The sequence below is a fragment of the Aliidiomarina indica genome (assembly GCF_015354615.1).
GTDB lineage: Bacteria > Pseudomonadota > Gammaproteobacteria > Enterobacterales > Alteromonadaceae > Aliidiomarina > Aliidiomarina indica.
Window position 1 is genome coordinate 1 of record NZ_JACAVQ010000006.1, and the last position, 115343, is coordinate 115343.

103 protein-coding genes and 1 tRNA gene (1 of these 104 running past the window's edge) are annotated in these 115343 nt (G+C 49.7%); 60 read left to right on the forward strand and 44 right to left on the reverse strand.

Annotated features, from left to right (window positions below):
* Window positions 1–588: 588 nt before the first annotated feature.
* From HXZ99_RS09325 to HXZ99_RS09345, 5 genes are all read left to right on the forward strand, one after another.
* A complete protein-coding gene (locus HXZ99_RS09325; RefSeq protein WP_194757032.1) occupies window positions 589–2997 on the forward strand; it encodes a TonB-dependent receptor plug domain-containing protein in 2409 nt (802 codons plus the stop codon).
* Window positions 2998–3113: 116 nt separating this feature from the next.
* Entirely contained in the window at window positions 3114–3605 is a 492-nt protein-coding gene (locus HXZ99_RS09330) for a type III secretion system chaperone family protein (protein ID WP_194757033.1), read from the forward strand.
* Window positions 3606–3771: 166 nt separating this feature from the next.
* Window positions 3772–4065: a hypothetical protein gene (locus tag HXZ99_RS09335; protein WP_194757034.1), complete on the forward strand. Its 294-nt coding sequence runs from the start codon at window positions 3772–3774 to the stop codon at window positions 4063–4065.
* 45 nt (window positions 4066–4110) lie between these two features.
* Window positions 4111–4569: a copper chaperone PCu(A)C gene (locus HXZ99_RS09340; protein WP_194757035.1), complete on the forward strand. Its 459-nt coding sequence runs from the start codon at window positions 4111–4113 to the stop codon at window positions 4567–4569.
* 71 nt (window positions 4570–4640) lie between these two features.
* Window positions 4641–5369: a TIGR04219 family outer membrane beta-barrel protein gene (locus HXZ99_RS09345; RefSeq protein ID WP_194757036.1), complete on the forward strand. Its 729-nt coding sequence runs from the start codon at window positions 4641–4643 to the stop codon at window positions 5367–5369.
* Between the two features lie 76 nt (window positions 5370–5445).
* Here the strand turns inward: HXZ99_RS09345 and HXZ99_RS09350 are convergent, their stop codons facing one another.
* The 5 genes from HXZ99_RS09350 to HXZ99_RS09370 form a co-directional block, all read right to left on the reverse strand.
* Window positions 5446–5931 (reverse strand): DUF3299 domain-containing protein, encoded by a 486-nt coding sequence (locus HXZ99_RS09350; RefSeq protein ID WP_194757037.1) that lies wholly within the window; start codon window positions 5929–5931, stop codon window positions 5446–5448.
* On the reverse strand, window positions 5932–7191 hold the full coding sequence (locus HXZ99_RS09355; protein ID WP_194757038.1) for an ABC transporter permease: 1260 nt from the start codon (window positions 7189–7191) through the stop codon (window positions 5932–5934).
* On the reverse strand, window positions 7188–7898 hold the full coding sequence (locus tag HXZ99_RS09360; RefSeq protein WP_194757039.1) for an ABC transporter ATP-binding protein: 711 nt from the start codon (window positions 7896–7898) through the stop codon (window positions 7188–7190). The genes HXZ99_RS09355 and HXZ99_RS09360 overlap by 4 nt, the downstream gene beginning before the upstream one ends.
* A 37-nt stretch (window positions 7899–7935) precedes the next feature.
* The gene (ppa, locus tag HXZ99_RS09365; RefSeq protein ID WP_194757040.1) at window positions 7936–8469 is read right to left on the reverse strand and encodes an inorganic diphosphatase; all 534 of its coding nucleotides are present in this window, start codon (window positions 8467–8469) and stop codon (window positions 7936–7938) included.
* Window positions 8470–8571: 102 nt separating this feature from the next.
* Window positions 8572–9570 (reverse strand): class 1 fructose-bisphosphatase, encoded by a 999-nt coding sequence (locus HXZ99_RS09370; RefSeq protein ID WP_194757041.1) that lies wholly within the window; start codon window positions 9568–9570, stop codon window positions 8572–8574.
* A gap of 162 nt (window positions 9571–9732) precedes the next feature.
* On the opposite strand from HXZ99_RS09370, the gene mpl reads away from it, so the two are divergent.
* Genes mpl through panP form a run of 6 tightly spaced genes read left to right on the forward strand, consistent with a single transcriptional unit; the run spans window position 9733 to window position 15945 of the window.
* Window positions 9733–11121: a UDP-N-acetylmuramate:L-alanyl-gamma-D-glutamyl-meso-diaminopimelate ligase gene (mpl, locus tag HXZ99_RS09375; RefSeq protein ID WP_194757042.1), complete on the forward strand. Its 1389-nt coding sequence runs from the start codon at window positions 9733–9735 to the stop codon at window positions 11119–11121.
* Window positions 11122–11160: 39 nt separating this feature from the next.
* A complete protein-coding gene (locus HXZ99_RS09380) occupies window positions 11161–11778 on the forward strand; it encodes a flavin prenyltransferase UbiX (RefSeq protein WP_194757043.1) in 618 nt (205 codons plus the stop codon).
* Between the two features lie 39 nt (window positions 11779–11817).
* Window positions 11818–12756 (forward strand): ABC transporter ATP-binding protein, encoded by a 939-nt coding sequence (locus HXZ99_RS09385; protein WP_194757044.1) that lies wholly within the window; start codon window positions 11818–11820, stop codon window positions 12754–12756.
* The gene (locus HXZ99_RS09390; RefSeq protein WP_194757045.1) at window positions 12753–13526 is read left to right on the forward strand and encodes an ABC transporter permease; all 774 of its coding nucleotides are present in this window, start codon (window positions 12753–12755) and stop codon (window positions 13524–13526) included. Before HXZ99_RS09385 ends, HXZ99_RS09390 begins: the two co-directional genes overlap by 4 nt.
* Window positions 13526–14302 carry a tRNA (guanine(46)-N(7))-methyltransferase TrmB gene (gene trmB / locus HXZ99_RS09395; protein WP_194757046.1) on the forward strand — a complete coding sequence of 259 codons (777 nt, stop codon included), beginning with the start codon at window positions 13526–13528 and terminating at the stop codon, window positions 14300–14302. The genes HXZ99_RS09390 and trmB overlap by 1 nt, the downstream gene beginning before the upstream one ends.
* A 2-nt stretch (window positions 14303–14304) precedes the next feature.
* Window positions 14305–15945 carry a pyridoxal-dependent aspartate 1-decarboxylase PanP gene (panP, locus tag HXZ99_RS09400; RefSeq protein WP_407928514.1) on the forward strand — a complete coding sequence of 547 codons (1641 nt, stop codon included), beginning with the start codon at window positions 14305–14307 and terminating at the stop codon, window positions 15943–15945.
* 40 nt (window positions 15946–15985) lie between these two features.
* Here the strand turns inward: panP and panC are convergent, their stop codons facing one another.
* The 7 genes from panC to sfsA all read right to left on the reverse strand — a co-directional run bounded on the left by panC (window position 15986) and on the right by sfsA (window position 21868).
* Window positions 15986–16843 (reverse strand): pantoate--beta-alanine ligase, encoded by an 858-nt coding sequence (gene panC / locus HXZ99_RS09405; protein WP_194757048.1) that lies wholly within the window; start codon window positions 16841–16843, stop codon window positions 15986–15988.
* Between the two features lie 9 nt (window positions 16844–16852).
* Window positions 16853–17647, reverse strand: a complete 795-nt coding sequence (gene panB / locus HXZ99_RS09410) for a 3-methyl-2-oxobutanoate hydroxymethyltransferase (protein ID WP_194757049.1) — start codon at window positions 17645–17647, stop codon at window positions 16853–16855.
* A 25-nt stretch (window positions 17648–17672) separates the two neighbouring features.
* Complete coding sequence (gene folK, locus HXZ99_RS09415) at window positions 17673–18173, reverse strand: 2-amino-4-hydroxy-6-hydroxymethyldihydropteridine diphosphokinase (protein WP_194757050.1); 501 nt, start codon at window positions 18171–18173, stop codon at window positions 17673–17675.
* On the reverse strand, window positions 18166–19479 hold the full coding sequence (gene pcnB / locus HXZ99_RS09420; RefSeq protein WP_194757158.1) for a polynucleotide adenylyltransferase PcnB: 1314 nt from the start codon (window positions 19477–19479) through the stop codon (window positions 18166–18168). Before pcnB ends, folK begins: the two co-directional genes overlap by 8 nt.
* Window positions 19480–19665: 186 nt before the next feature.
* On the reverse strand, window positions 19666–20574 hold the full coding sequence (gene gluQRS / locus HXZ99_RS09425) for a tRNA glutamyl-Q(34) synthetase GluQRS (protein ID WP_194757051.1): 909 nt from the start codon (window positions 20572–20574) through the stop codon (window positions 19666–19668).
* 6 nt (window positions 20575–20580) lie between these two features.
* Complete coding sequence (gene dksA / locus HXZ99_RS09430; protein ID WP_194757052.1) at window positions 20581–21036, reverse strand: RNA polymerase-binding protein DksA; 456 nt, start codon at window positions 21034–21036, stop codon at window positions 20581–20583.
* Window positions 21037–21157: 121 nt separating this feature from the next.
* Window positions 21158–21868, reverse strand: coding sequence for a DNA/RNA nuclease SfsA (gene sfsA / locus HXZ99_RS09435; RefSeq protein WP_194757053.1), 711 nt, complete (start codon window positions 21866–21868; stop codon window positions 21158–21160).
* A 100-nt stretch (window positions 21869–21968) separates the two neighbouring features.
* Between sfsA and pepB the strand changes: the two genes are divergently transcribed.
* From pepB to mrcB, 3 genes are all read left to right on the forward strand, one after another.
* The gene (gene pepB, locus HXZ99_RS09440) at window positions 21969–23261 is read left to right on the forward strand and encodes an aminopeptidase PepB (protein ID WP_194757054.1); all 1293 of its coding nucleotides are present in this window, start codon (window positions 21969–21971) and stop codon (window positions 23259–23261) included.
* Window positions 23262–23360: 99 nt separating this feature from the next.
* Window positions 23361–25862: an ATP-dependent helicase HrpB gene (gene hrpB / locus HXZ99_RS09445; protein WP_194757055.1), complete on the forward strand. Its 2502-nt coding sequence runs from the start codon at window positions 23361–23363 to the stop codon at window positions 25860–25862.
* A complete protein-coding gene (gene mrcB / locus HXZ99_RS09450) occupies window positions 25862–28156 on the forward strand; it encodes a penicillin-binding protein 1B (protein ID WP_194757056.1) in 2295 nt (764 codons plus the stop codon). The genes hrpB and mrcB overlap by 1 nt, the downstream gene beginning before the upstream one ends.
* Before the next feature lie 24 nt (window positions 28157–28180).
* On the opposite strand, the gene HXZ99_RS09455 is transcribed toward mrcB, so the two are convergent.
* The 4 genes from HXZ99_RS09455 to HXZ99_RS09470 form a co-directional block, all read right to left on the reverse strand.
* Complete coding sequence (locus HXZ99_RS09455; protein ID WP_194757057.1) at window positions 28181–29875, reverse strand: NAD-dependent malic enzyme; 1695 nt, start codon at window positions 29873–29875, stop codon at window positions 28181–28183.
* A gap of 141 nt (window positions 29876–30016) precedes the next feature.
* On the reverse strand, window positions 30017–31300 hold the full coding sequence (hemL, locus tag HXZ99_RS09460) for a glutamate-1-semialdehyde 2,1-aminomutase (protein ID WP_194757058.1): 1284 nt from the start codon (window positions 31298–31300) through the stop codon (window positions 30017–30019).
* 13 nt (window positions 31301–31313) lie between these two features.
* The gene (locus HXZ99_RS09465) at window positions 31314–32330 is read right to left on the reverse strand and encodes an aspartate carbamoyltransferase (RefSeq protein WP_228517885.1); all 1017 of its coding nucleotides are present in this window, start codon (window positions 32328–32330) and stop codon (window positions 31314–31316) included.
* 115 nt (window positions 32331–32445) lie between these two features.
* Window positions 32446–32883 (reverse strand): CopD family protein, encoded by a 438-nt coding sequence (locus tag HXZ99_RS09470; protein ID WP_194757059.1) that lies wholly within the window; start codon window positions 32881–32883, stop codon window positions 32446–32448.
* A gap of 138 nt (window positions 32884–33021) precedes the next feature.
* On the opposite strand from HXZ99_RS09470, the gene HXZ99_RS09475 reads away from it, so the two are divergent.
* The 4 genes from HXZ99_RS09475 to pepQ all read left to right on the forward strand — a co-directional run bounded on the left by HXZ99_RS09475 (window position 33022) and on the right by pepQ (window position 36212).
* Complete coding sequence (locus HXZ99_RS09475; protein WP_194757060.1) at window positions 33022–33729, forward strand: DUF6776 family protein; 708 nt, start codon at window positions 33022–33024, stop codon at window positions 33727–33729.
* A 75-nt stretch (window positions 33730–33804) separates the two neighbouring features.
* On the forward strand, window positions 33805–34152 hold the full coding sequence (erpA, locus tag HXZ99_RS09480) for an iron-sulfur cluster insertion protein ErpA (RefSeq protein ID WP_194757061.1): 348 nt from the start codon (window positions 33805–33807) through the stop codon (window positions 34150–34152).
* A 268-nt stretch (window positions 34153–34420) separates the two neighbouring features.
* Window positions 34421–34837 carry a DUF3718 domain-containing protein gene (locus HXZ99_RS09485; protein ID WP_194757062.1) on the forward strand — a complete coding sequence of 139 codons (417 nt, stop codon included), beginning with the start codon at window positions 34421–34423 and terminating at the stop codon, window positions 34835–34837.
* Window positions 34838–34907: 70 nt separating this feature from the next.
* Window positions 34908–36212 carry a Xaa-Pro dipeptidase gene (gene pepQ / locus HXZ99_RS09490; RefSeq protein WP_194757063.1) on the forward strand — a complete coding sequence of 435 codons (1305 nt, stop codon included), beginning with the start codon at window positions 34908–34910 and terminating at the stop codon, window positions 36210–36212.
* 59 nt (window positions 36213–36271) lie between these two features.
* Here the strand turns inward: pepQ and HXZ99_RS09495 are convergent, their stop codons facing one another.
* Together HXZ99_RS09495 and HXZ99_RS09500 are read right to left on the reverse strand one after the other, a co-directional pair.
* A complete protein-coding gene (locus HXZ99_RS09495) occupies window positions 36272–37408 on the reverse strand; it encodes an anhydro-N-acetylmuramic acid kinase (RefSeq protein WP_194757064.1) in 1137 nt (378 codons plus the stop codon).
* Window positions 37401–38699, reverse strand: coding sequence for a peptidoglycan DD-metalloendopeptidase family protein (locus HXZ99_RS09500; RefSeq protein ID WP_407928518.1), 1299 nt, complete (start codon window positions 38697–38699; stop codon window positions 37401–37403). Before HXZ99_RS09500 ends, HXZ99_RS09495 begins: the two co-directional genes overlap by 8 nt.
* 151 nt (window positions 38700–38850) lie before the next feature.
* On the opposite strand from HXZ99_RS09500, the gene tyrS reads away from it, so the two are divergent.
* Window positions 38851–40053 carry a tyrosine--tRNA ligase gene (gene tyrS / locus HXZ99_RS09505; protein ID WP_194757066.1) on the forward strand — a complete coding sequence of 401 codons (1203 nt, stop codon included), beginning with the start codon at window positions 38851–38853 and terminating at the stop codon, window positions 40051–40053.
* A 51-nt stretch (window positions 40054–40104) separates the two neighbouring features.
* On the opposite strand, the gene HXZ99_RS09510 is transcribed toward tyrS, so the two are convergent.
* The 6 genes from HXZ99_RS09510 to HXZ99_RS09535 all read right to left on the reverse strand — a co-directional run bounded on the left by HXZ99_RS09510 (window position 40105) and on the right by HXZ99_RS09535 (window position 46858).
* A complete protein-coding gene (locus tag HXZ99_RS09510) occupies window positions 40105–40911 on the reverse strand; it encodes a symmetrical bis(5'-nucleosyl)-tetraphosphatase (RefSeq protein WP_194757067.1) in 807 nt (268 codons plus the stop codon).
* A gap of 11 nt (window positions 40912–40922) precedes the next feature.
* Window positions 40923–41300: a Co2+/Mg2+ efflux protein ApaG gene (apaG, locus tag HXZ99_RS09515; protein ID WP_194757068.1), complete on the reverse strand. Its 378-nt coding sequence runs from the start codon at window positions 41298–41300 to the stop codon at window positions 40923–40925.
* Window positions 41297–42109 carry a 16S rRNA (adenine(1518)-N(6)/adenine(1519)-N(6))-dimethyltransferase RsmA gene (gene rsmA, locus HXZ99_RS09520; RefSeq protein WP_194757069.1) on the reverse strand — a complete coding sequence of 271 codons (813 nt, stop codon included), beginning with the start codon at window positions 42107–42109 and terminating at the stop codon, window positions 41297–41299. Before rsmA ends, apaG begins: the two co-directional genes overlap by 4 nt.
* Before the next feature lie 3 nt (window positions 42110–42112).
* Window positions 42113–43114, reverse strand: a complete 1002-nt coding sequence (gene pdxA / locus HXZ99_RS09525; protein ID WP_331458492.1) for a 4-hydroxythreonine-4-phosphate dehydrogenase PdxA — start codon at window positions 43112–43114, stop codon at window positions 42113–42115.
* Window positions 43111–44394, reverse strand: coding sequence for a peptidylprolyl isomerase SurA (gene surA, locus HXZ99_RS09530; RefSeq protein ID WP_194757071.1), 1284 nt, complete (start codon window positions 44392–44394; stop codon window positions 43111–43113). The genes pdxA and surA overlap by 4 nt, the downstream gene beginning before the upstream one ends.
* Before the next feature lie 118 nt (window positions 44395–44512).
* On the reverse strand, window positions 44513–46858 hold the full coding sequence (locus HXZ99_RS09535) for an LPS-assembly protein LptD (protein ID WP_228517887.1): 2346 nt from the start codon (window positions 46856–46858) through the stop codon (window positions 44513–44515).
* Window positions 46859–46988: 130 nt separating this feature from the next.
* Here HXZ99_RS09535 and HXZ99_RS09540 point away from each other — a divergent pair, with 130 nt between their 5' ends.
* Genes HXZ99_RS09540 through HXZ99_RS09550 form a run of 3 tightly spaced genes read left to right on the forward strand, consistent with a single transcriptional unit; the run spans window position 46989 to window position 49062 of the window.
* On the forward strand, window positions 46989–48008 hold the full coding sequence (locus tag HXZ99_RS09540; protein WP_194757073.1) for an aminoglycoside phosphotransferase family protein: 1020 nt from the start codon (window positions 46989–46991) through the stop codon (window positions 48006–48008).
* The gene (gene murU, locus HXZ99_RS09545; protein WP_194757074.1) at window positions 48009–48677 is read left to right on the forward strand and encodes an N-acetylmuramate alpha-1-phosphate uridylyltransferase MurU; all 669 of its coding nucleotides are present in this window, start codon (window positions 48009–48011) and stop codon (window positions 48675–48677) included.
* 1 nt (window position 48678) lies between these two features.
* Window positions 48679–49062 (forward strand): J domain-containing protein, encoded by a 384-nt coding sequence (locus HXZ99_RS09550; protein ID WP_194757075.1) that lies wholly within the window; start codon window positions 48679–48681, stop codon window positions 49060–49062.
* Here HXZ99_RS09550 and HXZ99_RS09555 read toward each other — a convergent pair.
* Window positions 49041–49691: an RluA family pseudouridine synthase gene (locus HXZ99_RS09555; protein ID WP_194757076.1), complete on the reverse strand. Its 651-nt coding sequence runs from the start codon at window positions 49689–49691 to the stop codon at window positions 49041–49043. The two genes, HXZ99_RS09550 and HXZ99_RS09555, sit on opposite strands and share 22 nt — an antisense overlap.
* A gap of 146 nt (window positions 49692–49837) precedes the next feature.
* On the opposite strand from HXZ99_RS09555, the gene HXZ99_RS09560 reads away from it, so the two are divergent.
* Window positions 49838–51223, forward strand: a complete 1386-nt coding sequence (locus HXZ99_RS09560; protein ID WP_194757077.1) for a PhoH family protein — start codon at window positions 49838–49840, stop codon at window positions 51221–51223.
* A 13-nt stretch (window positions 51224–51236) separates the two neighbouring features.
* Here HXZ99_RS09560 and ruvX read toward each other — a convergent pair whose 3' ends face one another.
* The 5 genes from ruvX to metK are packed head-to-tail and all read right to left on the reverse strand — an operon-like array spanning window position 51237 to window position 55135.
* Window positions 51237–51644: a Holliday junction resolvase RuvX gene (gene ruvX, locus HXZ99_RS09565; RefSeq protein ID WP_194757078.1), complete on the reverse strand. Its 408-nt coding sequence runs from the start codon at window positions 51642–51644 to the stop codon at window positions 51237–51239.
* Window positions 51644–52249, reverse strand: coding sequence for a YqgE/AlgH family protein (locus HXZ99_RS09570; RefSeq protein WP_407928515.1), 606 nt, complete (start codon window positions 52247–52249; stop codon window positions 51644–51646). The genes ruvX and HXZ99_RS09570 overlap by 1 nt, the downstream gene beginning before the upstream one ends.
* A 30-nt stretch (window positions 52250–52279) precedes the next feature.
* On the reverse strand, window positions 52280–53233 hold the full coding sequence (gene gshB, locus HXZ99_RS09575; protein ID WP_194757079.1) for a glutathione synthase: 954 nt from the start codon (window positions 53231–53233) through the stop codon (window positions 52280–52282).
* A 12-nt stretch (window positions 53234–53245) separates the two neighbouring features.
* Window positions 53246–53971, reverse strand: a complete 726-nt coding sequence (locus tag HXZ99_RS09580; protein WP_194757080.1) for a 16S rRNA (uracil(1498)-N(3))-methyltransferase — start codon at window positions 53969–53971, stop codon at window positions 53246–53248.
* 21 nt (window positions 53972–53992) lie between these two features.
* Window positions 53993–55135 (reverse strand): methionine adenosyltransferase, encoded by a 1143-nt coding sequence (gene metK, locus HXZ99_RS09585; RefSeq protein WP_194757081.1) that lies wholly within the window; start codon window positions 55133–55135, stop codon window positions 53993–53995.
* A 266-nt stretch (window positions 55136–55401) separates the two neighbouring features.
* Here metK and tkt point away from each other — a divergent pair, with 266 nt between their 5' ends.
* The 14 genes from tkt (at window position 55402) to HXZ99_RS09655 (ending at window position 73641) form a co-directional block, all read left to right on the forward strand.
* Window positions 55402–57393: a transketolase gene (tkt, locus tag HXZ99_RS09590; protein WP_194757082.1), complete on the forward strand. Its 1992-nt coding sequence runs from the start codon at window positions 55402–55404 to the stop codon at window positions 57391–57393.
* Between the two features lie 27 nt (window positions 57394–57420).
* Window positions 57421–58485 carry an erythrose-4-phosphate dehydrogenase gene (epd, locus tag HXZ99_RS09595; RefSeq protein WP_194757161.1) on the forward strand — a complete coding sequence of 355 codons (1065 nt, stop codon included), beginning with the start codon at window positions 57421–57423 and terminating at the stop codon, window positions 58483–58485.
* 11 nt (window positions 58486–58496) lie between these two features.
* Complete coding sequence (locus tag HXZ99_RS09600; RefSeq protein ID WP_194757083.1) at window positions 58497–59681, forward strand: phosphoglycerate kinase; 1185 nt, start codon at window positions 58497–58499, stop codon at window positions 59679–59681.
* A gap of 62 nt (window positions 59682–59743) precedes the next feature.
* Window positions 59744–60808: a class II fructose-bisphosphate aldolase gene (gene fba, locus HXZ99_RS09605; RefSeq protein WP_194757084.1), complete on the forward strand. Its 1065-nt coding sequence runs from the start codon at window positions 59744–59746 to the stop codon at window positions 60806–60808.
* Between the two features lie 136 nt (window positions 60809–60944).
* On the forward strand, window positions 60945–61742 hold the full coding sequence (locus tag HXZ99_RS09610; protein ID WP_331458487.1) for a DUF481 domain-containing protein: 798 nt from the start codon (window positions 60945–60947) through the stop codon (window positions 61740–61742).
* Between the two features lie 71 nt (window positions 61743–61813).
* Entirely contained in the window at window positions 61814–62902 is a 1089-nt protein-coding gene (queA, locus tag HXZ99_RS09615) for a tRNA preQ1(34) S-adenosylmethionine ribosyltransferase-isomerase QueA (protein WP_194757085.1), read from the forward strand.
* Window positions 62899–64014, forward strand: coding sequence for a tRNA guanosine(34) transglycosylase Tgt (gene tgt, locus HXZ99_RS09620; protein ID WP_194757086.1), 1116 nt, complete (start codon window positions 62899–62901; stop codon window positions 64012–64014). Before queA ends, tgt begins: the two co-directional genes overlap by 4 nt.
* Before the next feature lie 118 nt (window positions 64015–64132).
* Window positions 64133–64348 carry a 30S ribosomal protein S21 gene (gene rpsU / locus HXZ99_RS09625; RefSeq protein ID WP_143236454.1) on the forward strand — a complete coding sequence of 72 codons (216 nt, stop codon included), beginning with the start codon at window positions 64133–64135 and terminating at the stop codon, window positions 64346–64348.
* 186 nt (window positions 64349–64534) lie between these two features.
* Window positions 64535–66286: a DNA primase gene (gene dnaG / locus HXZ99_RS09630; RefSeq protein WP_194757087.1), complete on the forward strand. Its 1752-nt coding sequence runs from the start codon at window positions 64535–64537 to the stop codon at window positions 66284–66286.
* Window positions 66287–66405: 119 nt separating this feature from the next.
* The gene (gene rpoD, locus HXZ99_RS09635) at window positions 66406–68259 is read left to right on the forward strand and encodes an RNA polymerase sigma factor RpoD (RefSeq protein ID WP_331458488.1); all 1854 of its coding nucleotides are present in this window, start codon (window positions 66406–66408) and stop codon (window positions 68257–68259) included.
* Between the two features lie 113 nt (window positions 68260–68372).
* A tRNA-Ile gene (locus HXZ99_RS09640) sits at window positions 68373–68448 on the forward strand.
* Between the two features lie 170 nt (window positions 68449–68618).
* Window positions 68619–70304 carry a hypothetical protein gene (locus HXZ99_RS09645; RefSeq protein WP_194757089.1) on the forward strand — a complete coding sequence of 562 codons (1686 nt, stop codon included), beginning with the start codon at window positions 68619–68621 and terminating at the stop codon, window positions 70302–70304.
* Between the two features lie 109 nt (window positions 70305–70413).
* Window positions 70414–72387: an alpha/beta hydrolase family protein gene (locus tag HXZ99_RS09650; protein WP_194757090.1), complete on the forward strand. Its 1974-nt coding sequence runs from the start codon at window positions 70414–70416 to the stop codon at window positions 72385–72387.
* Between the two features lie 3 nt (window positions 72388–72390).
* A complete protein-coding gene (locus tag HXZ99_RS09655; protein ID WP_194757091.1) occupies window positions 72391–73641 on the forward strand; it encodes an Nramp family divalent metal transporter in 1251 nt (416 codons plus the stop codon).
* On the opposite strand, the gene HXZ99_RS09660 is transcribed toward HXZ99_RS09655, so the two are convergent.
* Entirely contained in the window at window positions 73618–74631 is a 1014-nt protein-coding gene (locus HXZ99_RS09660; RefSeq protein ID WP_194757092.1) for an amidoligase family protein, read from the reverse strand. The genes HXZ99_RS09655 and HXZ99_RS09660 overlap by 24 nt on opposite strands.
* Before the next feature lie 6 nt (window positions 74632–74637).
* The gene (locus HXZ99_RS09665; RefSeq protein WP_194757093.1) at window positions 74638–75060 is read right to left on the reverse strand and encodes a gamma-glutamylcyclotransferase family protein; all 423 of its coding nucleotides are present in this window, start codon (window positions 75058–75060) and stop codon (window positions 74638–74640) included.
* 125 nt (window positions 75061–75185) lie between these two features.
* On the opposite strand from HXZ99_RS09665, the gene HXZ99_RS09670 reads away from it, so the two are divergent.
* Complete coding sequence (locus tag HXZ99_RS09670) at window positions 75186–76877, forward strand: dipeptidyl-peptidase 3 family protein (protein ID WP_407928516.1); 1692 nt, start codon at window positions 75186–75188, stop codon at window positions 76875–76877.
* A 242-nt stretch (window positions 76878–77119) separates the two neighbouring features.
* Window positions 77120–77932 (forward strand): DUF2884 family protein, encoded by an 813-nt coding sequence (locus HXZ99_RS09675; RefSeq protein WP_194757094.1) that lies wholly within the window; start codon window positions 77120–77122, stop codon window positions 77930–77932.
* Between the two features lie 91 nt (window positions 77933–78023).
* On the opposite strand, the gene HXZ99_RS09680 is transcribed toward HXZ99_RS09675, so the two are convergent.
* Window positions 78024–80087: a BCCT family transporter gene (locus HXZ99_RS09680; RefSeq protein WP_194757095.1), complete on the reverse strand. Its 2064-nt coding sequence runs from the start codon at window positions 80085–80087 to the stop codon at window positions 78024–78026.
* A 320-nt stretch (window positions 80088–80407) separates the two neighbouring features.
* Between HXZ99_RS09680 and HXZ99_RS09685 the strand changes: the two genes are divergently transcribed.
* From HXZ99_RS09685 to HXZ99_RS09695, 3 genes are all read left to right on the forward strand, one after another.
* Window positions 80408–82348 carry a CASTOR/POLLUX-related putative ion channel gene (locus tag HXZ99_RS09685; protein ID WP_194757096.1) on the forward strand — a complete coding sequence of 647 codons (1941 nt, stop codon included), beginning with the start codon at window positions 80408–80410 and terminating at the stop codon, window positions 82346–82348.
* Between the two features lie 117 nt (window positions 82349–82465).
* Window positions 82466–83518 carry an efflux RND transporter periplasmic adaptor subunit gene (locus HXZ99_RS09690; RefSeq protein ID WP_331458489.1) on the forward strand — a complete coding sequence of 351 codons (1053 nt, stop codon included), beginning with the start codon at window positions 82466–82468 and terminating at the stop codon, window positions 83516–83518.
* Window positions 83519–83530: 12 nt separating this feature from the next.
* The gene (locus tag HXZ99_RS09695) at window positions 83531–86683 is read left to right on the forward strand and encodes an efflux RND transporter permease subunit (protein WP_194757098.1); all 3153 of its coding nucleotides are present in this window, start codon (window positions 83531–83533) and stop codon (window positions 86681–86683) included.
* Between the two features lie 56 nt (window positions 86684–86739).
* Here HXZ99_RS09695 and HXZ99_RS09700 read toward each other — a convergent pair whose 3' ends face one another.
* Window positions 86740–86952 (reverse strand): cold-shock protein, encoded by a 213-nt coding sequence (locus HXZ99_RS09700; RefSeq protein ID WP_194757099.1) that lies wholly within the window; start codon window positions 86950–86952, stop codon window positions 86740–86742.
* Between the two features lie 278 nt (window positions 86953–87230).
* Here HXZ99_RS09700 and HXZ99_RS09705 point away from each other — a divergent pair, with 278 nt between their 5' ends.
* On the forward strand, window positions 87231–88307 hold the full coding sequence (locus HXZ99_RS09705; RefSeq protein ID WP_194757100.1) for a cysteine synthase A: 1077 nt from the start codon (window positions 87231–87233) through the stop codon (window positions 88305–88307).
* On the opposite strand, the gene HXZ99_RS09710 is transcribed toward HXZ99_RS09705, so the two are convergent.
* The 3 genes from HXZ99_RS09710 to HXZ99_RS09720 all read right to left on the reverse strand — a co-directional run bounded on the left by HXZ99_RS09710 (window position 88304) and on the right by HXZ99_RS09720 (window position 91477).
* Window positions 88304–89464: an iron-containing alcohol dehydrogenase gene (locus HXZ99_RS09710; RefSeq protein WP_194757101.1), complete on the reverse strand. Its 1161-nt coding sequence runs from the start codon at window positions 89462–89464 to the stop codon at window positions 88304–88306. The genes HXZ99_RS09705 and HXZ99_RS09710 overlap by 4 nt on opposite strands.
* 78 nt (window positions 89465–89542) lie before the next feature.
* A complete protein-coding gene (locus HXZ99_RS09715; protein WP_228517889.1) occupies window positions 89543–90010 on the reverse strand; it encodes a GNAT family N-acetyltransferase in 468 nt (155 codons plus the stop codon).
* Window positions 90011–90013: 3 nt separating this feature from the next.
* Window positions 90014–91477 (reverse strand): RimK family protein, encoded by a 1464-nt coding sequence (locus HXZ99_RS09720; RefSeq protein ID WP_194757102.1) that lies wholly within the window; start codon window positions 91475–91477, stop codon window positions 90014–90016.
* 102 nt (window positions 91478–91579) lie between these two features.
* Here HXZ99_RS09720 and hemH point away from each other — a divergent pair, with 102 nt between their 5' ends.
* The 3 genes from hemH to HXZ99_RS09735 are packed head-to-tail and all read left to right on the forward strand — an operon-like array spanning window position 91580 to window position 94996.
* On the forward strand, window positions 91580–92665 hold the full coding sequence (hemH, locus tag HXZ99_RS09725) for a ferrochelatase (RefSeq protein WP_194757103.1): 1086 nt from the start codon (window positions 91580–91582) through the stop codon (window positions 92663–92665).
* Between the two features lie 40 nt (window positions 92666–92705).
* On the forward strand, window positions 92706–93227 hold the full coding sequence (locus HXZ99_RS09730) for a TIGR03546 family protein (protein ID WP_194757104.1): 522 nt from the start codon (window positions 92706–92708) through the stop codon (window positions 93225–93227).
* On the forward strand, window positions 93227–94996 hold the full coding sequence (locus tag HXZ99_RS09735) for a TIGR03545 family protein (protein ID WP_194757105.1): 1770 nt from the start codon (window positions 93227–93229) through the stop codon (window positions 94994–94996). Before HXZ99_RS09730 ends, HXZ99_RS09735 begins: the two co-directional genes overlap by 1 nt.
* 49 nt (window positions 94997–95045) lie before the next feature.
* Here HXZ99_RS09735 and HXZ99_RS09740 read toward each other — a convergent pair whose 3' ends face one another.
* Window positions 95046–95654, reverse strand: coding sequence for a trimeric intracellular cation channel family protein (locus HXZ99_RS09740; protein ID WP_194757106.1), 609 nt, complete (start codon window positions 95652–95654; stop codon window positions 95046–95048).
* Between the two features lie 230 nt (window positions 95655–95884).
* Between HXZ99_RS09740 and yajC the strand changes: the two genes are divergently transcribed.
* The 10 genes from yajC to HXZ99_RS09790 all read left to right on the forward strand — a co-directional run bounded on the left by yajC (window position 95885) and on the right by HXZ99_RS09790 (window position 103911).
* The gene (gene yajC, locus HXZ99_RS09745) at window positions 95885–96217 is read left to right on the forward strand and encodes a preprotein translocase subunit YajC (protein ID WP_194757107.1); all 333 of its coding nucleotides are present in this window, start codon (window positions 95885–95887) and stop codon (window positions 96215–96217) included.
* A 51-nt stretch (window positions 96218–96268) separates the two neighbouring features.
* On the forward strand, window positions 96269–98119 hold the full coding sequence (secD, locus tag HXZ99_RS09750) for a protein translocase subunit SecD (RefSeq protein ID WP_194757108.1): 1851 nt from the start codon (window positions 96269–96271) through the stop codon (window positions 98117–98119).
* 13 nt (window positions 98120–98132) lie between these two features.
* Window positions 98133–99086, forward strand: a complete 954-nt coding sequence (secF, locus tag HXZ99_RS09755) for a protein translocase subunit SecF (RefSeq protein ID WP_194757109.1) — start codon at window positions 98133–98135, stop codon at window positions 99084–99086.
* Window positions 99087–99196: 110 nt separating this feature from the next.
* Window positions 99197–99973 (forward strand): peroxide stress protein YaaA, encoded by a 777-nt coding sequence (gene yaaA / locus HXZ99_RS09760; RefSeq protein ID WP_194757110.1) that lies wholly within the window; start codon window positions 99197–99199, stop codon window positions 99971–99973.
* A 17-nt stretch (window positions 99974–99990) separates the two neighbouring features.
* The gene (locus tag HXZ99_RS09765; RefSeq protein ID WP_194757111.1) at window positions 99991–100839 is read left to right on the forward strand and encodes a DUF3014 domain-containing protein; all 849 of its coding nucleotides are present in this window, start codon (window positions 99991–99993) and stop codon (window positions 100837–100839) included.
* Window positions 100836–101426: a lysophospholipid acyltransferase family protein gene (locus tag HXZ99_RS09770; protein WP_331458490.1), complete on the forward strand. Its 591-nt coding sequence runs from the start codon at window positions 100836–100838 to the stop codon at window positions 101424–101426. Before HXZ99_RS09765 ends, HXZ99_RS09770 begins: the two co-directional genes overlap by 4 nt.
* A gap of 100 nt (window positions 101427–101526) precedes the next feature.
* Window positions 101527–101991, forward strand: coding sequence for a 6,7-dimethyl-8-ribityllumazine synthase (gene ribH / locus HXZ99_RS09775; RefSeq protein ID WP_194757112.1), 465 nt, complete (start codon window positions 101527–101529; stop codon window positions 101989–101991).
* Between the two features lie 11 nt (window positions 101992–102002).
* Window positions 102003–102422 (forward strand): transcription antitermination factor NusB, encoded by a 420-nt coding sequence (gene nusB, locus HXZ99_RS09780; RefSeq protein WP_194757113.1) that lies wholly within the window; start codon window positions 102003–102005, stop codon window positions 102420–102422.
* A gap of 5 nt (window positions 102423–102427) precedes the next feature.
* Window positions 102428–103402, forward strand: coding sequence for a thiamine-phosphate kinase (thiL, locus tag HXZ99_RS09785; protein WP_194757114.1), 975 nt, complete (start codon window positions 102428–102430; stop codon window positions 103400–103402).
* Between the two features lie 20 nt (window positions 103403–103422).
* Window positions 103423–103911, forward strand: coding sequence for a phosphatidylglycerophosphatase A family protein (locus HXZ99_RS09790; RefSeq protein ID WP_194757115.1), 489 nt, complete (start codon window positions 103423–103425; stop codon window positions 103909–103911).
* 23 nt (window positions 103912–103934) lie between these two features.
* Here HXZ99_RS09790 and dxs read toward each other — a convergent pair whose 3' ends face one another.
* From dxs to HXZ99_RS09805, 3 genes are read right to left on the reverse strand one after another with little or no spacing between them, the layout of a single operon-like run.
* Window positions 103935–105797 (reverse strand): 1-deoxy-D-xylulose-5-phosphate synthase, encoded by a 1863-nt coding sequence (gene dxs / locus HXZ99_RS09795; protein WP_194757116.1) that lies wholly within the window; start codon window positions 105795–105797, stop codon window positions 103935–103937.
* Between the two features lie 4 nt (window positions 105798–105801).
* A complete protein-coding gene (ispA, locus tag HXZ99_RS09800; protein ID WP_194757117.1) occupies window positions 105802–106719 on the reverse strand; it encodes a (2E,6E)-farnesyl diphosphate synthase in 918 nt (305 codons plus the stop codon).
* Window position 106720: 1 nt separating this feature from the next.
* Window positions 106721–106984: an exodeoxyribonuclease VII small subunit gene (locus tag HXZ99_RS09805; protein ID WP_194757118.1), complete on the reverse strand. Its 264-nt coding sequence runs from the start codon at window positions 106982–106984 to the stop codon at window positions 106721–106723.
* Window positions 106985–107175: 191 nt separating this feature from the next.
* Between HXZ99_RS09805 and thiI the strand changes: the two genes are divergently transcribed.
* Together thiI and HXZ99_RS09815 are read left to right on the forward strand one after the other, a co-directional pair.
* On the forward strand, window positions 107176–108627 hold the full coding sequence (thiI, locus tag HXZ99_RS09810) for a tRNA uracil 4-sulfurtransferase ThiI (RefSeq protein WP_194757119.1): 1452 nt from the start codon (window positions 107176–107178) through the stop codon (window positions 108625–108627).
* Between the two features lie 44 nt (window positions 108628–108671).
* Window positions 108672–109040 (forward strand): VanZ family protein, encoded by a 369-nt coding sequence (locus tag HXZ99_RS09815; RefSeq protein ID WP_331458491.1) that lies wholly within the window; start codon window positions 108672–108674, stop codon window positions 109038–109040.
* A gap of 249 nt (window positions 109041–109289) precedes the next feature.
* Here the strand turns inward: HXZ99_RS09815 and srmB are convergent, their stop codons facing one another.
* The 3 genes from srmB to HXZ99_RS09830 all read right to left on the reverse strand — a co-directional run bounded on the left by srmB (window position 109290) and on the right by HXZ99_RS09830 (window position 113315).
* Window positions 109290–110543, reverse strand: coding sequence for an ATP-dependent RNA helicase SrmB (srmB, locus tag HXZ99_RS09820; RefSeq protein ID WP_194757120.1), 1254 nt, complete (start codon window positions 110541–110543; stop codon window positions 109290–109292).
* 3 nt (window positions 110544–110546) lie between these two features.
* The gene (gene rdgC / locus HXZ99_RS09825; RefSeq protein WP_194757121.1) at window positions 110547–111458 is read right to left on the reverse strand and encodes a recombination-associated protein RdgC; all 912 of its coding nucleotides are present in this window, start codon (window positions 111456–111458) and stop codon (window positions 110547–110549) included.
* A 75-nt stretch (window positions 111459–111533) separates the two neighbouring features.
* Window positions 111534–113315 (reverse strand): sensor histidine kinase, encoded by a 1782-nt coding sequence (locus HXZ99_RS09830; RefSeq protein WP_194757122.1) that lies wholly within the window; start codon window positions 113313–113315, stop codon window positions 111534–111536.
* A gap of 268 nt (window positions 113316–113583) precedes the next feature.
* Here HXZ99_RS09830 and HXZ99_RS09835 point away from each other — a divergent pair, with 268 nt between their 5' ends.
* On the forward strand, window positions 113584–114630 hold the full coding sequence (locus HXZ99_RS09835) for a porin (protein WP_194757123.1): 1047 nt from the start codon (window positions 113584–113586) through the stop codon (window positions 114628–114630).
* 103 nt (window positions 114631–114733) lie between these two features.
* Window positions 114734–115343 carry the 5' portion of a phosphate regulon transcriptional regulator PhoB gene (phoB, locus tag HXZ99_RS09840; protein WP_194757124.1) on the forward strand. Its footprint extends 77 nt past the window's final position, so the window shows 610 of its 687 coding nt (coding positions 1–610); its start codon is at window positions 114734–114736; its stop codon lies beyond the right edge, outside the window.

Genomic DNA, 115343 nt, shown 5'->3' on the forward strand with positions numbered 1-115343 from the left:
CTGCAGAGCGTGGCCTGCGCATAGAAAGGTGTCCGACTCTCCGGCTCTGGCGAAAGGCCAGCCCCTTGCGGGTCGCCGCAAGTACATCCGTGTAGGCTTGGGCGCGGCATCCATGCCGCGCACACCCGCCAGTGGCTAGCCTTCCACCTGCGCTGGAAGCCCCCCACATGGATGTGTTGCAGAGCGTGGCCTGCGCATAGAAAGGTGTCCGACGCTCCGGCTCGGGCGAAAGGCCAGCCCCTTGCGGGTCGCCGCAAGTACATCCGTGTAGGCTTGGGCGCGGCATCCATGCCGCGCACACCCGCCAGTGGCTAGCCTTCCACCTGCGCTGGAATCCCCCCACATGGATGTGTTGCAGAGCGTGGCCTGCGCATAGAAAGGTGTCCTACTCTCCGGCTCTGGCGAAAGGCCAGCCCACGAACCAACGCGGTGCGTTGGCTACGGGTGTTCTGAGCCTGCCACCTAACGCGGTGCGTGGGTTACCTTATGTCGTATATGGTTATAAGATGGAACGCTTTGGTATTGGGCGGTGGCGGTTCAAATGGTAATGTTTAGGCAACACAATAAATAATACTTTAGGGAAAACATATGAAACCAACAAAGTTAGTTTTAGCGCTGTCCGCCGTGTTTGCTGTTCCCTCAGTTGCGTTAGCCCAGTCTGATACAAATGAGACCTCTGTTAATCAAAACATTGATCGTATTCAAGTGGTTGGCTCACGTTTAAGTGTGCGCACAGCAACTGAAACCTCGTCGCCGGTAGATATTATTTCAGGGGATGATCTGGTTGCTGCCGGCTTCACCGAGACGGCGCGAGCACTTCAGTATGCGGTTCCTAGCTTTAACTTTCCTTCGTCGTCGATTACTGATGGTTCGGATGCGGTGCGCCCCGCTTCCTTACGCGGCTTGTCACCGGATCACACGCTGGTATTGATTAATGGAAAGCGGCGCCATACCAGTGCACTTGTTCATTTGAACGGCACAACAGGACGAGGCAGTTCTAATGCAGATCTGAACGCCATTCCTATTTCAGCAATTAAGCGGATCGAAGTGTTGCGGGATGGTGCAGCCGCTCAATATGGATCGGATGCAATCGCGGGTGTCATTAACATTGTCTTAAAAGACAACACAGAAGGTGGCGATGCGGCAATTAGTCTTGGCCAGACCTACAAAGGAGATGGCGAGCAATTGAAGCTGCAAGGCTCTTTGGGAATGAGCCTATTTGACCAAGGCGGTCTAACGCTATCATTTGAATACCACAGTAAGGACCGAACGAACCGTGCAGGTCTCGATCCACGCCAACAGTATCCATTGCTCGATGATGGTTCGCTGGATCCCCGTGAAGAAACCTTCGACCGACAAAGTCACCATGTCGGTGATGCGGAGGTGAGTAACTCTGCGCTCTTTTTTAATACCTATTATCAAGTGGGTGAAGGAGAGCTCTATGGTTTTGGAGGCTGGAGTGCGCGCGTATCACAAAGTGGTGCGTTTTACCGTCGCGCGTTAGATCCACGTAACCTTGAAGAGGTCTATCCCGATGGCTTCTTACCTTTGTTATCACCTGAAACGAATGATGCGTCAGTGACCTTTGGCTATCGCTTTGATCTTTCAGATTGGTCTGCCGACGCAAGTGTGGGCTATGGTCAAAGTGAATTCATATATATGCTAGAAAATTCATTAAATGCGTCACTTGGGCCTGATTCGCCAACCGAATTTCATGCCGGTACGGTAGTTGCTGACGAGTTCAACGCAAGTTTTGAAGTCAGCCGATTTATTCCCTTTGTAAATTATTCGGATCTATCCGTTGCGCTCGGCGCAAGCTTCCGTGAGAACGTATATAAAATTATTGCGGGGGATGAGGAGAGTTATATTGATGGCGGTTATGACAACCGGCCTGCGGGCAGCCAAGGTTTCACCGGCTTTCGTCCCGACTCAGAACTGAGGGAGTCTCGTAGCAATCGTGCGCTATATGTGGATTTTGAAAACCAATTGACGGATGCATTCCAATGGGGTGCGGCGTTACGATTCGAAAATTATTCAGACTTCGGTAGCAATACCAGTTGGAAGTTGTCCGGACGATATGAGATTACAGATTCTTTATCGGCACGGGCTACTGCTAACACCGGTTTCCGTGCGCCAAGTGTACAACAACTCTATTTTACGAATATCTCGACACTCTTTGTTAATCGTGACGGCGAGTTGGTGCCAGAGCAATCAGGAACCTTTAATAATATAAGCCGAGTTGCTCAGGAGCTAGAAATTGGTAATTTGCGTCCAGAAGAATCGCAAAGTTTTAGTGCGGGTTTAGTTTGGAGCGGGGACAACGGCTTATCGTTAACGGTTGATGCTTATCAAATAGAAATCGATGATCGTATTATTTTATCCAGTGCCTTGATTCCAAGTGACTCAGAAGCCGTGGCTGAAGCTTTGGCCGCTGCGGGTGCAGATAATGCGCGTTTCTTTGTTAACGCAGTGGATACCACTACCCGCGGGGTTGATGTTGTACTTGCGCAAACCTTTGATCTTGAAACTTTTGGAAGTTTACGTGCGCAAGCCGCATATGGGTACAACGAAACTAACATTGATCGAGTGCAGTTGCCCACAATTTTAGATGGGTTAGAAGATCGCTTGTTCAATAATGTAGAACGAACCCGTATGACTCGGAGCGTGCCACGAAATACCGGTTCAATTAGTTTTAACCACCGTTTAAACAAATGGTCCACGCACCTTGCGTTTAGCTATTTTGGTGATTATACGCTGGAGAATAATCAAGGCGTGCAGACGAACTTTAGCGGTAAGTGGATCACCGATCTTAGCGTCCAATACGCGATCTCCGATCGTTTGGTGGCAAAAGTGGGGGCTCAAAACTTGTTTGATGTGTATCCAGACAAACAGCGCCCAGAAAACCAGTTTAATGGGATTTTCCTGTACCCGAATACAAACGCACCGTTTGGATTTAACGGAGGCTATTATTTTGCTCGCTTGAGCTATGCGTTTTAATCGATAGCCCAATAACTACAAAGCCGACAACTATTTTAGTTGTCGGCTTTATTTTTTCTGTACTTTTTCATGGGTCTTGAACTAATCTGAGAAAGCATACCCATGGAGAAACAACTATGCGCGCGTTAACTCTATTTGCCGTTTTAGGCACCTTAATGGTGGTCCCCGCTGCGGGAGCACAACAAACACCACTCGTTACAAGCGTCGACTTAGCGACGGCACAGCGACTTGTTGCGGCCCTTGATGGCACAATACGAGAGGCCGTCAGTAACAGCGGAGAACTCGATATTGTTGCGGTTGATCCATCCGGTCTGATTTATACCCTTGAGGGGAGAGTCTGCGACGATTCCAAGTGTTCTGGGTTGGAATTTATCGTGTCTTACGATCTTGATGCGGCACCCGACTATGCGTTGATGAACGAGTGTGCGTTACGCACCGTGGCCGCGCGTTTTTCAATTTATGACGATGGTCTCTTTATTCAACGTTATGAAATCCTCGATCATGGGCAAGCCTTTGATAACTTGGTGTTGTCGCTGCAAGTAACACTTGATATCGCCGAGGATGCTGCTGACTGTTACTTTTACAATACAGTGGATTGGGGCTGGTAGTCGTGAATTTAACGAATGAAATAGACTATTAATTCGTGAAATCGCCCAACTAACCTAAATAGATCTACTACCGATTAACATTCAATGTGTTATATATCAAATAGTTATATGTAATGGCATAGAATTTGAATGACTCCCTATAAGTCTATTTATCGGGAGTTTTTTTATGCGCACATTATTGATTGTTCTTTTGGTTGCAGTGGCATTGGCGGTATTCGGACCGACTTTGTTGACGTGGTTGGTCAGTGGCGTGTTTGCTATTTTGGTTCCACTGTTTGTGGTGTTGTTGTTAGCAGGCATTGGCTTCTTTGTCGGCGCGGTGTTGCTAGGTAGCACCTTGCTAGGATTGACTATTGTAGCGGGCGTACTGTTAATGGTCGGCTTCAGTCTATTTTGGCCCGTGCTGCTAGTACTAGGTGTGGTTTGGTTATTTACGAGAACACGTACCCAAACCGCATAAAATTATGTAGAGTATCTGCACGGTTTCCACTGAAAGGATATTCTCATGAAATGGTGTGGTGTAATACTTGCGGGTTTGCTTAGCTTCACAGCGATTGCTAGTGAGATCAATATTGATGCCGAAGACCTCTGGCTTCGGCAATCTATACCCGGACAGTCAAATGGTGCGGGTTTTGGCACAATCACCAATCATGGTTCTGAAGACCTTCTGTTAATTGGCGGCAGCATTGCGATTGCAGACGACGTGGAAGTTCACCGCCATGTGCGCGAGGGAGAGCAAGTGCGGATGGAAGCGATGGATGCCCTGACGATTCCAGCCGGTCAGTCGGTTCAATTACAGCCGGGCGGCTATCACTTTATGCTGATGACATTAAGTGAGCCGTTGGTCGTGGGTGATTACCACGATCTCACTTTAGTGTTTAGCAATGGCGAAACAGTGAAGGTTAAAGTTCCGGTAAAAGAACTCGTACAAAGTCAGAGTTCATCGCATCATGGTCACCACTAATATGGGTCAATAGCCGCTCGCTTTGTGATAGGCTTGTGGTCCTTTCCAACGAATAGAATTAGGTGAACATTATGGCGTTATCCCAGCATTTACGTCAGGTCGCATTTGTATCTTTGGGGTGTTTAGTGCTCTCCTCGGCTGCGCAAGCAGATATATTTACACTTGAGGCAGAAGCTCAGTATTGGCATGCAAATGGCAAAGGCGCCGATTCGTTAAACTTTCCAGATGTCGAGCTCGCACAAACGACATGGGACCGTAATGGTCAAACTCGGTTTACTGCGTCACTGCAGCATTTTGTACCGCTACTTCCAAACTTCCGATTTGATACACAAACGCTCGACTTCACGGGTACCACAGAAGATGCCATGCCGCAGCGCCTAGATTTGGGCCACGAAACATTCACGGCGTTTTATGCACCACTAGATAATGAGCTTACCCGTATCCATTTCGGCGTCAGTGTGAAGCGTGTTCGTGGTTTCATTGAACGGAATTCAGAGGGTGGTGTTACTCTTCGAGAAGCCATTGATGCCGATATCCCGATGCTCTATTTACGTGCTGAAACAGGCTTGCCCTTTACAGGATTGTCGATACACGGTCAGGGACAGTTTTTTGCTTTCGACGACAATAAGGTGCAAGACATCGAGGTGGGTATTCGTTACCACCTGATTGATACCATGATGCTAGATGGCTATCTGAGCGCAGGTTATCGTACAGTGAATTTTGAGATTGATGAAGGTGAGCGGTTGCAGGCCGACTACGATTTTAGAGGTCCGTTTGTGAGCTTTAATTTACGCTTCTAATGTATCCGAACATGTAAAATATAAAAAACCCGCCTCTGTCTGGCGGGTTTTTTGTATGCCTACACAACGCAATTAATTAGAAGTAAGAAATTACTTCTGCGGCGTCCATTTGATAGCCGACAAGAGCGATATCGGCATCGTAATGCTCAACTTTCATTGTGCCGGTGACCCAAACTGCATCATAGGTTACTGGGTAAGGAACGCCTTCTGGAAAGCGAACGTGAATAATTTGATTGGGTGGGGGTGGTGGGACATGGATACAGGCACCAAAGTAAGGTACCAATAAGAACTCGGTGACACGGCGATCATCACCTTCGAGTTGCACCACATAGCCTGGGATTTTAATCTTTTGGCCATCCAGCTCTGGCACCAGAGGCGCGTCCAAGTTGGTTTGTACCTGAGCGTCTGGATTCATTTCGTAGTACATTGGATCGCGCACCGCAGGAGGTGTCCAGTCACTGGGGCGCAGCTCATTCCAATTCAACTGTCGGACATCGGCCACGGCAGAACTCGTGAATAAACTGAGCAATACTGCTCCAATAATTACATTAAAACGCTTCATTTAAATCCTCATGGATAACCCGTCGGTGAGCGAGTTTCGATACGCTCGCCACGCAGGAATAAGACTAATTAAGAAACCAGCGACTAGCACAACGCCTAACCGAGCAAATTCAGGGGTAGTCAATCCGCCAATACTTACAACGACACCAAATGCTTGCTGAATCCACGGCGCTAAGGCAAACATGAGGCCATAGAGTAGTGCAACACCGAGAAGCATTCCCGCTATGGTCAGGGCAATCGCTTCACTAATTAACAGCGCAAATATACGTCGGGGCCCGGCTCCTATGGAACGTAAGACAGCCATTTCGCGACGACGTTCCCGCAAACTCGCTAACAGCGTGGTTAACATGCCGATTAAACCCGTTAGCAACACGAATGCAGAAACCACCGTTAAAGCCCGCTCAAAACCACTTAGGGTGCGCCAAAGCTCCTGCAAAGTCGTTCCAGGCATAATGGCGGTGAGTGGCTCAGCGCGATAGGTATTCAGCTCTCGTTGCAAAAAGATAGCCCGCGGACGACTTTCAAGCCCAACTAAAAAAGCACTGATCCCTGGAATCGGAGGCATATCGGCGTGCTCATGATCATGATCGTGGGCATGCTCCGCATCGCCTTCTGGCTCGTGTGCATGGCCACCGTGCATCATGTCTAAGTCGCGCAAATGAACATATACGGCCTGGTCTACAGGGGTTCCTGTTCGCTCTAGCACGCCGCTAATGACGAGTGGATGATCGTCGTGCTCGTGAAAGCTGACACTTCCGGTTCCGTGTGCGACAACGAGATCATCGCCGGTGCTTAAACCGAGGCGACGTGCAACTTCAGCACCAATGACAGCGTCGCCAATGTGGAAGGGCTGTCCTGCGGCAAACTGCAATGGCTGTTGGCGACCGTAGCGAAAATGTTCAAAGTAGCGCTGATCTGTTCCCACTACCGGGAATCCTCGCACACTGTCGCCCAACGCAATGGGAACGGTCCATGCAATATGCCGACTCTGATCCCAATGTTGATAGGTTTGCCATGAGATATTATTGGTTGGATTACCAATATGGAATACGGAATAGAGTAACAAGTTGACGGAACCGCTACGTGCGCCAACGATTAAATCGGTACCCGAGATGGTATTAGCAAAGCCTGATCGGGTTTCTTGGCTGACGCGCTCGACACCTAATAGAAGCGTCACCGAGATGGCGATCGCAAATATGGTGAGTAACGCATTCGATTTTCGACTTAATAAGCTTGCTAAGGCTAATTTAAAGAGACTCATGAGTGAACCTCCAAAGCCACTTTATTAATGCTTTGCAGCTCAATGATGCGATCAAAATGACTGGCAAGACTGGCGTCGTGGGTTACAAAAATTAAGGTAATATTGTGACGTCCACATTCTTCCTTCAGCAATGCGAGAAAGTTATCACGAGCGTCCGCATCGAGAGCCGATGTGGGTTCATCTGCAATCAGTATCTCGGGCGCACCGATCAACGCTCGCGCGGCGGCAACCCGTTGCTGCTGCCCTACACTCAATTCACTTGCAGGCTTGTGCCACAACTGGTTATGTATGCCTAACGAGGTAAGTAAACGCTCACTTTCTTGGCTCGCATTCACGCCTGCTTTTTCCAGTCGCTCCCGTCGCGCACGGCTAAACTCCACAGCTAAGAGCACGTTTTGTTGCACCGTCAAAAATGGGAGTAAATTGAATTGCTGAAAAATATAGCCCATATGATCCGCACGATAGCGGTCACGTTGACTTTGGGACATTGTTTTTAGCGATTTTCCGAGAACGTGAAGTTCTCCATCTTGAACATCGTGCACGCCTGCAAGTAGTGAGAGTAGTGTCGATTTTCCACTGCCACTCGGGCCTCGCAAAATAATACGCTCACCATGTTGAATGGTGAGCGTGTCGATGTTCAATGTTGGCTTGCTTTGTCCGCGCCAAGTGTAAGCTAGGTCGCGGACAGATACGGAAAAATCTGTCATGGAACCGTTATCCTCACGAGGGCGTCACAAGCCCAATTTATTTCGCTTCTTGAGCACGTTGGTAAGATGAAAGAATTTCAGCTTTTGCTGCAGCAGCATCGGCCCATCCTTCAACTTTAACCCATTTGCCTTTTTCAAGTTCTTTGTAACGTTCGAAGAAGTGAGTAATCTGTGCTTTCAGCAATTCCGGCAAATCGTTAACGTCTTGAATATGATCATACTCTTTGCTCAGTTTGCTTACCGGTACTGCAACCACTTTCGCATCTTCGCCAGATTCATCGCTCATATTCAATACCCCTACCGGACGGCAGCGGATCACTGAACCAGGTAGCAAAGGGTATGGGGTTGGCACCAGAATATCTACCGGATCACCGTCGAGTGATAAGGTGTCGTTCACATAACCGTAGTTACATGGATAAAACATAGGAGCAGACATAAAACGGTCGACCCAAACAGTACCGGTATCTTTGTCTACTTCATATTTAATCGGATCCGCATTCGCAGGAATCTCGATAATTACATTCACTTCTTCTGGCAGGTTCTTGCCTGCGGGTACCGCGTTCAGACTCATCGTCGTTTTCCTTTCACAAGTTCGTTAATTCTTTATTGCCAACTAGTATACCGAATCCTTTCAATTGAACTCAAAAGGTTCCGGTTGTATTTCAGCGATTAGCTATTCAGGTGCATCGGGCCGATTACAAGGATACTTCTTAAAGTAACCAAGACAGGCATCGACTTCCAACCGAGAACCCATAATCACCGATACGCGCTGGTGAATATGTTCGGGTTGAATCGACATAATACGTTCGTAACCCGTCGTCGCTCGCCCGCCTGCTTGCTCCACGATAAAGCTCATTGGGTTTGCTTCATACATTAAGCGCAGTTTACATGGTTTTTTCAGGTTTCGAAGATCAGCCGGGTACGTGAAAATACCGCTGCGAGTTAAAATACGATGTACGTCGCTCACCATGGCCGCATTCCAACGCATATTGAAGTTTTTCTCGCGCGGCCCTTCGGCCCCAAGGAGTAAATCTTCGATATATTTTTGCATGGGTGTCGTCCAGAAACGTTGGTTTGACATGTTGATGGCAAACTCTTGTGTTTCTTGAGGAATTTTAATGCTATCGACCGTAAGTAGGAATTCACCGACGGTGTGGTCGAGGGTAAACACACGGACACCATTTCCTGTGGTCATGACCAATAACGTGCTCGGCCCATATAGGATATAGCCGGCAGCAATTTGTTCATCACCGGTCTGCAAAAACAGTTCGGTGCCCTCGGCCGGATGGTCAGGCTTCTCCAAAATAGAAAAAATGGTTCCCACGGAACCATTAATATCAATATTTGAACTGCCATCAAGCGGATCGTATGCAACCAGATACTTGGCATCTGGGTTACCCATCACCACTTCATCTTCTTCTTCAGAGGCAACCGCGTGTACAAGTTGGGTTTCCAACAGCATATTTTTGATTAACTGGTTGGAAACAACATCAAGCTTCTTTTGGACTTCGCCTTGAATATTGGCATCGAGTGTAGAGCCGAGCGTACCGGCCAGACTACCTTGGTGCAGGCGATGAGAAATTTCTTTTGCAGCGGTAAGCAGGGTATTAATCACGGAAATTAAGTGTAATGGTACGTGATCGTTGTTCAAAACGGGAATCAGGCGTTGCATGATCAGCCTCTGTTTTTATACGTTTAGGTCGTTGCCGGAAACGCTCGCTAGTGTACCTGAAAACAAGCTTGGATGCTTCCTTTTTGCGCATTTTCAAGTGGATGATTCAGTTTCGGTGTAGTGCTACAATGGGCGGTTATTGCTTGGAGGTGGGGCGCAACTATGGCGCATATACATATTCTTGGTATCTGTGGGACATTTATGGGGGGCATTGCCGCCCTTGCGAAGGCTATGGGACATCAAGTCACCGGCTCTGATCGCAATGTCTACCCGCCGATGAGTACGCAGCTTGAAAAGCTCGGCATCAGCTTGAGTCAGGACGACGACTTAAGTCAGCTCGAGCCAGCGCCAGACTTGGTGATTATCGGAAATGCATTAAGTCGCGGCCATCCGTTAGTAGAAGCTGTTTTGCGCAAACGAATTCCCTATACGTCTGGCCCGCAATGGCTGGGCGAAGAACTATTGCGGCATAAGCATGTGCTGGCAGTGGCGGGAACCCACGGAAAAACAACCACGGCATCGATGCTAACCTGGATTTTGGAGTATGCCGGGAAGGCCCCAGGATTCTTAGTGGGAGGTGTCGTTCAGCCCTTTGCACAAACAGCACGACTCAGTGATAGTGAACTGTTTGTGATTGAGGCCGATGAATACGACACTGCGTTTTTCGATAAGCGGTCAAAGTTCGTGCATTACTTTGCAGACACATTAGTGTTGAACAACTTGGAATTTGACCATGCGGATATCTTTCCCGATTTAGCCGCTATTCAGCGTCAATTTGAGCATGTATTACGCACGGTTCCAGGGGATGGGCAGGTGTTCTATGCTAGCGATGAACCTGCACTAACGCCCGTGATGGCAACGGCGCCATGGGTGCAACACAGTGCCGTGGGTCCGCAAGGTGAGTGGGACGCCAATTTGCTTCACGCGGATGCATCGGCCTTTCAAGTTTTGCGAGCAGGCCATTCTATTGGAGAAGTCCATTGGGGCCTGATTGGCGTACATAATGTTCGCAACGGCCTGATGGCGATTGCGGCGGCAGTAAATGTGGGCGTAGCCCCTGAACTTGCATTAAAAGCCCTGAGTGAATTTGAAGCTCCTGCGCGGCGTTTGCAGTTACGCGCAAACACGAATGGCATTCGTATTTATGATGACTTTGCTCATCATCCAACCGCCATTCAAACGACGGTGCAAGCGTTAAGGGCGCGTGTCGGCAAGGATCGATTGGTGGCGATTTTTGAGCCCCGTTCGAACACCATGAAGGCGGGTGTCCACAAAGATACGCTGGCGGCGGCATTCGAAGGCGTAGATGCCGTTTATGCGCTGCAGCCAGAGGGGGTGTCTTGGCAACTTGAAGCGCTGTTTGCGAAAATGCCGATCACAGTGGTAGTGCGCGATAGCGTGGCGGGTTTAGTCGCAGCGATCGCCACGCAAGAAAAGGAACCCGGGCACTGGCTTATTATGAGCAACGGTGGCTTCGGCGGTATCCACCAGCAATTAATTGATTTAGCGCAGGAAGCCTATAAGGGCGAGGTAAACGCTCCCCAGGCTTAATCATTCGCGTGTAACTTTTAACGAAGGCGAGAAAACACAATGGCAACGGATCAACGGATTACACTGGCAATTACAGGCGCTTCGGGCGCACCGTACGCGTTGCGTTTGCTCGAGTGCTTGCTGGCGCAAAAACAACAGGTATCGTTGCTCATTTCAAGTGCGGCACGTGTTGTGTTCGCAACGGAAGAAAACTTGAAACTGCCGGGTTCTCCTGAAGCAATTCAGGCCCTATTTTGTGAGCGGTTCCAAGTATCGTCGGAGCAACTGCGCGTATATGGAAAAGAAGAATGGTTTTCGCCAGTCGCATCGGGGTCGGCAGCCCCCAAACGCATGGTGGTCTGCCCTTGCTCTACCGGCACTTTGTCAGCCATTGCCACTGGCGCGAGCGATAACTTAATTGAACGCGCTGCAGACGTGGTACTGAAAGAACGCGGGCAGTTAATTTTAGTGCCGCGGGAAATGCCACTGCATGCGATTCATTTGGAACATATGCTGACGTTATCGCGACTAGGCGCCACTATTATGCCAGCGGCTCCCGGCTTTTATCACGAGCCGAAACAAATTTCGGACTTGGTTGATTTTGTGGTCGCTCGCATCCTCGATCACTTGGGATTAGATCAAACTATTATGCAGCGCTGGGGCTATGAGCCTAAGTGAGTCGTGCATCATCGGTCATTAATTGGAGTTGTGTAGTTCATGACAAACGCAATTGAAATAAAAGGATTGAGAAAGACCTACCGAGGCGGTTTTGAAGCTTTAAAAGGGGTTGATCTCGCAGTTCGAGAAGGTGATTTCTATGCATTGCTTGGGCCTAATGGGGCCGGGAAATCCACCACCATCGGGATTATTTCATCATTGGTGAATAAGACAGCAGGTGAGGTTAAAGTATTTGGTTTTGATTTAGATACTCAAATCAATGAAGTAAAACAACACATTGGATTGGTACCGCAAGAGTTTAACTTTAACCAATTTGAAACGGTTCTGCAGATCGTCGTGAACCAAGCGGGTTACTACGGCGTTCCTCGCGATCTCGCGAAGCAGCGTGCGGAAAAATACCTAACCCAACTGGGTTTGTGGGATAAGCGCAATGATCGCGCCCGAACCCTCTCTGGTGGTATGAAGCGCCGGCTAATGATTGCACGTGCTTTGCTTCACGAACCCAAATTACTCATTCTCGATGAACCCACTGCCGGCGTTGATATCGAGCTACGCCGTTCCATGTGGGATTTCTTAACGCGCATTAACAAGCAGGGCGTGACTATTATTCTTACGACCCACTATTTAGAAGAAGCGGAAGTGTTGTGCCGCCATATTGGCATCATCGATAAAGGTTTAATTATCGAAAACACAACCATGAAAAGTTTGTTAAGCCAGCTCAATATCGAAACCTTTGTGCTCGATATCGCGCCAAGTGACAATGCACCACAGGTGACCAGTGCAGCAACCCGCGTGATTGACGACCATACCTTGGAGGTCGATGTGGTGAAATCGGCAGGGTTAAACTCGGTATTTAGCGAGCTTTCCGAGCAAGGTATTAAAGTATTGTCGATGCGCAACAAAGCGAATCGACTGGAAGAGCTATTTGTCACCCTTGTAGATCAAGGCCGTACTGACAAGGAGACGGTGAAAGCATGAAGAACCCAATTCACTTTACAGCGTTAAAGACTATTTGGATAAAGGAATGCACCCGGTTTTTACGAATATGGGTACAAACCTTGGTCCCGCCGGCAATTACCATGACCCTTTACTTTATTATTTTCGGGAGCCTCATCGGTAGTCGCATCGGTGAGATGGGTGGGGTCAGTTACATGGAGTTTATTGTTCCTGGCTTGATCATGATGTCGGTGATTACAAACGCATATTCCAACGTGGCATCGAGCTTTTTTAGTGCCAAGTTTCAACGAAACCTGGAAGAAATGTTAGTTGCACCTGTGTCTAACATCACCATTATTCTGGGGTACGTCGGCGGCGGTGTCGCCCGTGCTCTATTGGTCGCTATTATTGTTACCTTGGTATCCGGGTTCTTTGTTGATTTAGCGATTCAAAGTTTCGCCATGATTATCCTCACGGTTTTACTGACCGCCACCTTGTTTGCGCTAGGTGGGCTGCTCAATGCAATGTTCGCAAAAACCTTCGATGATATTTCGATTATCCCAACTTTTGTGTTGACGCCTCTGACCTACCTTGGTGGGGTATTTTATTCGATCACATTGCTTCCCGATTTCTGGCAAGCGGTATCGCAATTTAATCCAATTATCTACATGGTGAACGGTTTCCGTTATGGCTTTATCGGTGTGTCCGATATTGCGCCAGCCACTGCACTTGGCGTGTTATTGATTTTTAATATTGGTTTCTTTGTCTTAGCTTGGTGGTTGCTCAAACGCGGTACGGGAACCCGAACCTAATGAGCGAACAGTTATCGCGCGCGATTAGCTCCAATCAAGAAGGGCCACATTCAGATGTGCCTGGGTTGGTGGCGCGCTATTGGCAAAATCCATTTAGAAAACCTATTGCGGAACATAGTGCTGCGGCTTTTGCTGAGGCGGCGTCTATCGTTGATACCTTTCATGGTCCAATTATTTTGGACGCATGCTGTGGCGTGGGAGAGAGCACGGCAACCTTGGCTCGGCGCTATCCGGAAGCCTTAGTGATAGGTGTGGATAAATCAGCGCATCGATTAGGTAAGCATACGGCCCACAGCTCGTCAGCTGACGTTGGTCGGTATGTGTTGGTACGGGCGGATTTAAATGATTTCTGGCGGCTAGCTGCGGATGCACAGTGGCAGCCCACCCATCAGTTCTTGATGTATCCGAACCCTTGGCCAAAAAAGAAGCATCTCGGACGGCGTTGGCACGGTTCACCGGTGTTTCCAAGTATGGTAAAGCTCGGCGGTAACTTCGAGCTTCGCAGCAATTGGTCGGTGTATTTGCAGGAAATGAGTTTGGCGCTGGCGGCACTTTCTGTCGATAGCGCTATGGAGCAACTTCCGGATGACCTTGCACCGATAACGCCGTTTGAACGTAAATACCAAGCCAGCGGGCAAGCCCTCTGGCGTTTACAGGCTCATTTAGAGCACCCACAGCTGGTGGAGCCATCACAGCTTGATGAGTTGAGAAAGCTAGCGGAAGCAACAGCGGATATGCTAAAGTCCTCGGCTCGCAAAAATGAGGCCAGGAGATGAGCGTGGGGCCCAAAGTTTCAGCACAAGTCAGCATGGAATCGTTGTTTCGGATCTTCACTGTACCCGAGGCACCGGATTCGACGTTGGGGCGCATTGAAAAACACCTGTCAGAGAATCTTGAAGATTTTCTGTCGTCTCATATTGTTGCGCAAGAACGCCCTCTTTACGAAATTGAGCAGGACTTCGCCCTCAGCGAAATCCCTGAGCAACCTGAATTTGTATCGGATCATACCGAGAAACTACTGCACACGCTGGTTGCGCAGTCGGTACATACCGCATCGCCCCGATTTATTGGTCACATGACCTCAGCACTCCCTTATTTCTTGTTGCCCCTCGCCAAATTGATGGTTGGTTTAAACCAGAACTTGGTGAAAATTGAGACTTCCAAGGCGTTTACACCCCTCGAGCGACAAGTACTGGGGATGATGCATCATCTTGTGTATGGCGAGAATGACGCCTTCTATCAGCGCTGGATGCATAACGCAGACCATTCTCTTGGTGCATTTTGCTCTGGCGGAACCGTTGCCAACATCAGTGCGCTTTGGGTTGCACGAAATAATTTGCTGGCGCCCTCAGATACGTTTGCTGGCGTGGCCGCAGAAGGGCTACCAGCAGGATTGAGCTACTACGGCTATAGCCGATTGGTGGTGTTAGTATCAGAGCGCGGTCATTACTCATTGAGCAAAGCCGCTGATGTATTAGGAATTGGGCGTAAGAATATAGTCGCAGTTCCCACCGACGAGAATAACCGCATTCAGATTGAGGCATTGCGAACCATAGCTGAGGATGTCACACAATCCGGTGGTCGCGTAATGGCGATTGTGGGGATTGCTGGCACCACGGAAACCGGTCATATCGACCCCCTCGATGAAATGGCAAGCATTGCTGAAGCCTATGAAGCCCACTTTCACGTTGATGCCGCTTGGGGCGGCGCGACGCTTATGTCTGACGCGCATCGCGCACTACTCAGAGGCATTGAACGCGCCGACAGTGTCACTATTGATGCGCACAAGCAGATGTATGTGCCAATGGGCGCGGGAATGGTGCTTTTTAAAGATCCGGCGTTAGTGAATGCCATTGAACATCACGCAGAGTACGTGATTCGTCGTGGCTCAAAGGATTTAGGTAGCCATACCATGGAAGGCTCACGACCGGGGATGGCGATGTTAGTTTACTCAGCACTGCATGTGATGGGGCGTCGAGGCTATGCGCTTCTCATCGACACCAGCATTGAGAAAGCTAAATTCTTTGCGGACTTAATTGATCAGCAAGCGGATTTTGAAGTCGTTACCCAGCCAGAGTTGTGCTTGCTGACCTATCGTTACATTCCTGCATCGTTGAAACGGCGGTTACAGGTAGCGACGCCGGAGCAAATTGCTCAGATTACGCCAAGCTTAAATGTGCTGACGAAATACATCCAGAAGGTCCAGCGCGAGAATGGCCGCTCATTCGTGTCTCGAACAAAATTGACGCCGTCTCAGTATCACCGGGAACCTACGCTAGTGTTTCGCAGTGTGCTCGCTAACCCGCTCACCACAGAAGCTATGCTAAAAGATATTATCGAAGAGCAACGAGAAATTGCTGAGAGTGCCCCAGGATTACTGCAACGGGTGATGGATGCAGCAACGGAAGCGGGTTTATAGAGCCTGAAAATCCCTATCAGCTTTGTCGGCACGCCTGCTCCTAACCTGTAGGCGTGCGATTCACTTCCCAGTTATCAATCAAACGCGTTGTCCCCAGGTATGCGGCAACAAGAATCACCAGCTGGTGATCGTCTGCGGTTGGCAATTGCAGGTCAGAGCGTCGACGAATACTTAGATAATCTGGCTTAAATCCGGCTTCGGTAAGCGATGCTTGACCACGATGTTCTAGCTCAATGGGATCCTCGCCTGCTTGCAACTGCTGCTCCATCCACCGCAACAATTGGTAAATCTGAGCCGCTTGTGTTCGTTCTTCGGCATTTAAATAGCCGTTGCGAGAACTCAGGGCAAGGCCGTCACTGGCCCGTTCCGTTTCGACACCGTGAATCATCACAGGAAGTGACAAATCTTGTGTCATTAAGCGTATCACCATCAGTTGTTGATAGTCTTTCTTGCCAAAAACCGCATGCTCAGGCTGTACCATATTGAACAGCTTGCACACGATAGTGGCGACCCCGCGAAAATGCCCTGGGCGTGAAGTACCACAGAGAATATCGCCGATACCGGGCACTTCCACATAAGTTTGCTGTGCTAATCCCTTGGGGTAAATGGTATCTGCCGTGGGGGTGAAAACTAAGTCAACGCCGCGAGCTTCAAGCGCTTTGCAGTCGGCGGCCATGGTGCGCGGGTACTTATCGAGATCTTCATTGGCGGAAAACTGCATGGGATTCACGAAGATACTCACCACAACCCGATCCGCCACAGAGCGGGCATGATCCACTAACCGGAGATGACCTTCGTGCAGGTTGCCCATGGTCGGTACAAAAGCGACGCTTTCGCCAGCGCGAGCCCATTGTGTTCTTACCTGCCGAAGTTCTGCTAACTGCTCAATTTTTTGCATCGTGTTTATTTATTCAAAAGTATGTTCAGGCCCAGGGAAAGTGCCAGCTTTTACATCAGTCACATAGGCTTTGATGGCGGCTTCAAGACTATCCTGGCCGGCCAAAAAGTTTTTCGTAAACTTAGGTAGGTAATCCGCATTAAGCCCCAGCATATCGTGCATCACAAGAATCTGACCGTCGGTATCAGGACCTGCACCTATGCCGATAACAGGGATCGTTAGCGCCTCCGACACGCGTTTACCAAGTGCAGCTGGAATGCACTCAACAACCAGTAGCAAGGCGCCTGCCTGCTCTAACGCTTGCGCGCTGGCGATGAGTCGATCGGCAGCATCGGTTTCGCGCCCTTGAATCTTGTAGCCGCCCAGAACATTCACCGATTGTGGCAATAAGCCTAAATGGGCACACACCGGAATTCCCTGGCGTGTTAACGCTTCTACCGTGGGCGTTAACCATTCGTCGCCCTCGAGCTTCACCATATTGGCGCCAGCGCGCATCAGCTCTGCTGCATGCTCGCACGCACTATAGGGATCGGGGTAGGTCATAAACGGCATATCGGCGATAACAAAAGCGTTTGCCGCTCCGGCGCGTACACACCGGGTATGGTAAGCCACATCATCGGTGGTCACAGGAAGCGTAGAATCGTGTCCTTGTAAAACCATGCCAAGGGAATCCCCCACTAGCATGATATCCACACCACAGGCAGCAATCAGCTTGGAAAAAGTCGCATCGTACGCGGTTAAGGCGGTAATCTTCTCACCTTTTTGCTTCTTCTTAATGAGTCCGGCTGTTCGAATACGGCTCATGATGTGCTCCCGTTAGCTTGTATACTTATGGATGGTCGCTTGGCGCCGGCGCTATCCGGTGAAGTCCGTTGTGAGAAATAGACTGTGCCAGAGACTTTACTGAGTTTCCCGAAGGTAAATCAAGGTCTGGCGCTATTTCAGCAAGCGGCACGAGAACAAACTCCCGCTGCTCGATACCCATATGGGGAATTTGCAATCGCTCTGTATTAACAGTTTGGTCGCCATACAAGAGTATATCAATATCCAATGTCCGTGCACCCCAACGACGGCCCCGCACGCGACCGAAATCGGCCTCGATGCGTTGCAGTGTATCAAGCAATGGAATGGGAGCAAGCTCGGTAAAGAAACCAACGACCGCATTGACGTAGTCGGGCTGATCTTGCGGCCCCATAGGCTTGCTTGCATATAGGGATGAACATGACAGCTGGCTGACAAAATCGGCTTGGCGTAACTCATCCATTACATCCAGCAGGGTCTGTTTTGGATTACCTAAGTTAGCGCCTAAACCCAGATAAACCCTAATCATCCGTCTTCTTTCGCCGTGGCCGGCGACCTCGGCGAGGTCCTGTGCGTTTGCGTGGGCCCGTATGGGTACTGGCTTCAGGGACCGGGTTTTTCTTTTGATATTGCGTCCAAAAATCGCCTAACTCTTGCAGCTCTGAGTTACCTTCCACTTTCGCACGGAGCAGCAAGAAATCATATGCAGCTCGGAATTTCGGATGCGACAGTAGACGTATCGCTCGACGCGGATGAGTTTGGCGCAAACGCAGTTGCAACATCCAAATGTCGCGCATCGGCAAACTAAAACGTTTGGGTATCGAGATGCTGCGCGATTGCCGTCCAACCACATCTGCGGCAGAAATGGCAAAGGCATCAAACTCGGCTAGGCCGCCTTCAGCCATGATTTCTTCTGCATGCGCCTGCATTGGGTACCACAACAGGGCGGCAAACAGATAGGCCGGATTTACGCCTTTTTCTGAGCGCAGACGTGCATCGGTGTCGGCAAATACTTGCTGCACCATTTTATATTCAACGCTGGTCGATTGCTTCAATGCGGAACGCAGAAGCGGGAACATGCGCGTGAACAGACCATAGTGATGCAGTTGCTCGAAATTGGCTTCGGCACGTTCATTTAAGAATAACTTCAGAAACTCTTCAAATAATCGCGCGGGAGGAATGTGATCGAGCAATGATGCCAGCGGGTGTATGGGCGCTGCGGTATGTTCCTCGATACGCAAACCCAGTTTGGTTGCAAAGCGCACGGCACGCAGCATACGTACTGGATCTTCACGGTAGCGTTGCTCTGGATCCCCTATCAGCCGTAACAGCCCTTGCTCTAAGTCGGCGATGCCATTGGCGAAATCGTAAATGGCAAAATCAGCGATGGAGTAGTAGAGGGCGTTCACGGTGAAGTCACGACGCTCCGCATCTTCCTCGATAGTTCCGTACACGTTGTCGCGTAGCAGCAAACCATGATCGCTTTGCTTGGAAACGTTTTCTTTGCCTTTTTCTTGGCTGGCGGGCTGCTCATCTTCTTCGTCAGGATGATGGCCGCGGAAGGTGGCCACTTCAATGATATCGCGACCATAAACGATATGAGCGAGTCGGAAACGTCGACCGATTAAACGGCAATTGCGAAATAACGCTTTGATCTGCTCAGGACTTGCATTGGTGGCGACATCGAAATCTTTGGGTGTGACACCTAACAATAAGTCGCGCACACAGCCGCCCACTAAGTAGGCCTCAAAGCCTGCTTTGTGCAAACGATAAAGAACTTTGAGCGCGTTTTCAGGTATATCCTGACGCGAAATTGGATGCTCAGAGCGCGGAATGACAATAGGCTTTGCTAAAGTTCGCCCCTGGGCGTCTGCCGACTTTTTCGGCAGTACTTTTTTCGCGAACGTGGCTAATCGCTTGATAATTGCCAGACTCCTTCTGCATGCAGGCGGTGATCAAATAGGCGCCAATTTTAACCTAGTTTTCATCAAGTCGCTACGGATGATTGTGAGACACCTGAATCACTTACAGAAGTTTCGCTGCCACACCGCGACCGCATGGGTAAGCAAATCATCAACCGTATCATAGTGGGTTGCAGCAATATCATTGAGACCCAAGCTGCGACATGCTCGCACGAGGTTATTCAGCGCTTCGTGGTTGGCAAGTGCCGGTGCATGATTTTGCTTACTCAGTTTTTGCCCATGACCATCCAGTACTAGGGGCAAGTGGGCTAATTCTGGAAGGGCTACGGAGGTATTTCCAAGCGAATTTAACTGCTGCCAGAGGGTTAGTTGCCAGCCACTGGCCAGTAACAAATCTTCACCCCGCACAATATGCGTAATAGCGGCATCGCGGTCGTCGGCAACAACAGCCAATTGATAAGCCCACAGCTGATCGCGCCGGCGCAGGATAAAGTCTTCATGGGCGACATCATGATCTAATGGCACTGAACCATGGAAGCGGTCTTGTAACCTGGTAATGGGGTGGAGATTACGAAAACGAAGGGCGAGATCCCGAGAACTCTGAAGAACTTCAGCTTGGCGTTCACGGCAATAACCATCATAGTGCTCACCGCGTTGTTTAATTTCTGCGCGGGTGCACTGGCAGTAGTAAATAAGGTTTTCTAAACGTAATTGGTCGACAACCGCGTGGTAGCGCTCGTGATTGCGACTTTGCCAACTTACCTGCCCATTCCAGTGTAAGCCATGTGCGTCGAGCTGCGCGAGTATGGTGTCTGCTGCGCCGGCAACTTCGCGGGGTGGATCAATGTCTTCAATGCGAACAAACCAAAGCCCTTGATGGGCTTTGGCATCAAGATAGCTGCCAAGGGCAGCAACCAATGAGCCAGCATGGAGAGGGCCTGAAGGGCTAGGCGCAAAGCGCCCACGATAGCCCCGTGGCTTGATTGTGTCAGCAGAAGGCTGATGCATAGTGCATCAGGAACCTTTCATTTGCTTCTCACGAATCTCAGCAAGACTTTTACAATCGATGCAGAGATCGGCAGTAGGACGCGCTTCTAAGCGACGAATACCAATTTCTATGCCGCACGAATCGCAGTATCCGAAATCGTCACGCTCGATAGACTCGAGGGTTTTCTCAATCTTCTTAATCAGCTTGCGCTCGCGATCACGTGTGCGTAATTCGATTGCAAACTCTTCCTCTTGTGCAGCCCGGTCAACTGGGTCGGCATAGTTGGAAGCTTCTTCTTTTAAATGCCCTACGGTTCGGTCAACCTCTTCACGTAGTTGCGCGCGCCAGGCTTCGAGAATACGTTTGAAATGGGCGCGCTGGCGCTCATTCATGTATTCTTCGCCTTCCTTTTCTTGATAAGGCGCGAGTTCTGCTAGCGCCAAAACACCATGCGCTTTTCTTTCCTTGGTCGCATCAGTCATATCGTTTTTCCTCCGAGAGGCGAATTACCCTTCCCATAAAAAAAGAGGGTATGTATATCAGAATAAAATTTCCTGCGCAATTTGTGCACCCGGCGCTTTATATGGGCGATCGAGGTAGGAATCAAGTGTTTTTCTTTAAGTTTGTGCGAGGATTGACAATTTCCTCGGGCGAAAGCTCGAAAAACAGCTCGATAATCTCAACTCCCGCCGCACGCGCTTGTTCGTAAAGTGCGCCGTACTGGCTGTCGATATGTACCGCCGGAAGCACATTTTGGATCTGTGAATGTAGTACAGAGTACACTAAAACGGCGCGATCACCTTGTGCTTTTACATTGATAAGCTCTCGCAGATGCTTTTGGCCGCGGGTTGAAACGGCATCTGGAAAGTATCCTTGCCCCTGTTCCAACAGGGTAACCGACTTTACTTCAACGTAGGCATCGGGGCGGCCTTCTTGGTCTTGGCTCAATAAAAAATCAATGCGAGAGCCCTCACCGTACTTCACTTCTGAACGAACTTGTTGATAACCGGTAAGTTGAGGAATCTGGCCCTGACGCAAGGCCGCACCCACCAAGGTATTGGCGCGCCCTGTGTTGACACAGATCATCGCGCCCGAGGCAAGCTCGGTTAACTCCCAGGTGTGGGGATATTTACGCTTCGGATTTTCAGATGTGCTATACCAGACAATACTGCCGGGTTCGGCGCAACCTGTCATTGCACCGGTGTTCGGACAATGGATGGTGATCAGTTCTCCCTCGCTAGTTTCAATATCAGCAAGGAAACGTTTGTATCTTCGGTGTAGAATACCCCGGTGTAGGGGAGGCTGAAATTGCATCCTTACTCGCTTTCCCGTTACAGTAATTAAAAGTAACTGCTATTCGAATGTGGTGATTGCAGTTAAAAATCGCCCACCAACATACGTAAAGAGGAATATCATGTCCAGTGCAGTCAAGGTATACCTAACCGACCAACGTGCGCCTTCTTCTTATAAGGGCACGACTCGGCATTATTGGAACGATGGCGCCATGTACATTGTGGTGCAAAATGATGAGGCGGCAACGTTGCGCGCTATTCAGCAAGCGGGCCGTAAACTCGACCAATTGGGTGTGAGCGTGATTGAGCCGGCGGCGGACGATTGGTCGCGTGACCGCCAATGGGCGCTTTCCCAAGGCTTTACCGATACGATGAACACCAACACGGTTCAATTCGTGGGCAGCGACAAAGAAACCTTGGAGATTCTAGCGGATGCGTTTCGCTGGAGCCGTGAACTGATTAACCTGCCGTCGTCAGAAATTTATCCTGAATCTTTGTGTGATCGGGTTGCTGAAAAGCTTAAGAAAGCTGGTGGTGATGCTGTGTCATGGCAGGTTGTGGCCGGTGATGAACTGATCAAAGATGGCCGCATGGGCATTCATACGGTCGGACGTGCTAGTGCAAAAGCACCAGCGCTATTGGAACTTGATTACAACCCAACTGGCGATGAAAATGCGCCCGTATCCTATGCCCTTATCGGCAAAGGCATAACCTTTGATACCGGCGGCTATAGCATTAAAACCAACGAAGGTATGGTGGCAATGAAGTGTGATATGGGTGGTGCCGCTACTGTTGCAGGTGCGCTACTTGTGGCCATTCGTCAGGGCTTAAAGCAACGGGTGAAGTTATTGTTGTGCTGCGCTGAGAACATGATTGATGGCACAGCATACAAAAACGGCGACATTATCACCTATAAAGATGGACAGCGGGTTGAGATTGTAAACACGGATGCCGAAGGGCGTTTAGTATTGGCCGATGGCCTCATTCGCGCAGGCGAGTTAGGTGCGAAGAAAATCATTGATGCCGCCACCCTTACGGGCGCTGCTCAGGTCGCTGTAGGCACCGAATACAATGCGCTATTTAGTGTCGATGAAGAGGCTGCAAAGGCTGCGCTGCAATCGGCTGCGGATGAGTCAGAGCCACTTTGGCGTCTGCCGCTAGCGGCTTTCCATAAAGACAATTGTCCTTCAGCATTTGCTGACACCGCGAATAGTCGTCCGATTAAAGGTGGCGGTGCCGGCGGTGCAAGTAACGCGGCAGGATTTTTGTTGCGATTCGCGCCAAACGGCGGTGCCGGTTGGACCCATTTCGATTTAGCAGCAGCGTATCAAACTCAAGCGAATGCCTTGTGGCCAGCAGGAGCGACTGGAATTGGTATTCGCTCTATCGCTCGCATGATGTTGGCAAACCGTTAAGACCTCAATTTGCAGTGGCCTTGTGCCACTGCAAAGGACAGGTAAAAAAGCAGCTGGTGCAGTGCCGACCAGCTGCTTTTTTGTGGCATTATAGGCACTATGAATCTGCCAACACTTCCTGTTATTGAATTATTGCCTCGGGTGCAACAAGCGCTGCCGAGCCGTATTGTTGTGCTGCAAGCACCTCCAGGGGCGGGGAAGTCGACGGCACTTCCGCTTAGCCTATTGCAATCTGGGCAGTTTGATGGGCAAATTATTCTGGTTCAACCGCGACGTGTGGCGGCCTTGAATATTGCTCGTTATTTGGCAGCACTTTGCAACGAAGCGATAGGCGAAAGTGTCGGTTACTGGGTGCGTCAAGAACGCAAAGCCAGCCAACAGACTCGGTTGTTGGTGGTGACCGATGGTATGTTCACGCAAATGATACAGCGCGATCCCATGCTCAATGGGGTTGCCCTTGTTATTTTTGACGAGTTTCATGAGCGCAACTTGCAGTGCGATCTCGGTCTTGCGTTTGCTTTAGAAACCAAAGAGCTGCGTGAGGAACTCGGCATTATGGTGATGTCTGCTACTATCCCAGCGGACGCACTGGCAAATTGGTTGCAAACCACGGGGCAACAGACTGAAGTGCTACAGAGTGATGGGCGCAGTCACTCCGTTGAATTGCTATTTCGACCGCCTCGGCAGCGTGATCGCTGGCTGGATGCTATGGGTCCAGTGATCCAAGAGGCAAGTAATACCGCAGAGCATGGCATTCTTGTTTTTCTGCCAGGAGTACGCGAAATTCAACGAGTTCGGGAGCAACTTAAACTCGATGCCGGTTGGCAGGTAATGGAACTACACGGACGATTACCGCTATCTGAGCAACAGCGCGTGCTCACCCCCATTGATTCCCCTACGCAGCGCAAGCTGGTGTTGGCAACGAACTTGGCGGAAACCAGTGTAACTATCCCTGATATTGATGTGGTGGTTGATAGTGGCCGGGAGCGTCAGGCACGGTATGTGGAAAAATACCTACAGGTGCAGTTAGTTACCCGAATGATTTCAACCGCATCAGCGGAGCAGCGGGCAGGCAGGGCAGGACGCGTACGCGCTGGGCGCTGCTATCGGTTATGGAGTGAAAGTCAGCAACAAGGATTCGCGAAATTTTCAGAGCCTGCATTAGCGACAGAAAATCTCGCACCAGCCATGCTTGAAGCAGCAGCATGGGGGTCGTCGTTGTTGCACTTATCTTGGTTTACGGAGCCGCCAAAAGGCTCCATGCTGCGTGCAATGCAGCAACTCGCACGATTAGGGCTGATTCAGCCTGGCGTAGAACCGAACGTGATAGGCGAGAAGGTTCCGGTTATGACCGCCAAAGGACGTGCGGTGCAGCAGCTAGGCACAGACCTTCATGTCGCCTGTATGTTGCAGTACGCAGCGGATACTGGCAACGCTGAGCGAATCAGTCATGCTGCTTTATTGGCAGCCCACTTAGATGAACAAGAATGGCGCCGAAGCGATGAACTAGTGCTGGGATTAACGGAAGTTCTGGCGCAGAGTAAACATTACCCGCGTACCCATAAGCGCTATCGCTATTGGTGTAAGCGCTTTGCCGTGCCGCGGCTAGAGTCGGTGAACCCCGAGAGTATGATTGAGTTAGGCCTGATGCTCGAGCCCTATTGGCTTGCGAAACGGCGCCAAGACTCAGAGAGCTATCAGTTGGCCACCGGCGTAGCGGCAAAGGTGGCGCCTGAATTTATGCTGCGGTCAGAATGGTTGTTGGTCACCGCGATGACCCTGAGCGAAGGGCAAAGTGACGGGATTATTCGACAAGCAATGGCAGTGCCGAAGCAGGTTTTGCTTGCCCATGCGGATAAGCTTACAAGTAAGGTCACCCATTGGTTTTGGAGTGGTCCTCAAGGGCGTTTACGAAGCCAAGAGCAAGAGCGCATAGGTGCCATCGTTGTATCGCAAAAAGACGGAGAGCAGCCGCCTTCTGCAGACGAGTTTACGCAAGCGCTATTGTCAGCGATGGCTTCGGACCCTGGTGCGGCCATGTTCGAACGTGAGCCTGTTGCGCAATTTTTACGACGGGTACAGCTTGCCGCCAGTCACCTCGAAACGGATCCCGATGCCTGGCAACCTCAGTGTCTCTTGGATACTTTGGAACAGTGGGCATCACTCTATCTCAATGATTGCCGCACCTTAGCGCAGGCGCGGCAGTGGAACCCGTTGGCCGCATTGCAAGCTCATTTAGGCTATCAAAAAATGCAGCAATTACAGGCGTTGCTTCCGCAACTTTGGCAAGCGCCTAGTGGTCTGACTCACCGGATTGTCTATGACGAACATGGGGCGGCCGTGGTGCGATTGAAATTACAAGAAGTGTTTGGAGAGCCGGAAACCCCGCGTATACTTGGGGCATCCTTACCCATCACATTTGAACTATTATCGCCGGCAGGCAGACCATTACAGCGGACCCAAGATCTCGCGTCATTTTGGCAAGATGGCTATCCATTGGTACGCAAAGAGATGCGTGGGCGGTATCCGAAACACCCGTGGCCGGAGAATCCGATCGAAGCTATTGCTAGTCATAAAACCAAGCGAGCACTGGAGCAATAATGCGTTTAGGTAGGTATTTAAAGTTTCTATTAAAGCTCGCACTCGTTGGTGCTGCACTGCTGTTTTTCTACGTGATCTATTTGGATACGGTGGTTACCAAACGCTTTACCGACGCGCGCTATGAAGCCCCCGCGTTATTGTACAGTCGTGCCCTCGAACTTCGCCCTAACTATGGCATCGGGCGTGAGGAAGTGGTGCGTGAATTACGCGCGTTAGACTATCGTGAAACCCGCTACGCGCGAAATCCAGGGGAGTTTCAACAACAAGGGACGCAATTGCTGCTGTTCCGGCGCGCGTTCGACTTCCCTGATCGCTACGAGCATGGGCAGCGAGTACGTTTAACCTTTGATCAGCAGGGTATGTTAACGGCGCTTGTGGCATGGCCAGGGCAGCAGCCCATTGAGTCGATACGTCTGGAACCTCAGCTGATTGGACGTTTTGCATCAGACAACAATGAAGACCGCTTGCTGGTAGGGCTTGAGCAAGTCCCCGTACTTATGCAGCAAACATTGCTATTGGTGGAAGATCGAGAGTTCTATCATCACTATGGCGTGCGCCCCAGCTCAATTTTACGCGCGGCAGTGGCCAATGTGCGTGCCGGACGCACGGTTCAAGGGGGGAGCACCATCACCCAACAATTGGTTAAGAATATGTTCTTAACCATGGATCAAAACCTGGTCCGGAAAATCAATGAAGCCATTATGGCATTGAGCTTGGATTATCGGTTTAGCAAAGATGAAATCCTCGAAGCCTACTTTAATGAAGTTTTTTTCGGTCAGGATCGCGGGCATGCCATTCATGGCGTCGGCCTCGGAAGTCAGTTCTATTTTGGCAAAGCGCCAGAAGATCTAAACCCAGCAGAAATTGCGCAACTGGTGGGCATGATTCGCGGGCCCAGTTTGTATAACCCCCATCGCAACCCAGAGCGGGCACAAGATCGACGGGATTTTGTACTGCGGCTTATGTATAGCCATGATCTCATCAGCCAAACCCAGTTTTTGGCAGCGCTTGAGGCGCCTGTCGTGACGCGCCAAAACTATCGTTTGGTTGCTCATAGTCGTCCCGATTATGTGGATCTTGTGCAGCAAGAACTGCGCCGATTAATACCCGGCCGCGCATGGCAAGAAACCGGTCTGCGGGTGTTTACTTATTTCGATCCCTATTTGCAGGCGCAAGCCGAGCATGGCATGACCATGCGCATGCAAGAATTCCCAGATCAACAGATTCAAACCGCTGTGGTCATCTCTGATTATCGCGATGGCACGATTCGGGCCTTAATTGGCGGCCGGACACCGGTGAACGCTGGCTTTAATCGGGCGTTTCAAGCGCGTCGGCAAATTGGTTCCTTGCTGAAACCTTTTGTCTACGCGGTCGCGCTCGAAGATTCCGATCAATACTCCCTTGCCAGCATCTTATTTGATGAGCCGCTAAGCATGCGTAATGAACGTGGTCAGGCGTGGGAGCCGAAGAACTTCGACGATGAGTTTTTAGGACCGGTATCACTTTTGAGTAGTTGGGCGGAGTCACGCAATATTCCAGCCATTCAGGTGGGTATGGCGATCGAGCCGACGCGATTGCGTGATCATTTGTATTCCTTGGGTATGACCGGGTCGATTCATGCGTACCCATCATTGGCTCTGGGTACTATCGAGCTATCCCCGCTGCAGGTCACCCATTTGTATTCATATATCGCCAACCGCGGCGAAGCCTACGCACCGACCACCATTGCGGGTATCACTACGCACCGCGGTGATCAGCTATATGTGCGCAATACACCGGCGGTCAGCGGATTTAGTGAAGAGGTTGCGTATCTGGCACGGTATGCGAGCCATCGTGTCGTACAAGACGGCACAGGGCGGGGTATGCAGCGAGTCTTGGGGGCAAGCGCGAGTGGAATCGGTGGCAAAACCGGTTCTACCAATGATTTGCGCGACAGTTGGTTTGTGTCGTTTGACGAACGTTATGTGATGACCACGTGGATGGGTCGCGATGACAACCAACCGATTGGACTTACAGGAAGCCGTGGTGCGATGCTCACGGCCGCACATATCTGGCAAGAAGCGGGAATCGTGCCGCTCGATCTAAGCATGCCTGAGGGCGTAGATATGGGGCACTGGAATCGCTTTAGTGGTGCTTTGGTTGCACCCAATTGTGACGATACTATTCGCCTTCCGGGAATCCGGGTGAGCCAACAACAGCCTGCGTCCTGTGCAGAGACGACATTGGATAAAGATTCAGATCAGGAAGAAGACAAGCGCCGCCCTTGGTGGCGACGCGTGTTTGGTAGTTCCTAAAGCGTCGTGTATTGGCGGTAGTGATTAGATGGATACGCGCTTGTACTCACGATATGCCGGTTTCCAGAAATGACCATCAATACGCTGAGCCAGCACATCATCAGTAATTTCTAACGCATGGCCTTGTTCTTGGGCTACTTTGCCCACCGCAAAAGCAATTTTCTTGCTCAGGGTCGATATCTCGGTAATCGCAGGCAGCAGATGTTCACTGTCGCCGTTGGCGAGAGGTGAATACTGGGCAAGGGTGCGACTGGCGGTAATCAGCATTTCCTCTGTAATTCGGCTCGCTTTTACTGCAAGTACACCTAAGCCAATACCAGGGAAGATATAACTGTTATTGCACTGGGCAATGGGGTAGGTTTTGCCCTGATATTGCACGGCGCTAAAAGGCGAGCCCGTGGCAACGATGGCTTTGCCATTGGTCCAGCGAATGACATCAATAGGTGCCGCTTCTACCCGCTTTGATGGATTTGAAAGCGGAAAAATAATGGGCTCAGGTGTGTACTGTTGCATGGCGTGAACCACTTGCTCGGTAAACAATCCAGGCTGCCCGGATACACCAATCAATACTGTGGGCTGGGCGCAGTGCATTACATCGAGCAGCGATGGATAATCACCACTGAACGTCCAATTGCTGATGAGTGATGCAGGCTGCGTCAGCGCCTCTTGGAAATCTCGTAACGCAGGCATTCCCTCGCTAAGCAATCCGAAACGGTCGACCATAAATATACGGGCTTTCGCTTGGTCGCGGGTGAGCCCCTCAGTACACATGTGCGAGATAATATGCTCGGCAATGCCGCAACCGGCAGAACCGGCACCGACAAATACAATGCGTTGCTCGGAAAGCTTCTGGCCCTTTGTTTTACACGCCGCTAACAGAGTACCTGCGGTCACCGCTGCGGTGCCTTGAATATCATCATTAAAGCAGCAGATTTCATCTTGATAGCGTTTGAGAATAGGCATGGCAGTGTGCTGCGCGAAATCTTCAAACTGAATCATGGCATTGGGCCAGCGTCGCTTCACCGATTGAATAAAGGTATCGATAAAATCATCGTACTCTTGTCCGGTGATGCGCTTATGGCGAGCGCCCATGTACATAGGATCATTTAAAAGCTTTTCGTTGTTGGTGCCAACATCAAGCATCACAGGTAGCGTGTACGCTGGACTAATACCACCACAGGCCGTGTACAGGGAGAGTTTTCCAATGGGAATGCCCATGCCCCCAATGCCCTGATCGCCGAGTCCTAAGATACGCTCACCATCAGTGACCACAATCACCTTCACATTGCGTTTGGTCGCGTTGCGCAGAATGTCGTCCATTTGATCGCGTTCAGCATAAGAAAGGAACAAGCCGCGTGAACTGCGATAGATATCTGAGAATTTCTCACAGGCATCCCCCACCGTGGGGGTGTAAATAATCGGCATCATCTCTTCGAGGTGATCCGAGACAAGCCGATGAAACATGGTTTCGTTGTTATCTTGAATAGCCCGTAAATAAATATGTTTGTTCAACGTGGTATCAAAGCTTTGATACTGCATGTAGGCGCGGGAGACTTGTTCTTCAATGGTTTCGTAACGTGGCGGTAATAAGCCCGTTAAATTGAACATAATGCGCTCTTCACGAGTAAACGCACTGCCTTTGTTCAACAATGGGGTTTCAAGCAGGGAAGGTCCCGCATGAGGGATATACAGTGGGGCTTTTGTTCGCACACTACTCATAGACACTCCGTCGGTCAGTACTACTACTTTTCTGCTGGCGCTCACGCGACGCAAATAAGAACACAACAAACATCAGTCGAAATTAATCACCAGTGGATTGCTCCACTGGTGTTTCGGGGGTCGTACAGTGTAGCGCAAAGTTTAGAGAAGATTAAATGCGTGTTCCGCAACCTGTAAGGTTTCTTCGATATCAGTTTCAGAGTGGGCCAACGACATAAAACCAGCCTCATAGGCGCTCGGTGCTAGGTACACGCCACGCTTTAACATCTCATGATAGAACTTACGGAAATGCTCCATATTGCAATGTGTCGCTTGCTCGTAGGTGGACACCTTTGCCGCTTCGCTGAAGAAAAAGCCAAACATCCCGCCTGCTTGTGCGGTGGTAAAGGGAATGCCTTTTCGATTGGCAAGCTCTTGTAAACCCGATGTAAGTTCGGTGACGCGTGATTCTAACTGCATGTAAATTGACGGTGAATTCAGCAAATTAAGCGCTGCTAAACCTGCGGCCATGGCCACTGGGTTTCCAGAGAGTGTTCCTGCCTGATATACCGGCCCTGTTGGCGCGATATAATCCATGATTTCACGTTTTCCACCAAAAGCACCCACGGGCATACCGCCACCGATCACTTTTCCAAGGCAGGTCAGATCGGGCTTAATATTGTAGAACTCTTGTGCACCGCCCCGTGCTACCCGAAAGCCGGTCATGACTTCGTCAAAGATAAGCACACTGCCATATTCATCGCAGATGGCACGTAGCCCCTCGAGAAATCCTGGTTCAGGCAAGATTAAGTTCATATTGCCAGCCACTGGCTCTACGATAATACAGGCAATTTGATCGCCGAGATCGGCAAACACTTGTTTTACTTCATCAAGGTTATTAAAGCTTACGGTTAGCGTGTGTTTGGCAAAGTCTTCAGGAATACCTGGAGAATTAGGGACGCCTAAGGTTAAAGCCCCAGAACCCGCTTTCACCAACAGTGAGTCTGCGTGACCGTGATAACAGCCCTCGAACTTCAGGATTTTGTCGCGTTTGGTGTAGCCGCGCGCCAAACGAATGGCACTCATGGTGGCTTCGGTACCCGAATTGACCATGCGTACTTTTTCGATGGAGGGCACCATGGCGATTACTTTCTCAGCCATGGTAATTTCGGCGGCGGTGGGGGTACCAAAGCTCAAGCCACGCTCCGCGGCTTCAATCGCTGCATCACGAATTTCCGGGTGGTTGTGACCCAGAATCATGGGGCCCCACGAACCGATATAATCAATATAGCGATTGCCGTCTACGTCGAACAAATAAGCGCCTTGAGCGCGCTCAATAAAAATTGGATGACCACCCACGCCTTTAAATGCACGAACTGGGGAGTTAACGCCACCGGGAATAGAACGTTGGGCGCTTTCAAATAATTGCTCGGAACGGGTAGACATAATTACAACCTCATTAAATATTTGCTTTGTCACTGTACCAAATCACGTCGGTATCATATCGACTCACTAGGTGCTCTACACCCAACGTCAGGGCAAATAAAGCCATCCGAATAAGCACGCCATTATCCGCTTGGCGGAAGATGGCTAGATTCGGGTGCTGATTCAAGTCGTTATCAAGTTCATTCGCCTCAGCGCGCGAATCGCGCGGAAGTGGATGCATAATGACTGTGTTTGGTTTGTAGTGCCGGGTATAAATCTCACTATTGAGTCGAAAACGTCCGCGATATTGCGCGGCTTCTTCCTGACTGGCGAAGCGTTCTTGTTGAATCCGGGTTTGATAGACAATATCTGCATCAACCGAACCGCTCAAATTATCGACCCGCCGAACTTGGTGTCCCGCGTTCTCTAAAAGAGCAACGATTTCATCGGGCATGGCTAATTCGGGTGGGGAGATAAAGGTTAAACGCACATTCTTAAATGCACATAGAAGCTTCGACAATGAATGTACGGTACGGCCGTATTTGAGATCACCGATCATGCATAAATGCATACCATCAATGGTACGACCGTGATGTTGGAGCTCTTTTTCAATGGTGTAGAGATCAAGGAGTGCTTGCGTGGGGTGCTCATTAGCGCCATCACCGCCGTTGATCACAGGCACGCGACTGCCCTCGGCAAACTCGGACACGCTGCCCGCTTTTGGGTGGCGCATGGTAATAATATCACTGTAGCTCGAAAGCACGCGTGCCGTATCGTAAAGTGATTCGCCTTTAGCGAGGGCAGAACTCTCCATCCCCGTGGTTTCGCGCACTTCCCCACCTAGCAAGTTAAAGGCAGTGCCAAAACTTACCCGAGTGCGGGTTGAGGGTTCGAAAAATAGATTGCCAAGAATGGCGCCATCGAGAACGCGAGTGCGCTTGCGTCGATGCGCATAAGGTTCCATTAAATCCGCAATGCGAAACACATGCTCTATGGCGTCGCGATCGAATTGAGCAACCGAGAGAATATTTGCGCCAGTAAACTTCATCATGGGGATGTTTCCAACGTGATCGACTGTTGGGAGAGCATGATAACAGAACTCCCAACGCCACAGAATATAAGGTTATTAAATATGCGCGCTTTTCTGATTGCTTCTATACCCTGCATCATGGCTGTAAAACGGCCAAGAGAACAATCGCGAACAGCAATATAACCGGGGCTTCGTTAAATACACGATACCATTTCCCAGAGCGCCGATTGCGATTGTTTTTGAAGTCGGCAAGGAGTACAAAACAATAAGCGTGGTAGAGCACTAGGAGAAGCACAAGCACCAATTTCATGTGTAGCCAGCCGCTCATCCGAAACCAATCGGCCCCATATATCCAAATAATTCCAAAACCAAAGATAATGGTGAGGATAGCAAAGGGTGTTACAAAGTATAAAAGCCGTCGCTCCATGATTTTAAACTGCTCATGAACTGCCGGCTCACTGGATTCTGCATGATAGACAAAAATTCGTGGCAAATAGAAAATGCCAGCAAACCACGCCACCATAAACGCAATATGCAGCGCTTTTAGCCATTGCAGAACGAGAAATTCATTCATGCTTTTACCTTTCGTAAGATTCATGAGAATGGGTGAATAAATTCATGACACAGTAGCAGGGAATCACCCGTAAAATTCAGTTAAACTATACCCCATTCGAACCGTAAGTATGAAGTGAAGTTCATCAAGGGAGCCAGCATGTCTGAACAACCAGATTCACCAAGGTTGTACCAATTCATCCGCTACGCGGCAATTGCTGTCGTGTTTGCGCTACTTGGCTATTTTGCGGGAAATGCTCGGTTGCACCATTTAGAACAAAGCACGCGACTGCAAGAGACGCAACGGGCAAGCCTGCATCAGCGCGTCGAGCGTCTGGAGTATCGCAACAATATTCTGCAAGTGGAGCTTGATGTGGAGCGCGCTGCAACGCGCGCGTTACAGCAAGAATTGCGCGGTGCAATTGATGAGAACGCGCAAATTCGCCGGGATCTTGCTTTCTACCAGCGCGTGATGGCCCCAGAATTGGATGCGGATGGCGTGTCCATCGATTCGTTTCAGGTGTCCCAATTAGGTAATGATGGTCGCTATTACTTCCGCGTCATTTTATTGCAGCTTGAGCGTATTGAGCAGCTCATGTCCGGAAATATCCGTATTACGGTGCGTGGTCAGTACAACGGTGAGCGGCAAGAATGGAGTATTCTGGAATTAGCCGGGTACGATGCTGAGCACCCTTTTGCAATGAACTACTTTACCCTTACCGAGGGAAGCTTCACGTTTCCTGATGGCTTTACGCCTGACACGGTGCACGTGCATGTGCGGGTTCGTGGCGGAAGGCAAACGGAGCGTTATTTCCCTTGGAGTGACTTAGTTGAGGGTAGTGAGCTAGAACTCGCGCCACAGAGTTGATTGTATACCCTGCATCAGCGACAATAGCGGCATTAGCCGAGCACGGTTATTAGCAAGAATAAGTGAGAGTCTGGAATGAGTGCAGTAGAGCAGGCGATGCCGATTGAATTTAGTGAATCCGCTGCCAAGCGCGTGCGTGATCTGATTACCGAAGAAGAAAACTCAGAGCTTAAGCTTCGGGTATTTGTCACCGGTGGCGGATGCTCAGGGTTTCAGTACGGATTTACCTTCGATGAAAAAGTAAATCCAGATGATATGAAAATTGAAAAAAGTGGCGTTACGCTCGTCGTCGACCCCATGAGTTTGCAATATTTAATGGGTGGTGTGGTGGATTATGAAGAAGGGCTGCAGGGCGCGCGCTTTTTCGTGAACAATCCAAATGCGACGACTACCTGTGGCTGTGGCGCATCGTTTTCCGTATAACAACGGTCATTCGTCGCTTTTTTAAGGGCTCAGCCACCCTCGCCGTATAGCTCTGTTGAATTTTTGTACACCTTGTTAAGTACCTATTTATCAACCCTCGCTGTTATGTCGAGGGTTTTTTGTTCCTCAGAAGCGACCAATCGTTTAGAAGCAACTATTTGAATTTTAACAAAATGGATACATTAAATAGCTTGCTTTCAGACGCGCAACTCCCACAATAGTGGGGGTTGTTGATGTGCCCTCAAGGCAAATTGGAGTACTGAAGTTCATGGTTCGATTGCTGACACAAGGAACCGCTAGCCTGATCGCGATAGTGCTAGTGAGTTTGTTTCCGATGGGCAAAGTTGCCGCCCAAGGCGAAGGGATTGCCGAAGCTATTTGCTATGAAATAAGCAGTGATAACTTGCGTGAGTTAAGCTTGATTATCAATCGCCACAACCTACGGTTACGGAATCTCTACAGCTCCGTGCGTTGCAATGGCTACTCCATGTTACAGTTTGCCATTACCGCTGAGGCCGAAGAAGTGGGCCGCATGCTTACCCGTTCACTTCCCCCGCGTATGATTAAGAACGATGATGTCGATGGCACCCCCTTATTGCGTTGGGCGGAAACCACGGGATACGGAACCTCCCCTGTTGTTCAGGCGGTTCGGGAACGCGTTGGTCCGGTTTCTACACCTTTCTAACGCAGGCAATTTCTACCACGCATTCTATTTGATACACTAGCGCTCTTACCGTAATGATGAAGAGGGCGTGATGAGTCAGTATCTAGACCACTTAGCTGTGTTGAAGCAGCGGTTCGATGAAGCACTCGAAGCAACAGAATTCGATAGTGTCCTAATTTATGCGGGAAACCCGCGTTACGCATTTCTTGATGACAATCCCTATCCTTTTCGCGTGAATCCGATGTTCAAGTATTGGATTCCGGTAACCGAGAGTCCGAAGAGCTTTATTTTTTATCGTCGCGGTGAAACACCCAGAGTGTTTTTATTTCAAGCGCGCGACTTTTGGCATGCGCAACCACAATTACCGCCAGGTGAGTGGAAAGAAGCATGTGACGTCACCCTGATCGATAATATTGACCAAGTTCGAGTAGCACTTGCGGATGAGTTAGCGCACACCGCTCTGATCAGTGAAGCACTAGAGCCTGTGAGTGGCTGGAAAGTAAAAGCACTCAACCCCAATGGCTTAATTGATTATTTGCATTATCAACGAGCTATTAAAACCGAATGGGAAAAGACCAATTTGCGTAAGGCCAATATATTGGCGGTGCGTGGCCACGAAGCGGCTAAAGCTGCTTTTTTCGCGGGCAAATCGGAGTTGGAAATTAGCCATGCCTATTACGGTGCGATGAAGTTCCGGGAATCACAGGCTCCGTACAACAGCATTATTGGGTTAAATGAACACAGTGCCGTATTGCATTACGATGTGTATGACACCGAAGCGCCGGCCGAACACCGTTCTTTTCTGATTGATGCAGGTGCCTATTACAACGGCTACTGTGCAGATATTACGCGTACCTATGCCGCCAAAGATGGCTTCTTCAAAGAGCTGGTTGAAGCGGTTGATGCAGCGGAGCAGGCCATTATCGCCCAAATCAAGCCGGGCGTGGCCTATTATGATTTACATGTGGATACCCATCGTCGCATTGCACAGATTCTTCATGAATTTGGGTTTTTCAAAGTAGACGCCGACACTATTTACGAACGCGGCTACACCAGCGCCTTCTTCCCGCATGGCTTGGGACATTACATCGGGCTGCAGGTGCATGATGTCGGCGGATATTTGAAGAGCCCACAAGGCGATAGCTTCGAGCGGGATGCCCGCCATCCATTTTTGCGCTTACGCCGAGAGGTGGAAGAGGGCAACGTATTTACCATTGAGCCGGGTATGTATGTGGTCGATCAATTGCTTGAAGAGTTCGATGGCAATGAAGATTTTAACTGGAATCGAATCAATGAGCTGCGCCCTTACGGCGGCGTGCGTATTGAAGACAGTGTGATTGTCACTGCCGATGGCAGTGAAAACATTACTCGGGATGCTTTTGCAGCGTATAAATAGAGCCAAAGAGATAGGAACAAAAAAGCGCCTTTGAGGCGCTTTTTTTATATGCTTGAACCTTATTGCGAGGGGAAATAGGCGCCAAGGATAGTAGGGCGGCTGGCGCCGGTCACACTGGTTAAGTCCAATACCTTTCCTTCGCAATGGCACCATGCGAGCCAGGCGAATAAAACCGCTTCAACCCAATCAACTTGGATACCTAACTCATCAGTGGTGGCGATAGTGCATTCAGGCAGCAGCACTGCGCACCGTGCGAGCAGCTCCGTATTATGAGCACCACCACCACAGAAAAATATTTCAGTGTGGGAGTTCGACGAACCTGAGATAAGCTCGCGTATGGCCTCACACAGGCTCTGAACAGTACATTCAAGTAGGGTTGCCTGAACATCTTCAGGTTGAATCTGCTCGAAGCGCTCTAAACGATGGTGTAACCAGCCAGGAGTAAAGTACTCCCGACCCGTGCTTTTAGGAGGGCGGCGCGAAAAATAAGGATCGCTCATGAGGGTGTCGAACAATCCCTGATGCACTGTGCCTGTGGCTGCCCAACGGCCACCTATATCGTAAGCCTGGTGGTGATGCCGCTGAATCCAATCATCCATCAGGGTATTGCCAGGGCCGGTATCGAAGCCCAAAAGCTGTGATGACGGGTCGCCACTATGGCGCAAATAACTGATATTGGCGATACCACCGATATTGGCAATAACCCGATCATGACTGGGATGGCTAAATACTTCCCGATGGAATAGGGGCGCTAACGGCGCACCTTCACCGCCAAGCGCAATATCCTTTTGCCGAAACTGAGCGACGACATCGATACCGGTTAACGCAGCAATGGTGTGCGGACAGCCAAGCTGAATGGTAAAGCCGGGCCCTTGCTCTGGATGATGTCGAACCGTCTGGCCATGACTTCCTATCGCGCGGATCTCTTCAGGGGCGAGCTTATTGCGTGCAAGTAGCGCCTGAACGCCTGCGGCCACCACTTCGGCAAAACGTCTATCGGCAGTGCCGTAATGGACAAGTTCGTTGTTACCCGGGGTACACAGCTCGCGCAAGCTGCTCTGCAAGGCCGCTGGGATTTCCCAACTCAATGCGTCTTGTTGTTGAATTGAACCTTCAGAATCGATGCTCACCAGCGCAAGATCGAGAGCATCTAAGCTCGTTCCCGATAATGCGCCGATAAAATAAGACTTAGTCATCACTTCGCATCGCGAGGTAGAAGCGCTTACGCCCGTCAATCATCGCCAATTTCTCAGAGGCGATTTTCTTAAATGCGGCCATTTGCGAATCTGGCAAAGGCTCAGCTTTCGGCAGCTGCACGGTGCGAGGATTACGATGCACGCCGTCGACGAGGAATTCATAGTGCAGGTGCGGGCCAGTGACCCGCCCGGTTGCCCCTACCTGACCAATAATCTGGCCCTGGCGAACGCGATCGCCTTGCTGCACTGAACGGCGGTTTAAATGGAGGTACTTGGTCATGTATCTTTCGCCGTGCTGGATAAAGATATAATGGCCATTCAAATTATTGTAAGCACTGGCGACGACGCGGCCATCGCCTGCAGACATCACCGGAGTGCCCACGGGCGCCGCATAATCGATACCGTTATGTGGTGCCACGCGTCCGGTGACAGGATGCATGCGACGTGGATTAAACTCCGATGACACGCGGTTAAACGCCACCGGTGCGCGCAAGAAGGTTTGGCGAAGGCTTCGCCCTTCGGCGGTGTAGTAACGACCGTCTTCATGACGAATCGCGGTAAAACGGTCGCCTTGGTTTGTAAATTCGGCTGCGACAATACGACCGACACCAACAAATTGGCCGTCGATGAAATTCGTTTCATAAAGTACGCTGAACTGATCCCCTGCACGAATATCGAGTGCAAAGTCGACGTCCCAACCGAACAATTCCGCCAAGCTCATAATCAGGCCTTGGGTTAAGCCTGCGCTAACGCCAGCGTTCCAAAAGCTCGAGGTAATTTCGGCATGGGCAAACTCAAGGCGCGTATCAATGATTTTTTGTTCACGTTCACTGGTGTAATTACCGTCTTCATCAAGGCTAATCATGAGTGTTTCGGTATCATTGAGGCGATAGTGCATCGCCACAAGATTATCGTCATCATCGCGGGCAAAGCGTAACGTATCCCCCGGATGAATGCGGCGTAAAATATTGGCATCTGGCGCTTGGGTGAGCTCATGCAGTTGGCGTGCGGAAAAACCCACGCGTTGGAAAATGCGGGCCATGCTGTCACCCGACCGCACTTCATAATCAATCCAGGTTAATTCTGAATTGTCATCGTCGAACACATTTGACTCACCCAGATACAACTCAAGGTCATAGCGTACGCCCGGCTCGAGTGGTTCATACGGAGCCATATCGCGGGACGCACTGGCTTTCTCTGAAGGCCAGACGAGTAAAACGAGGAGCAAAATGCCCACCGACATGATAATAAACTGGTGGCGTTTCGGTAGGTGTTGCAAGAAACGCTGGATTGGCTCAACCATAAAAACAAGAGTCCTCTGTACTTCTTCGTGTTATATCATAGCATTTTCTATATGCAAGCTTAAACAGAACGCTTAAAAGCTGCTCTTGAATCAAGTAGAATGCAGCATGGATAAAAAGTTCAGTCAGCCTGGAGTAAAGATGAGTAAAGCTGTAGCCGAGGCGCTCGCCATGATCACGCGGGGCGTAGACGAAGTTCTTGTAGAGCAAGAACTAAAGGATAAATTGGCAGAAGGGCGGCCACTAATTGTAAAAGCAGGCTTCGACCCAACCGCGCCAGATTTACATTTAGGCCACACGGTACTCATCAATAAGCTCCGAATCTTTCAAGATTTGGGGCACACCGTCGTGTTCCTGATAGGTGATTTTACCGGAATGATTGGTGATCCCACCGGAAAAAATGTCACGCGCAAGCCGCTGAGCAGCGAAGATGTGTTGGCAAATGCGGAAACATATAAAGAGCAAGTATTTAAGATTCTCGACCCAGCAAAAACTCAGGTTCGTTTTAATAGCGAGTGGATGAACACCTTAGGTGCCGCAGGCATGATTAAACTGGCATCGCGGCAAACGGTAGCCCGCATGCTCGAGCGTGATGATTTTAAAAAGCGCTATCAAGGTGGTCAGCCTATCGCCATCCACGAGTTTATCTATCCACTTGTACAGGGCTGGGATTCGGTGGAATTGAAAGCCGATGTAGAGATGGGTGGCACAGATCAACGTTTTAACTTGCTGATGGGCCGCGAGTTGCAAAAGGAAGAAGGTCAACGTCCACAAACCGTTATTACGGTGCCGTTACTCGAAGGGCTTGATGGCGTTCAGAAGATGTCTAAATCGTTGGGCAATTATGTGGGTATCACCGATGCGCCAAACGATATGTTTGGTAAGTTAATGTCGGTGTCTGACGATCTGATGTGGAAATACTTTGACTTACTCAGTTTCCGTCCGACAGAAGAACTCGATGCCCTCAAAGCCAACGTTGCCGCTGGCGCCAACCCGCGCGATGCGAAAGTAGAGTTAGCCAAAGAAATTATTACCCGTTTCCATAGTGCGCAAGCGGCTGCGGCGGCGGAACAAGATTTTATTCAACGCTTTCAGAAAAATGCGATTCCCGATGATATGCCAGAAGTTGCGCTGTCACTTACGCAGGATCAGCGTGGCCTCGCTCATGTCTTAAAAGAAGCAGGTTTAGTTGTTTCTACTTCCGAGGCAATGCGTATGGTGAAGCAAAACGCGGTTCGCATTGATGGCGAACGTGTGGCCGATGCGCGCATGGAATGTGCCGATGGCACTGCGGTATATCAAGTCGGAAAACGAAAGTTTGCCCGCATCACAATCACCGGCTAAATCTTCTCACCGGCCCGCTGGCATGAGTGGCAACGCGCTAACGGACCTGTGTTAGTCAGCGCTCACTTGGGTTAATTCCAAGGTTTCAGCGTTTATCAGTGTTAATTGCTCCCCCCAAACACAGCCGGTATCCAAAGCACGGATATCGGCTCGATGGGTCTCACCTTGTAACGCAGCCCAGTGTCCAAAGAAAATGGTCCATGGGCTTTGCGGCCATAATTCAAACCAAGGAATAACATCAGGCTGGGAACAGTGTGAAGGATGTTCTTTTTGATCAAAGTCTAGCTGCCCATCTGCATGTAAGTAGCGCATCCGGGTCATCGCGTTCACGATAAAACGGGCCCGCTCCACCCCATATAAGCTATCTGACCATTGCGATGGTTCGTTGCCGTACATACGCTCGAGAAAGGAAACGAAATTGGATGATCTCAATGTGGTCTCAACGTCGCGGGCACAGGATTGCGCCATTTCCACAGTCCAAGCGGGATGCAATCCAGCATGCACGATTAATTGAAGACGCTCTGGATCGGTAATCAGTAAGGGGTGTCGGCGTAGCCACTGAATCCAAAAGTCGCGATCACTGCCTTCGCGTAGCGCGTGGGTATTGTCATTGCGGTTCGCTGGACGAACATCGCAAAGTACCGCTAAGGCGTGCAAATCGTGATTACCAAGAACGCATTGAAAGGCGGGTCCGAGCTCAACTAAATATTCAAGTGTTGCCAAGGGTTCTGGACCGCGACCGATAAGGTCGCCAACCGACCAAAGCTGATCGTGGCGCGGGTTGAAGTCGACGGCTGCGAGCAGTCGCTTAAGGGGGGCAAGACATGCATGGATATCGCCAATAATATATCGTGCCATGGGTTGCTCGCTTAATGCAGAATATTGGGCATGGCTAACCGAAATAGAGGAATGGGCAGTTGCCATTCGGTGCCGTCATCATTGACCATCCCGTAACTTCCCTCCATGTGACCCAAGGGCGTTTTTAAGACCGTTCCGCTGGTATATTTAAATGATTTACCAGGCTCGATACGGGGCTGCTTGCCGACCACGCCATCCCCCATAACTTCGGTGACTTTACCGTTGGCATCGGTCACGACCCACTTTCGATTAAGCAACTTAATCGGATAAGGGCTTTTGTTCTCGATGGTGATGGTATAGGCAAAAACGAACTGATCCTGTTCCGGTTCAGATTGCTCGCTCAAATACTCAGTTTCCACACTCAGTTCAACATCGATAGTACGACTCATAATGTTCTTTTATGCTCCGTGATCCAGTTTGCCATTCGCACAAAGTCTCCAACTGCTAACGTCTCTGGACGTACACTCGGATCAATGTCGATCGACTCTAGTTCTTCGGCACTCATTAGCTTTTTCATATTGTTACGCATGGTTTTACGGCGCTGGTGAAAAGCCATATGACACACATGGTTAAGGGTAGCACGATCATGCACTGGCCAAGGTGATTCGCTGTAAGGGACGAGCCGTGCCACAGCAGAATCTACTTTCGGCGCTGGACTAAAGGCCTCGGGCGGCACTTCGAGTACCGGTAATACCTGACAGGCTTGTTGCACCATCACGGTAAGGCGACCAAAAGTTTTGCTACCGGGGGCCGCCGCCATCCGCTCGATCACTTCTTTTTGTAGCATAAAGTGCATATCAGCGATGGTATTAAGATGACTTAGCAGGTGAAAGATAAGTGGCGTAGAAATGTTATAAGGCAGATTGCCAAATACCCGTAAAGGTTGGCCGAGCGTGTCTGCTAACGCATTAAAATTGAACTTGAGTGCGTCAGCGCGGTGCACGGTGAGTTTACCGGAAAACTCCGGGCTTTTTTCTAACCGGTCGGCAAGGTCGCGGTCGAGTTCAACCACATGCAAGTGACCTGCTCGCGATAGCACAGGGCGTGTTAATGCCGCTAAGCCAGGGCCAATTTCAACCAATGGTTGTCCGGGTTGCGGCGCAATGGCATCCACAATAGCGTCAATCACGGTTTCGTCTTGCAAGAAGTTTTGGCCGAACCGTTTGCGGGCGCGGTGCCCGTCTAACGTTTTACTCATGAACTAAACTGATTCCTTGTGCTGTTGCTCTGCCATGTGTATCGCTTGCTGCAAAGCAATCTTAAAGCTGCCAACATCGGCCTCACCGGTACCCGCGATATCAAGTGCGGTGCCGTGATCAACCGAGGTACGAACAAATGGCAACCCGAGGGTAATATTTACTGCATCGCCGAAGCCTTTATATTTTAACACGGGCAAGCCCTGATCGTGATACATAGCCAGGATCACATCGGCTTTCTGTAAGTATTTAGGCTGAAAAATTGTATCGGCCGGAAGCGGCCCAATCAGGGTATAGCCGCGTTCTTTACGTAAGCGCTCGAGTGTGGGGGAAATAACGCTAATTTCTTCATGGCCTAAGTGACCACCTTCGCCCGCATGTGGATTCAATCCACACACATAAATGCGCGGGTTTTCAAGGCCGAATTTTGTGACTAAATCGTCGTGCAATATGGCGATAACGCGCTCGAGTCGCTCTGGTGTAAGCGCCTTTGACACATAGGCTAGCGGAATATGGGTGGTGACTAATGCCACCCGCAATCCTGTGGTGGCCAACATCATGACCACATCTTTACAACCCGCTTGTAGGGCGAAGTATTCGGTATGGCCGCTAAAGGCAATGCCGGCTTGGTTGATAATACCTTTGTGCACTGGCCCGGTGACCACTGCCGCAAATTCACCATCGAGATTACCTTGGCTTGCGCGACGTAAGGTTTCCACCACGTAGTGGCCGTTTTGCTCGTTTAAGGTGCCTACTGTCACTGGCGCCGCCACAGGAACGTGCTCAACTAGGAGCGTGCCTGCGCGATGGCGAGAGGGTGTTTGCGTCATATCATAATCGGCAAACTCAAGATCTAATTGAAGTTGCTTAGCGCGATCCACCAACAAACCTTTGTCGGCGCAAACAACAAGCTCAGCAGGCCAATCCTGCTGAGCGAGTTTGAGAACTAAATCAGGACCAATGCCTGCCGGTTCGCCCGGAGTAATCGCGATCCTTGGGATCATTATAATCGGTAATCCACGTAGGCATTATCGCGAATTTCCTGCAACCAAACATCTAACTCTTCCTGGAATTTACGACGGTACAGTATATTTTGCGCCTGTTCCCGTAACCGCTGATCGGTGATGTCTTGTTGACGACGATCGAGTACTTCCACGATATGCCAACCAAACTCAGTGCGGAAGGGTTCTGAAATTGTGTTTAGGTCGATGCGCGATACAACGTTGCGGAACTCTGGAACAAACACGTCCGCAGGTGCCCAGCCCATTTCACCGCCGTCGGCAGCAGAACCTGTATCACTTGAATGTTGGCGCGCTAATTCGGCAAAGGTTTTTTCACCTGAACGAATCTGTTCACGAAATTCACGGAGCATTTGTTGCGCACGATTGTCCGATAAAATCACCGAAGGGCGAATCAGGATATGGCGCGCGAGCACTTCTTCAGAAAGAGCCCGTTGGGTGCCGCGGATTTCATGAATCTTGAGAATGTGAAAACCTAAACCACTGCGCAAGGGGCCCACAATCGCGCCTTCTTCTTGGTCGCGAAGGTTATTGGCAAATAACGTTGGCAATGCATTTAACGACATAAAGCCCATATCACCACCCTCAAGTGCGTTCGCGGCAGCAGAGGCAGTGATGGCAAGTTGGGCAAAATCATCACCGTCGTTTAGGCGATTTAGAACTTCTTCAGCGCGCTGGCGTGCAAGGGATTCATTTTCCCGGCCTTGCTCATCTTGTAAGCTAATCAAGATATGTCCAACACGATATTCGGTATCTTGATTACCTTGTTGCTTGATTAAGTCTACCAGCAAACTGATTTCCTGAGGGCTCATGTACACGCGACGTTGAATGGCCGAGCGTTGTACTTCGGATACCATAATCTGGGTGCGAATCTCTTCCCGATAATCACTCCAGCTTTGGCCATCGGCAATCACTTGCTGGCGCAATGCATCTACAGGCATGTCATTATCTGACGCGATGGAAGCAATGGCTTGATCCAAAATGGCATCGTTGATGCGAATACCCATGCGCTCAGCCATTTGTTTTTGCAGTGTTTGCAATACAAGACGTTCAGCGACCTGCGTTTGTAGGGCACTATCCGAGGGTAAACGCCCGCCACTTGCTTCGATGTCGCGACGAACGGACGCCAACATACTTTCCACTTCACTTTGTAATACCACTTGCTCATTCACCACAATAGCGACTCTATCGAGCAGTTGTTCTGCGGTCGCTAGGGTACTGGCCAGCATGGCAACAACACCAAAAGCCAAGGCTGTAATTTTTTTCATAAAGCTTCCAATCATCTCTGTGTGCTTGCAAAAAATCGAAGAACGAACCGGTCGACTTCGTTGTTGTGATCAGGAACTATGGAGTCTAAATCCACTAAATAATTCCATGGTCACGAAATTAATTGTTCAGGTAAAACGGTCTACGATATCCGAAAATGCTCTGTTGCAGCATGTCGAGCATGCCCGGACCAGAACCGCCAAGGCCCGTTAACATAAACTGCAAACTAATTCCGGTATCAAACTCGGCAGGAGGGAGTGGCTCCCCCGGCTGTACAAATTCATAGTTGCGATCAACTCTGCGATACGCACTTACCCGAATTGACCAGCAGCATCTATCATACTGGACACCGATGGCGGCATCCATCGCGCGGTTTGAGCGCAAGTCATGATACCAGTGACTCGCCAAGCGCCAATCATCGGCCAATGCCCAGGTGCCAATAATACCGGCCTGTTCAACTTCCTCGCTCGTTCCCACCAAACCCCGCACGCGGCGATGGTTCAACTGTATCAAGTTCCCATCGTCTTTACGATACTCAATGGCGGCGCGACTTTTCCTCACTAGGCTCAAATCCGTATCATACTGAATCGCGGAGCTGGCAAACCAGCGGGAGCCCAAGCGAAAATCCAGTTCGGCAGCCACTTCAGAATTGCTGGCGGTAATACGACTGGTTTCGTCAAACAGTTGTGTGCGGCTTTCGTCTAGATAAATGATTTGCCCTAAGCTAAAGCGCATTAACTCTTCTGCTTGCGCATCAAAAAAACTGGTGGTTGCGCCTATGGTGACTTGATGCGCATCTGCAATACGATCAAGGCCAGTAAAGCGGCGCGGCCGGAACAAGCTGTGATAATCATCTTGCATAAGAATGGTATCGTAAATGCCAATTTGGCTTTGGTCGCGGAAAGGCACGTACAAATATTGGATTTGCGGCGTTACGGTTTGAAAGCCTTCGCGCTTGCTATATTGCCGCTCTAAATGAACCTGTCCGTGCCAGCGAAACTGTGGAAGTGCTCGCGTTTTGGAGCCTTCGGCAGGGTTCTCTGTCGATTGCTCGTAATGGGTGACTAAGTAATGCAGATCGGCTGTCCAATCCCAAGCGGGACGAACAACGCGGTAGCGTAAGCTAGGCTCAAGATGCATCCGGGTCGCGTAATCGGCGTTGTTAATCGGATTACGGAAATGGCTCAGCTCACTGTGTACCAGGGCCGTCAAATTACTTGAAATACCTTCTTCATGTTGCACACTCACCCGTGGCAAGGTGCGATAGGGCGCGCGATAGGGCCCAAGCATTTGGAAGTCTTCGATTTGGATCTGCGCGCGCGTTTGATTACTACGGTAATCGAACTGAGCACGGCGGTATAAATTCGGATCAGCACGATTGGCAAAGGGAGCACCAAAATCATTGATATAGGCGATATCGCTGACTTGCGCTATATCGATATAACTCGACCAGCGATCGGAGATATCGGTGGCATGCTCAACGCGCCACAGGGAGCGGCTATGATTACCGCTGGCACTACTATCTGAATCGAGATACTCAACGTAGGTGCTTCCCTCGTGCCGTTCGGTCAGGTAACGCCCTTCAACCACCCCCATGACACCTCGTTCGCTCATCAAGCGTGGGCTCAACGTCATGTCATAGTTAGGCGCAAGGTTAAGATAGTACGGAATTTCTATTTCCAAGCCGTTGCGGGATGAACTGCGAATGGTGGGATAGAGAAAACCACTTTTTCGCTCATCCGTAACAGGAAAGCTAAAGCGAGGAATGTACAGCACCGGCACATCGAAAATTCGAAATTGGGCATGATGTGCGGTTCCCCAACTTTCATTTTCATTGACCGTAATTTGTTGGGCACGAATTTGCCAGGCTGGGCGCTCTCCAGGACAGGTAGTGAATGTGCCTTGATGCAATGTAACTTCACGGGAGCCTGTATCTGCTTGAATATCTATTTTCCCCGCACGGCCAATAGCGCCGGTGGGGATCAGTACGTATTCAGAATCAATAATCTCAACCGCTTGATCGAAACTATCCGCAAGAATCTCACTCGCTCGCACGGCTATATAGCCGTCGGTGTAAATAAGTCCGCCGGTGGCACTTAATTGACCAGTCAATTGATCGAGTTGAGCGCGGTCAGTTCGGAGAACTTGGGAACCTTGAATTAACTGCACATTCCCTTGCATGGTAGCGAAGCGATTCCGATTAATTTCGGTACGATCCGCGAAAGTACGAATTTCAAACTCGCTTGCGTTATCATCATCCACTGAACGCTCGGGAAGATCGAGTAACCAAGCGGGCAAAATTCGGCACTGTTCTGCTGGCGGTCCTACTGCATCGCTAGGCTGGGGGCCAGCAATACTGTCTTGTGCATAACTAACGCCCATCAAAAGCGACACCAATCCCGCCCCATAAAGAGCGTATCGGATAGTGCGTGATGTGATTACAAATGGGCGAAACGAAAACGTCATGTAAACTGGCTTACGTCCAAGGTTATGATTATGGCAGGTATGATAAAGCAATTTCCTTCTGCGGGCTATTTGCTAAGATGCGTTCTACGCGAGTTAGCGCACAAATTTTATTTTCTTGGAGCATTTCATCATGTCACGAATGCAAACCATGCAGCAATGGGTTGCTCAGGTTTTAGGATACGAAAACCTAGAGGTGGTTCCGTTAGCCGGTGATGCCAGCTTTCGCCGCTACTTCCGCGTGTTTAGCGCCCAACCTAAAGCATCATGGGTGTTAGTTGATGCTCCCCCGCCGGAATCGCTCGAGCCTTTTATTTCTCTTGCGCTCGCGTATCGGCAGGCAGGCGTTCATGTGCCCGCGGTAATCGCAGCACAGTACGATGCAGGGTTGATGCTTCTAGAAGACTTTGGTGACCAGCTTCTGCATGGTGTCTTAACATCGGAGTCGGCCCCTCGTATGTATGCCCGGGCTTTGGCTGAACTTCCGGCAATTATGCGTGTTACTGAACATCGGCAAGGGCAAATTCCGCCCTATGATCGGGCCTTGCTAATGCGTGAAAACAGTTTGTTCCACGATTGGCTCTTAGGCTCCCATCTCCAGTTAACCTTATCCCCTGCTGAGCAAAAATTGTGGGAGCAATTCTCTGCGCGCATGATTGCGCAGGCGTTGGCCCAGCCGACGGTGGGTGTTCACCGTGATTACCATAGTCGTAACTTAATGCTCACTCCCGAGCAAACCGTAGGCATCATCGATTTTCAAGATGCAGTGACAGGGCCTGTCACCTACGACGTGGTGTCGTTATTGCGGGATTGCTACGTGCGCTGGCCGAAAGAAGTCGTGCTTAAGTTGGCCCAACAATGTCGCGAGCTGCTGCAAGATCGTGGGCTACTGGATAAGCAGATAGGCGCGGATCAATGGCAAGAGTGGTTCGACTGGATGGGGTTGCAACGGCATACCAAAGCCAGCGGCATATTTGCGCGATTATCCATTCGTGACGGCAAGCAAGGTTACCTCGATGATATTCCAAACACGGTGCAATACTTGGCCGATGTGGCCGCAGATCATGCGGAGCTACGTGACTACCATGAGTGGATAACCACACGCATTCAACCGGCCATTGCCGAGCGCAGTGCGCTCATAGGCGCGAACTAAATGCGTGCGATGATTCTGGCAGCGGGACGAGGCACGCGCATGCGTCCACTGACTGATAATATGCCAAAGCCGTTATTAAAAGTGGCAGGAAAACCGTTGCTTGAATGGCATCTGCAGAAGTTAGTCGCGGCTGGTATGCACGAGATCGTGATTAATACCGCCTGGCTTGGTGAGCAATTGGAATCTTATTTTGGCGATGGCAGTCGTTGGGGCGCACAAATTCTTTGGTCCCATGAACCTGAAGGTGGCTTAGAAACCGCAGGAGGCATTATTCAGGCGCTGCCGTTGCTGCAAGAAGGCGCCCCGGATCAGCCTTTTGCAGTGATCAATGGTGATATATTTACAGATTACGATTTCACCCAACTGCCCACAACCTTGCAATCTAAACTAGGTCACCTGGTGTTGGTGGAAAATCCAGAGCACCATCCACAGGGCGATTTTGATTTATCGTCAGGCTACCTTATTGATCAACCACGGTATACCTTCAGTGGCATCAGTGTATTGTCGCCGCAGTTATTTGCTGGCGCGGCGCCGGGCTTTCACAAGTTACGTCCTTTCTTTACTCGCGCGATGACAAACCAGAAACTCACCGGCGAGCTGTATCACGGGGTGTGGACAGATGTCGGAACTCCGCAACGATTAACCCAATTAAATCAAGAGCTCTCTTAATATGTTTGGACGTTTGCTAGGCACACTTTTAGGTTTTGCAGCAGGGCGTATTTTGGGAGCCGTTTTGGGGTTTCTCCTAGGCTATTGGGTAGACATGATTGCGAATGAGCGCGGCCAAAGTGCGCGCCAACAGGGCAGCAAACACAAGCCCTCGTCGCACTATCGCGAGGCGGATATTTATGAATTCTTTGGGGTAAGTTCGGGCGTCAGCGATCGTGAATTGAAAAAAGCGTACCACCAGAAGATGAAGCAATGTCATCCGGATCGACTGCCCAGCGATGCCTCGAAAGAACTTAAAGAGAAAGCCAAACAAGCGGCACAGGAAGTGCAGGATTTATATGATCGCCTGCGGAAATTAAGGCGTCAGAAGGGAACGGGCGAATAGAACTCAAGCGCCTGCTCGGTCATCGGATGGCGAAAGGCGATAAATTCTGCATGCAACAGCAAACGTTTTGCCGCGGCGGTTGATTCAGAGCTGCCGTATAAACGATCACCAAGAATGGGATGCCCTAGCTGCTGCATGTGAACCCGCAACTGATGGGAACGTCCTGTCACCGGAAACAGCTGCACGTCGGTACTGTCTTGGTCACGCGCAATCACTTGATATCGGGTAAGGGCTGATTTGCCTTGCTCAAAACAAACCATTTGTTTGGGGCGATTTGGCCAGTCACAGCGCAATGGAAGCTGCACATCCCCTGCGTCTGTTGTTAATTGGCCAAATACTCGCGCCCGATAATGCTTCGTAATTTGGCGACGTTCAAATTGTTGACCAAGCTTTCCCTGAGCTTCTTTGTGTAAGGCCATCACGATAATTCCTGATGTGGCCATATCGAGGCGATGTACCACCCGTGCGCTAGGCAGCGCCCGCTGCACCCGCAGGATCAAACTATCTTTATGCTCTGGCGCTTTGCCCGGCACGGATAATAGCCCTGCAGGCTTGTTGAGCACGAGCAGATCATCATCGCGCCACAGGATATCGAGCCAAGGGTGTTGCGGTGGGTTATACACAAACATGAAGATTTCATTCACTTGGAAATTGCCAAAAATAGAGCGCGCATCATAGCAGAATTCGCCGTTAAAAAAATTTTCAATTTTGTCATACCAGCTTCATTTGATTGGTCTATGATTAAATAAAACAACAACAATTGATGAGGTCACTTATGAGTGAATCTGGGCCCAAGTACTATATCCTCGACACGAATATCCTCCTGCACGAACCTCTCGCTTTTCTCAATTTTCAAGAACATAACGTTGTTATTCCTATGGTGGTCTTAGAAGAGCTGGACCACATTAAAGACCGCCAAAAAGATGTCAGTCGTGATGCCAGGGTGGCGATTCGTGCTTTGGAAGAAGCATTGCATGAAGCAACGCCGGAGCAAATTATCTCGGGAGTGCCGTTAACCCGTGTTACCGGAGAACATCAAGCAGAGGGGCATTTGTCGATTTTCCCAGATTACCAATTGCGGCAGACCGAGAGCGCGCTGTCGTTAAACGAGAATGATCACCGCATTATTCAAACGGCACTGCAACTGCAAACGGATCGCGCCCCTCGAAAAGTAGTGTTGGTTACCAAAGACATCAATATGCGCCTGAAAGCAAAAGGAGCTGGCGTAAAACTGGTGGAAGATTATCGCACCGACCAATTAATTGATGATATTCGCTTACTGGCAAAAGGGTTCTATACCTTTGAAGGAAACTTCTGGGATAGCGTGAAAGATGTGAAAACGGAACAAGATGGTCGAGATATTTACCATTATGTCGCCCGTGACCTGTTTCCTTCGGTTTATCCCAATGAATATTTGCTAGACGAAACGGAAACCTTTGCCGCACGGGTCGAAAGCTTTACCGACACCCACGTAAAGTTGCTCGATATTGGTCGGGAACGACTGATGAGCCAACGGGCTTGGGGGATTTTGCCGAAAAATATATATCAGGCGATGGGCATGCATGCATTGCTTGACCCTACCCAAGATTTGGTGATTCTCACCGGGCCTGCGGGGTGCGGTAAAACCCTGTTGGCGTTGGCAACCGCTCTTGAACAAGTCGTAGAAAAGGGGTTATACGAAAAGATTATTGTGACCCGCAATACGCCAGAAATTGCTGAGTCGATCGGTTATCTGCCGGGCACCGAAGAAGAGAAGATGGCGCCGTGGCTCGCAGCAATCACCGACTCATTAGAAGTGCTGCACAAACAAGATGAAAACATGGAATCGAGTTTGAATTACATTATGAACAAAGCCAATATTCAGTTTAAGTCACTGAATTTTATGCGTGGTCGCAGCATTCAAAATGCTGTGGTATTACTCGATGAAGCGCAAAATCTTACGGCGTCGCAGCTTAAAACGATTGTGACGCGCTGTGGTGCCGGCACCAAAATCATTTGCTCCGGTAACTTGGCACAAATTGATTCGTACTACCTTACAGCCGTGACCTCAGGGCTTACCTATATTGTTGAGCGCTTTAAAAATTATCATGGCAGCTCAACCATGAACCTGAACGGCGTGGTGCGCTCAAGCTTGGCGCAATATGCAGAAGAGAATTTATAAGGGCGCGTTACTGCTACAGTGACGAGAAGTAATCTTCCAAAATAAGGCAAGCGGCCGCGCTATCGACGCGGCCTTTTTGCAGTTCGCGAAAGCCACCGCGTTCAAATAGCGCTTCACGCACACTGGTGGTGGTGAGGCGTTCGTCTTGAAGATGAATTTGTACGCCAAAGCGACCATGCAGGCGGTTAGCAAATTTACGCGCCAAATCGGTCAATGGTTGTTCGGTTCCATCCATATTCAGCGGAAGCCCTACCACACAAAGGCTGGGTTGCCATTCTTTGATGAGTTTCTCAACGAGCTGCCAATCGGGAATGCCTTCTTTTGCCTTTAAAGCAGGTAACGGCGTCGCGGTTCCGGTAATTGCTTGTCCGACGGCAACGCCGATGCTCTTGGTGCCAAAATCAAAGCTGAGCACGCTCATTAGGCATGGCCCGCTTGGCTTGAAAGTTGTGAAATATCAAACCCAAGCCGTTCCGCCGCTTTACTCCAGCGTTCTGGCGTGGGGGTGTTAAATAGGATGTCAGCATCTGCGGGAATCGTTAGCCAACTATTATCTGCAATTTCTTGCTCGAGTTGCCCCGGATCCCAACCGGCGTAGCCAAGCGCCAGAATGAATTTGGCGGGTGCTTGATCGGAGCCGAGTGATTCAAGGATGTCGCGAGAGGTAGTGATCATAATATCATTACCCAGCTGTAAACTACTGCGCCACCCTTGTTGCGGTGTGTGCAATACAAACCCGCGATCGGTGGCCACGGGGCCACCGGTATAAACATGGGCAAGCTGTAAATACTTATCCGTGGGCACTTCAATTTCTATTTGTTCCAAAAGTTTAGCGACGGTCATATCCACCGGTTGATTAACCATTAAGCCCATCGCGCCCTCTTGGTTATGCTCACAGATATAGGTGACACTGCGCTGGAAGAACGGATCGTCTAAACCAGGCATCGCGATCAGAAAATGATTCTGCAAACTGCGAAATTCTGAGCTGTCGTCACTAGGCTTTGCTTTTGGTGTGCTTTTACTCACAGATAACCACGCCTTTGCTGTTTTTAGTTACTACGATTGCGCTGGTACGTCAGCCTCGATGGCTGCAAATAGTTGCGCAGCAATATTAATATCATAAGCGTTTTCTATTTCACGCATACAGGTTGGGCTGGTCACATTAATTTCGGTAATGCGATCACCAATGACATCTAAGCCCACCAAATACAGCCCTTTCTCTTTTAAGATGGGCCCAACGGCGTGCGCCAATGCAAAATCTGACTCACTCAGGGGTTGTGGACGCCCACTCCCACCAGCAGCCAAATTACCGCGAGTTTCTCCAGCGGATGGAACTCGGGCTAACGAGTAGGGTACCGGCTCGCCATTGATAAGTAGTATCCGCTTATCGCCGTCTTTAATGGCAGGCAAATACTCTTGCACCATGGCAAAACGTTTTCCATGGTGGGTGAGTGTTTCAATAATTACGCCTAGATTCGAACCTGATTCATCAACCCGAAAAATCGAGGCACCGCCCATACCATCAAGAGGTTTTAAGATAACATCTTTGTGGCGAGCGTAAAATTGACGAATTTGTGCGCTATCGCGGGTAACTATGGTGGCGGGAATCAGCGACGGGAACCAAGCGGTATACAGTTTTTCACCGCAATCACGCAAACTCTGAGGGCGATTCACCACCAAGGCACCGTCGCGGGCGGCGAGATCAAGAATATGAGTAGCGTAAACAAATTCCATGTCAAATGGCGGATCTTTGCGCATCAAAATGACATCAAAATCGCCAAGGGGCGCTATGCTGCTCTCACCGAGGGTATAAAAGTCGTCCAGTTGGTCGCGCACTTCCAATGGGCGCACTCGCCCAAATGGACTGCCATCTTCGACAAAGAGATCACCAATTTCTAAATAGAATAAGTCATGACCACGGGCTTGCGCCTCAAGGGCCAAACGAAAACTTGTGTCTTTATAAGTTTTAACAGTAGCAATGGGATCCATTACGATCGCGACGCGCAACATAGCGGGCTCCTTTTAGAAATCGCCGAAATGAGATTGTAACGCAGTTATGGCCGCAAGTGCGGCAGTTTCTGTGCGCAGAATACGCGGACCTATCTGTACCCCTAAACATTGATGTTCGTCCAGCAATTGAACTTCTTGTTCGGTGAAGCCGCCTTCCGGGCCGATAATCAAGGTATAGGATGTGCTTTGGGGGATGTCACGAAAGCGAGAGGTTGCATAGGGATCGAGAATAACGCGCTGACTGGTGTCAGATTCCGCGAGCCATTGAGCCAATGAAACCGCCGCCTTTACTTCAGGAACGCGATTGCGTCCACTTTGCTCACAGGCACCTAACACAATTTTACGCCATTGTTCCTGCTTCTTGTCCAACCGCTCCTGGTTAAGCTTCACATTACAGCGTTGAGTGAAGATAGGGGTAATTGATGTAACCCCTAGTTCGACCGATTTTTGCAAGACGAAATCCATGCGATCGCCTTTTGAAATCCCCTGAACTAAGTGAATTTGCAGGTCTGATTCGCGTGAGTCTGTTTCAGCCGCGGTGATGGCTGCGACCACAGATTTCTTGGTAACGCTGACGATGCTTGCGGCATAACGCACATCGCTGCCATCGAACAGCTCGAGGGCTTGGCCAGGTTGCATACGCAACACGCGACCCACGTGATGACTCGCATCATCGCTGAGGGTCACTTGCTGCTGTCCGCTAATGGGCTCCGGGTGATAAATTCGAGGGATGCGCATAATATGCCAAAAACAGGGGGGTTAAAGTGACGCTAAAATAGCGTCAACTTTATCGGTACGCTCCCACGGGAACTCCTCTCGGCCGAAATGCCCGTACGCCGCGGTTGGCAAGTAAATTGGACGCTCTAAATCCAACATTTGCAAAATTCCATAAGGGCGCAAATCGAAATGTTCGCGAACAAGGCGAATCAGAGTCGCTTCGTCGTATGTGCTGGTGCCAAATGTTTCAATACTAATAGAGGTTGGCTCTGCCACACCAATGGCATAAGACACTTGAATTTCAAGACGCTCCGCAAGACCCGCCGCCACCAGGTTTTTGGCAACATAACGCGCTGCATAGGCGGCGCTGCGATCCACTTTCGATGGGTCCTTGCCTGAGAAAGCACCGCCACCGTGACGCGCCATACCACCGTAAGTATCAACGATAATTTTACGTCCGGTTAACCCACAGTCGCCCATGGGGCCGCCGATCACGAAACGACCGGTTGGGTTAATGTGAATTTGAGTCGCTGGGGTGAGCCAATGGCTTGGCAAGACCGGCTTAATAATGGTTTCAAGAACATCTTTTCGCACTTGCTCAAGGGAAACCTCAGGAGCATGTTGCGTCGACAATACAATGGCGTCGATACCCACAGGTTTGCCGTCTTCGTAGATAAAGGTCAGCTGACTCTTGGCATCAGGGCGCAACCATGGCAATTCCGTGCGGCGTACTTCTGCCTGACGTTGCACCAGTTTGTGCGCAAACATAATGGGGGCAGGCATTAGCTCGGCGGTTTCATTGCTGGCGTAACCGAACATCAATCCTTGATCGCCAGCACCTTGATCTTCTGGGCGAGCCCGATCAACGCCCTGATTTATATCTGGAGATTGCTTACCAATGGCATTCAATACTGCGCAGCTATCTGCATCAAAACCCATATCTGAATGGGTGTAGCCAATTTTCCGCACGGTATTGCGGGTTAGCTCTTCGATATCAACCCACGCATTGGTATTGATTTCGCCACCCACTAAAACCATGCCGGTTTTTACATAAGTTTCGCACGCCACACGAGCCCGTGGGTCTTGTTCAAGAATCGCGTCAAGGACTGCGTCGGAGATTTGGTCGGCGATTTTATCCGGATGCCCTTCGGAAACGGATTCAGAGGTAAAGAGGTGTCTTGCCATAGTGTTTTGTTCTCGCAAATAAAAGAAAGACCGGTTTGTGCCGGCACTTTTAAAATTGGGGGTGAGTTTATCGTATTCTCTTATTAAATACTACATTTAGACGTCTATCTGTCTAAATGGAAACGCATTGTTCGATTCGCCTGCATGCAATTCATCCGAAACTGGGAGACGGAATTTGCCAGTTATGGCTGAATGATGGACAATACGCGCGCTAGGGTATACGAGCCCCCACGTTCACTTGATCACCTAACCGCCAGGAGTCAGTAATGTCCGATCGTCGCTATCTCGCTAATGCCATTCGTGCACTAAGTATGGATGCTGTTCAACAAGCTAAATCAGGCCACCCAGGAGCACCAATGGGAATGGCGGATATCGCCGAAGTTCTTTGGCGGGATTATATGTCACATAATCCAACGAACCCTGATTGGGCCAACCGAGACCGCTTTGTGTTGTCGAACGGACATGGCTCCATGCTTATCTATTCGTTACTGCACCTGACTGGCTATGATGTATCCATCGACGATATAAAAAACTTTCGGCAGTTGCATTCGAAAACGCCGGGACATCCTGAATATGGCTACACGCCAGGCGTAGAGACCACCACTGGGCCGCTCGGTCAAGGTATCTCGAATGCTGTCGGTATGGCGATTGCAGAAAAAGTACTGGCGGCGCAGTTTAATCGCCCACAATTTCCAGTGGTCGATCACTACACCTATACCTTCCTCGGTGATGGCTGCTTGATGGAAGGTATTTCACATGAAGTATCTTCGTTGGCGGGCACCCTGGGGTTAGGCAAACTTATCGCGTTTTACGATGACAATGGTATTTCTATTGATGGCGAAGTGGAAGGCTGGTTTACCGACGATACGGTGAAGCGTTTTGAAAGTTACGGATGGCAGGTCATCGCCGACGTGGATGGTCATGATAGCGACGCGGTTAAGGCGGCCATTGAAGCGGCGCGGGCAGATAGCGAGCGGCCTACGCTTATTTGCTGTAAAACCATTATCGGATTTGGTGCCCCCAACAAACAGGGTACCGAAAGCTGTCACGGCGCACCGCTCGGCGATGACGAAATCGCAAAAACTCGTGAAGCGCTCGCTTGGCCACATGGTCCGTTTGAAGTGCCAGCCGATGTCTACGAACAATGGTCTGCGCAAGCTGCTGGCGCGGCAAGTGAAACCCAATGGAATGAATTGTTTGCCGCGTATGCCAAGCAATATCCAGAACTTGCTGCCGAGTTCAAACGTCGTATGGCGGGTGAATTGCCGGAAAACTGGGCACAGACAGCGCAAGCTTATGTCGAGAAATTACAAGCAAATCCAGAGAAAGTAGCGACCCGTAAAGCCTCGCAAAATGCATTGAATGCCCTCGGCCCTATCCTGCCGGAATTGTTGGGCGGCTCGGCCGATTTGGCTGGATCAAATCTAACCATTTGGAAAGATTCAAAACCACTGACCGCTACCGATGCCAACGGAAACTACATTTTCTATGGCGTGCGTGAATTTGGCATGTCAGCCATTATGAATGGTATCCAGCTGCACGGAGGCTTGCGCCCTTACGGTGCCACCTTCTTGATGTTTATGGAATATGCGCGCAATGCGGTGCGTATGGCAGCCTTAATGAAGCAGCCGGTTATTCATGTGTACACCCACGACTCGATTGGCTTGGGTGAGGATGGACCGACGCATCAGCCGGTAGAGCAGTTGGCTAATTTACGCCTTACCCCCAATGTAAATACGTGGCGCCCATGTGATCAGGTCGAATCCGCAATCGCTTGGCAGGCGGCTGTTGAACGTACCGATGGTCCCGTGTGTTTGATCTTCACCCGTCAAGGGGTCACGCAAATGGATCGGAACGCCGAGCAGTTGGCCAACGCCCGTCGGGGTGGTTATGTGCTAAAAGATTTCTCCGCAAATCCAGAGCTTATTTTGATTGCCACCGGGTCTGAAGTTGAACTTGCGATGCAAGCGGCAGAGAAGTTACACGAATCTGGCGAGAAAGTGCGAGTGGTCTCGATGCCTTCCACCTGCGTATTTGATCAGCAAGATAAAGAATACCGCAACTCTGTGTTACCCCCTCAGGTTCGTCGCCGCGTGGCCATTGAAGCGGGCATCGCTGATTTTTGGCACAAATATACCGGTTTTGACGGTGCCGTGGTGGGAATGACGAGCTTTGGTGAATCTGCTCCAGCCGAGCAACTTTTCGCTCATTTTGGTTTTACCGTTGAAAATGTGGTGAAAACGGCGCAGCAACTGTAATTACGGAGTATTACTTTGATAAAACCAATGTCCGATTCACAACGTTTTCGGGTCGCCATTAACGGATTTGGCCGTATTGGTCGTTCTGTAGTGCGTGCGTGGATTGAGTCGGGCTGGTATCAACAGATCGAGATTGTTGCCATTAACGAACCTGCGGGTATCGAGGGAATGGCGCATCTGTTGCAATACGATTCGACCCATGGCCGTTTTGCTGCCGAAGTGCGCGTTGATAACGAACATTTGGTGATAGGCACAAGCCGCATTCCGGTATTTCATGAACGTGAAATCGATGCGTTACCTTGGTCAGAATTAGGGGTTGATGTGGTGTTGGAGTGTAGTGGTGTATTTGGCTCTCGAGCCGATGGTCATGCACACCTTGATGCCGGTGCAGCACGTGTTTTGTTCTCACATCCGGCAGCACCCGATGTGGATTTCACGTTGATTCAAGGTATTAATCATCACGAGTTAACAGCATCCCATCGAATCATCTCAAATGGTTCCTGCACCACCAACTGTATCGTTCCGGTCATTAAAATATTGGACGATGCCTTTGGTGTGGATAGCGGGACTATCACGACGATTCACTCGGCCATGAATGATCAGCAAGTAATTGATGCATATCATGATGATTTACGCCTTGCCCGAGCGGCTTCACAGAGCATCATTCCAGTGGATACGCGTTTGGCGCGAGGGATCGAGCGCATCTTACCCAAATTCGCAGGGCGCTTTGAAGCCATTGCTGTGCGCGTGCCTACCACGAATGTCACGGCGATGGACTTGAGCGTTACACTAAACAGTGATGTGGATATCGAAAGCGTAAATCACGCACTAAAGCATGCAAGTCAGCACTTACTTCCAGGTATTCTCGGGTATACTGAAGTGCCTTTAGTGTCGTCTGATTTCAATCACGATCCCCGTTCCGCGATCGTGGATGGCACCCAGACGCGCGTGAGTCATAAACAACTAGTGAAAGTGTTAAGTTGGTGTGACAACGAATGGGGCTTTGCGAACCGGATGTTGGAAAGTGCTGCCCATATAGGCACCCTTCTTATGGATACGGCGGACTCTGTGTCCCAGCAAGATTTGAACTAAGGACAATTGTAATGACCATTAAATTAATGACCGATTTTGATCTACGTGGCAAACGCGTGCTCATACGCGAAGATCTTAATGTGCCGATTAAAAACGGGAAAGTCGCTTCCGATGCTCGTCTACGTGCGGCTCTCCCTACCTTGCAGAAGGCCCTTGAGCAGGGCGCGAAAGTAATGGTGATGTCTCATTTAGGTCGTCCCGAAGAGGGGGAATACACCCCTGAGTACTCCATGGCGCCAGTGGTCAAATACTTGGCCCATGAGCTCAAGTTTCCTGTCCGTTTAGAAAGCAATTACCTTGATGGCGTTGATGTCGCCGGTGGCGAGCTCGTTGTATTTGAGAACGTGCGTTTTAACGTAGGTGAGAAGAAGAACGATCCTACCTTAGCGAAGAAACTCGCCGCCTTGTGCGATATTTTTGTTATGGATGCATTTGGAACGGCGCACCGTGCCCAAGCATCAACCTATGGCGTTGCGCAGTATGCACCCATCGCCTGTGCCGGTCCGCTGCTGTCGGAAGAATTAAGTGCGCTAGGGAAAGCACTGGAAAATCCAAAGCGTCCTTTAGTGGCGATTGTGGGTGGCTCGAAAGTATCCACGAAATTGATGGTGTTAAACTCGTTGGTGCGCAAGGTTGATCAGTTGATCGTTGGCGGTGGCATTGCCAATACTTTTATCGCCGCTGCCGGACATGATGTGGCTAAATCGCTGTATGAGCCAGATTTGGTGAAAGACGCAGCGCGCTTAGCGGAGTCAGCAAAAACCCGGGGCGCGACTATTCCGTTGCCGACCGATGTAGTGGTGGGGGATAAGTTTGCAGAGGATGCCAAGGCGACCACTAAGTTAATTAGCGAAGTGAGTGGCGACGATCAGATTTTTGATGTTGGTCCGAAAACCGCCGCTGCACTCGCTGCTATGCTAGAGAATGCGGGGACTATTTTATGGAATGGTCCGGTCGGTGTCTTTGAATTTGATCAGTTTGCAGGGGGCACGAAAACCCTTGCTGAAGCAATTGCAAAAAGCGATGCGTTTTCAATTGCGGGCGGTGGTGATACCCTAGCCGCCATCGATAAATATGGCATTGCCGACAAAATTTCCTATATTTCAACCGGAGGCGGTGCGTTTTTAGAATTTTTGGAAGGTAAAAAATTACCTGCCGTTTCAATTCTAGAAGCGCGTGGCAACGAGAGCGATTAAAGCGCTTATTTGTTCCGGCAAGCAATTCCAATATTAAAATTAAGTAGATAAGGAGTTCTCAAATGGCTTTGATTTCCATGCGGCAAATGCTCGACCATGCGGCAGAGTTTGGCTACGGAGTGCCAGCCTATAACGTAAATAATTTAGAGCAGATGCGCGCTATTATGATGGCTGCAGATGACACAAACAGTCCGGTTATTGTGCAAGCCTCAGCTGGTGCGCGTAAGTACGCGGGCGCTCCTTTCCTGCGTCATCTTATTTTAGCAGCGATTGAAGAATGGCCTCATATTCCGGTGGTGATGCACCAAGATCACGGAACCTCACCTGCCGTCTGCCAACGCTCAATTCAGTTGGGCTTTAGCTCGGTAATGATGGACGGTTCCTTACGTGAAGATGGGAAAACGCCAGCAGATTATGATTACAACGTCGATGTAACGCGTCGGGTAGTTGAAATGGCCCATGCCTGTGGTGTGTCGGTAGAAGGTGAACTAGGTTGCCTAGGTTCACTTGAAACCGGGCAAGCGGGTGAAGAAGATGGCGTTGGTGCTGAAGGCACACTAACGCATGACCAGTTACTTACCGATCCGGAAGAAGCTGCAGAATTTGTGAAAGCAACCCAAGTAGATGCGCTTGCTATTGCCTGCGGAACGTCCCATGGCGCTTATAAGTTCACCCGTCCACCGACGGGCGATATTTTGGCCATCGACCGCATTAAAGAAATTCATGCGCGTATTCCAAACACGCATTTGGTGATGCATGGCTCGTCGTCTGTGCCACAAGAATGGCTCGCGATCATCAATGAGTTTGGCGGTGAAATTCCAGAAACCTATGGTGTGCCGGTAGAGCAGATACAAGAAGGTATCCGCCACGGTGTGCGTAAGGTAAATATTGATACTGATTTGCGCTTAGCGTCGACCGGTGCTGTTCGCCGTTTCTTAGCGGAGAATCCGTCGGAATTTGATCCACGCAAATACTTACAAGCATCAACCAAAGCCATGTACGAAATCTGTAAGGCACGTTACGAGGCTTTCGGTACGGCAGGAAATGCGAGCAAAATTAAGCCGGTATCACTCGAAAAAATGTTTATGATGTACGAGAAAGGCGAGCTTAAAGCCACTATCAAGTAAATTGTAAATTGTCCGATATAAAAACCATCGACGTGTAAATGCCGATGGTTTTTTTCGTTTTAGGGTACGAAAGTGGCTCGAAATCCTCTAAAATGGGGGAGTTTGTAAACAAATAATGGTTGTTCAGGGGGATAGCGTGCGTTTAAATCGAGTCGGACTCGCCGTAGCGGTGGCCGTATCCATGGGGATGGGCACGGCATCAGCATCTACCTTTATGTTTGATGACATTCAGGATGTAGATCCAGCAAATCAAGATGGAAAGTGGCGAGCCAGTGCCGAAATTGGTGTGTTAATCCGCTCTGGAAACACCGATTCACGTTCGTGGAAAGGTAAAATTGATCTGCAGCGCGATACCCTTCAGTGGCGTCATCGCGGCGTGATCGATTACTACCGTCAAGAACGGAAAACCTTTGAAGGTGTTACGGTAACCGACGCAGATCGCCTGTTCATCTCAGGTCAGTCGAACCGGATATTCGAATCATCAAGCCATTCGTCTGTGTTTTTGTATGGCTCCTACGAAGATGATGCTCTGAACAGTTATGAATACCAGTCAACGATAGCTGCCGGTTACGGTGCCCGTTATCATTTCAATTCAGATATTTTTGCTGATTTTGAGGCAGGTCCGGGTTTGTCGTTCGACAAACGCCGCGATACCGGCGAAACCGATACGGATTTAATTCTTCGTTTGGCGGGTAACCTTGATTGGCAAATCAGCGAAACGGCGCGTTTCACCCAGCTCGTGTCTACTGAGATCGGTGATGACAATACCCGTTCGCGGGCGGTGAGCGCGCTAACAGCGAATCTCAATTCGCGGCTTGCTTTGCGGTTATCACTCACCCTGACCCATAACAGCACAGTGTTTGAACAACCCAACGGTCGTATTCCAGAAAAACTGGATACGGAAACAGCAGTAACGATCGTTTACACCTTCTAACGCATAGCACAGGCTATCGTTTCTAGTGTTAACGCTCACTTGTTCGTGTAAGGAACGAGGCGTTTAATTTCATGAAAAAATCTGATTTTCATTTCGACCTGCCCGATCATTTGATCGCCAGGTATCCCCAGCCGGATCGCAGTAGTAGTCGCTTACTTACCTTAGATGGCCCCACCGGGGCCATTGGCCATCAGCAATTTCGTGACCTTCCTGATTTATTGGAGGCCGGTGATTTGTTGGTGTTTAACGACACGCGTGTTATTCCAGCACGCTTACTTGGGCAAAAAGTATCGGGTGGTAAAATTGAGGTGTTGGTTGAGCGTGTCTTAGATCAGCATCGAGTGCTCGCCCATTTGCGTGCGAACCGATCGCCAAAAGCGGGCGCAAAGCTGCTGCTCGAGGGTGAGGTGAATGCCACTGTGATGGGGCGCGCCGATGCGTTGTTCGAGTTAGCCTTTGATCCGAGTAAAACAGTACTAGAATGGCTTGAAGCGTATGGACACATGCCGTTGCCGCCTTATATCGACCGTCCTGATGAAGCCAGTGACCGAGAGCGATATCAAACGGTTTACAGTAAAAAGCCAGGCGCGGTAGCAGCACCCACAGCAGGACTACATTTCGATGATCAGGTGATGCAGCGCTTGGCCGAAAAAGGAGTGGAAACCGCCTACGTAACCTTGCATGTAGGCGCGGGCACCTTCCAGCCGGTGCGAACCGATGATATTCGTGACCATACTATGCATAGCGAATATGCCGAGGTGCCGGCAGATGTTGTGGCAGCGGTTGAACGAACCAAAGCACGGGGTGGCCGTGTGATTGCTGTAGGCACCACATCGGTGCGTTCACTTGAGTCTGCAGCGCATTTTAACCAAGGAACGCTGGCGCCTTTTACGGCAGAAACCGATATCTTTATTTTTCCTGGCTATCGCTTCCATGTTGTTGATGCCATGATCACGAACTTTCATTTGCCCGAGTCGACATTAATTATGCTGATTTCGGCATTTGCCGGTAAAGATCAGGTGATGGCAGCTTATCAGGCGGCTATTCGAGCAGAATACCGATTTTTTAGCTATGGTGATGCCATGTTTATTACTCAAAACCCATTGGTTGAAGCGATGACTACCGATGTATCTCATCCAAATGAAAAGGTTGGTTCATGAAGTTTGAATTAATGAAAACAGCCGGCCGAGCGCGGCGCGGGCAGCTCCAATTCGAGCGCGGTGTAGTGGATACTCCCGCGTTTATGCCGGTGGGCACCCTAGGGACGGTTAAAGGCATGTCACCGGAAGAGCTAAAAGATACCGGCGCGCAAATTTGTTTGGGAAATACCTTCCATCTAATGCTTAGACCCGGCACCAGCATTATCCGTCAGCACGGTGATTTACATGACTTTATGAATTGGGATCGACCCATTCTCACCGATTCCGGCGGTTTTCAGGTATTTAGCTTGGGGGAGTTACGCAAGATTTCGGAAGAAGGGGTCACGTTCCGCTCGCCCATTAATGGCGAGAAGATTTTATTAACGCCAGAGAAATCAATGGATGTTCAGCGTGAACTGGGTTCCGACGTGGTCATGATATTTGATGAATGTACGCCGTATCCCGCCACTGAAAAACAAGCGGAAGATTCGATGCAATTATCGTTGCGTTGGGCAGAACGCTCGAAACAAGCCCATGGCGATAATCCGGCAGCATTATTTGGCATTATCCAGGGTGGGATGTATGAGTCCCTGCGGGATGTGTCACTGGCCGGGCTAACCGACATTGGCTTTGATGGTTATGCCATCGGAGGCCTTTCGGTTGGCGAGCCCAAAGATGATATGATGCGCATCCTCGAACATACAGCCCCGCAAATGCCAGAAGATAAGCCCCGCTACCTGATGGGTGTAGGCAAGCCTGAGGATCTGGTAGAAGCGGTTCGCCGGGGTGTGGATATGTTTGATTGTGTGATGCCAACGCGCAATGCGCGGAACGGCCATTTGTTTACGTCAGAAGGTGTGATCAAGATTCGTAACGCACGTCATCGCACCGATACCGCGCCTTTAGATGCGTCTTGCGATTGCTATACCTGCCAGAACTATTCGCGCGCATATTTACATCATTTAGATCGCTGTAATGAAATGCTCGGCGGTCGCTTAAACACGATCCATAACCTGCATTACTATCAAACGCTCATGCAAGGAATGCGTGATGCGATCGAAAGCGATCAATTTGATCAATTCGTTTCAGCGTTTTACGCCAAGCGTGGGGAAAACGTGCCGCCTTTAGACTGAATTAATCGATCTTAGGCTTTACATGAGGCGCTGGTTTGTTTAGAATTCAGCACCAATTTTATCCGGCGGGGCTAATTGAATGACCCGCGACTATTGAATTTTTTGAGGTGAGGGGCTAATGCCAGCAGTTAAATTGAAAGAAAATGAGCCATTTGACGTCGCGCTGCGCCGTTTCAAGCGTTCTTGCGAAAAAGCAGGTGTCTTGTCTGAAGTTCGCAGCCGCGAATTTTACGAGAAGCCAACTTCTGAGCGCAAGCGTAAGAAAGCAGCAGCTGTGAAGCGTCACGCGAAGAAATTATCGCGCGAAAACGCTCGTCGCACTCGCCTGTATTAAGATTTTGCCCTCGCTGTTAGAGCGAGCGTGCGAAGTTGCGTGGAGTAGCGTGCCGGTGTTCACACTTGCGCTACTCAAGAACGCCACTGAAGAACCGTGCCCCGCACGGTTTTTTTGTGAAACAGCCCTGTTACGTGTTTAAAAAATCCGCTTTTTATTGCGCGGTGAGCAGAGTACATTAGTGCAATGGCTGGATTAATTCCTAAAGATTTCATTCAAGACCTCATTGCACGCGCTGATATTGTCAGTGTGGTGGAGTCGCGTGTGCGCTTGAAAAAGGCCGGCCGAAACTACCAAGCTTGTTGTCCCTTCCATAACGAAAAATCGCCTTCTTTTACCGTCGCCCCAGACAAGCAGTTTTATCATTGCTTTGGCTGTGGAGTTCACGGCAATGCGCTCGACTTCGTCATGGAATATGACGGCTTAGATTTCCCTGATGCGGTTGAAGAGCTAGCGGCGAGCATGGGACTTGAAGTACCTCGGGAAACCCGTGGTGGTTCTGGCAAACCGGGTCGTGATAAAAGTGAAATTGAAGACGATTTTCAGCTCATGGAAAGTTGTGCTCGGTTTTTTGCAAAGCAGCTCAAAGTATCTCCCGAACGGGAGCGTGTTGTTGGTTACTTGAAAGGCAGGGGTTTGAGCGGTGAAGTGGTACGTGATTTCGGCATCGGTTACGCCCCAGAAGCGTGGGATGCAATATTGCGTGAATTTGGCACGTCGAAGGAACGCCAGCAGCAGTTGTTAGCGTTAAAAATGATCACCGAAAGTGATCGCGGTAAGCGCTTTGATTTTTTCCGCGATCGGATTATGTTTCCTATCCGTGATCGTCGCGGGCGCGTTGTCGGATTTGGCGGGCGTGTGCTCGATAAAGGGGAGCCAAAATATTTAAACTCACCCGAAACCCGTTTATTTCATAAGGGCCGTGAGTTATACGGCTTTTATGAAATGAAGCAAAAGCATCGAGATTTGGACCGCGTCATTATTGTTGAAGGCTATATGGACGTGGTTGCGCTCGCTCAGCACGGTGTCACCAATGCTGTCGCGGCACTGGGTACCGCGGCTACGAGCGAACACTTGCAGTTGCTGTTCCGCCAAGCGAAACAAATTGTCTGCTGTTTCGATGGCGATCGAGCCGGGCGCGATGCGGCCTGGCGCGCGCTGGAAAATGCGCTACCCTTATTGCGCGATGGAACTGACTTACAATTTTTGTTTCTCCCTGATGGCGAAGATCCCGATACCATCGTTCGAACTGAACATGCGGAAGGGTTTCAAAAGCGCGTCGATGCGGCAATGTCGTTCCGGGATTATTTCTTTGATCACATCACCGCCGATCTTGATTTACGCACAGACGCTGGAAAATCAACGTTAGTGGCTAAAGCGCGACCGCTTATACAACAGGTCGCGAGTGATTTTTATCGCAGTTTGCTCATGGAAGAGTTGGCAAGAAAGCTAAGTCGAACCGTGCCCGAGCTTGAGAAATTGGTGCCGCAACAGGCCCGCTCAGATGCGCATGCATCACGCTCGCAGACGCATGGTTCGCAGAGTCCCGTGGCTCGAGCCATCGGTTTATTGGTGCAATACCCAGAATTAGGGCAATTAGTTCCTGTGCATCAGGAACTCGAGCGATTGCAATTAGAAGGCATGAAAGTCTTCATGGGATTACATCGGCAAACCGCCGCTCAAAAGCTCACCACCGCCCAAGTTCTCGAAGCTTGGCGTGGTACTAAATTTGAGCCACATCTTCGACGCTTGGCGAGTTGGGAACATCAAGTGCTAGAAGAAAATCTGGAGCAGGAATTTTCAGAAACCTATATGTTTTTGATCGACCGCTATCTTGAGCAACGCTATGAAGAGTTAAAAGCGTTGCCAGCCAGTGATATGACAAAAGAGCGCCTACAGGAATTAAATGAACTTATCCGTATGATGAAACGTAACTAATTAAACGTTTTCCATTCATGCACAAGCAGGTTTTGTTCTAAAACTAAACTGGTTGAATCGCGCACATTTTGTTATACTGAGCGGTCATTCCGCACGAATCTAAAAACGTCTTTACTGAGGTGAACGCCCGTATGCAGACTCGTCAGTCGCAACTGAAATTACTTATTGCGAAAGGTAAAGAGCAAGGTTACCTAACTTTTGCTGAGGTCAATGACCACCTTCCGCAAGATATCGTTGATTCGGATCAGATCGAAGACATCATCCGCATGATCAACGACATGGGCATACAAGTCTATGAAACTGCCCCCGATGCCGACGATCTGATGATGAGCGAAGACGCAGCCGATGAAGATGCCGCCGAAGAAGCGGCCGCTGCGCTAGCCACCGTCGAAAGTGAAATTGGCCGCACCACTGATCCAGTACGCATGTACATGCGTGAAATGGGTACAGTGGAGCTACTCACCCGTGAAGGTGAGATCGCCATTGCCAAACGTATTGAAGAAGGTATTAACCAAGTTCAATGCTCCGTTGCCGAGTATCCTGAAGCGATCAATTTCCTACTAGAGCAATGGGATGCGTTCGAAGCAGAGCAAATTCGTTTAACCGAAATTATTTCTGGGTTTATCGATCCGAACGAAGTCGATGAAGCACCCGTCAGTGCCACCCATGTTGGTTCAGAGTTGAGTAACGATCAGCTCGAGGACGAAGACGATGATGGCGACGACGATGACGATGATTCAGACGATGATTCGACGGATACGGGTGTTGATCCTGAGCAAGCGCGTGAGAAATTCTCCGAGTTGCGTGATCAGTATGAATCAACCCGCGCAGCCATCAAAAAGCACGGGCGTGAGCATGAAAAAGCACGCGTGCAAATTGAGCTGCTCAGTGAGCTATTTAAGCAGTTCCGTTTAGTTCCAAAGCAATTCGATCGGCTTGTAAAAGACATGCGGGAAATGATGGACCGCGTGCGTGTGCAAGAACGTTTGATTATGAAATTGGCTTTAGAACAGGCAAAAGTTCCAAAGCGCACTTTTGTGCAAGCTTTCGCAGGCAACGAAACCTCCATGGTGTGGTTCGACGGCTTAGTTGAGAAGAACGTCGGATACAGCGAAGCGTTGGCAGAACACCGTGAAGAAATCGAGCGGTGCACCGGTAAACTGCGTTCCATCGCAGAAGAAACCGGGCTGTCGATTGCCAAGGTGAAAGATATTAATCGGCGCATGTCTATCGGCGAAGCGAAAGCCCGTCGTGCCAAGAAAGAAATGGTCGAAGCGAACTTGCGTTTGGTTATTTCAATTGCCAAGAAATACACCAACCGTGGCTTACAGTTCCTAGATTTGATTCAAGAAGGGAACATTGGTTTGATGAAGGCGGTGGATAAGTTCGAATACCGCCGAGGTTATAAATTCTCAACCTATGCCACATGGTGGATTCGTCAGGCCATCACGCGTTCCATTGCCGACCAAGCCCGTACCATTCGTATTCCGGTGCACATGATCGAAACGATCAATAAACTGAATCGAATCTCGCGGCAGATGTTGCAGGAAATGGGCCGTGAGCCACAGCCGGAAGAGTTGGCTGAGCGCATGGCAATGCCGGAAGATAAGATCCGCAAAGTGCTGAAAATTGCGAAAGAGCCAATCTCGATGGAAACACCGATTGGCGACGACGAAGATTCGCATTTGGGCGATTTTATCGAGGATACAACACTGGATTTACCAGTGGATGCTGCAACCTCTGAAAGCCTTCAGAACGCCGTTCGCGACGTGCTCGGTGGCTTAACTGCACGAGAAGCAAAAGTGTTGCGGATGCGCTTCGGTATCGACATGAATACCGACCACACTTTGGAAGAAGTGGGCAAACAGTTTGATGTGACCCGTGAGCGGATTCGTCAAATTGAAGCGAAAGCCTTACGCAAATTGCGCCATCCAAGTCGCAGTGAACAGTTAAAGAGTTTCCTCGACGAGTAAATTCGCATAACTGCTTGAAAAAGCGCCTAAGGGCGCTTTTTTGTTGCGCTCGATTTGGGTATACTTGCCGCCACTTTGCAGCATTAGACCCATGCAACAAAGCCCACCTCCGTGGCCCCTTAGCTCAGTGGTTAGAGCACTCGACTCATAATCGATTGGTCCCCAGTTCGAGTCTGGGAGGGGCCACCATTTTTTAAACACTCCCCATGATCACGCCTTTGCGTATTGGTTTTTAGGGCTGCTTATTCATCCCCTACACTACCGATGCAGTAATTTTTAATGACAAGCGCTGTCGAGGTTGGTTACTCTGACTACTGACTGAGTGGGCGTATGAGATGGAGTTTATGGCGGTGGTTGGGATGATAAAGACGTATATCCGTGGTGTGTTTCTAGCTGCAAGTTGTGCTTTTTTACTGGCCTGCTCGGGCGATCCGGAGATCATTTTGCCTGATGGTGGCACAGTAGCCGATGCCGTGTCGGAGATTGAAAGCCGTGCTTCAGGACTTAGCTACGCGGAGGTTCTATCCACGCCGCAGCGTCATCCCCTCGCTTTAGCCCGTTATATTGCCGAACATGGCAACGACAACGGCATGTTATTTACTGTGTATACGCAGCTAATACAAATCCTATCCACGCATAACGTGCCGCAAGAAGCTGTCATTGATGTTCTGTTGCAGGCTCAGTGGCATTTAGAAAACACCACCCATCCTGAATTTTTTGACCCCTTTCGGTTTGAATTGACCATTATCGAAGGCTATATCGATATCGGATTGGTAGAGGAAGGGATGATGCGTTTACGCGACCTTGATCAGCGATTATCCGAGCAGCTATTAACGCCAACTGTGTTAAACGCCCGTTACCAACGCAGTGAACTCGTGCGCAAAGCCAAAGATGTGGAGTTTTTAGAAGAACTGGTGGATCGACAAGCTGACCCAGCGATACGCGCCCAGTGGCGCGCCTATTTAGGACTGCTCTATCTAGACAAGGGCGAGGAGCTTATGGCTCGCCGTGTAGCAGATGATATTGCGTTTCGGTTGGGCGAGCTGCGCTGGACGGAAATGCCGTTGGAGGTCGACAACGAGAGCTATCAGATACGTATGGCGTATGAAGCATTATTTGAACTCTTTGCGGCGCTCGGCGATCAACGTAATGCGCTGGAAGTTCTGGATATGTCGTATACGCGTGTTCAAGCTGAAAATGGAGACAATCCCTATTGGCAATTAGCGGGGCGGATTAGCTATATCGATGATTTTGCGTCTATTAATGAAATGGCACGGGCTCAACAAGTTGCCATTCAGATTGTTTTTGACCTTGAGAGTTTCTTAGAGTCTACCGACGATTATGCCTACTACTTTATCTTCTCAGGTTTAGAAGAATTGATTGATGTGTTGATGAAATTCGATATGCAGGAGCAACAGAGCCAATTGGTGCAACTTATTTCGGGCATGATTATGGCCGAGGATGATCCTGAGATGCTGTGGTACGCGCTGCTGGTTGTAGAACTAATGAAAAGCTTTGAACAAGAGGGCAATTACACGGATATGCTCCACCATATTCGGTTCTTAACGAATCAGCTTACCAGTATCGATGAACGCTTGATGATATATTCCTGGAAGCTCGATCTCTATGCAGATCTTGGTATGAATCGTGATGCGGAGCGCATGCTTTCGTTGTTGGCCGCTGAACTAGATCGCAGTCACGCTGAAGACGTACGGGAACTCTTTGCTTTTATCGGTGAACGATTGCTAAACCATGATCGCAAGGATCTCTATGATCGCCACATTGTTCCCGCGGTCGAAGGGGCGCCTTATCTTATTCACAATGTCGGTTATACATTGGCTGAGTATGAGTACTATGAAGACGCCCTCGCGCTCATTCTTGGACGTGATAACCTCGATATGGTGCCTTACTTTTTGTTATCCATCGGTCAGTTATATGTCAGCAAACAACGGATTCCTATCCAAAGTGAACGGGATGTACTCGAAGTTCTTCACAAAGAGACGCAAGCATTGCTGACGGTTTCTGACTCAGAAGCCGCTTACTAATTTTGTAACAATTAATGATTTGGCATCGAAAACTCAAATTGCTAACCTAGCCTCATAATAATAAGTTGGCGGGATAGGCCTGCCACACTAAAGTGTGTCGGATTCGGTTATGAAATCGTATATGGTTCGTTTGCGAGTATTCGCATTATTTTTATTTGCCCTCATCAGTGCGCCCGTGTTGGCGCAATCAAATCCAGCGCAAATCCCCATCGAGGATTTTTTCCGTCACGCTGAGTTTAGTAATATTTCATTATCCCCTCTTGGTAATTATGCGGCGGTGACGGTTCCCGCTGAGGGCAGAAATAATCTTGCGATCCTCGATATTTCTGACTTGGCGAGTATCGCGGTAAAGTCTGCATTTGAGCTGCGCGGGGGCGAAAGCCCGATAGGCGTGAGTTGGGTGACAAACGATCGCATTATATTCCAAACCACCATTCAAGTGGGTCCTCTTGAGATCCCCGCTATGACCGGACGAGTATTCGCAATGAACGCCGATGGCTCCAACCGCCGGCAGTTGTTTGGTACCAACCCAGGAAGCTACGTATTTCGTCACATGTCGGTGATTAATTTATTGCCGGAAGAGCCGGATTGGATTTTGATCCAACACTGGGCTCATGATCGTCCAAAACCCATTGCAGAGCGTTTAAATATTCAAGATGCGCGTTTGCGCACGGTTACCTCGTCCCCTTTAAACCGAGGCGGTTTGATGGCAGACCAACAAGGGGTGGTACGTTTTGCCTACGGAACCAATGATGATAACAAAGGCGAATTTGCGTGGCGTCCAGACAGTGATTCACCGTGGCGCACCTTTGAGAATACGATAGGCCAGAGTATTTCGCCGATAGCCTTTACCGACGAAGGTGATGGTGTTTATTTTCAGGTGCGCCGAGATGAGGGTTCTGGTTTATGGCTTGCACGCTTTGCAGAAGGCGATGCGATACCTGTGGCCAATGATTACGGCGTAGAAATTGATATCGGTTTATTCACCGGAATTTCCGCCTACAAGTTTGATGTTACTGGTGAGCGATTGCTTGGCGCCCGCTTTAGCCCAGGCAACCCGCTCATGCACTTAATTGATGAAGATGCGTTTGAATCACAGTGGTTAACGCAATTGAGTGCAATGTTCGAAGGCAACTATGTTCACATTCACAACTGGACTCGTGACGGCAAACGCGCGGTGGTGTCGGTATCGAGTGATATTGCCCCGCAAGAATTCTTTTTGTTAGATACGGAAGCACCAGCCCTTCGTTTTATCGCTGGGTCACGTAGCTGGATCGATCCAGAAATGATGTCGCCGATGCAGCCGGTTGCGCTTACAGCCCGCGATGATGTTGAGCTGCATGGGTATATGACGTTGCCGAAAAATCAGGGATCTCACGAGAACTTGCCATTTGTAGTGTATGTGCACGGTGGGCCGCATGGGGTGCGCGATTACTGGGGCTTTGATCCTGTGGTGCAACTGATGGCATCGCGCGGTTTGGGTGTGCTGCAAATTAACTTCCGTGGATCCGGTGGTTACGGTTGGGAGTTTGAGCGCAAAGGCTATCGTCAGTGGGGCGCGAAAATGCAAGATGACGTGACTGACGCTACCCATTGGCTCATTGAGCAAGGTTACGCAGATGCCGATCGTGTGTGTATTGCCGGGGCAAGTTATGGTGGATTTGCAACGCTTTCCGGGATTACCCGCGAGCCCGACCTGTATGCCTGCGCGTTCGCTTTTATTGGCGTGTACGATCTGCCGCTGATGAAAGAAACCGGTGATGTTCCAGAAACTGCGAGTGGTCGCAACTTCTTGAATCGTGTGTTGGGGAATAATGAAGAGCTGTTACAACGACGTTCACCCTCAAACCATGTGGAGAATATAAAAACCCCATTGTTTATTGCCCATGGTGCAGAGGATATTCGTGCTCACGTGGATCATTACCACCTACTTAAGGAACGTTTAGACGAACACAACATTCCTTATGAAGAACTCTTGGTGGAAGACGAGGGCCATGGTTTTTACAAAGTGGAAAATAACGTCAAGCTGTACGAGCGAGCGATTAACTTTATGCTCGAACATACAGCGCCTGCGGAGCAATAATCGGTGGCAGGGCGCTTTCGCTTTCGGTTTGGCCCAGCAACCTTAGTTGCTGCGGCCTTTATTGGTCCTGGCACTGTGGTCACGGCCTCGTTAGCAGGTGCTCAGTTTGGTTATGGGCTGCTGTGGGCTCTGGTATTTGCCGTGATTGCCACCATGATTTTGCAGGAAATGGCGGCCCGCATTGGCGTCGTCACGCAAGCGGGATTAGGTGAAAGTTTACGGACGGTTGTATCTACCCCGTTGATTCGGGTTGGCTTTATCGCCCTAGTGGTTGCTGCGGTGGTGATAGGCAATAGCGCCTATCAAGGGGGTAACCTCACCGGTGCCAGCTTAGGTGCTGATGCACTATGGGGTGAGTTGCCTTGGATCCAAGCGATAGTAACCCACACGGGTGCGAACCCTTGGGCGGCGATTCTTGGGTTGCTTGCGGCCCTTATCCTATGGCAGGGCAAATATAAAACGATTGAGCGTGTGCTTATTGCACTTGTGGTGCTCATGAGTTTAGCCTTCTTAACAACCTTCGTTCTTACCCGTCCTGACGTGCTGGCGCTCCTGCGCGGCTTACTCGTCCCCCAGATCCCAACAGGTGGCGCTTTGACCATGATGGCGCTGATTGGCACCACTGTAGTTCCATACGCGCTATTTTTGCATGCAGCAAGTGCGCGCACCCGATGGCCGGCAACGAAGGTACCGACGGAACAAGCGCTGCTAGAAGCGCGCTCTGATATCGCAACCTCAATTCCTCTCGGTGGCTTGGTCTCCATTGCCATTGTCTCGACCGCGGCAGCGGCCTATTTTGGACAGCAAGCGACGATTGCGGGAGCGGCGGATTTGGCCGTGTCCCTTGAGCCCATATTTGGGCGCGCCGCAACCTACCTAATGGCTACCGGCTTACTCGCCGCAGGGTTATCCTCTGCGATTACCGCGCCCTTGGCATCGGCGTATGCTCTCACAGGGGTACTTGGCTGGAACATAGATTTACGCAGCAAGGCCTTTCGCGGTACCTGGCTTGCCATTATTCTAGTGGGCGTTGTCGTGGCGTCATTAGGGATTCGGCCGATTGCATTGATTCTGTTTGCGCAAGTGGCCAATGGAATTTTGCTACCGCTGATCGCTGGGTTCCTGCTGCTGGCGGTGAATCAGCAATCGATGGGGCGTTACGGGAATACGCGCCGTCAGAATATTTTGGGTGGTTGTGTCTTTATCATCGCGCTACTTTTGGGCACACGCTCAGTCCTTCTTGCGCTGCTCTAACAGGGCGGGAATAATGTCTTCGGCCATATAGGTTTGCCATTTTTTTCCAAACCAAGATAGAAAACGCTTTCGTTGGCGCTGGTAGTGACTCAGGGCGTCTTCAAGTAACGCCTCAGATTCTGCTAGCTGCTCAATCACAGCCCAGTCATTCCAAACGGAAAATAATCCCCAGTCGGCGCGATGAATCTCACAGCCCGGTAAACGATAATGGAAGGTAGGCCGGGCTTTGATAAGGTCATCGGGCACCGCATTCATAACTCGCTTTTCGTCGAGATGGCGAAACAGCGGCAACATATCCAAGGCTCTATTGCGTGTTGGGTTGTCAGCAAGATAATCGTCCATAAGTTGCTCCAATGACGGGGCATAGTCAGGATCGAGTACTTTATCCAAATACTTGCTTGGGAAAGGGTCAATAAAACTGCTGATACGTCGGGATATATCAGGCGCAATGCGCTTTAACAGCCAATCGTAGCAACAGAGAAAGGATTGCAAGTAGCGCGTAATGGTTTGCGCTTGGGTGTCAGGTACTTCAGGGTTAAGTTGCATGCCAAACGCATACGCTAAGCTGTCGGATGAGCCGCGTGCGCCGGCTTTCCGCAGATGCTCGATCAGTGTTTCCACTTGTTCTAAGCGTGATAGTGGCAGAGGAGGGCTGACAATTTCCACCGGAACAACACTCTCAGCAATCCAGGCAAGGCCCTTTTCTGCTGATTTTTGCCATTCTTCCTGATGCTCTTCCCGTCCTAGTTTTTTTAGATAACTGTAGTCAAATTCTATAACCCAGGGACCCGCATCGTCGCCACTAATCTCTCGTTCGTAGCGTCCTTTACTTGCGGTTTCGGTGCTGACATCGAGCTCGGACAGAAATTTTTCAACAATGTCTGTCACCGCATCTAATGACAACGCGCCCAACTCAATTTCTACGCCGACACGTCGCTCGCTGTCGTCTTCAGTGGTGCGACGAGGCACCGAAACCAATGATTCAGACATAAGCGGCTACTCCTCCAATATGGGCTGAATATCTGAAATAAGGCGATATACCCACGCGTGTTCTCCGTCCTCAAGTGTATACAAGTAACGTTCATACTTCACGCCGACACGTTCATAGCGATCAAGACGCCGCAGTTGAGTCGGGGTGACGTAGAAAATAACCCCCTCGGTGACCGAGTCTTCATCGGGCAATAAATCCAATCCGTATCGCCGATACCCTCCCAATTTCGCGGGTTCCGTCGGCACGTAGCGGCGAATAATTAAAGAGCGTACAAAATGATTTCTTAACGTGCCAAAGGCAAAAACACGATGGGTTGCCTCCTCATCAATGTCCAACGTGGTGTCGGAATAAGTGAACGAAAATGGGCTAATCCAGATCCACCAAAAAATAACGCCCGCGACAAATAATGCAAACAATGCGTAGCTCATAGCTCTCACGTTTTGATTCCATGTTGTGGGTTAATTTTTAATGTTTATCATCTAAAGCTTAGACGAAACACGAAAGAACATACATAATTGGTTGTTCATATAACGATAACAAGTGAGAGCTCGTAATGCGAAATTTCCTAAGAAAAGCAAGTGCTCAGCGACTCGGCATGGTGTTGGCGGCTAGCACACTCATATTGGCCGCATGCGGCGAGGCCCCGAGTCCGACCTCGCACGCTGATGATCGTGCGCGTAGCGAACTGGTGCCTGGTACTGAGCACCGTTTAGATATTTATGTGTCTGTGCCCATGGATGTAGACATTTCCCATTTGTCGGATCAAAAAAAGCAACTTATAAGCGTGCTGATTGATGCTGCTGACATTATGGATGAGCTATTTTGGATGCAAGCATACCCCGGTGATCGGGATGCCCTGTTAGCCAGCATTGATGATCCGAAAGTGCGTACTTTTGCCGAAATTAATTACGGCCCTTGGGACCGACTTAACAACATGGCGCCCTTTATTCAAGGGTATGGTCCTAAGCCCTTGGGTGCGAATTACTATCCTGCAGATATGACGCGGGAAGAGTTCGATGCCACTGAGCTGGCGGATAAAGACAGTCTATATACCTTAGTGCGTCGTGATGACGAAGGTGCGCTCTATACCGTGGCGTACAATGAGAAGTATGCAGAGCAACTTCAACGGGCAGCCGATCTTCTGATGCAGGCAGCTGAGTTGGCTGAAGATCCGTTGTTCTCCCGTTATTTACAAATGCGGGCAGAGGCGTTCTTAAGCAACGAATATCAAGCGTCAGATTATGCGTGGATGGATATGGTTGATAACACCGTTGATGTGATTATTGGTCCTATCGAAACCTACGAAGATCGCCTCTTTGGTTACAAAGCAGGATTTGAAGCCTATGTGTTGGTCAAGGACATGGCGTGGAGTGAGCGTTTAGCGGTTTATGCGGACACTCTGCCAGCTTTGCAGCGCGGCTTACCGGTGCCCGATGAATACAAAGCGGAAGAACCAGGCAGCGAAGCACAGTTAAATGCCTATGACGTTGTTTACTATGCGGGCCATTCAAATGCCGGTAGCAAAACCATCGCGGTGAATTTGCCAAATGACGAAGAAGTACAATTGGCAAAAGGAACTCGCCGTTCGCAATTGAAAAACGCGATGCAGGCAAAATTTGATGAAATTCTCGTTCCTATCGCTGATGTGCTGATCGCGCCAGATCAACGTCAGCACATTACCTTTGATGCTTTCTTCGCGAACACGATGTTCCACGAAGTTGCGCACGGCCTCGGCATTAAAAATACCATTACCGGCGAAGGTCCGGTGCGTAATGCCTTGCGTGAATACGCAGCGCCGCTAGAAGAAGGTAAAGCGGATATTCTGGGTTTATATATGGTGACTCAGTTATTGGAAGAGGGCATTCTCACCGACGGTCAACTTGAAGATTATTATGTCACCTTCCTTGCCGGTATTTTCCGCTCGGTTCGTTTCGGTGCTTCGAGTGCCCATGGCCAAGCCAATATGATTCGCTTTAACTACTTTGAGCAGGCTGGTGCATTTGTACGTGACGATGCCGGCTTCTATTCTGTGGATATGGAAAACATGCGGGCGGCGATGAATAGTTTGTCGGAACTGATTCTGCGCTTGCAAGGGGATGGCGACTACGAAGGTACCGCGCGTTTGTTTGCGGAAATGGGCGGTATCGGTCCTGATTTGCAAGCCGAGCTCGATCGTATTGATGCAGCCAATATTCCGGTAGATATCGTGTTTGAACAAGGTAAGCGTCCATTAGGGCTTGAATAATTCTGCCCTGAGGCTTGAGAAGCCCCTGTAAAGATCACTAAAAAATACGTGTAAAAGCCAAGTGAGGTTAGTGAAATTCGCTAACCGAGCTTGGCTTTTTATTTTTAAATAAAAAATAACTCTTAATAATCAGATAAATATAATTTCTGGCATGGTTTCTGCTTCATTACCATTAACAATCGCTGAACAACCTCATGCAGCCATTGTGAATTTGTTTAATGACAGTGACTAGGAGAACCAGAATGATTACCTCACTGATTTTGTCAGCAAGTATCGCACTCGCTAGCGCAGCACCTGCAGATCAGAATAATTTTTCAATTAGCAATCAATTACACAGCGGTTTTCACAAACAACAGTGTAATTTTAAGTTTGATCGGGATATTCGCGCGTCATATCAGGAACTCCTGGTAACCGACGGCGGTGTTGAGCAAATGCGTATTTCCGCTAATGGTGACCTTTATCTCAATGGTGCCGCTATCGATGTAGATAGCGAAACGCGGGGCCTGTTGATTAGTTACAAGAACGGCGTCACCGACCAAGCCATCTTTGTAGCTGAAGTTATGGATGAAGCGCTTGAAATGACTTCGTTTGCGCTAACCACGGCGTTCTCTGAACTATTCGGCGAAAATCACAAAGTGATTCAGCGAGTAGAGAACTTACAAGATCGCCTGCGTCATGATTTCAACACCATTGCCTATCAAGACCAGCAAGTTTACGTGGTACAGGGAAGCCAGCTCGACGCCTTTGGTGACCGCTTGTCCACGACGCTGGATGAAGAGCTCGAATCGATTATTACCGAGTCTATGGGCAGCATGATGATGATGGTTGGCCGTATGCTGATGAGTGGCTCTGGATCAATTGAAGATCGCATGAATCAATTCGAAGAGCGGATGGAGAATATGGCCGAAGTGCTTGAGTCAAGCATGGAGGCCAAAGGCCAAGCCTTGGAAGTGAAAGGTGAAGCCATGTGTCAGCAGTTGCAACAATTAAGTGCAACTGAGGCACAAATTGCAGCGCAAGTTCCCGAGTTTGATGCATATCGGATCTTGCACTGATGTAGTGAAGTAGAAGTACCAACATAGCAGCAGCAAAAAACGGAAAGCGGAGGGCATTGCCCTCCGTTTTTCCGTTGCTGATCAGTTACTGTTAGCGGGATGGTTCGTTTGGACTCTCTAACTCATCCTTGCCGTCGATAAGGTCTTCATCATGTTGAGAGACATCCCAGGGCAAACTGCCTGGCGAGTGATGCCGGAAGTGCAGGTAGTTTTCAAACTGGTTTAAGACATCATCGATAATATCGGCTTCTTCAAACCCATATACATCATAAGCCTGACCACCTTGGCGCAAAAACACTTCCGCTCGGAAATAGTCGTCTTCTCCGGATAACTGGGTAACCGCAAATCCAGGGCGATGATAACCACGCATACGAATCTCATAAGTGAACTCAATTTCATCCCGTTCAACAGTGAGAATCACGCGGGTAGGCTCTTCTTCCATAACCACGTTAGCTTCCCACTTCTTATCCGAGAGCTCTTGCTTCACTTTATTGAGGCAGGTGGCACAGGTGTTACGAATAAAGGCATCTACGCTTTCTTTGCTGGGGAAATCGACCATGCCAGCAAGGCGCTTCTTCCAATAATTGGCACCGGCGTGTACACCCCGACGATGTACCTGAGTATGGCTTCGTAAGCTGCTATATTGATGCCCTTCAATCACCAACGCGCGCCACATCCCCACCGCTGCAATCATCATAATAATGGCGAATGGCAGGGCACTGGCAATGGCGGCTGTCTGTAATGCAGTAAGGCCGCCAGCAAGCAACAAGATAGCGGCAACAACACCTTCCGTGCTTGCCCAGAAAACACGTTGCCATACCGGTGTGTTCATCACGCCACCAGAGGCAAGTGAATCGATGACCAGTGAACCGGAGTCAGATGAGGTCACGAAGAACGTCATAATCAGAACAACGGTTACAAACGATAATATGCTGGTTAAGGGTAATCGCTCATAGAGCTTAAATAGAGCAATGGCTTGGTCGTCTTGAACTTCCGTAATCAGGGATTCATAGCCTTGCACCATAATCATGTGTAAGGCGGTATCACCAAATACGGAAAACCAGAAGAACGTGAAAATAGTCGGCACTAGCATCACACCAAACACGAACTGGCGAATGGTGCGGCCGCGACTAATTTTGGCAATAAACAAGCCCACGAAGGGAGCCCAAGCAATGGTCCAGCCAAAGATAAACAGGGTCCAGTTTCCAATCCAATCGCTGCGGCTATACGCTTGTAAGTTAAAGGTGCGCTCGACAATATAGTTCAGGTAACTGCCGGTATTTTGCAGGAAGGTTTCAAGTATATGAACGGTTGGGCCAAACGCGAACACAAAGAGCAGCAAAAACAGTACCAGAGTCATATTAATGATGGAAAGGCGCTTAATCCCCTTGTCTAAACCGGCCACCACCGACGCGATTGCCAGTAAGGTGATAAAGAAGATCACCACTACCTGCACGATCGTACTGACAGGAATGGATGGCCATAAATAATTAAGACCCGCGTTAATTTGAATGACCGATAGCCCTAAGGTGGTGGCAATACCAAACATAGTGCCTAAAATGGCAAAGGTATCTACCGTGTGGCCGATGGGGCCATGAATGCGCTCGCCAATTAATGGAAATAGGGTGGATCGCATGGATAACGGCAAACCGTGACGAAACGAAAAATAGGCCAGTACCAAACCGACGAGGCCATAAATAGCCCAAATATGAAAACCCCAATGAAAGTAGGAAATTTGCATAGCCTGTTTGGCAGCGTCGACAGTAAGAGCCGCTCCCGCAGGCGGTGATGCGTAATGCAACACGGGTTCAGACACGCCAAAAAATAGTAAGGCGATGCCGTAACCTGCCGAAAAGAGCATGGCGAACCATGCCGGAAAGCTATACTCAGGCTCCGCATGGTCGGGGCCCAATTTCACGCGTCCCCAGCGTGATACAGCCACAATCACAATAAACATCAGGAATAAAGCGACGGCTAGCATATAGAACCAGCCAAAATCTTCCGTAATTCGTGCCAATACCGTCGAGAATACTTCCCCAGCGAGTTCAGGGTTGCTGAGGGTACCTACGACCAAAAGAAAAATAACAACAACGGCGGGAATAAAAACAGGAAGAAGAAGTGCAGAACGCCATCGCGATGATTTGGCTGAACTCATAGGGAATGCTCCATTTTAGGGTAACCAACGCAGTGCGTTGGCTACATCAAACACCTCATAACCAACGCAGTGCGTTGGCTACATCAAACACCTCATAACGCAGTGCGTTGGTTGCAAAAAAATACCTCGTAGCCAACGCACTGCGTTGGTCAGGGGTCCACCTCAAACGCCTTTTCAAGGCTAGCAGCTTGAATCTGATTCACAAGTTTTTGCCAAGAACAGAGCCCTAATCACACATTTCCCCACTCAATTTGCGAGATTTTTCGCACATTTAGACGACCTTGTGTATGCTGAGAATAACTTTTTTTTAGGATTCGTTTATGCAACCTCTAAGCCTCTATCATCGTTTTAAATTCTATGTTGAACGTCTGCTCGCGGCTGGCCCGTTTTTTCAGCTGTTGGTGGTGTGGTGCATCGTGGGTGTGATTTCTTTGATCGGAGGATTTTTAGTTTTTCTTGTTGCGCGTGAAGCCAGCTTTTCCGAAGAGCTATGGTGGTCATTTTTGCGTCTATCCGACCCAGGCTACCTTGGCGACGATGAAGGCCTTGGTCGACGTTTTATTTCGACTATTCTTACTGTACTTGGGTATGTGCTATTTATGGGTACGCTGGTCGCCATTATGACGCAGTGGCTATTCCGTAAAATGAATCGATTAGAGCAAGGGCTCACCCCGGTCACGTTGAAGAATCACACGGTTATTTTAGGTTGGACATCCCGCACTGTGCCGGTACTTCATGAGCTATTAGCGGGGCGATTTCGGAAGGATAGTCTACGACGTATCGTTGTGTTAGCAGACGATATAACAGCGGGCCCGACGACGCAGTTAGCGCAGGAGCCGTTAAGTACACGGCAACGGAATCGAGTGATATTGCGTTCTGGCGCATCGCTTAATCCTGAGCATCTACATCGGGTTGGTGTGGCGCATGCAGATACCGTGATCATCCCGGGGCGTTCACAGTCAGCAGAGCATGTTCTCACGGCCGATTCTGAAGTGATTAAAATTTTAATGAGTTTGGAAACCCATTATGGCCAATTGAAAAAGCGCCCTAAAGTGATTGCCGAGTTGCAGGATCCCGGCAAAGTGAATATTGCCGTTCATACCTATAAAGGACCATTACAATTGGTGGCTAGTGATGCGGTTATTGCCCGAATTATGGTGCGAAGTGCCTTGTATCCGGGATTATTTGGCGCCATTAACGCGTTGTTGGTCGCCGAAGATCAAGGCCAAATTACCCCGGTATTGGCTAGTTCGTTTCATGGCGCACGTTGGCAATCGATTTATAGTCGTTTTAGTCAGGCCACTCCTTGTGGGGTGATACGGCGTAAAGATGGTAAAAAAGAGACCTTGCTGGCGCCTGACGGTGATTTCGTACTCGATGGCAGTGATGAAATTTTACTGTTAGCAGACAACCAACAAGGGGTGAGCCCGCGTCAGGGAGCGCGCACCGGCAAAGAAAAACCCTCGAAGCCAGAGGGCGATATTTTGCGTATGCCCAAGCGTCCGCGCAAGCGTTCGGTGCTTATGTTGGGGTGGAATAATAAGGTGCCTGCGGTGATGGCGGAAATGCGTCGAGACAGCCGCACTGAGTTTTCGATCATGCAGGTATCAACGATGAATCTACTCGAACGAGAAATTCATTTGCGGGAACAACTGAATATCGAAACAGATACCTTGCCCAATATTCAGTGTATTCAAAAAGACTATACGGTTGAATCGAATCTGCGAGCCTTAAACCCCACTGATTTTGATGTGGTGATGTTGTTTTCGAGCGATCGGTTGGGTACCGGAGAGGAAGCGGACGCCCGCAGTATCGTTGGCTTTATGGTGTTAGATTATCTTCTCAGTGAGCAGGAAAAATCTGGCGTCGCAGGGCAACGCGGGGGCACAAGGCCACAAGTGTTGGTGGAGCTCCATGATGCCAGTAATACCAGCTACGTAAGTCGTTCAGCCAATGAAGTTTTGGTGAGTCCGGTAGTAATTTCACATGTACTATCGCAAATCGCACGTTATCCGCAGTTGCGTTCGGTGTATGAACAGCTTCTGTCGTCGGATGGTGCTCGTTTAAGCTTACGGTCTGTGGCGCCGAGCCATTACGGCACAGTGGCTGTTGCCCAATTACAGCAGTATGCATTAAGCCAAGGTTGTGTGTTGTTGGGCGTTCAGCAGCAAGGACGAACTCAGCTCAATATGCCACGATCCGCGCAGATCAAGGTCGACGAAACACTGCAGTTAGTCGTGCTACAAGGGGCATCAGCCTAGTTTAAGTGAACTTTATGCGAGGACGGCTTAGTATGGGTTGGTGGACTAGGCAAGCAAAGAGCGTGGGCTGTTAACGTCGATGCATGCTGATTTAAGTAGATGAATAAGGAGACTTCCGTGGTGCGAGCGTGGTTTTCAATCGTGATCGCCGGCATTTTCCTTGCTGGGTGCAGTGATGCGCCTTCGCAGACGAATGGAAATGAAACGGGCGGCGAGCGGCGCACGCCTATTGCTGCGTATGAAGTCACTCCTCGCGATTTATCGCGGCAACTTACCTTATCAGCCACCGTTGAACCGCGTATTCAGGTGACGCTCACGAGCCGAACCCAAGGCCGGGTGACCGACATTCATGTGGAAGAGTCGGATGCAGTGGAAGCAGCGGCTGTTATGGCTCAGTTTGATGTGGCTGAGCAACAGGCGGAATTGCGACGGGCTGAAGCGCGAGCATACGAAGCACAACTTGAGTTTGAGCGCCTGCAACAACTGCGCGAAAGCAACACCATTTCTATTTCTGAACTGCAGCGTGCCGAAGCCACTTATGCTGCAGCCGCTGCCGAGCGCGATTTATGGCAAACGCGAATTGATTTTGGCTCAATTTTGGCACCATTAAGTGGTGTGGTCACGGGGCGTTATATTGAAATTGGCGAGTCGGTTGAAGCGCAACAACCGTTGTTCTCATTGGCCAATATGCATGAGCTGGTGGTGCGTCCCGGCGTTTCTGAGCGGGATATTCGCCATTTAACCGTGGGTGATGAAGTTCCTGTACTCTTAGATGGCCTCCCTGATAACGAGTTTCGTGGCACCATTCGGCGGATTTTTCCAATCGCTGATCGCAGCAGTCGTTTACTGCGCATTGAGGTGTTATTGCCCGAAGATGCCTTTGAGCAAGGTGTTCGCCCAGGATTTCTCGGCCGTTTGCCACTCACTGTGGATCCGCGCCCTAACGCATTAGCGGTGCCCGCTGCAGCCATTGGTGAAGATGCAGATAAACGTTACATCTATCGTGTGGTGGATGAACGCTTAGAACGTACCACCATTGAAGTGGGGATTACCCGCGGCCAGTGGACAGAAGTGCTATCTGGCATTGAAGAAGGGGATGTGGTGTTGGCGACCAATCCCATCGACATGCGTGACGGCACTGCAGTGCGTATCGTGAACTGGCGCGGTTAAAGGCTCAGTATTATGAGTAAAACCTATTCAGGACTTAGCAGTTTAGCCATTCGAAGACCCATTGGGACGCTCTCAATTGCATCAGTGATTCTGGTGCTGGGCTTATTTTTTGTGCAGCGCTTGCCGGTAGACCTCCTTCCCCATATTGAATACCCGCAAATTACCGTCACCGTGAATTACCCCGGCGTTGCTCCCGAAGTCATGGAGGAGCAAGTAACGCGCGTGCTGGAGCGCAATTTAGCCGCCGTTGAAAACCTCGTGATGATTGACTCACGCGCATCGGAGGGGCGCACCAATGTGAATTTGCATTTTGAGCTCGGCACCAATTTAGATTTGGCATTGCAAGATGCCGGTCGATTACTTGAGTTGGCACGAACTCAATTGCCCAGCGACAGTGAACCGCCACGGTTGTACAAACGGGATCCGTCACAAGATCCGGTGTGGCAAGCCGGCTTTAGTTCATCGGTACGCTCTGAAGTGGCTGTGCGTGATTGGGTGGTGAATCAGCTCACCCCGCAGCTAGTGGCTATTTATGGTGTGGCCGGCGTGGAGGTTGCCGGTGGTCAAGAGCGAGAAATGGAAGTCATTATTGATCAGCATCGGTTGCGGGCTTTCGGCTTAACCATGCAGGATGTGATTGATCTACTGGCAACGGAAAATATTGATATTGCGGCAGGCTGGATGACATCCACCACCTTTGATGTGATGGCCAAAACCGATGGCATGCTTACCTCAGAAGCGGACGTGGCCAATTTGTTGTTGCAAGTGCCAGGCTCAGATCAGCGTATTCGGTTAAGCGAAGTGGCTGAGGTTCGTGATGGATTTCGGGAGCAGCGCCTTTTCTCCCGATTAAATGGCATTCCAGCAGTGCAGGTGAGCGTCACAAAATTACCAGAAGCGAATACCGTGGAAGTGGTGGAGGGTGTGCAAGCCCTCATGACCCAGCTCGAGCGCAGTGGTTTTCTACCGGAAGACATCGATTATCAGCCGGTGGATGATCCCGTTTACTTTATTCGCGGTTCTATTCGCAGTGTGGGTACTGCGGCTCTGCTTGGTGGCGTGCTCGCCATGCTCATGGTATTTCTGTTCCTTGGCTCGTTACGAAAAAGCTTTGTGGTGGGGTTATCGATTCCCGTGGCCATCATGGCAACCTTCGCTTTAATGGGCGTGAGTGGCCTCACTCTGAACGTGATTAGCTTGGGTGGTCTCGCTTTAGGGGTAGGCTTACTCCTCGATAACGCCATCGTTATGCTCGAAAATATCTTTCGTCATCATAAACAACTGAATAAACCGATGAATGAAGCAGCCCATGAAGGTGCCCGTGAAGTCACGTCCGCGATTACCGCGGGAACCTTCACCAATCTTGCGGCGGTGTTGCCATTCTTGTTAATCACCGGATATGCCTCGCTGATTTTCCGCGAGCTTATTCTCACCATTTCTTTCGCCATTTTGGCCACCTTGGCGGCAGCACTCACCCTTGTACCCATGCTTGCCGCCTTGTTAGCGCGCATTCGATTTGAAAGTGGTTTAGAGCGAAGCTTTCTGATTCGCGGATTTAACGGCGGAATCACAAAGCTGCAAACGCTGTATGTGAAGCTGCTGCGTCCGGTGTTGAAATTTCGCTATGGCGTGATTGTTATTGCGGTACTTGCCGGCATTGGCATCGTGCGCATTGGTGGTGATTTAGGTAATGAATTTTTGCCGCAAGTTGATGATGGCGGTGTGGGAATTCGCATGGTTTTACCGAGTGGCACTCCGCCAGCTGAAACCGATGCAGCAGCCCGTGAAATCGAGCAAGTGATTATGGATATGCCCCACGTAGAGACCATGTTTGCGTTGGTGGGCGGCCATTTAGGTGGGGGTATTATTAATGAACGCCCAGGAACTAGCAACATTCGGGTGCAACTGGTTCCTGCGCGGCAGCGGCCTGAGATGTCGGCAGGGCAATGGGTGGCAGAAGCCCAAGAGCGGTTGGATGCGTTGGATCTGCCGGGTGCTCGCATCAGTGTGCGACCCCCAGCGATTCGCGGCTTGCAGTTTAGCCCGGGTGGCTCGGATTTCTCCATAAGCTTGGTGGGCGATGAACTTGCAGATATGCGCGAATATGCGCGCGACATAGCCGCATTGTTGCAAGGTATTCCTGGCTTAGAAGGGGTGGAAGTGGGGCGCGAAGATCAAAGCCCCTTGATGCGAATTGTCGTGGATCGTGAGCGAGCGGCGGATCTTGGTTTGCGCGTCTCTGAAATAGGTCGCGCTGTGCGTAATGCAGTCGATGGCGCCGTACCCTCGTATTTCCGTGATGGCCAATACGAATACGATGTCCGGGTGCGTTTACCGCGCCACCAGGTCGCTGACGAAGAAACCTTGGGCAACCTTATTCTTGACCGGGTTGAAGGTGAACCTGTTTTGCTGCGGGATGTCGCAGAGTTCTCATTAGGTGAAGGGCCCGCGCATATTGAACGAGAGAATCAAAACCGCGTGGTGCGCGTGAATGGCGATATCAACACGGCAGTGGCAGATGTTGGCCAAATCATGCAAGAAGTGGAAGCGCGCATGGCGAACTTTGAATTGCCGGAACAATACAGTCTGATTTATTCAGGGCAGTGGGAAACTATTCAAGATACCAACCGCGAGCTGCGTTTGGTTGTGGTGCTCGCTCTGTTCTTAGTCTTTGTAGTTATGGCCGTGCAATATGAACGATTAACCAACCCCTTGGTGATCCTCACAGCGGCACCTTTGGCCCTGTTCGGGGTGGTCAGTTTACTTGCCTTAACCCAAACCTCATTATCAGCGCCGGTACTCATTGGGGTGGTGTTGTTAATTGGCATCGTGGTGAACAATGCCATCTTGCTAGTGGAGTACATTGAAATTGCCAGACGCGAGCGTGAGCTCGACATGGGCGATGCGATACTTGAAGCAGCGCGTGTGCGCCTGCGTCCCATCTTGATGACCACGTTAACCACGGTACTCGGTATGCTTCCACTGGCGATTGGGCTAGGGGAAGGTGCTGAAATTATGCATCCGCTAGCGCTTACCGTCGTTGGTGGATTACTCAGCGCCATGTTGCTTACGTTGTTTGTGGTGCCCGCGTTCTACATGATGATTAACCAAGCCGCAGAGCGCGCAGTATTATGGATGACAGAGCAAAAACAAACGAACGGGTAATAAAATGGCCGGTATGAGGCCGGCCATTGGTTTTTATGTTTGCCTAAGGGAAACCCTTATTCTGCAACAGTTACGTTTTCAGCCTGAGGACCTTTTTGACCTTGGGTGATAGTAAACTGTACTTTCTGGCCTTCAGCCAACGTGCGGAAACCCGTACCGGTAATGGCGCTGAAATGAACGAACACATCTGGTCCGCCCTCGCGCTCAAGAAAACCAAAACCTTTTGATTCATTGAACCACTTTACGGTACCAGTAACGATATCAGACATAGTCTTTCCTAACTTCTTTGCTATTTAAAACAGCTAACGTGCGTTAGCGAACTAGATTTGCTTTGAATCAGTTGAGTTTTACGGCAGGGACGAGCGCTTTTAAGAAAGGGGATCGTTCAAGCAGCAGAAACCACATGATACTTAAGCAAAGTTAGTATACATCTGCGTTTTTTCCCTTGCGAATATTTTTAAAGATTCTTTGATATAGCAATTGAATCTCAGCAAATTTTACGCGGATTGGGTATAGTAGTCACAGAGTTAACCCATGGAAAACCGAGATGCAGAATATAAAACGTGGACGCGTCGCTGGGCGACAATCGGAGCTTATTGGCGGCACAGATCTGTTAAAAATCGAATCGCTTTCAAAGTTATCGGGTTCATCGATTTATGTGAAGTGTGAGCACCAAAATCCGGGTGGGTCAATTAAAGATCGGGCCGCACTGCAGTTGGTAGAAGATGCCATGGCTAGCGGTGAGCTGAAGCCGGGAATGACGATTGTGGAAGGCACTGCCGGGAATACTGGAATTGGGCTGGCGATCGTCGCGAAATCTTTGGGATGTGATCTCCTGGTGGTGATGCCAAATGATCAAACTCCCGAGAAAACCCGCATGATTGAAATGCATGGGGCGAAGCTACATGCGGTGCCCCCCGTCCCATTTAAAGATCCCAATCATTTTTATCATACGGCTCGACGCATCGCCGAAGAAAACGCTAACTACTGGTGGGCTAATCAGTTCGAAAATACCAGTAACCTAAAAGCGCATTATCTGCATACAGGGCCAGAGATTTGGCAACAAACGGAAGGGAATATCGATATTTTAGTGTCGGTATCCGGCACCGGCGGCACCATTGGCGGCAACTCTAAATTTTTAAAAGAAAAGAACCCGAATATTGAGGTGTGGTTGGCGGATCCGGATGGCTCGGGGAGCTACGAGTTTTTGCGTACTGGCGCCTACGAATCATCGGGCAGTTCGATGACAGAGGGTATTGGCATCATGCGCTTGGTTGAAAATTTCCGACAAGCGCACATCGACTACGCGATAAACCTTCCGGATCACGATCTCATCGCAATTTCTCGATTTGTTCGGGAGCAGGATGGCATTGTGTTAGGCAGTAGCTCGGCACTGAATGTGGCGGCAGCGTTTTTTGCTGCGTTGCATCGTGCACCAGGCAAAACCATCGTGACGTTTGCCTGTGATTTAGGCGAGCGCAGTGCATCGAAGCTTTATAACTCGAAATATCTGCAAGAGCGTGGATTGAACTCAGAGCCTGAGCCAATAACCGATTTGATGACGCGTTACCGCAAGAGCGCGGAGCGCATCTTGCAAGTAACACGTTCCTATCAGAACGATTAACGCAGGGCGGTTTCTAGTATTTTGCGGCTAACTTCCGGAGTCACGTCTCGGTGCTCTCCGAGTTTTACCATGCCGTGGGCTTCTAATTGTTTGATAATCACATCAATTACATCAGCGCTGAGATCGTAATCCTCAATGCGCGTGCCTGCGCCCAAGTTTCTAAAGAAGGTTTCGGTGCGGGCAATAGCTGCTTCAGCGCGTTCTTCGTCGCTACCTTCGGTGATACCCCACACCCGCTCAGCGTACTGCACTAATTTAGGCAACTTATCGGTTTTGCGCACCCGAAGGTTGGCAGGGAGCACTACTGCAAGGGTTTGTGCATGATCGAGGCCATACAAAGCGGTAAGCTCATGGCCAATCATGTGAGTTGACCAATCTTGCGGCACGCCTGCACCGATAAGGCCATTAAGCGCCATAGTGGCACACCACATCACATTTGCCCGCACTTCGTAGTTTTCAGGCTGAGCAAGCGTTTCAGGGCCAAGGTCGATCAAGGTTTTGAGAATGGATTCAGCAAGTCGGTCTTGCAGATGCGCCCCTACCGGATAGGTGAGATATTGCTCCATCACGTGAGTAAAGGGGTCGATAACACCATTAATCACCTGACGAATGGGTAAGCTATAGGTAGTGACGGGATCGAGCACCGAGAACTGGGGATATACTAACGCAGATGCGAACGGCAACTTGGCTTTATACTCAGAGCGTGTCACCACCGAGCCCGAGTTCATCTCAGAACCTGTGGCGGGTAAGGTAAGAACACTGCCAAAAGGCACGGCCGACTGCACAACTTTTCCACCTTTTGTCAGAATATCCCAGCGGTCGCCTTTGTAGTGGGCTGCCGCGGCGATAAATTTCACACCATCAATCACAGAGCCACCGCCGACGGCAAGAATAAAGGTGGCATTGTGTTCGTTGACGGCATCAGCCGCGCGGCACAAAGTTTCGTACTCAGGATTGGCCTCGATACCAGAGAATTCGCAAACAATACGGTCGCCTAAGGCGTCGATAACTTGATCATACACGCCATTGCGTTTAATGCTTCCGCCACCGAAGGCTAGCATCACGCGTGCATCTACAGGGATTTCTTTGCTAATGGATGCAATTTGACCTTCGCCAAAAAGAATTTTGGTGGGATTGTAAAAGCTAAAATTATTCATCGGTACTCCACAGGTTGCTGATGAAAGTAAAACTAGGGTAGTGGATACGCAACCTGAACGCGAACTGATCAGCGCGGATTACAGATGCGGATTTAAGCTGCGTTGCAAGCGATAACCATCACTCCCGTCATCGTAGTAACCGGGCAGGATATCTACGACCTCAAAATCGAGTTTGCGATAGAGATCGATCGCAGCTTGATTATCGGTTTTTACTTCCAATCGAATAAGCGCCGCCCGGTCGATCACTGCTTGGGTTTCGACGGCCTCCATTAACGCGCGGGCAACGCCCTTACCACGCGCCTCGGGTGCGGTTGCAAGCGAGTACAACCGCCATTTGCGACTATTCTTACGGGTGAGCACAATGCAATAACCGACAATGTGCTCGTTTTCGAGGGCAACCCAAACAAAGCAGTGGGCTTGTTTTAACAAATGCCGAAACGAGCGTAGCCCGATCTGATCATAGCTAAAACAGCGTTGTTCTAACGCGGCTAGGTTGCTTGCATCATGTGCGCGTCCGCGCCGAACCAAAATGCCCATATGTGTCATCGTTTAGTCGTCGATACGGCGCAAAAAGTCCGCCATAATAATGCGGTATAACTCATCGCCCAAGTATTCATCTTCCACACCACTATCGATCGACGGGTTGTCATTAATCTCGATAATCACCGGACCATTAGCTGTTTCTTTAATATCGACACCGTAGAGGCCATCCCCCACCAATCGCGTGGCTTGCAGCGCAACTTTCACTACTTCTTTAGGGATTTGATGTACACCATAGCAGGCGAAAGTGCCACTCTTGCCGCGGCTAGTTTCGCTGCTGTGGTTGTAGATTTGCCAGTGATTACGCGCCATAAAGTACTTACATGCATAGATAGCACGGTTGTTTAGCACGCCAATCCGCCAATCGAAATCGGTGGGTAAGAATTCCTGAATTAACAAAATGGTGGACGTTTTAAAGAGTTCCTTTGCGACGCGCTCAAATTCTTCCGCGGTTTTGGCTTTTTCTACCCCAATCGAGAACGAGCCGTCTGGAATCTTCAAGACCACGGGGTAACCAAAGCGCTCACCGATGGCGGTATAGTCGATTGAATCGCCCATCACCAACAACTCGGTACGGGGCCGGGGTATTTTGTTTTTCTCAAGCATTTCATTCAGAAATACTTTGTTTGCGCAGCGCAAAATGGAATCGGGATGATCGATAACAACAAGACCGTTTGCTTCGGCTTTCTTAGCAAAGTGATACGTGTAATGGTTTATCCGCGTGGTCTCGCGAATAAATAAGGCATCGAATTCCAACAAACGGTTAAAGTCGGCTTTGGTAATAAGCTCCGCGTCCATGTCATTCTCGCGGGCTGCGCGCATAAATTTTTGCAGTGCTTTTTTGTCACTGGTTGGAATTTTCTCATCCGGGTCGTGCAAAATAGCCAGATCGTAGCTGTATTCTTTGCGACTGCGCGCTTTGCGCCACACACGTTTACTGAAGTACTCGAGCGATTCACCAAATAAGGTTTGTTCATCGTCATTGAGATCTGAAAGTGGACGATTACGTATAGCATTCAAGTGCCAACGGCCTTCGTGAACAAACTCTACGTCGAGAATTGGGCAGGGGTAGGCTTCAAATAGCCGACGAGCCAATTCTTCAAGATCGGGGTGCAACGTACGTCCAAAACAAATCAACAAACGTACCCGCTTACTGTCGCCATCTTTTTGCTGGGCGACAAATCGGTTTAATAGTTTACTGTGATTGTTTAGAAACAGTTGATAATGGGAAAGATTCGCGAGATCGTTAATCGCAGATACCGAGGGCAACGCACGTTGCTTCCGCGCTTCGGCTAGCAAAGAGACATAATAGCCGGTGGATAAATAGGAAAGATCGCCACATAGGTTGATAATAGGCCCGCGATGCTTGCTGATATTTTGAATATAATCAGCTGCGCTCACAATAGCTTGGCTAGGGTGATAGGGCTGCCAATCAGACAGATCGTCGAGGATAATAAGCGGTGTGTTATGCATAGATAGCCTTGTGGTCGAAGGCCCTTTTGTACAGGGCCGAATGCGCCGAATTTATCGCTTAAATCACTGTAATAAGCAAGCTTTTCTACAGGAATATATAGTATGAAATATCAAGGATCTCCAAAGTTTACGCATGGTCAAGTTCCTAAAATTGGGGTGTTACTCACCAATTTAGGCACACCCGATGCAGCTACGCCAAAAGCGTTGCGCCGGTATTTGGCAGAATTCTTATCCGATCCACGCGTTGTCGAAGTTCCAAAACTCCTGTGGAAAGTGATTTTGCATGGCGTAATCTTGCGAATTCGTCCAAGTCGTTCAGCTAAAGCCTATCAGACAGTTTGGACAGATCAAGGTTCGCCCCTGTTGATTTATACCCAACAACAGACCGATGCGGTTCGTTCAGAGTTGAAAAAAATATGGGGTGATGACGTGGTGGTAGAGTTTGGCATGCGCTATGGCAACCCTTCGATTGCTAGTGCTCTTGAGAAAATGATGCAGCAAGGCGTGACCAAACTGGCTGTTTTGCCGCTATACCCGCACTATTCCGGTTCCACCACGGGATCAACTTTTGATGCAGTTGCCGCCGATTTTACCCAGCGCCGCTGGATACCCGAACTTCGATTTAATACCAGTTACCATGATCACCCCGGATTTATTCAAGCGGTCGCAAACAAAATAAAGGCCCATTGGGAGCGACACGGTCGTGCCGATAAATTGGTGTTTTCTTATCATGGCGTACCCAAGCGCTATTTGTTAAATGGCGACCCCTATCACTGCCAATGTTACAAGACGTCGCGCTTGGTTGCAGAGCAGCTAGGTATGAGTAGTGATGAGTACATGACCACCTTCCAATCACGTTTTGGTCGCGAGGAGTGGTTAAAGCCTTATACCGACGAAACCTTGAAAGCGTTTCCAGAGCAAGGGGTCAAATCGTTGCAGGTTGTGTGCCCCGGGTTTTCTTCAGATTGTTTGGAGACCATTGAGGAAATTGGTGAAGAAAATCGCGACTACTTTATGGAAGCGGGCGGAGAGCGCTACGAATATATTGATTGCTTGAACGCGGATGCGGAACATATTCAAGTGCTCACCCAGATCGTGCAATCCCAGCTCCATGGGTGGGAAGCAGGAACTGCTGAAAAAAGTGCGCAAACAGCCGCGCGAGCAAAAGCGCTGGGTGCTAAGCTTTAAGCGATAACTATGTGTTAGGCGCACCAAAAAGGAGAGTGCAATGTTAACCATGCTCGCGCGCTTGCTAAAAGCATTGAATGCCGAAACTAGTCCATGGGCCCTCGCTTGGGCCTTTGTTCTGGGGATGTTTATGGGGCTCACCCCCCTGTTGAGTTTGCACAATGTGCTCATTCTTTTCTTAGCTTTATCGCTGCGGATAAATCTCACCGGTTTTATTTTGGCATTCGTGGTGTTTTCCGGTATTGCCTACGCACTAGACCCACTCTTTAACTTTATTGGAGAGGCGCTGCTTGGCGCCGCCGCGTTAGAAGGGCTTTGGGTCACCCTGTACGAAATTCCGCTGGCGCGCTTGTTTCAGTACAACCACACGATAACTCTTGGCAGTGTGGTGTTTTGTGTGCTGTTTGCGCCTATCTGGCTGCTCGTATCCCATAAACTAATTGTGCTGTACCGCGGGCGAGTGATGCTGTGGTTTGGCAAACTGCGTATCGTGCAAGTTGTGAAAAGCACCAAATTCTTTGGGGCTTACCAGAAAGTAAGCGGTTTACGGGGGGATTTCTAATGAAAAACATTATTCGTTGGCCCGGCCTTATCGCATTTCTGGTGATTGTGGTGGGTATTGCCGTGGTCATTCGCGTATTTGCAGGGCCCTTGCTGAAAGGTGGGCTTGAGTACGGGTTAACTCGTGCAAATGGTGCGGAAGTAAATATTGAACAAGCTGTGGTGCAATGGAGCCCCTTTGCCCTCACCTTGCATGGCATTGAAGTAACCGATCCGGATCAGCCTGAACTCAATCGAGTGCAAGCAAGTCGTGGTTACGCGGAATTCAATCTGTGGGATGCGTTAATTGGCCGTATTCATATTCACGAGTTAGAACTTGCCGATGTTGCCATGGGCGTTGAGCGTGCCCGTCCTGGTCGTGTTCGGGCAGATTACCAGCGCGAACGGGATCCGATTGATTGGCAGCAAGTACTTGCGGATCTCGATATTGATATTCCGTCTCTGGATGAAGTATTGGCCCGCAGCGAAATTCGGACGCCAGATCTGGTATCGAAAATAGAGAACGATTTTCAGCAGCAGCGGGAACAAGTTGAAACGGCACGCGAGAATTTGCCATCACGGGAGCGAATCGAAAGCTACCGAGAACGCATGCAAGAAATTACCGAAACCCGTCCGCGTACTCCCCAAGAGTTGTTGGCGCTGCGTGAACGTTTAGATGATTTGAAGTCAGATATTCGTTCAGACCGTCATCACGTGGAAACCTTTGTAAGTACAAGCGAGCAAGCGGTTCGAGTGATGCGTGACGATCTTGCAGCACTGCGTGAAGCGCCCAGTCAAGACTTAGCCCGTATCCGTCAGCTGCTCAGTTTTGATCAGGACAGTATGTCGGAACTGAGTGGCATTTTATTTGGTCCGCGGGTTGAACAATGGAGCCGTTATGCGTTTATGGCGTTTGATGTAATAGGGCCCATGCTGCAACGGGCAGAGGATCAAGAACAACGACCCAACCGTTGGCACGGGCGCTTTATTGATTTTGACCGCGCCAGTCGACCGACATTTTTAATTGATAATGCCGGAATTAGTATTCGTATTCTTGATACCGACGTGATGTCGAACTGGCAGAATATTACCTGGCAACACGATCGCATTGATGGCATTCCAACCACCTTTGAAGCAGGCGCATCGGCCACTCAATGGTGGCGCGAACTGTACTTTGATGGGGAGTTTGCTTTATCCGATGTGCGCGGGTTTAGTGGTCATCAAAATTGGCGGGTGCAAGGGGTTAACCTTGTCGAACAATCGTTGCTTGATCATCAAGGTGTAAGTGCTCGCTTACTCGGCGCGGTTTTAAATTCAGAAGGAAGGCTCGGTGTACAACAAGGACGACTGGATGGCAGCGGCTTGATTCGCATGCAAGATGTCGACATGCGCTTAGATGGTGAGGCGCGCTGGGCTCAGATCCTCAGTGATGTTATTTCGCAAGTGAACGCATTTGATATGAATGTCAGTGTGGATGGTCCACTGGGGCAGCCGGGGTTGCGATTAAGCTCGGATCTAGATAACCAATTGCAGCAGTTACTCACACGCGCGTTGCGTCAGGAAGCGGATGCCCACTTAAGTAGTGTACGCGCTGATCTGGAACAGCAAGTGGCGGCGGTGACCAGCGCTTGGGAACCTCGATTACAGCAGTTTACCGGTCTTCGTGATCAAGCCCGCGAGCAAAATAGTCTGCTTGAGGATTTACTCTCGGTTGAGGGGAGTGATTTAAGTATCGGTGAGCAACTCGAAGATCGCCTCCGCGACAGGCTTCGCCGCCGCATCGGGGGTTAGCACCGGCTGGGTTGATGATCGGCCAACGCGGTGCGTTGGCTACGAGGGGTTAGCGGTGTTCTTTGAAGACCGTAAGCGACCAGTGGTAGCGAATTGCGCCTAAGCGCAGGGCAAGCGTGGTCGTCATCGCGGCGGCCATGGCAATATTTGCACTGTAGGGTTGCAGCACGACAAATATGATGGCTCCGGCAATACAGGTGGTGGCATAGAGTTCACTTTTGAGCACTAGCGGAATGTCGCGAGCCAACACATCCCGAAGCATGCCACCAAAAACGGCGGTCATGGTGCCCATAATCACCGCAATCACCGGGCTCATCCCTGTATTTAGCGCTTTCTCCGCCCCCAACACGGTAAAAAACGCGATACCAAGCGCATCCGCGATAAGTAACCGATTCAGTGGGATATAGGCTTTAAAGCGTAACCAAATAATGGTGCTCATTGCGGCCAAGAGGATGACCAAAAAATACGTGGGATCGTGTAACCAAAATACCGGTACGTCTAAAATTAAATCACGGGTGGTGCCGCCACCGATAGCCGTAACCGAGGCCAGAACCACCACGCCAAAGCCATCCATTTGCTTCCGAAACGCCAGTAAAGTTCCTGCCACTGCAAATACAGCAACACCCGCAAGATCAGCAATATAGAACCATTCGGTCATGGGCTCACCATCCTTTAGTAACCATTTCGCTAGTGTGGCACTTCATGCAAGAAAAAAGAAGTGCGCTTCCCTTGCATTTGTAAAATGGGGGCCGCATATCAAAGTTCTGCGATAGCCTGCGGATGCAAGCATTTCGCTTCGCGCTCGGTTCGGTTACAATACGGCGTTTATTTCATCAATGTGATTCAAATTTCAAGCCTGCGGGCTGATGTATTTAAAGAGGAAGAGTTATGGATTTTTTTATTGCTAATGCTTATGCGCAACAAGGTGGCCAGGAAGGTGGAACGGCATCATTGATTATCATGCTGGCGCTGTTTGGTCTTATTTTCTATTTCTTGATTTACCGTCCACAAGCGAAGCGCGTAAAAGAGCATAAAACGCTTGTTTCTAGCCTGCAAAAAGGTGATGAAGTACTAGTGCAAGGTGGTTTAGTAGGCCGTATCAGCAAGGTTAGCGAAGAAAGCGATTTTATGGTGATCGCGTTAACTGACGCTGTTGAAGTAACGGTTCAAAAAGCTGCAGTTGCTGCAGTACTGCCTAAAGGTAGTATGAAAACTCTTTAATACTTCGCACATCGAAGTATTCATTTTAGCGAATAACGAAAGGACGGACTTGTGTTAAACAAATTTCCGTTATGGAAAAATTTGTTAGTGCTGTTCATTGTGCTGTTTGGCGCATTGTACGCACTACCAAATTTATATGGTGAAGACCACGCGGTGCAGATTTCTGGAACCCGTGGTGGTGAAGTCACCATGGACACGCTCTCTCAAGTAGAACGGACACTCCAGCAAGCTGGAATTCCTACTCGCGGCATGTCTTACGAGGGTGGACAAGTTCTAGTGCGTCTCGAGTCTGATGACGATCAATTAGCGGCCCGTGAACTTCTGGTCAGCGAATTGGGTAATCAGTACGTAGTGGCACTGAACCTCGCTCCGGCGACGCCGAGTTGGTTAGCTGGGATTGGCGGTGAGCCTTTAAAACTCGGTCTTGATTTGCGCGGTGGTGTTCACTTTCTGATGGAAGTGGACATGGAAGAAGCGCTGAACAAGATGCGTGAAAGTATGCTTGATACTGTTCGCGACCGCTTGCGTGATGCTCGGGTACGCTACACGGGTGTTCGCGCAGAGGGCAATGATGTTGTTGTTACCCTGCGAAGTGCCGAGGATTATCAAGGGGCGTTGTCTGAGCTGAGAAATCAGTTTGAAGGCTATGAAACGCGCACTGATTCAGGCGCAAACACCATTACGCTGGTAATGACCGATCAGTTCCTGCAAGAAACTCGCGCCAATGCCATTGATCAAAACATCACCATTTTGCGAAATCGGGTTGATGAGCTCGGTGTGGCTGAGCCGTTGATTCAACGACAGGGTCAAGATCGCATCGTGGTGGAGCTACCAGGGATTCAAGATACAGCCCGCGCTAAAGAAATTTTAGGAGCAACGGCAACGCTAGAATTCCGCTTTGTTGATACCGACAATGATTTACAAGATGCCATCGCCGGGCGAGTTCCTTTTGGAAGTCGCTTGTTTAATGTGCGCGGTGGCGGTCAGCAGCTACTTGAAAATCGCGTCATTCTCACCGGTGATCACATTGTAAACGCCAATGTTGGTTATGACGAAAGTAACCGCCCGCAAGTAAACATTACCTTGGATTCCGCCGGTGGTCGTTTAATGACCCAGGCAACCCGAGGAAATGTTGGGCGCCCCATGGCGACCGTGTTTATCGAATTCTTGGCCACAGGTGAAACAACCGATGAAGGTCGGATTGCGTTTGAGCGCGTTGAAGAAGTGGTGAGTGTTGCAACCATTCAAGCGGTACTCGGAAGTAATTTCCGAATTACCGGCGTGGGTTCGATTCAAGATGCACAAAACTTAGCTCTCTTGCTTCGTGCCGGTGCACTCATCGCGCCAATTCAAATCGTTGAAGAGCGTACCGTCGGTCCAAGCTTAGGTGCTGAAAACGTCCGTGCCGGGATGACGGCTATTATGGCCGGTTTTATTCTCGTCTTGTTCTTTATGGGCATTTACTATCGTAAGTTTGGCTTGGTTGCGAACCTTGCTTTGTTAACCAATCTGGTCTTAATCGTGGGCGTAATGTCGATGATTCCAGGAGCAACGCTTACGATGCCGGGTATGGCAGGTATCCTGTTAACCGTCGGTATGGCCGTTGATGCCAACGTTATTATCTTCGAACGTATTCGAGAAGAATTGTTGGCTGGGCGAAGTCCGCAGCAAGCTATCTCGCGCGGATACGAAAACGCCTTTTCAACCATTGCCGATGCAAACATCACCACGCTTATTACAGCGCTGATCTTGTTCGCGGTAGGTACAGGGTCGATTAAAGGATTTGCGGTCACATTGGCAATCGGTATTGTTACGTCGATGTTTACAGCAATCGTGGGTACTCGAGCCATTGTAAATCTCGCTTGGGGACGTCAGAAGCGTCTTACCAAGTTGTCGATTTAAGGGGTGCATCTGAATGTTTTTAATTACTAAAGTCGATGAAAACAATCCGTTGCGCTTTATGTCCATTAACAAATGGACAACCGCACTGAGTATTATTTTGATTGTTGCATCGTTGGCCACAGTGGCAATTAACAAGCTGAACTGGGGCTTAGATTTCACCGGTGGTACCTTGGTTGAGGTTGGCTTTAGCCAACCGGCTGATCTCGCTGAATTGCGCGATGTGCTCGAGGCCAATGATTACGGTGATGCGGTAGTGCAAAACTACGGTACGCAACGGGATGTGCTGGTACGCGTTCCACCTCGGGGCGAAGCCAATGCCGAATCAATCGGCGACAGCTTATTACGTATCTTGCAAACCAATGTGGATGAAGATCTTCAAATTCGCCGGGTCGAGTTTGTCGGTCCACAAGTAGGGGAGGAGCTTGCAGAAGCAGGTGGTCTCGCTCTGATTGTGGCGGTGATTTGTATCTTGATCTACGTGTCCTTCCGTTTTGAATGGCGCTTGGCGCTTTCTGCGGTAGCCGGTTTGGTGCAAGACGTAATTCTTATACTTGGTATCTTCGCGCTGTTCCAAATGCAGGTGGATCTAACGATTCTAGCGGCCTTGCTCGCCACCATAGGTTACTCTCTTAACGATAGTATCGTGGTCGCGGATAGGATTCGCGAGAACTTTAGAATTATGCGTAAAGAAACGCCGGTCAGCGTCATTGATATTTCGTTAAGCCAAACCTTGAGCCGAACGCTCGTAACCTCATTAACCACATTGATGGTATTGGTGGTTCTGATGTTGTTTGGTGGGCAAATGATCTTTGGTTTCGCGGTAGCAATGTCGATTGGTGTGATCGTGGGTACTTACTCATCGATCTTCACGCGTAGCACCATCGTGCTTGCGTTAGGTATCTCACGTGAAGACTTGATGCCACCAGAAGTTGAAAAAGAGGGCGAAGATCAAGATCCCGTGTTGTAACGCTTGATCCGATTACCCTAATCGAGCCTCTGACCGCAAGGTCAGGGGCTTTTTTATATCATCTGTGGTAGTCTTTTTAGAGTTTCCAACAATGCGAGGTAAAGCGAACGATGTTATTTGTAGTGTCTCCCGCGAAGAATTTGGATTATGAATCTCCGGCGCCTATCGACGATTTTAGCCAACCTGAGCTACTCGATGAAGCAGCTGCCTTGGTGAAAGAGTGCAAACAACTTTCGCCTCAAGATCTAGCCTCCCTGATGAGTATTAGCGACAAGCTCGCTGGCTTAAATGCTGCGCGCTTTAGCGAATGGAAAACCCCGTTTACGGAAGCGAATGCCAAGCAAGCGGTGTTTGCATTCAATGGTGATGTGTACACCGGCTTAAATGCGCAAAGCTTAACCGCGAAGGATTGGGCCTGGGGACAAAAGCACATGCGTATCCTGTCGGGTTTGTATGGCGTGTTAAAGCCCCTCGATCTCATGCAACCGTATCGCTTAGAGATGGGCACCAAGTTGAAAAATCCTCGAGGTGAAGACCTCTACAGTTTCTGGGGCGATACCATTACCGAGAAATTGAATGAAACCGCACAAGAAACTAAAAGTTCGGTATTGATTAATTTGGCGTCGAACGAGTATTTTAAATCAGTACGCGTAAAGCAACTGGATGTGCCGGTGGTTACGCCCGTGTTTAAAGACACAAAGAAAGGCAAACTAAAAGTGATTAGCTTTTATGCAAAAAAAGCGCGAGGTTTAATGGCGCGGTATATAATTGAAAAGAAGCCGAACTCTATTGAAGAATTGAAGTCTTTTAATGCAGAGGGTTACCAATTCTCAAGTGAGCTATCGACCGATAAAGAACTGGTATTCACGCGGGCAGAAATTGGCTAAGTAAATTAGGAGCGGTTATGGCTGATCATTCAGATCACGATCCGGCAACGGAGCAACCCAGTAAGAGAATCAACCCCATGGTTATTGGGGGCATAGTCGTTATATTTGTGATTGCGATTGTGCTGTGGTTTACGCGAGATACATCGCCGGAGCCCGAGCCTCAGCCCGTGCCAGTAGAGATACCGGAGCCGACACCAGAGCCCGAGCCAGAACCGGAGCCTGAACCTGTACCAGAACCGGAGCCTGAACCTGTGGTTGAGCCGGAGCCGGAACCAGAGCCAGAGCGTCCACTGCCCGAGTTAGATAGCGCCAGTGCCGTATTGATTGATGAAGCGCAAGATAAATCGCTGAATACCTCTTTGCTGGATGGTGAGAACCTGGTCCGCAAGCTGGTGGTGCTCACTGACAATATTGCCGAAGGCGTTTTAGTACGCGAAGCGGCGGTAATTGAAGGTCCAGAGTCGCGCTTTTTGGTACAGGAAATCGATCACCAATTGTATATTGATGAGCGCAGTTACCAACGCTATGACGATATGGTGAACTGGTTTATCAGCATGGACACCGATGCTATTGTGGCGCTATTCCAGCGCTTTGAGCCTGTGTTTGAGGAAGCCTACGCTGAATTTGGCGACCCGAATATTCGCTTTCGGGATCGTGTGCTCACCGCGATTCAAGTGGTACTCGATACCCCAGAACCGACAGGCTTATTGGCACTTTCAGATGAGCAAGTTATGTATACCTTTGCTGATCCAGAGCTAGAAAGCTTGCCTGGTGCGCAGAAACAAATGCTTCGCATTGGACCAGACAACCGTGCTCTGGTAAAAACGAAGTTACGAGAGATTCGTTCGAGGCTACGACGTTTGTGATTCCAAATTCAAATTCCTTGCAACGGTTGCCCACTCGCGGCAACCGTTTTAGTCGTTGGGTCGGCCGCTTGGGTATGAAATTGCTCGGTGGCTGGACTATTCAAGGCTCACTTCCTGATATTCCTAAAGCCATAATTCCAGTTGCCCCACACACATCTAACTGGGATTTCTTTGTGGGTGTCTTTGTGAAACTAGCATTGGGCCTGCGCTTAAACTTTTTAGGTAAGCATTCCATTTTTGTATTTCCAGTGAAGGGGATTTTGTTGTGGCTTGGGGGCATCCCTATACAACGAGATAGCTCGCATGGGGTGGTGGCGCAGATGGTAGATGAATTTCATCGCCGCGATCAACTGGTGCTGTGTTTGGCCCCGGAGGGAACGCGCAGTAAGGTAACGGAATGGAAGAAGGGCTTTTTGCATATAGCGCGTGATGCCCAAGTTCCGGTGGTACCGGTATCGTTCTGCTTTAAAACACGAACAATTAACATTTCCAGCCCGATGACAGTAGGCGACGATGTGGACGACACGCTTGACCGCATTAAAGCCTTTACCAACCAAGCCGTTGGTAAACACCCGGAATTGCAGTAGTTAGGCGTGTTATACTTCTCGATCTAGCGGAAAATGTGCTATTCTTCGCGGCAATTAGATATCGGCCGCTGGTGCCACTGAAAAGCTCTGAGGATTTTGCATGAAGGTTATCGAAGCAGGTGTTGCAGCACCGGGTAAAAAAGTTGCGATTGTGGTGTCACGCTTTAACAGCTTTATCGTAGAAAAGTTGCTTGAAGGTGCTATCGATGCTTTGGTCCGGATTGGACAAATCAAAGAGTCAGACATTACCGTGGTACGCGTTCCAGGCGCTTACGAGTTGCCTATTACCGCAAAGAAAGCGGCCAGCTCAGGTAAGTTCGACGCGGTGATCGCCATCGGCGCTGTCATTCGTGGCGGTACCCCGCATTTTGATTTTGTTGCCGGACAAGCTAATTCAGGCCTTGCTCAAGTTGCACTGGATACCGGAGTACCGGTAGCTTTTGGTGTAATTACTACAGATACCGATGAGCAAGCCATTGATCGCGCCGGCGTGAAACACGGCAATAAAGGTGCAGAAGCGGCCTTGAGCGCGCTCGAAATGATGAACGTTCTCGAGCAGTTATAAGGAGTGTTTTTGTGAAACCAGCTGCCCGTCGGAAAGCCCGTCGCCTTGCGATTCAAGCCGTGTATTCATGGCAGTTGTCACGCAATAGCGTGACCGATATCGAAGCCGAATTCTTAACTGAGAATGACGTATCTAAAGTGGATGTCGATTACTTTCTCGATTTAGTGCGTGGCGTAACCGGTCGCGTGTCTACCTTAGATGAAGCGTTAACCCCTTTTACCGACCGCCCATTTGCAGATTTAGACCAGATTGAACGCGCAATTTTGCGGGTATCTGCGTACGAATTAAAATGGCGTCTTGATGTGCCCTACAAAGTGGTGATGAACGAAGCCATTGAGCTTGCCAAAGCGTTTGGTGCCGACGATTCTCATCGTTTTGTGAATGGCGTTTTAGACAAGGCCGTAGATAGCTTGCGGGCTGCACGCCAGTAAATCTGATGGACTCTACCCGGCGCGAGTTCGCACTCATTGAGCGCTTTTTTAAAGAGCGCGGCGTGAAACGTGCGGATGTGCCAATTTCGGTGGGGGACGACGCGGCCATTCTTGCGCCCCCAACGAACTCTCATATCGCAGTCACTACCGATACCATGGTGCAAGGTGTGCATTTTGATGAGCACACCCCCATTTCCGCACTTGGTCATAAACTAGCAGCAGTGAACTTAAGCGATCTTGCTGCCATGGGCGCCGAGCCTGCTTGGGCGTCACTTGCCCTTACCTTACCCGATTTTAATGAAGCTTGGCTGGACGATTTCAGCCGTGGCTTGATTGATATGCTTGATTATCATCACTGTAGTTTGATAGGTGGTGACATTACCCGAGGCCCGCTTACTTTAACGCTAACGGTGCATGGCTTTGTACCTACAGACCGCTACTTGTTACGCAGCGGCGCCCAACCGGGTGATCGCATCTACGTGAGTGGAACTCTCGGTGACGCCGCACTTGCGCTCGCAGTACAGCAAGCCAAGTTAAGTTCATCGTGCAGTGATTCCGTGCGTGATGCATTGAACGATCGCTTGTTCCGGCCAACGCCACGTGTCATGTTGGGCACACTTATTCGTAACCAAGCCAATAGCGCTATCGACCTTTCAGATGGCTTAGGTGGCGATTTACAGCATATACTGAGTGCATCAAACGTGGGAGCTCGCATTGATTTGGCGGCCCTGCCGCGTTCGCAAGCATTTGCTGAAGTGGTGAAGGGAGAGCAAGGTTGGCCCTATCAGCTGTTTGGGGGCGACGATTATGAGTTATGTTTTACCGTTCCTGAAGGTCGACGAGGGGCATTTGAAACTATCAGTCGACAAGCAGGTGTAGCAGTTACCGCAATTGGCGTGATCGAAAAAGAAGCTGGATTGCGCTATACCCATGCGGGTGAAAGAGTCAATTTTGACAACCAGAGTTACAGTCACTTTTAAGCGTTTATAACGGAGTTATTATGGCCCCTGCACGCATACCGCCGCGCCAGTTATTGAAGAATCCGGTTCACTTTCTGTCATTAGGGTTTGGAACCGGGTTGGCACCGAAAGCGCCAGGTACCTTTGGCACTCTTCCCGCTATTCTGTTGGTTTTGTTGTTTGCTCCCCTCGACGTGGCGGCCTATCTTGGTGTGGTTGCCGTGGTTACTCTGGTGGGTATTTACCTATGCGGGCAAACCGCAAAAGCGATGGGTGAGCACGACGCACCCGCAATTGTATGGGATGAAATTGCCGGCTATATGATTGCGATGATCGCCGTACCGGTGAGCTGGCTCACACTTCTTGTCGCCTTTATCCTGTTCCGGTTTTTTGACATCCTCAAACCCTGGCCCATTCGCTGGCTGGATCAAAAGGTACACGGCGGATTAGGCATTATGCTTGATGACGTGTTGGCAGGTTTTTTTACCCTGATACTGATGCATATAGCCCTCAGCCTAGGCTGGCTATAACCGTAACCAACGCAATGCGTTGGTTACTTTAAGCGGGTTTTGATTTGGGCGGTGATGCCCGCGGCGTTGAGGCCGAGCTCGGCTCGAATTTCATCTTGGCTGCCATGCTTGATAAATTCATCAGGCAGGCCGAGGAAGTGGACAGGGGTGGTGACGCCTTGGGTCTGAAGAAGCTCGCTCACGGCACTTCCTGCACCCCCTGCAACGGCATTTTCTTCCACGGTAACAAGAAGTTCATGATCCTTGGCAGCCGCCAAAATAGCCTCATGGTCCAGAGGCTTCACAAACCGCATATCAATCACAGTGGCGTTGAGTGTCTCAGCTGCGCTCATCACTTCCGGTAATAAAATACCAAAATTCAAGATAGCTACACGCTCACCACGTCGCTTCTCAACACTCTTCCCAATAGGAAGCGTTTCTAAAGGCGTATAGCTAACACCCACACCATTGCCACGGGGATAGCGAACCGCACTCGGTCCGTTATGCTGATAGCCGGTATAAAGCATCAGACGGCACTCGTTCTCGTCAGATGGGGTCATCACCACCATATTCGGCACGCAGCGCAAGTAAGACAGATCGTAGGCGCCCTGATGTGTGGGGCCATCGGCACCAACAATACCGGCGCGATCAATAGCAAATAGAACCGGTAAATTTTGCAGGGCGACATCATGAATGAGCTGATCGTAGGCCCGCTGCAAAAAGGTGGAATAAATGGCAACCACGGGTTTCATACCCGCAATGGCTAATCCCGCCCCGAAGGTAACCGCATGTTGCTCAGCGATGGCAACGTCATAATACTGTTTTGGGAAACGTCGGGCGAATTCGACCATGCCAGAACCTTCGCGCATCGCCGGCGTGATTCCCACCACATTCGGGTCAGCGGCTGCCATTTCACATAACCACTCACCAAACACCGCAGAATAAGAAGGCACGCTGGCTGGTTTTGATGGCAATGAATCCGTGCTGGGATCAAATTTCGGTACCCCATGGTAGCCAATAGGGTCTTTCTCAGCGGGAGCGTAGCCTTTGCCCTTGCGAGTAACAACATGCAGCAATTGCGGCCCTTTCATCGAACGCATATTTTGCAGAGTTTCTACAAGGCTATCGACGTCGTGGCCATCAATAGGGCCAATGTAATTAAAGCCCAGCTCTTCAAAGATAGTGCCAGGAGTAACCATGCCTTTTACATGCTCTTCGGCTTTACTCACGAGCTCGCGCATACCCGGCATGCCACTAAGCAGCTGCTTGCCGCCTTCACGTAAGGTGGTATAGAACTTACCCGAGAGTAATCGCGCGAAATGAGAATTTAATGCACCCACATTCTCGGAAATAGACATGTCATTGTCATTTAAGATAACCAGCATATCCGGTGAAATATCACCGGCGTGGTTCAGGGCTTCAAATGCCATCCCAGCAGTCATGGCACCATCACCAATGACGGCAACCACTTTTCGATTTGCGGCTTCTTTTTCAGCAGCAATCGCAAGGCCTAAAGCGGCACTAATGGATGTACTGGAGTGACCCACTGAAAGCACATCATATTCGCTCTCATCGCGCCAAGGAAACGGGTGTAATCCGTCCTTTTGACGAATGGTATGCAATGCATCGCGACGTCCGGTGAGAATCTTATGCGGATAGGCTTGATGACCAACGTCCCAAACCAAGTGGTCAAACGGCGTTTTGTAGACATAGTGCAGTGCCACGGTAAGTTCTACCGTACCTAAACCTGAGGCAAGGTGACCGCTACTTTTACTTACCGATGTAAGGAGATAATGGCGCAGCTCGTCGCTCACCTGCTTGAGCGATTGCTTGGGTAAACCACGCAAATCGGCAGGGGAGTCAATTTTCTCTAACAGCGGAAACGCTGGGTTCGTTGCATGCGTCATGTTACTACCGGTCTCGTTTAACAAGGTATTCTGTAAAGCTCTCTAAGAGGGCGGTATTGTACGGGATCAAGGCGAGCGCGTGTAGCGCTTTTTCGTGTAATTGACGGAGCAGCGCTTGCGATCCCGCGAGCCCCAGTAAAGCAGGATACGTTGATTTATGCAGTGCTTGATCAGAACCTTGTGTTTTACCAAGTGTTTGCGTGTCGCCAGTGACATCAAGAATATCGTCTTGCACCTGAAACGCCAAACCAATGGCATCAGCAAACTCATCGAGCGCGCTTCGTACCTGCTCGCTTACGTCGTTGGCCGCGAGGGCGCCTAATTGAACCGACGCCCGTAAAAGCGCACCGGTTTTAAGTTGATGCACTTGCTCTAATTCGGCAGTTTGGATACTGCGCCCCGTGGCAGCGATATCTAACATCTGACCACCGCACATCCCATGCAAACCTGCGCTATGGGCCAATACGTGCACCATTCGAAGTTGCTGCGCTGGAGATATATGGGGAATAGGCTGCGCGAGCAAAGAAAATGCGAACGATTGCAAGGCGTCACCAGCAAGTATGGCTGTGGCTTCATCAAACTGCACATGGCAGGTCGGTTGACCTCGACGCAATGTATCGTCGTCCATGGCCGGCAAATCATCATGAATTAACGAATAGGCATGGATGCACTCCACAGCAGCGGCGGGCGCATCAAGGCTTTCAACGGGCACATCAAATAACTCGCCAGTGGCATACACCAAAAATGGACGAACCCGCTTTCCACCCAATAAGGCCGAATACTGCATGGCTTGCTGTAATCGGGTTGCGTGCGCTTGGACAGAGAGCACGGTTTGCATATACGCATCATGGCGCTGGCGCAGCGCAGAAAAACGTTGCTGAAATTCTTCTTGTTGCGAAGCACTCGGTGAAGATATGGACATATTAGGCGCTTGTGTCATCAGAGCCAGGTTCATTGAACTCACCCAACGACTCGTCTTGCTGTTGCTGCAGAAGAATCTGTACACGCTGCTCGGCATCTTGCAGTTTTTTCTGGCTTACCCGAGTGAGGGCAACGGCACGCTCGAACTGTTGCAGCGATTGCTCCAAGGGTAGATCACCCTGCTCAAGCGCTTGGATAATTTGCTCTAACTCTTGGATCGCTTGTTCAAAACCGATGGATTCTGTTTTGCTTGTTTGCTCTGACATAACAATTCCTGATTCCTGGGGTTATCGCTCAGAATAATTCCGTGTGCTCACGCTGGGTTTGCATAAGTATAAAATATCACAGGGGAGGCGAGAACTGCACCGCTTTTCCATGTTGGCAAAGGCTTCATTAGCTGAATGAGGTGTAATCCTGTATAATTCTGCGCTCATTTTTCTGCTCTGTGAAACTTGCTATGCGTTTTATTGTTCGACTCCATGCTGAAATTACCATTAAAAGCCGTTCGGTACGGCAGCGCCATGTGAAAGTGCTCACGGGTAACCTTCGCACGCTTCTAAAACCCTTACATACATCGGTGCGCGTGCGTAATCATTGGGATCGTATTGAGATTAGTCATGATGATATTCCAGAGCTTACTGCAACGGTTATTGCGCGTTTGCAGCAAACGCCCGGTATTTCCTATTTTGAGCAGGTACTGCAAGCTCCGTTGTGTGATTTTGAAGATATCTTCCAGTGGGTTTTGTCTCACAAAGGCGAGCAGCTGCAAAATAAATCGTTTGCCATTCGGGTAAAACGAAAAGGGCACCACGATTTTTCATCCATGGATCTCGCACGCTACGTGGGTGGTGGCATTAAGCATCACGTTGCCGGCGCGTCGGTACGTTTAAAAGATCCAGAAGAAGAAGTGGTGTTGCATATTATTGATGAGCAAATGTCGTTAGTTGTCACGCGCTATCAAGCACTCGGCGGATTCCCCTTACCCACCCAAGAAACCGTGTTGTCTTTGATGTCGGGTGGCTTTGATAGCTCCGTTGCAAGTTTTCAGATGATCCGCCGTGGCACGCGCACTCATTTCTGCTTTTTTAATTTGGGGGCTGATACTCACGAAGCTGCCGTGCGCGAAATTGCTTATTTCTTATGGGAAAAATACTCCAAAACCCACGCGGTAAAGTTTATTAGTGTTGATTTCAGCGAAGTTGTAAACCGTATTTTAGAGCACGCCGATCAAGGTACTATGGGCGTTGTGTTAAAGCGCGCAATGATGCGCGCTGCAGGGCAAATCGCCAAGCGCGTGCGAGCGCAAGCGATTGTCACAGGCGAAGCGATCGGCCAAGTGTCTAGCCAAACCTTAAGTAATTTACAGTTAATTGATGCCGCCACTCCGGCATTAGTTGTGCGGCCATTGATTGTCAGTGATAAGCAAACTATTGTTGATCAAGCTCGGGCCATTGGTGTGGAACATTTAAGTGCGGCTGTGCCAGAGTATTGTGGCGTGATTTCAAAGCAGCCTTCGGTAAAGGTAAAACCAGAAGTGATCGCTGCAACCGAGCAAGCCGTAATCTCTGACGGCCTGATCGATGAAGTGGTCGCGCAAGCGCGAGCGATTGATATTCGTGAAGTTCGGGTAAATCCAGTTGCAGGGCCCGAAATTTATCGCGATGATTTACCCGAACAAGCGATTGTGTTGGATATTCGCACCGACGATGAAGTGGAAGCAATGCCGTTAGATCTTCCCGGACACAAAGTGTTACACATTCCATTTTTCCGTCTGGCAGGGAAACAAGATACACTGAATAAAGAGAATCAATATGTGCTGTATTGCCAGCAAGGTGTAATGAGTCGGCTACAAGCCATTCAATTGCGCGAGCAAGGCTTCAAGCATATCGGAATATTTGAGCGTTCCTAGCGAGAGTCTAGGTTTGACGCTTACCAAACCAGATAAGGATGCGTGTGTTTTTGGTCTCCCGAATTCTATTTGCCTGTATTATGTTGGGCGTATCAGTTCTTTTTCTGATGCAAAGCCCACCAACTCCGGGTGCGTTCCAGTTTCCGCATGCAGATAAAATAGTTCACTTTGGTTTATTCTTCGTGCTGGCGGCAAGTTTTCATATTGCCTTTCGCCCGCCCCTTTGGTTTGCGTGGATATCCTTGTTTATATACGCAGTAGCCATCGAACTCATTCAGTACTATATCCCTGGCCGCGGCGCCGACATTTGGGACGTTGTCGCCGACATGGTGGGTGTTGCTGCGTTTTATGCGGTACGAAAAATATTCCTGTATCTACTCAGTACGCGCAAGAGGCGGCGCAGTCCGAGTTAACGCATTAGCTTCCCAGTGCCATCGGGATTTGGTGGCAAGAATCAGATGTTGAAGTTCCTCTAGACGAAAAAGTGGCAGTAGAGGGGCAGGTGGCAAACGAACGTGGTTCGCGACATGCTTTCTGTCATTTCCTTTGAGCTGAAAAAGCGAAGTGTTTACTCTAAAGCAAAAAGTCATGATGCTCGCCGCCGGGCAACTCGATCTTGCCCCCAGCAGCTTCAACATAGCGTTCGCCTTCGCTGCTGTCAGCTAGCTCTTTTTCATCGATTGAGACTTGGTTGGGGCGCGTTTGCCTGCTTTTACTTTGCCAGCTTTCTTCTTCTTTTTCTTTTTCTTGGCTTTTTCTGGATCAGGGAATTTGAACTGCGGGCGCAATTCCGGTACGAAGCGGCGTTCGATACGCTCCCCTAAGTAGCGCTCAATGCGGCCTAAATGCTCAGCATCATGTGCTTCAACCAAGGCTACGGCTGTGCCTTTTTTACCGGCTCGGCCAGTACGGCCGATGCGGTGCAAGAAAGTATCGCCTTTGCGTGGTAAATCAAAGTTCACTACGAGCTCGACATCAGGGATATCAAGCCCGCGGGCAGCAACGTCTGTGGCTACCAATATACGCTGGCGAATGGAGCTAAAGGATTTAATTCGCTCTTGTCGCTCTGCTTGTGGCAATCCACCTTCTAATGCGGTTGCGCCGAAACCTTGTTGCTGCAGAAACTCGGCTACGTCGTGGGCCCGCTCTCGTTTGCGCACAAACACTAAAATGCGCCCGTTGAACGATCGCACAAGATGCATGAGTAAGGCTTTTTTGTGCTCTAGGGTGTCGCTGATATGAATCCACTGATGAATTTTGCCACGCTCACGTTTCGGTGGTTCGGCCAACACCACTTCTGGCTTTTCTAGAACAATTCGGCCAAAGGCCGCAAGGGTGGAGTGGTCTGCGGTGGCAGAGAACAATAACCGCTGCTTTAAATTCATCGCTTCGTTCATGATTTGCTCTACGGGAGTGCGAAAGCCCATATCAAGCATGCGGTCGGCTTCATCGAGAACGATAATTTCAATCTCTTCAGCACTAAATTTGTGATCCGAGAGATAATCGAGAAGGCGACCGGGTGTCGCAATAAGGATATCGAGGTTCTTCCGGAGCTTTTCTAAATGGGTACCAAAGTTAATGCCGCCGGTAACGGTGAGCGATGTGAGCCCCGTTGCGGCGCACAACATTTCCGCTTGCTCGCCAATTTGCTCCGCGAGTTCCCGAGTGGGCGCGAGCACGAGTACACGTGCGGCACCAGGATCACGTCGTGGATAATCGAGTAGATGCTGAATCGCAGGCAACAAAAACGCCAGGGTTTTGCCGGTGCCTGTGGGTGAGGTCGCCATAATATCGCGACCGTCCATGGCTAATGGAATCACGTCTTGCTGAATACGGGTTGGCTTATTTAAGCCCCGCTCCAATAATACGTGAATTAACTCTGGCGCAAGATCCAGTTCTGCCCAATCTGGGGTCATGGTTTACGACTCCACCTGTGGTTGAATATCAAGTGTCTGTTGCAGGGCTTGTATTAACTCAGCAAACTCACCCGCCATTAATGAGAAATCTAGGTCGAGCTGTTCTGCCCGCGACTCTGCATTGTTGTCTTCCCGTTGCTCTTTCACAATATCACCAAACTGAATGCGCTTTAGGGCGTAATCGTCGGTAAGCGTGAATTGCACACGATCTTGCCAATTCATTCCAAGCTGCGTGACTTGTTTGCCATGAGATAAGTGCAAAGCTACTTCTTCTGTTGTTAAGTCGTGGTTCTTAAAGCGCACAACGGAATCATCATCACGCTCTCCACGCAGCTCAGCATCAAGGCCAAGCTCAAAACCATTCGGTGCCGCTTGTTGCTTCACCCAGTCGGTATACACATGGTGTCCGGGGTGGTCGCCTCCCCATGGTTTCACTGGCAGTGAACCGAGACAGCTGCGCAATACGGCGGTTAGTTCTTCTGCCTTACTGGCACTAGAAGCGTCCACGTAAATAAGTTGTGACTGAGTATCTAGAATAGCCCAAGTTACCGCATACTTGCTAAATGCCTGAGGCAGCATTTGGTGCAGAATGTCTTCTTTCAGTGTCTGTTGCTCTTTTCGCGGCATGGGACGAGCGTGTTCCTGCTCGTAAGCCTCTTTGCGCGTCTCGAGTTCTGCTTTCACCGTGCTCGATGGCATTACTTTTTCTTCTTTTTTTAAACACAGTAAAACAAAACTTCCAATTTCATGAGTGAGTGGGCCATCTTCTGCGCCTAGTGGCGGTATCCAGCCAACACTAGATGGCTCAGAGCGGGCGCACGGGCTAAACCGACGTTCTTCAAGCGTGGCAACGGATGCTTCAGTCCACGTGAATGGCTGGGTAAAACTATAGATACGTAGGTTTTTAAACCACATGCAAAAAACTCCTGAAATATGCAAGGTCGAAAGAGCGGCGTCGCATTCTACCCGAGTTCGCCGCCCCTGTCAGAATTAAGACGTCGTGTTTATCGACACATTCATGGGCTCAACGGGAAATTGAAAATCGTAGCATAATCCTGCATCGGGTTGGCTGCTCACTTCTACGTTTCCGGCTAAGGTTTGTGTAATTAATGTATAAATTATATGCGCGCCTAAGCCGCTGCCGCCATTGTCTGCAGACGTGGTGTAGAAGGGTTCGAACAACTGGCGTAACTGGTGTGACGTCATGCCGACCCCGTTGTCACGATAACGAATATGAAGGTGATCAGAAACCACAGAAACATCAATATCAATGCGGCCATTCGGATTGTCTGGGAACGCATGGAGGATGGAATTCATCATCATGTTGGTGATTACTTGAGCTAACGCGCCGGCATTACAACGCACTTCAATGTCGTCGGGACAATTGAGTTGTACCACACACGACTTTCTGCGCAGTTGTGGTTGTAAAGACTGGATTATGCGTTGTACATAATTACATATATGGATGCTGCGAGTATGATCAGCGGCCTGATCGACAGCAACCTGCTTGAAACCGCTAATAATTTCATTGGCGCGGTGCAAATTGCTTTCGATGAGCGCATTGCTCTCTGTAACCGTGTCCATAAAATCTTTGATATCTTGCTCTGACGCAGTGCCCGCGGCCATTTGCTGCTGAATTTTCTGTAAGCGTTCTTGCAGATAACTGGTTGCGGTTACACTGACGCCCAGAGGGGTGCTGACATCGTGGGTTATGTTCGCAACCATGTTGCCAAGCGCGGCCATTTTCTCTGAACTCATCAACTGCAGGCGAATTTGCTGTAGAAACTCTAAGCTTTCTTCTAGTTCTTGATTGGTTTGCTTTAAGCGCGATTCGGTAATACGGCGCTGGTGCACTTCCTGTTCTAACGATTGCTGGCGCATTTCTAGTTCATGTCGGCGACGTTCTAAATCCAACATAAGGTTACTGATCCCCAGCGTCTTCTCGGCTATTTCTTGTTCGAGCAGTAAATTTTGGTCTTCAAGACGTCGATTTACATCGTTCACCTCTTGCTGTGCCGAGGTGAGATCGGTCTGATGAGCGCGCAATCGCGATAACAGATCATTGTAGGCATCTTCTAGTAATGAAAACTCGTTCACTTCTTCTTGTTTCAATCGAATTTGCGAACTTTCTGGATGCTCAGGTGAGAAATTGCGTAGTTGTTCGATTAAGTTCTCAAGCGGCTCACGAAGATAGTGTCGAAACGCGAGGGTGAATAATAAAATCAGAATCGAACTTTTAAGTAAGGCGCCAACCAACAACAGAATCAGGCTGGGCTTGAGTCGATCAATGGTGATGTCTCGGCTTGAAAAAAGTACCACATCACCCACCAATTCTGAGCCCCCCGCAAATTCAAACACTAACGGGGAGTAATAACCAAATACACCACTGTGTTCGGGAATCGGGCCGCTATCATCGATTAATGCTAAGCGATCAACACTCATCGTCTCGCCTTGATTAATCAGCACGCGCTCTTGGTCGTCGCGAATAATGATTCCGCTAATGGCCGGAATGTTGATTAACCCTGCCGCTAATGCATTGGTTTGCTCTTGGTTAAATTCCCACATGGCTCGGGCAAGGCTGGCAGCGAAAGTATGGTGTTGATTGCGTAAATCATGCAGCAGGGCTTCGCGGGTGTTGTTGTATTCAAAGGCAATTTGGCCGGTCGTAATAATCAGCGTAAGTAAGAAGTATACCGTTAACACACTCGTGAGGAGGGTGCGCGCAATACTGCGAGGTATAGATGAGCGGGATACCGATGCTTTCTTTTGCATGAATGTCTACACAATGCCGACGGTTATTATGTTGTTTTATTGCTCTGACTTTAGCAGGAGTGATGGCATTTGAACACAGTAATCCTACGTCGCGATCTGTTTATGAATGATGTTTGTCAGCCGTAAAAAAACACCCCGAGAAGATCTACTTTCTGCGGCTTGCTGTAACAAAACCGACATAAATCCGTTATATTATCGTCACACTAATAAATTTGTATTGTGCTCGCTTATCGCTTTTCTCATCATCTGCGCACACGGAGGGTATTCTATGCGCATGTCACCGGCTCGCTCCTCTGCGCTCTTGGTTTGCTCCGCTTTGCTTACTATGAGCGTTGGCTTTGTTTCAGCCTCCCCGTCTGTTTCTGATCCAGCAACTGAGCTGAGATTTTATGGTCGGCTGCATGTGTCCGCAGATTATCTCTATGACGGCCACGATGGGGGCTTAAACCTCTCCAGTAACTCCTCGCGTATTGGCGTTACGGCGAGTCACTGGCTCACCGAAGAGCTCTCGCTTCTGGGCCAGATTGAACGAACGGTACAGGTGACAGACGGTGATGCGACCCTTTCGGCACGGAACACCTTTATCGGTATCAACGGCAGTTGGGGAACCATTCGTGGTGGTTTTATCGACACGCCGGTGAAACGTATTTTAAATCATGTTGAGTTATTTCGGGATCGCGTGGGCGAAGGGCGCAACGTAGTGCGCAGCGGTGAAATGCATTTTGATCGACGTTTTCGTAACGGTATTCAATATTTAAGTCCGGATTGGAATAACTTAAATGCGGTGATTCATTTCGGCGCAGGGGAAACCACGGGTGTCAGCACCACTAGTCGAGATGATGAATGGAGCGCCATGCTGCAATGGCGTCAGGGCGCATGGACAACGCAAATCGGTTACGAAGTGCAAGGGCGCGACGGCCTTAGCGATTTACGGGCGGTTCGTTTAGGCAGTGTTTATCGTGCCGATGCTTGGACAACCACTGTGTTTCTGCAACATGCACAAGGCATGACGACAGGTGATGTGAACGTCTATGGGATTGGCACCGCGTATCGATGGAATGATGACTATCAACTTAAAGGCCAATTATTTGTGCGCGACAGCAAAGATATGGCCGATGATGATGGTTACATGTTGACTCTGGGTATTGATCGTCAGTTAACCCCAATGACCACCGCGTATTTTACAGTTTCATCGGCGCACAATGATAACAACGCACGTTTAAACGTATCGGCGGGAGGCCATGGCAAGACCATGAGCATTAGTCCTGGTGATGATCCCTTTGCTGTTTCTGTGGGTCTATTATGGAATTTCTAACGCTCTGATTTCTGAGTTATTGTGCGACATTTTTAGCAGAAGTCATAAAAGTGTCACATAAGGTTCGCATAATGCCAGTATTGAAACGGACAGGTGACAGCATATGCCAAGTAAAATACTGATCGTAGAAGATGAAGCACCCATTCGGGAAATGCTTGCGTTTGTTATGGAGCAGCATGGCTATCAGCCCATCCAAGCCGCTGATTTTGATATTGCCTTGGAAAAAATGGTCGAGCCATATCCTGATATGATTCTTCTTGATTGGATGTTACCGGGTGGCAGTGGGATTCAACTGGCACGTCAGGTAAAAACCACAGAACATTTGCGCCATATTCCAATCATTATGCTTACCGCTCGCGGCGAAGAAGAAGACAAGATAAAGGGCTTAGAGGTGGGCGCTGATGATTATGTCACCAAGCCGTTTTCACCCAAAGAATTAATAGCCCGCATGCGGGCCGTGTTTCGCCGCGTATCGCCTACACATCTTGATGAACCTATCGATATAAATGGCTTGCAGTTAGATCCGGTCTCCCACCGAGTATCTGCCCATAATGACTCCCTGGAAATGGGACCCACCGAGTTTCGGTTGTTACATTTCTTTATGACGCACCCAGAACGGGTTTACAGTCGTGAACAATTACTGGATCATGTGTGGGGAACTAATGTTTATGTGGAGGATAGAACCGTAGATGTGCATATTCGTCGATTGCGAA

Excerpts from the sequence above, each read along its gene's own strand:
- HXZ99_RS09465 (WP_228517885.1), bottom strand. The coding sequence starts at position 32,330 with ATGATGAAGTTTACTGGCGCAAATATTCTCTCGGTTGCTCAATTCGAT.
- hrpB (WP_194757055.1), top strand. The coding sequence starts at position 23,361 with ATGAATCTGCCAACACTTCCTGTTATTGAATTATTGCCTCGGGTGCAA.
- rpsU (WP_143236454.1), top strand. The coding sequence starts at position 64,133 with ATGCCAGCAGTTAAATTGAAAGAAAATGAGCCATTTGACGTCGCGCTG.
- panB (WP_194757049.1), bottom strand. The coding sequence starts at position 17,647 with ATGAGCCGTATTCGAACAGCCGGACTCATTAAGAAGAAGCAAAAAGGT.
- hemH (WP_194757103.1), top strand. The coding sequence starts at position 91,580 with ATGAAATATCAAGGATCTCCAAAGTTTACGCATGGTCAAGTTCCTAAA.
- HXZ99_RS09685 (WP_194757096.1), top strand. The coding sequence starts at position 80,408 with ATGCAACCTCTAAGCCTCTATCATCGTTTTAAATTCTATGTTGAACGT.
- fba (WP_194757084.1), top strand. The coding sequence starts at position 59,744 with ATGGCTTTGATTTCCATGCGGCAAATGCTCGACCATGCGGCAGAGTTT.
- thiL (WP_194757114.1), top strand. The coding sequence starts at position 102,428 with ATGGACTCTACCCGGCGCGAGTTCGCACTCATTGAGCGCTTTTTTAAA.
- HXZ99_RS09660 (WP_194757092.1), bottom strand. The coding sequence starts at position 74,631 with ATGTCTGAATCATTGGTTTCGGTGCCTCGTCGCACCACTGAAGACGAC.
- tgt (WP_194757086.1), top strand. The coding sequence starts at position 62,899 with ATGAAGTTTGAATTAATGAAAACAGCCGGCCGAGCGCGGCGCGGGCAG.
- secF (WP_194757109.1), top strand. The coding sequence starts at position 98,133 with ATGTTTTTAATTACTAAAGTCGATGAAAACAATCCGTTGCGCTTTATG.
- HXZ99_RS09335 (WP_194757034.1), top strand. The coding sequence starts at position 3,772 with ATGCGCACATTATTGATTGTTCTTTTGGTTGCAGTGGCATTGGCGGTA.
- HXZ99_RS09600 (WP_194757083.1), top strand. The coding sequence starts at position 58,497 with ATGACCATTAAATTAATGACCGATTTTGATCTACGTGGCAAACGCGTG.
- HXZ99_RS09675 (WP_194757094.1), top strand. The coding sequence starts at position 77,120 with ATGATTACCTCACTGATTTTGTCAGCAAGTATCGCACTCGCTAGCGCA.
- HXZ99_RS09705 (WP_194757100.1), top strand. The coding sequence starts at position 87,231 with ATGCAGAATATAAAACGTGGACGCGTCGCTGGGCGACAATCGGAGCTT.
- ispA (WP_194757117.1), bottom strand. The coding sequence starts at position 106,719 with ATGTCCATATCTTCACCGAGTGCTTCGCAACAAGAAGAATTTCAGCAA.
- rsmA (WP_194757069.1), bottom strand. The coding sequence starts at position 42,109 with ATGAGTAAAACGTTAGACGGGCACCGCGCCCGCAAACGGTTCGGCCAA.
- HXZ99_RS09535 (WP_228517887.1), bottom strand. The coding sequence starts at position 46,858 with ATGACGTTTTCGTTTCGCCCATTTGTAATCACATCACGCACTATCCGA.
- rdgC (WP_194757121.1), bottom strand. The coding sequence starts at position 111,458 with ATGTGGTTTAAAAACCTACGTATCTATAGTTTTACCCAGCCATTCACG.
- HXZ99_RS09330 (WP_194757033.1), top strand. The coding sequence starts at position 3,114 with ATGCGCGCGTTAACTCTATTTGCCGTTTTAGGCACCTTAATGGTGGTC.
- HXZ99_RS09370 (WP_194757041.1), bottom strand. The coding sequence starts at position 9,570 with ATGCAACGCCTGATTCCCGTTTTGAACAACGATCACGTACCATTACAC.
- HXZ99_RS09350 (WP_194757037.1), bottom strand. The coding sequence starts at position 5,931 with ATGAAGCGTTTTAATGTAATTATTGGAGCAGTATTGCTCAGTTTATTC.
- HXZ99_RS09740 (WP_194757106.1), bottom strand. The coding sequence starts at position 95,654 with ATGACCGAATGGTTCTATATTGCTGATCTTGCGGGTGTTGCTGTATTT.
- HXZ99_RS09645 (WP_194757089.1), top strand. The coding sequence starts at position 68,619 with ATGATAAAGACGTATATCCGTGGTGTGTTTCTAGCTGCAAGTTGTGCT.
- murU (WP_194757074.1), top strand. The coding sequence starts at position 48,009 with ATGCGTGCGATGATTCTGGCAGCGGGACGAGGCACGCGCATGCGTCCA.
- ruvX (WP_194757078.1), bottom strand. The coding sequence starts at position 51,644 with ATGAGCGTGCTCAGCTTTGATTTTGGCACCAAGAGCATCGGCGTTGCC.
- HXZ99_RS09715 (WP_228517889.1), bottom strand. The coding sequence starts at position 90,010 with ATGACACATATGGGCATTTTGGTTCGGCGCGGACGCGCACATGATGCA.
- HXZ99_RS09560 (WP_194757077.1), top strand. The coding sequence starts at position 49,838 with ATGAGTGAATCTGGGCCCAAGTACTATATCCTCGACACGAATATCCTC.
- HXZ99_RS09345 (WP_194757036.1), top strand. The coding sequence starts at position 4,641 with ATGGCGTTATCCCAGCATTTACGTCAGGTCGCATTTGTATCTTTGGGG.
- HXZ99_RS09510 (WP_194757067.1), bottom strand. The coding sequence starts at position 40,911 with ATGGCACGATATATTATTGGCGATATCCATGCATGTCTTGCCCCCCTT.
- HXZ99_RS09390 (WP_194757045.1), top strand. The coding sequence starts at position 12,753 with ATGAAGAACCCAATTCACTTTACAGCGTTAAAGACTATTTGGATAAAG.
- dnaG (WP_194757087.1), top strand. The coding sequence starts at position 64,535 with ATGGCTGGATTAATTCCTAAAGATTTCATTCAAGACCTCATTGCACGC.
- HXZ99_RS09550 (WP_194757075.1), top strand. The coding sequence starts at position 48,679 with ATGTTTGGACGTTTGCTAGGCACACTTTTAGGTTTTGCAGCAGGGCGT.
- HXZ99_RS09485 (WP_194757062.1), top strand. The coding sequence starts at position 34,421 with ATGGTTCGATTGCTGACACAAGGAACCGCTAGCCTGATCGCGATAGTG.
- tkt (WP_194757082.1), top strand. The coding sequence starts at position 55,402 with ATGTCCGATCGTCGCTATCTCGCTAATGCCATTCGTGCACTAAGTATG.
- dxs (WP_194757116.1), bottom strand. The coding sequence starts at position 105,797 with ATGACGCATGCAACGAACCCAGCGTTTCCGCTGTTAGAGAAAATTGAC.
- HXZ99_RS09665 (WP_194757093.1), bottom strand. The coding sequence starts at position 75,060 with ATGAGCTACGCATTGTTTGCATTATTTGTCGCGGGCGTTATTTTTTGG.
- HXZ99_RS09475 (WP_194757060.1), top strand. The coding sequence starts at position 33,022 with ATGTCTGAACAACCAGATTCACCAAGGTTGTACCAATTCATCCGCTAC.
- hemL (WP_194757058.1), bottom strand. The coding sequence starts at position 31,300 with ATGTCTACCCGTTCCGAGCAATTATTTGAAAGCGCCCAACGTTCTATT.
- HXZ99_RS09830 (WP_194757122.1), bottom strand. The coding sequence starts at position 113,315 with ATGCAAAAGAAAGCATCGGTATCCCGCTCATCTATACCTCGCAGTATT.
- HXZ99_RS09470 (WP_194757059.1), bottom strand. The coding sequence starts at position 32,883 with ATGAATGAATTTCTCGTTCTGCAATGGCTAAAAGCGCTGCATATTGCG.
- erpA (WP_194757061.1), top strand. The coding sequence starts at position 33,805 with ATGAGTGCAGTAGAGCAGGCGATGCCGATTGAATTTAGTGAATCCGCT.
- yaaA (WP_194757110.1), top strand. The coding sequence starts at position 99,197 with ATGTTATTTGTAGTGTCTCCCGCGAAGAATTTGGATTATGAATCTCCG.
- queA (WP_194757085.1), top strand. The coding sequence starts at position 61,814 with ATGAAAAAATCTGATTTTCATTTCGACCTGCCCGATCATTTGATCGCC.
- HXZ99_RS09580 (WP_194757080.1), bottom strand. The coding sequence starts at position 53,971 with ATGCGCATCCCTCGAATTTATCACCCGGAGCCCATTAGCGGACAGCAG.
- mrcB (WP_194757056.1), top strand. The coding sequence starts at position 25,862 with ATGCGTTTAGGTAGGTATTTAAAGTTTCTATTAAAGCTCGCACTCGTT.
- HXZ99_RS09710 (WP_194757101.1), bottom strand. The coding sequence starts at position 89,464 with ATGAATAATTTTAGCTTTTACAATCCCACCAAAATTCTTTTTGGCGAA.
- HXZ99_RS09555 (WP_194757076.1), bottom strand. The coding sequence starts at position 49,691 with ATGTTTGTGTATAACCCACCGCAACACCCTTGGCTCGATATCCTGTGG.
- HXZ99_RS09805 (WP_194757118.1), bottom strand. The coding sequence starts at position 106,984 with ATGTCAGAGCAAACAAGCAAAACAGAATCCATCGGTTTTGAACAAGCG.
- gshB (WP_194757079.1), bottom strand. The coding sequence starts at position 53,233 with ATGTTGCGCGTCGCGATCGTAATGGATCCCATTGCTACTGTTAAAACT.
- srmB (WP_194757120.1), bottom strand. The coding sequence starts at position 110,543 with ATGACCCCAGATTGGGCAGAACTGGATCTTGCGCCAGAGTTAATTCAC.
- panC (WP_194757048.1), bottom strand. The coding sequence starts at position 16,843 with ATGCAAAAAATTGAGCAGTTAGCAGAACTTCGGCAGGTAAGAACACAA.
- HXZ99_RS09695 (WP_194757098.1), top strand. The coding sequence starts at position 83,531 with ATGAGTAAAACCTATTCAGGACTTAGCAGTTTAGCCATTCGAAGACCC.
- tyrS (WP_194757066.1), top strand. The coding sequence starts at position 38,851 with ATGAGTAAAGCTGTAGCCGAGGCGCTCGCCATGATCACGCGGGGCGTA.
- HXZ99_RS09790 (WP_194757115.1), top strand. The coding sequence starts at position 103,423 with ATGGCCCCTGCACGCATACCGCCGCGCCAGTTATTGAAGAATCCGGTT.
- HXZ99_RS09380 (WP_194757043.1), top strand. The coding sequence starts at position 11,161 with ATGGCAACGGATCAACGGATTACACTGGCAATTACAGGCGCTTCGGGC.
- ppa (WP_194757040.1), bottom strand. The coding sequence starts at position 8,469 with ATGAGTCTGAACGCGGTACCCGCAGGCAAGAACCTGCCAGAAGAAGTG.
- HXZ99_RS09835 (WP_194757123.1), top strand. The coding sequence starts at position 113,584 with ATGCGCATGTCACCGGCTCGCTCCTCTGCGCTCTTGGTTTGCTCCGCT.
- dksA (WP_194757052.1), bottom strand. The coding sequence starts at position 21,036 with ATGACTGATGCGACCAAGGAAAGAAAAGCGCATGGTGTTTTGGCGCTA.
- HXZ99_RS09765 (WP_194757111.1), top strand. The coding sequence starts at position 99,991 with ATGGCTGATCATTCAGATCACGATCCGGCAACGGAGCAACCCAGTAAG.
- HXZ99_RS09340 (WP_194757035.1), top strand. The coding sequence starts at position 4,111 with ATGAAATGGTGTGGTGTAATACTTGCGGGTTTGCTTAGCTTCACAGCG.
- HXZ99_RS09540 (WP_194757073.1), top strand. The coding sequence starts at position 46,989 with ATGTCACGAATGCAAACCATGCAGCAATGGGTTGCTCAGGTTTTAGGA.
- epd (WP_194757161.1), top strand. The coding sequence starts at position 57,421 with ATGTCCGATTCACAACGTTTTCGGGTCGCCATTAACGGATTTGGCCGT.
- HXZ99_RS09360 (WP_194757039.1), bottom strand. The coding sequence starts at position 7,898 with ATGACAGATTTTTCCGTATCTGTCCGCGACCTAGCTTACACTTGGCGC.
- mpl (WP_194757042.1), top strand. The coding sequence starts at position 9,733 with ATGGCGCATATACATATTCTTGGTATCTGTGGGACATTTATGGGGGGC.
- sfsA (WP_194757053.1), bottom strand. The coding sequence starts at position 21,868 with ATGCAATTTCAGCCTCCCCTACACCGGGGTATTCTACACCGAAGATAC.
- thiI (WP_194757119.1), top strand. The coding sequence starts at position 107,176 with ATGCGTTTTATTGTTCGACTCCATGCTGAAATTACCATTAAAAGCCGT.
- folK (WP_194757050.1), bottom strand. The coding sequence starts at position 18,173 with ATGATTAGGGTTTATCTGGGTTTAGGCGCTAACTTAGGTAATCCAAAA.
- HXZ99_RS09720 (WP_194757102.1), bottom strand. The coding sequence starts at position 91,477 with ATGCATAACACACCGCTTATTATCCTCGACGATCTGTCTGATTGGCAG.
- trmB (WP_194757046.1), top strand. The coding sequence starts at position 13,526 with ATGAGCGAACAGTTATCGCGCGCGATTAGCTCCAATCAAGAAGGGCCA.
- metK (WP_194757081.1), bottom strand. The coding sequence starts at position 55,135 with ATGGCAAGACACCTCTTTACCTCTGAATCCGTTTCCGAAGGGCATCCG.
- yajC (WP_194757107.1), top strand. The coding sequence starts at position 95,885 with ATGGATTTTTTTATTGCTAATGCTTATGCGCAACAAGGTGGCCAGGAA.
- apaG (WP_194757068.1), bottom strand. The coding sequence starts at position 41,300 with ATGAGTCGTACTATCGATGTTGAACTGAGTGTGGAAACTGAGTATTTG.
- HXZ99_RS09680 (WP_194757095.1), bottom strand. The coding sequence starts at position 80,087 with ATGAGTTCAGCCAAATCATCGCGATGGCGTTCTGCACTTCTTCTTCCT.
- HXZ99_RS09730 (WP_194757104.1), top strand. The coding sequence starts at position 92,706 with ATGTTAACCATGCTCGCGCGCTTGCTAAAAGCATTGAATGCCGAAACT.
- surA (WP_194757071.1), bottom strand. The coding sequence starts at position 44,394 with ATGAAAAAAATTACAGCCTTGGCTTTTGGTGTTGTTGCCATGCTGGCC.
- ribH (WP_194757112.1), top strand. The coding sequence starts at position 101,527 with ATGAAGGTTATCGAAGCAGGTGTTGCAGCACCGGGTAAAAAAGTTGCG.
- HXZ99_RS09455 (WP_194757057.1), bottom strand. The coding sequence starts at position 29,875 with ATGAGTAGTGTGCGAACAAAAGCCCCACTGTATATCCCTCATGCGGGA.
- HXZ99_RS09355 (WP_194757038.1), bottom strand. The coding sequence starts at position 7,191 with ATGAGTCTCTTTAAATTAGCCTTAGCAAGCTTATTAAGTCGAAAATCG.
- HXZ99_RS09385 (WP_194757044.1), top strand. The coding sequence starts at position 11,818 with ATGACAAACGCAATTGAAATAAAAGGATTGAGAAAGACCTACCGAGGC.
- HXZ99_RS09670 (WP_407928516.1), top strand. The coding sequence starts at position 75,186 with ATGCGAAATTTCCTAAGAAAAGCAAGTGCTCAGCGACTCGGCATGGTG.
- pepQ (WP_194757063.1), top strand. The coding sequence starts at position 34,908 with ATGAGTCAGTATCTAGACCACTTAGCTGTGTTGAAGCAGCGGTTCGAT.
- pepB (WP_194757054.1), top strand. The coding sequence starts at position 21,969 with ATGTCCAGTGCAGTCAAGGTATACCTAACCGACCAACGTGCGCCTTCT.
- gluQRS (WP_194757051.1), bottom strand. The coding sequence starts at position 20,574 with ATGCATCAGCCTTCTGCTGACACAATCAAGCCACGGGGCTATCGTGGG.
- HXZ99_RS09735 (WP_194757105.1), top strand. The coding sequence starts at position 93,227 with ATGAAAAACATTATTCGTTGGCCCGGCCTTATCGCATTTCTGGTGATT.
- HXZ99_RS09495 (WP_194757064.1), bottom strand. The coding sequence starts at position 37,408 with ATGACTAAGTCTTATTTTATCGGCGCATTATCGGGAACGAGCTTAGAT.
- HXZ99_RS09650 (WP_194757090.1), top strand. The coding sequence starts at position 70,414 with ATGAAATCGTATATGGTTCGTTTGCGAGTATTCGCATTATTTTTATTT.
- HXZ99_RS09700 (WP_194757099.1), bottom strand. The coding sequence starts at position 86,952 with ATGTCTGATATCGTTACTGGTACCGTAAAGTGGTTCAATGAATCAAAA.
- HXZ99_RS09325 (WP_194757032.1), top strand. The coding sequence starts at position 589 with ATGAAACCAACAAAGTTAGTTTTAGCGCTGTCCGCCGTGTTTGCTGTT.